At 72.0% G+C, this 115,343-nt stretch carries 97 protein-coding genes and 2 pseudogenes (2 of these 99 cut by a window edge); 41 read left to right on the top strand and 58 right to left on the bottom strand.

Going from position 1 to position 115,343, the window contains the following annotated elements; genetic code table 11:
* A protein-coding gene (locus tag AB0O15_RS12625) for an ATP-binding protein (RefSeq protein WP_364317740.1) crosses the window boundary here: on the bottom strand, positions 1 to 251 show its 5' end (the start). Its footprint begins 877 nt before the window's first position; the window shows 251 of its 1,128 coding nt (coding positions 1-251); it begins with the start codon at positions 249 to 251; the stop codon falls past the left edge of the window.
* A 129-nt stretch (positions 252 to 380) separates the two neighbouring features.
* Here AB0O15_RS12625 and AB0O15_RS12620 point away from each other — a divergent pair, with 129 nt between their 5' ends.
* Genes AB0O15_RS12620 through AB0O15_RS12610 form a run of 3 tightly spaced genes read left to right on the top strand, consistent with a single transcriptional unit; the run spans position 381 to position 2,120 of the window.
* Complete coding sequence (locus AB0O15_RS12620) at positions 381 to 1,214, top strand: peptidoglycan-binding domain-containing protein (RefSeq protein WP_364317739.1); 834 nt, start codon at positions 381 to 383, stop codon at positions 1,212 to 1,214.
* 15 nt (positions 1,215 to 1,229) lie between these two features.
* The gene (locus tag AB0O15_RS12615; protein WP_364317737.1) at positions 1,230 to 1,427 is read left to right on the top strand and encodes a peptidase inhibitor family I36 protein; all 198 of its coding nucleotides are present in this window, start codon (positions 1,230 to 1,232) and stop codon (positions 1,425 to 1,427) included.
* 48 nt (positions 1,428 to 1,475) lie between these two features.
* On the top strand, positions 1,476 to 2,120 hold the full coding sequence (locus AB0O15_RS12610) for a M23 family metallopeptidase (protein WP_364317736.1): 645 nt from the start codon (positions 1,476 to 1,478) through the stop codon (positions 2,118 to 2,120).
* A 128-nt stretch (positions 2,121 to 2,248) separates the two neighbouring features.
* On the opposite strand, the gene AB0O15_RS12605 is transcribed toward AB0O15_RS12610, so the two are convergent.
* Positions 2,249 to 5,476, bottom strand: a complete 3,228-nt coding sequence (locus tag AB0O15_RS12605) for a family 78 glycoside hydrolase catalytic domain (RefSeq protein ID WP_364317734.1) — start codon at positions 5,474 to 5,476, stop codon at positions 2,249 to 2,251.
* A gap of 171 nt (positions 5,477 to 5,647) precedes the next feature.
* Here AB0O15_RS12605 and AB0O15_RS12600 point away from each other — a divergent pair, with 171 nt between their 5' ends.
* Positions 5,648 to 6,868, top strand: coding sequence for an MFS transporter (locus tag AB0O15_RS12600; protein WP_364317732.1), 1,221 nt, complete (start codon positions 5,648 to 5,650; stop codon positions 6,866 to 6,868).
* Positions 6,869 to 7,024: 156 nt separating this feature from the next.
* On the opposite strand, the gene AB0O15_RS12595 is transcribed toward AB0O15_RS12600, so the two are convergent.
* Positions 7,025 to 7,150: a hypothetical protein gene (locus tag AB0O15_RS12595; protein ID WP_364317731.1), complete on the bottom strand. Its 126-nt coding sequence runs from the start codon at positions 7,148 to 7,150 to the stop codon at positions 7,025 to 7,027.
* Between the two features lie 182 nt (positions 7,151 to 7,332).
* Between AB0O15_RS12595 and AB0O15_RS12590 the strand changes: the two genes are divergently transcribed.
* The 4 genes from AB0O15_RS12590 (at position 7,333) to AB0O15_RS12575 (ending at position 11,566) form a co-directional block, all read left to right on the top strand.
* Positions 7,333 to 8,886: a protein kinase gene (locus tag AB0O15_RS12590; RefSeq protein WP_364317729.1), complete on the top strand. Its 1,554-nt coding sequence runs from the start codon at positions 7,333 to 7,335 to the stop codon at positions 8,884 to 8,886.
* A gap of 96 nt (positions 8,887 to 8,982) precedes the next feature.
* Positions 8,983 to 9,510, top strand: a complete 528-nt coding sequence (locus tag AB0O15_RS12585) for an RNA polymerase sigma factor (protein ID WP_364317728.1) — start codon at positions 8,983 to 8,985, stop codon at positions 9,508 to 9,510.
* Positions 9,507 to 10,487, top strand: coding sequence for a hypothetical protein (locus tag AB0O15_RS12580; RefSeq protein WP_364317726.1), 981 nt, complete (start codon positions 9,507 to 9,509; stop codon positions 10,485 to 10,487). Before AB0O15_RS12585 ends, AB0O15_RS12580 begins: the two co-directional genes overlap by 4 nt.
* Positions 10,484 to 11,566 (top strand): glycosyltransferase 87 family protein, encoded by a 1,083-nt coding sequence (locus tag AB0O15_RS12575; RefSeq protein WP_364317724.1) that lies wholly within the window; start codon positions 10,484 to 10,486, stop codon positions 11,564 to 11,566. Before AB0O15_RS12580 ends, AB0O15_RS12575 begins: the two co-directional genes overlap by 4 nt.
* A gap of 293 nt (positions 11,567 to 11,859) precedes the next feature.
* On the opposite strand, the gene AB0O15_RS12570 is transcribed toward AB0O15_RS12575, so the two are convergent.
* Complete coding sequence (locus AB0O15_RS12570; protein ID WP_364317722.1) at positions 11,860 to 13,272, bottom strand: hypothetical protein; 1,413 nt, start codon at positions 13,270 to 13,272, stop codon at positions 11,860 to 11,862.
* A gap of 19 nt (positions 13,273 to 13,291) precedes the next feature.
* Positions 13,292 to 13,459, bottom strand: a complete 168-nt coding sequence (locus AB0O15_RS12565) for a hypothetical protein (RefSeq protein WP_364317721.1) — start codon at positions 13,457 to 13,459, stop codon at positions 13,292 to 13,294.
* Between AB0O15_RS12565 and AB0O15_RS12560 the strand changes: the two genes are divergently transcribed.
* Positions 13,458 to 13,748 (top strand): aldo/keto reductase, encoded by a 291-nt coding sequence (locus AB0O15_RS12560; protein ID WP_364317719.1) that lies wholly within the window; start codon positions 13,458 to 13,460, stop codon positions 13,746 to 13,748. The genes AB0O15_RS12565 and AB0O15_RS12560 overlap by 2 nt on opposite strands.
* A gap of 9 nt (positions 13,749 to 13,757) precedes the next feature.
* Here AB0O15_RS12560 and AB0O15_RS12555 read toward each other — a convergent pair whose 3' ends face one another.
* From AB0O15_RS12555 to AB0O15_RS12535, 5 genes are all read right to left on the bottom strand, one after another.
* Positions 13,758 to 15,185: an MFS transporter gene (locus AB0O15_RS12555; RefSeq protein WP_364317718.1), complete on the bottom strand. Its 1,428-nt coding sequence runs from the start codon at positions 15,183 to 15,185 to the stop codon at positions 13,758 to 13,760.
* Between the two features lie 323 nt (positions 15,186 to 15,508).
* A complete protein-coding gene (locus AB0O15_RS12550) occupies positions 15,509 to 16,261 on the bottom strand; it encodes an SDR family oxidoreductase (RefSeq protein WP_364317716.1) in 753 nt (250 codons plus the stop codon).
* A 118-nt stretch (positions 16,262 to 16,379) separates the two neighbouring features.
* Positions 16,380 to 17,540, bottom strand: a complete 1,161-nt coding sequence (locus AB0O15_RS12545; protein WP_364317714.1) for an alcohol dehydrogenase catalytic domain-containing protein — start codon at positions 17,538 to 17,540, stop codon at positions 16,380 to 16,382.
* Between the two features lie 125 nt (positions 17,541 to 17,665).
* Positions 17,666 to 18,655 carry a LacI family DNA-binding transcriptional regulator gene (locus AB0O15_RS12540; protein ID WP_364317712.1) on the bottom strand — a complete coding sequence of 330 codons (990 nt, stop codon included), beginning with the start codon at positions 18,653 to 18,655 and terminating at the stop codon, positions 17,666 to 17,668.
* A 32-nt stretch (positions 18,656 to 18,687) separates the two neighbouring features.
* A complete protein-coding gene (locus tag AB0O15_RS12535; protein WP_364317711.1) occupies positions 18,688 to 21,378 on the bottom strand; it encodes an FGGY family carbohydrate kinase in 2,691 nt (896 codons plus the stop codon).
* A gap of 77 nt (positions 21,379 to 21,455) precedes the next feature.
* Between AB0O15_RS12535 and AB0O15_RS12530 the strand changes: the two genes are divergently transcribed.
* Positions 21,456 to 22,052 carry an AAA family ATPase gene (locus AB0O15_RS12530; protein WP_364317709.1) on the top strand — a complete coding sequence of 199 codons (597 nt, stop codon included), beginning with the start codon at positions 21,456 to 21,458 and terminating at the stop codon, positions 22,050 to 22,052.
* A gap of 24 nt (positions 22,053 to 22,076) precedes the next feature.
* Here the strand turns inward: AB0O15_RS12530 and AB0O15_RS12525 are convergent, their stop codons facing one another.
* A complete protein-coding gene (locus AB0O15_RS12525; RefSeq protein ID WP_364317707.1) occupies positions 22,077 to 22,814 on the bottom strand; it encodes an SDR family oxidoreductase in 738 nt (245 codons plus the stop codon).
* A gap of 65 nt (positions 22,815 to 22,879) precedes the next feature.
* Here AB0O15_RS12525 and AB0O15_RS12520 point away from each other — a divergent pair, with 65 nt between their 5' ends.
* Positions 22,880 to 24,427 carry a hypothetical protein gene (locus AB0O15_RS12520; protein ID WP_364317706.1) on the top strand — a complete coding sequence of 516 codons (1,548 nt, stop codon included), beginning with the start codon at positions 22,880 to 22,882 and terminating at the stop codon, positions 24,425 to 24,427.
* 407 nt (positions 24,428 to 24,834) lie between these two features.
* Positions 24,835 to 32,268, top strand: a complete 7,434-nt coding sequence (locus AB0O15_RS12515) for an SDR family NAD(P)-dependent oxidoreductase (protein ID WP_364317705.1) — start codon at positions 24,835 to 24,837, stop codon at positions 32,266 to 32,268.
* Positions 32,269 to 32,366: 98 nt separating this feature from the next.
* Here the strand turns inward: AB0O15_RS12515 and AB0O15_RS12510 are convergent, their stop codons facing one another.
* From AB0O15_RS12510 to AB0O15_RS12495, 4 genes are all read right to left on the bottom strand, one after another.
* Positions 32,367 to 32,933 carry a TetR/AcrR family transcriptional regulator gene (locus tag AB0O15_RS12510; protein WP_364317703.1) on the bottom strand — a complete coding sequence of 189 codons (567 nt, stop codon included), beginning with the start codon at positions 32,931 to 32,933 and terminating at the stop codon, positions 32,367 to 32,369.
* A 71-nt stretch (positions 32,934 to 33,004) separates the two neighbouring features.
* Positions 33,005 to 33,565 carry a hypothetical protein gene (locus AB0O15_RS12505; RefSeq protein ID WP_364317701.1) on the bottom strand — a complete coding sequence of 187 codons (561 nt, stop codon included), beginning with the start codon at positions 33,563 to 33,565 and terminating at the stop codon, positions 33,005 to 33,007.
* The gene (locus AB0O15_RS12500; RefSeq protein WP_364317699.1) at positions 33,562 to 34,296 is read right to left on the bottom strand and encodes a hypothetical protein; all 735 of its coding nucleotides are present in this window, start codon (positions 34,294 to 34,296) and stop codon (positions 33,562 to 33,564) included. The genes AB0O15_RS12505 and AB0O15_RS12500 overlap by 4 nt, the downstream gene beginning before the upstream one ends.
* Positions 34,293 to 35,000, bottom strand: a complete 708-nt coding sequence (locus AB0O15_RS12495) for an ATP-binding cassette domain-containing protein (RefSeq protein ID WP_364317698.1) — start codon at positions 34,998 to 35,000, stop codon at positions 34,293 to 34,295. The genes AB0O15_RS12500 and AB0O15_RS12495 overlap by 4 nt, the downstream gene beginning before the upstream one ends.
* 99 nt (positions 35,001 to 35,099) lie before the next feature.
* Here AB0O15_RS12495 and AB0O15_RS12490 point away from each other — a divergent pair, with 99 nt between their 5' ends.
* Positions 35,100 to 35,939 (top strand): histidine kinase, encoded by an 840-nt coding sequence (locus tag AB0O15_RS12490; RefSeq protein ID WP_364317696.1) that lies wholly within the window; start codon positions 35,100 to 35,102, stop codon positions 35,937 to 35,939.
* Positions 35,936 to 36,595 carry a response regulator transcription factor gene (locus tag AB0O15_RS12485; RefSeq protein WP_364317695.1) on the top strand — a complete coding sequence of 220 codons (660 nt, stop codon included), beginning with the start codon at positions 35,936 to 35,938 and terminating at the stop codon, positions 36,593 to 36,595. The genes AB0O15_RS12490 and AB0O15_RS12485 overlap by 4 nt, the downstream gene beginning before the upstream one ends.
* 140 nt (positions 36,596 to 36,735) lie before the next feature.
* On the opposite strand, the gene AB0O15_RS12480 is transcribed toward AB0O15_RS12485, so the two are convergent.
* From AB0O15_RS12480 to AB0O15_RS12470, 3 genes are all read right to left on the bottom strand, one after another.
* A complete protein-coding gene (locus AB0O15_RS12480; protein ID WP_364317693.1) occupies positions 36,736 to 37,254 on the bottom strand; it encodes a TrmH family RNA methyltransferase in 519 nt (172 codons plus the stop codon).
* A gap of 125 nt (positions 37,255 to 37,379) precedes the next feature.
* Positions 37,380 to 38,054, bottom strand: a complete 675-nt coding sequence (locus AB0O15_RS12475; protein ID WP_364317691.1) for a response regulator transcription factor — start codon at positions 38,052 to 38,054, stop codon at positions 37,380 to 37,382.
* On the bottom strand, positions 38,051 to 39,250 hold the full coding sequence (locus AB0O15_RS12470) for a sensor histidine kinase (RefSeq protein WP_364317689.1): 1,200 nt from the start codon (positions 39,248 to 39,250) through the stop codon (positions 38,051 to 38,053). Before AB0O15_RS12470 ends, AB0O15_RS12475 begins: the two co-directional genes overlap by 4 nt.
* Positions 39,251 to 39,362: 112 nt before the next feature.
* Here AB0O15_RS12470 and AB0O15_RS12465 point away from each other — a divergent pair, with 112 nt between their 5' ends.
* The 3 genes from AB0O15_RS12465 to AB0O15_RS12455 all read left to right on the top strand — a co-directional run bounded on the left by AB0O15_RS12465 (position 39,363) and on the right by AB0O15_RS12455 (position 41,902).
* A complete protein-coding gene (locus tag AB0O15_RS12465; protein WP_364317687.1) occupies positions 39,363 to 40,283 on the top strand; it encodes an ATP-binding cassette domain-containing protein in 921 nt (306 codons plus the stop codon).
* The gene (locus tag AB0O15_RS12460; protein WP_364317686.1) at positions 40,280 to 41,110 is read left to right on the top strand and encodes an ABC transporter permease; all 831 of its coding nucleotides are present in this window, start codon (positions 40,280 to 40,282) and stop codon (positions 41,108 to 41,110) included. The genes AB0O15_RS12465 and AB0O15_RS12460 overlap by 4 nt, the downstream gene beginning before the upstream one ends.
* A gap of 108 nt (positions 41,111 to 41,218) precedes the next feature.
* On the top strand, positions 41,219 to 41,902 hold the full coding sequence (locus AB0O15_RS12455; RefSeq protein WP_364317684.1) for a VTT domain-containing protein: 684 nt from the start codon (positions 41,219 to 41,221) through the stop codon (positions 41,900 to 41,902).
* A 203-nt stretch (positions 41,903 to 42,105) separates the two neighbouring features.
* Here the strand turns inward: AB0O15_RS12455 and AB0O15_RS12450 are convergent, their stop codons facing one another.
* Positions 42,106 to 42,258 (bottom strand): hypothetical protein, encoded by a 153-nt coding sequence (locus tag AB0O15_RS12450; RefSeq protein WP_364317682.1) that lies wholly within the window; start codon positions 42,256 to 42,258, stop codon positions 42,106 to 42,108.
* 38 nt (positions 42,259 to 42,296) lie between these two features.
* On the opposite strand from AB0O15_RS12450, the gene AB0O15_RS12445 reads away from it, so the two are divergent.
* Positions 42,297 to 42,767, top strand: coding sequence for a hypothetical protein (locus AB0O15_RS12445; RefSeq protein ID WP_364317680.1), 471 nt, complete (start codon positions 42,297 to 42,299; stop codon positions 42,765 to 42,767).
* 8 nt (positions 42,768 to 42,775) lie between these two features.
* Here AB0O15_RS12445 and AB0O15_RS12440 read toward each other — a convergent pair whose 3' ends face one another.
* From AB0O15_RS12440 to AB0O15_RS12425, 4 genes are read right to left on the bottom strand one after another with little or no spacing between them, the layout of a single operon-like run.
* The gene (locus AB0O15_RS12440) at positions 42,776 to 44,341 is read right to left on the bottom strand and encodes an AMP-binding protein (protein WP_364317679.1); all 1,566 of its coding nucleotides are present in this window, start codon (positions 44,339 to 44,341) and stop codon (positions 42,776 to 42,778) included.
* A complete protein-coding gene (locus tag AB0O15_RS12435) occupies positions 44,341 to 45,552 on the bottom strand; it encodes an acyl-CoA dehydrogenase family protein (RefSeq protein WP_364317678.1) in 1,212 nt (403 codons plus the stop codon). Before AB0O15_RS12435 ends, AB0O15_RS12440 begins: the two co-directional genes overlap by 1 nt.
* Positions 45,553 to 45,592: 40 nt before the next feature.
* On the bottom strand, positions 45,593 to 46,372 hold the full coding sequence (locus AB0O15_RS12430; protein ID WP_364317676.1) for a MaoC/PaaZ C-terminal domain-containing protein: 780 nt from the start codon (positions 46,370 to 46,372) through the stop codon (positions 45,593 to 45,595).
* Positions 46,372 to 47,661, bottom strand: a complete 1,290-nt coding sequence (locus AB0O15_RS12425) for a 3-oxoacyl-ACP reductase (protein ID WP_364317674.1) — start codon at positions 47,659 to 47,661, stop codon at positions 46,372 to 46,374. The genes AB0O15_RS12430 and AB0O15_RS12425 overlap by 1 nt, the downstream gene beginning before the upstream one ends.
* Before the next feature lie 46 nt (positions 47,662 to 47,707).
* Here AB0O15_RS12425 and AB0O15_RS12420 point away from each other — a divergent pair, with 46 nt between their 5' ends.
* Together AB0O15_RS12420 and AB0O15_RS12415 are read left to right on the top strand one after the other, a co-directional pair.
* Entirely contained in the window at positions 47,708 to 48,976 is a 1,269-nt protein-coding gene (locus AB0O15_RS12420; RefSeq protein ID WP_364317673.1) for an acetyl-CoA C-acetyltransferase, read from the top strand.
* Positions 48,977 to 49,056: 80 nt separating this feature from the next.
* On the top strand, positions 49,057 to 50,397 hold the full coding sequence (locus tag AB0O15_RS12415) for a GGDEF domain-containing protein (protein ID WP_364317671.1): 1,341 nt from the start codon (positions 49,057 to 49,059) through the stop codon (positions 50,395 to 50,397).
* Positions 50,398 to 50,494: 97 nt separating this feature from the next.
* Here AB0O15_RS12415 and AB0O15_RS12410 read toward each other — a convergent pair whose 3' ends face one another.
* The 10 genes from AB0O15_RS12410 to AB0O15_RS12365 all read right to left on the bottom strand — a co-directional run bounded on the left by AB0O15_RS12410 (position 50,495) and on the right by AB0O15_RS12365 (position 58,454).
* The gene (locus AB0O15_RS12410; protein ID WP_364317669.1) at positions 50,495 to 51,112 is read right to left on the bottom strand and encodes a TetR/AcrR family transcriptional regulator; all 618 of its coding nucleotides are present in this window, start codon (positions 51,110 to 51,112) and stop codon (positions 50,495 to 50,497) included.
* A 1-nt stretch (position 51,113) separates the two neighbouring features.
* Complete coding sequence (locus AB0O15_RS12405; RefSeq protein WP_364317667.1) at positions 51,114 to 51,575, bottom strand: nuclear transport factor 2 family protein; 462 nt, start codon at positions 51,573 to 51,575, stop codon at positions 51,114 to 51,116.
* Between the two features lie 68 nt (positions 51,576 to 51,643).
* Positions 51,644 to 52,552 (bottom strand): amidohydrolase family protein, encoded by a 909-nt coding sequence (locus AB0O15_RS12400; protein WP_364317665.1) that lies wholly within the window; start codon positions 52,550 to 52,552, stop codon positions 51,644 to 51,646.
* On the bottom strand, positions 52,549 to 53,445 hold the full coding sequence (locus AB0O15_RS12395) for a VWA domain-containing protein (RefSeq protein ID WP_364317663.1): 897 nt from the start codon (positions 53,443 to 53,445) through the stop codon (positions 52,549 to 52,551). Before AB0O15_RS12395 ends, AB0O15_RS12400 begins: the two co-directional genes overlap by 4 nt.
* Positions 53,446 to 53,647: 202 nt before the next feature.
* Positions 53,648 to 54,493 (bottom strand): MoxR family ATPase, encoded by an 846-nt coding sequence (locus AB0O15_RS12390; RefSeq protein WP_364317661.1) that lies wholly within the window; start codon positions 54,491 to 54,493, stop codon positions 53,648 to 53,650.
* 11 nt (positions 54,494 to 54,504) lie between these two features.
* The gene (locus AB0O15_RS12385) at positions 54,505 to 54,807 is read right to left on the bottom strand and encodes an EthD family reductase (RefSeq protein WP_364317659.1); all 303 of its coding nucleotides are present in this window, start codon (positions 54,805 to 54,807) and stop codon (positions 54,505 to 54,507) included.
* Complete coding sequence (locus AB0O15_RS12380; protein ID WP_364317658.1) at positions 54,801 to 55,814, bottom strand: molybdopterin cofactor-binding domain-containing protein; 1,014 nt, start codon at positions 55,812 to 55,814, stop codon at positions 54,801 to 54,803. The genes AB0O15_RS12385 and AB0O15_RS12380 overlap by 7 nt, the downstream gene beginning before the upstream one ends.
* Complete coding sequence (locus tag AB0O15_RS12375; RefSeq protein WP_364317656.1) at positions 55,802 to 57,124, bottom strand: molybdopterin cofactor-binding domain-containing protein; 1,323 nt, start codon at positions 57,122 to 57,124, stop codon at positions 55,802 to 55,804. The genes AB0O15_RS12380 and AB0O15_RS12375 overlap by 13 nt, the downstream gene beginning before the upstream one ends.
* Positions 57,121 to 57,654, bottom strand: coding sequence for a (2Fe-2S)-binding protein (locus AB0O15_RS12370; RefSeq protein ID WP_364317654.1), 534 nt, complete (start codon positions 57,652 to 57,654; stop codon positions 57,121 to 57,123). Before AB0O15_RS12370 ends, AB0O15_RS12375 begins: the two co-directional genes overlap by 4 nt.
* Positions 57,654 to 58,454, bottom strand: coding sequence for an FAD binding domain-containing protein (locus AB0O15_RS12365; RefSeq protein WP_364317652.1), 801 nt, complete (start codon positions 58,452 to 58,454; stop codon positions 57,654 to 57,656). Before AB0O15_RS12365 ends, AB0O15_RS12370 begins: the two co-directional genes overlap by 1 nt.
* A gap of 112 nt (positions 58,455 to 58,566) precedes the next feature.
* Between AB0O15_RS12365 and AB0O15_RS12360 the strand changes: the two genes are divergently transcribed.
* From AB0O15_RS12360 to AB0O15_RS12340, 5 genes and pseudogenes are all read left to right on the top strand, one after another.
* The gene (locus AB0O15_RS12360) at positions 58,567 to 59,238 is read left to right on the top strand and encodes a GntR family transcriptional regulator (RefSeq protein ID WP_364317650.1); all 672 of its coding nucleotides are present in this window, start codon (positions 58,567 to 58,569) and stop codon (positions 59,236 to 59,238) included.
* A gap of 66 nt (positions 59,239 to 59,304) precedes the next feature.
* Positions 59,305 to 59,517 (top strand): hypothetical protein, encoded by a 213-nt coding sequence (locus AB0O15_RS12355; RefSeq protein WP_364317648.1) that lies wholly within the window; start codon positions 59,305 to 59,307, stop codon positions 59,515 to 59,517.
* 45 nt (positions 59,518 to 59,562) lie between these two features.
* Positions 59,563 to 59,814 (top strand): annotated as a pseudogene (locus tag AB0O15_RS12350) (HAD-IA family hydrolase); the annotation flags it as partial.
* Between the two features lie 43 nt (positions 59,815 to 59,857).
* Positions 59,858 to 61,534: a sulfate permease gene (gene sulP, locus AB0O15_RS12345; RefSeq protein ID WP_364317646.1), complete on the top strand. Its 1,677-nt coding sequence runs from the start codon at positions 59,858 to 59,860 to the stop codon at positions 61,532 to 61,534.
* 276 nt (positions 61,535 to 61,810) lie between these two features.
* The gene (locus AB0O15_RS12340) at positions 61,811 to 62,314 is read left to right on the top strand and encodes a hypothetical protein (RefSeq protein WP_364317644.1); all 504 of its coding nucleotides are present in this window, start codon (positions 61,811 to 61,813) and stop codon (positions 62,312 to 62,314) included.
* Positions 62,315 to 62,398: 84 nt separating this feature from the next.
* Here the strand turns inward: AB0O15_RS12340 and AB0O15_RS12335 are convergent, their stop codons facing one another.
* From AB0O15_RS12335 to AB0O15_RS12325, 3 genes are all read right to left on the bottom strand, one after another.
* The gene (locus AB0O15_RS12335) at positions 62,399 to 63,085 is read right to left on the bottom strand and encodes a zf-HC2 domain-containing protein (protein ID WP_364317643.1); all 687 of its coding nucleotides are present in this window, start codon (positions 63,083 to 63,085) and stop codon (positions 62,399 to 62,401) included.
* Positions 63,082 to 63,648 (bottom strand): sigma-70 family RNA polymerase sigma factor, encoded by a 567-nt coding sequence (locus AB0O15_RS12330; protein ID WP_364317642.1) that lies wholly within the window; start codon positions 63,646 to 63,648, stop codon positions 63,082 to 63,084. The genes AB0O15_RS12335 and AB0O15_RS12330 overlap by 4 nt, the downstream gene beginning before the upstream one ends.
* A 91-nt stretch (positions 63,649 to 63,739) precedes the next feature.
* A complete protein-coding gene (locus AB0O15_RS12325) occupies positions 63,740 to 65,305 on the bottom strand; it encodes a YncE family protein (protein WP_364317640.1) in 1,566 nt (521 codons plus the stop codon).
* A gap of 505 nt (positions 65,306 to 65,810) precedes the next feature.
* Between AB0O15_RS12325 and AB0O15_RS12320 the strand changes: the two genes are divergently transcribed.
* Complete coding sequence (locus tag AB0O15_RS12320; RefSeq protein ID WP_364317638.1) at positions 65,811 to 66,023, top strand: hypothetical protein; 213 nt, start codon at positions 65,811 to 65,813, stop codon at positions 66,021 to 66,023.
* 794 nt (positions 66,024 to 66,817) lie between these two features.
* Here the strand turns inward: AB0O15_RS12320 and AB0O15_RS12315 are convergent.
* Genes AB0O15_RS12315 through AB0O15_RS12305 form a run of 3 tightly spaced genes read right to left on the bottom strand, consistent with a single transcriptional unit; the run spans position 66,818 to position 69,287 of the window.
* A complete protein-coding gene (locus tag AB0O15_RS12315; RefSeq protein ID WP_364317637.1) occupies positions 66,818 to 67,174 on the bottom strand; it encodes a hypothetical protein in 357 nt (118 codons plus the stop codon).
* Between the two features lie 2 nt (positions 67,175 to 67,176).
* Positions 67,177 to 68,802: a carboxypeptidase regulatory-like domain-containing protein gene (locus AB0O15_RS12310; RefSeq protein WP_364318132.1), complete on the bottom strand. Its 1,626-nt coding sequence runs from the start codon at positions 68,800 to 68,802 to the stop codon at positions 67,177 to 67,179.
* Positions 68,799 to 69,287 carry a calcium-binding protein gene (locus AB0O15_RS12305; protein ID WP_364317635.1) on the bottom strand — a complete coding sequence of 163 codons (489 nt, stop codon included), beginning with the start codon at positions 69,285 to 69,287 and terminating at the stop codon, positions 68,799 to 68,801. The genes AB0O15_RS12310 and AB0O15_RS12305 overlap by 4 nt, the downstream gene beginning before the upstream one ends.
* 640 nt (positions 69,288 to 69,927) lie before the next feature.
* On the opposite strand from AB0O15_RS12305, the gene AB0O15_RS12300 reads away from it, so the two are divergent.
* Positions 69,928 to 70,221: an STAS domain-containing protein gene (locus tag AB0O15_RS12300; RefSeq protein WP_364317633.1), complete on the top strand. Its 294-nt coding sequence runs from the start codon at positions 69,928 to 69,930 to the stop codon at positions 70,219 to 70,221.
* Between the two features lie 321 nt (positions 70,222 to 70,542).
* Here AB0O15_RS12300 and AB0O15_RS12295 read toward each other — a convergent pair whose 3' ends face one another.
* Positions 70,543 to 70,737, bottom strand: coding sequence for a hypothetical protein (locus tag AB0O15_RS12295; protein WP_364317632.1), 195 nt, complete (start codon positions 70,735 to 70,737; stop codon positions 70,543 to 70,545).
* A 33-nt stretch (positions 70,738 to 70,770) separates the two neighbouring features.
* Positions 70,771 to 72,612, bottom strand: coding sequence for a hypothetical protein (locus AB0O15_RS12290; protein WP_364317630.1), 1,842 nt, complete (start codon positions 72,610 to 72,612; stop codon positions 70,771 to 70,773).
* 143 nt (positions 72,613 to 72,755) lie between these two features.
* Here AB0O15_RS12290 and AB0O15_RS12285 point away from each other — a divergent pair, with 143 nt between their 5' ends.
* The gene (locus AB0O15_RS12285) at positions 72,756 to 74,189 is read left to right on the top strand and encodes a hypothetical protein (protein WP_364317629.1); all 1,434 of its coding nucleotides are present in this window, start codon (positions 72,756 to 72,758) and stop codon (positions 74,187 to 74,189) included.
* A 267-nt stretch (positions 74,190 to 74,456) separates the two neighbouring features.
* Positions 74,457 to 74,606: a helix-turn-helix transcriptional regulator gene (locus tag AB0O15_RS12280; protein WP_364318130.1), complete on the top strand. Its 150-nt coding sequence runs from the start codon at positions 74,457 to 74,459 to the stop codon at positions 74,604 to 74,606.
* 58 nt (positions 74,607 to 74,664) lie between these two features.
* Here AB0O15_RS12280 and AB0O15_RS12275 read toward each other — a convergent pair whose 3' ends face one another.
* A complete protein-coding gene (locus AB0O15_RS12275; protein WP_364317628.1) occupies positions 74,665 to 75,231 on the bottom strand; it encodes a GrpB family protein in 567 nt (188 codons plus the stop codon).
* 140 nt (positions 75,232 to 75,371) lie between these two features.
* Here AB0O15_RS12275 and AB0O15_RS12270 point away from each other — a divergent pair, with 140 nt between their 5' ends.
* Positions 75,372 to 76,055, top strand: a complete 684-nt coding sequence (locus tag AB0O15_RS12270; protein ID WP_364317626.1) for an NAD(P)-binding domain-containing protein — start codon at positions 75,372 to 75,374, stop codon at positions 76,053 to 76,055.
* Positions 76,056 to 76,124: 69 nt separating this feature from the next.
* Positions 76,125 to 76,380: pseudogene (locus tag AB0O15_RS12265) on the top strand (transposase); the annotation flags it as partial.
* Positions 76,381 to 76,642: 262 nt separating this feature from the next.
* Here AB0O15_RS12265 and AB0O15_RS12260 read toward each other — a convergent pair.
* The 3 genes from AB0O15_RS12260 to AB0O15_RS12250 are packed head-to-tail and all read right to left on the bottom strand — an operon-like array spanning position 76,643 to position 79,028.
* Complete coding sequence (locus AB0O15_RS12260) at positions 76,643 to 77,251, bottom strand: class I SAM-dependent methyltransferase (RefSeq protein ID WP_364317624.1); 609 nt, start codon at positions 77,249 to 77,251, stop codon at positions 76,643 to 76,645.
* The gene (locus AB0O15_RS12255; protein WP_364317623.1) at positions 77,248 to 77,970 is read right to left on the bottom strand and encodes a PIG-L family deacetylase; all 723 of its coding nucleotides are present in this window, start codon (positions 77,968 to 77,970) and stop codon (positions 77,248 to 77,250) included. Before AB0O15_RS12255 ends, AB0O15_RS12260 begins: the two co-directional genes overlap by 4 nt.
* Positions 77,964 to 79,028: an acyl-CoA dehydrogenase family protein gene (locus AB0O15_RS12250; protein ID WP_364318128.1), complete on the bottom strand. Its 1,065-nt coding sequence runs from the start codon at positions 79,026 to 79,028 to the stop codon at positions 77,964 to 77,966. Before AB0O15_RS12250 ends, AB0O15_RS12255 begins: the two co-directional genes overlap by 7 nt.
* A gap of 119 nt (positions 79,029 to 79,147) precedes the next feature.
* Between AB0O15_RS12250 and AB0O15_RS12245 the strand changes: the two genes are divergently transcribed.
* Genes AB0O15_RS12245 through AB0O15_RS12235 form a run of 3 tightly spaced genes read left to right on the top strand, consistent with a single transcriptional unit; the run spans position 79,148 to position 81,366 of the window.
* On the top strand, positions 79,148 to 79,561 hold the full coding sequence (locus AB0O15_RS12245) for a Dabb family protein (RefSeq protein ID WP_364317621.1): 414 nt from the start codon (positions 79,148 to 79,150) through the stop codon (positions 79,559 to 79,561).
* Positions 79,558 to 80,145 (top strand): TetR/AcrR family transcriptional regulator, encoded by a 588-nt coding sequence (locus AB0O15_RS12240; RefSeq protein WP_364317620.1) that lies wholly within the window; start codon positions 79,558 to 79,560, stop codon positions 80,143 to 80,145. Before AB0O15_RS12245 ends, AB0O15_RS12240 begins: the two co-directional genes overlap by 4 nt.
* 6 nt (positions 80,146 to 80,151) lie before the next feature.
* A complete protein-coding gene (locus AB0O15_RS12235) occupies positions 80,152 to 81,366 on the top strand; it encodes an MFS transporter (RefSeq protein ID WP_364317619.1) in 1,215 nt (404 codons plus the stop codon).
* A 112-nt stretch (positions 81,367 to 81,478) separates the two neighbouring features.
* Here the strand turns inward: AB0O15_RS12235 and AB0O15_RS12230 are convergent, their stop codons facing one another.
* From AB0O15_RS12230 to AB0O15_RS12195, 8 genes are all read right to left on the bottom strand, one after another.
* Positions 81,479 to 82,414, bottom strand: a complete 936-nt coding sequence (locus tag AB0O15_RS12230) for a phosphotransferase (protein WP_364317618.1) — start codon at positions 82,412 to 82,414, stop codon at positions 81,479 to 81,481.
* An 83-nt stretch (positions 82,415 to 82,497) separates the two neighbouring features.
* Complete coding sequence (locus tag AB0O15_RS12225) at positions 82,498 to 82,908, bottom strand: RpiB/LacA/LacB family sugar-phosphate isomerase (protein WP_364317616.1); 411 nt, start codon at positions 82,906 to 82,908, stop codon at positions 82,498 to 82,500.
* A 193-nt stretch (positions 82,909 to 83,101) separates the two neighbouring features.
* Complete coding sequence (locus AB0O15_RS12220; RefSeq protein ID WP_364317615.1) at positions 83,102 to 84,229, bottom strand: AAA family ATPase; 1,128 nt, start codon at positions 84,227 to 84,229, stop codon at positions 83,102 to 83,104.
* Positions 84,230 to 84,439: 210 nt separating this feature from the next.
* Positions 84,440 to 87,166 (bottom strand): ABC transporter permease, encoded by a 2,727-nt coding sequence (locus tag AB0O15_RS12215; RefSeq protein WP_364317614.1) that lies wholly within the window; start codon positions 87,164 to 87,166, stop codon positions 84,440 to 84,442.
* The gene (locus tag AB0O15_RS12210; protein WP_364317612.1) at positions 87,163 to 90,303 is read right to left on the bottom strand and encodes an FtsX-like permease family protein; all 3,141 of its coding nucleotides are present in this window, start codon (positions 90,301 to 90,303) and stop codon (positions 87,163 to 87,165) included. The genes AB0O15_RS12215 and AB0O15_RS12210 overlap by 4 nt, the downstream gene beginning before the upstream one ends.
* A complete protein-coding gene (locus tag AB0O15_RS12205) occupies positions 90,297 to 90,944 on the bottom strand; it encodes an ABC transporter ATP-binding protein (protein ID WP_364317611.1) in 648 nt (215 codons plus the stop codon). Before AB0O15_RS12205 ends, AB0O15_RS12210 begins: the two co-directional genes overlap by 7 nt.
* Positions 90,945 to 90,967: 23 nt before the next feature.
* The gene (locus tag AB0O15_RS12200; RefSeq protein WP_364318126.1) at positions 90,968 to 91,822 is read right to left on the bottom strand and encodes an ABC transporter ATP-binding protein; all 855 of its coding nucleotides are present in this window, start codon (positions 91,820 to 91,822) and stop codon (positions 90,968 to 90,970) included.
* Positions 91,823 to 92,066: 244 nt separating this feature from the next.
* The gene (locus tag AB0O15_RS12195; RefSeq protein WP_364317608.1) at positions 92,067 to 93,587 is read right to left on the bottom strand and encodes a protein kinase; all 1,521 of its coding nucleotides are present in this window, start codon (positions 93,585 to 93,587) and stop codon (positions 92,067 to 92,069) included.
* A 130-nt stretch (positions 93,588 to 93,717) separates the two neighbouring features.
* Between AB0O15_RS12195 and AB0O15_RS12190 the strand changes: the two genes are divergently transcribed.
* From AB0O15_RS12190 to AB0O15_RS12170, 5 genes are all read left to right on the top strand, one after another.
* Positions 93,718 to 103,575, top strand: a complete 9,858-nt coding sequence (locus AB0O15_RS12190) for a polymorphic toxin-type HINT domain-containing protein (protein ID WP_364317607.1) — start codon at positions 93,718 to 93,720, stop codon at positions 103,573 to 103,575.
* A gap of 23 nt (positions 103,576 to 103,598) precedes the next feature.
* Positions 103,599 to 104,018: a hypothetical protein gene (locus AB0O15_RS12185; RefSeq protein ID WP_364317605.1), complete on the top strand. Its 420-nt coding sequence runs from the start codon at positions 103,599 to 103,601 to the stop codon at positions 104,016 to 104,018.
* A gap of 169 nt (positions 104,019 to 104,187) precedes the next feature.
* Positions 104,188 to 106,161, top strand: coding sequence for a tachylectin-related carbohydrate-binding protein (locus AB0O15_RS12180; RefSeq protein WP_364317603.1), 1,974 nt, complete (start codon positions 104,188 to 104,190; stop codon positions 106,159 to 106,161).
* 98 nt (positions 106,162 to 106,259) lie between these two features.
* Complete coding sequence (locus tag AB0O15_RS12175) at positions 106,260 to 106,811, top strand: helix-turn-helix transcriptional regulator (protein ID WP_364317601.1); 552 nt, start codon at positions 106,260 to 106,262, stop codon at positions 106,809 to 106,811.
* Positions 106,812 to 106,981: 170 nt separating this feature from the next.
* Positions 106,982 to 110,335 (top strand): family 16 glycoside hydrolase, encoded by a 3,354-nt coding sequence (locus AB0O15_RS12170; RefSeq protein ID WP_364317600.1) that lies wholly within the window; start codon positions 106,982 to 106,984, stop codon positions 110,333 to 110,335.
* A 10-nt stretch (positions 110,336 to 110,345) separates the two neighbouring features.
* Here AB0O15_RS12170 and AB0O15_RS12165 read toward each other — a convergent pair whose 3' ends face one another.
* Genes AB0O15_RS12165 through AB0O15_RS12150 form a run of 4 tightly spaced genes read right to left on the bottom strand, consistent with a single transcriptional unit; the run spans position 110,346 to position 113,300 of the window.
* Entirely contained in the window at positions 110,346 to 111,098 is a 753-nt protein-coding gene (locus AB0O15_RS12165; protein WP_364317599.1) for an alpha/beta fold hydrolase, read from the bottom strand.
* Positions 111,099 to 111,102: 4 nt separating this feature from the next.
* Positions 111,103 to 111,594 (bottom strand): beta-eliminating lyase-related protein, encoded by a 492-nt coding sequence (locus tag AB0O15_RS12160; RefSeq protein ID WP_364317598.1) that lies wholly within the window; start codon positions 111,592 to 111,594, stop codon positions 111,103 to 111,105.
* 10 nt (positions 111,595 to 111,604) lie between these two features.
* Positions 111,605 to 112,798 (bottom strand): hypothetical protein, encoded by a 1,194-nt coding sequence (locus AB0O15_RS12155; protein ID WP_364317596.1) that lies wholly within the window; start codon positions 112,796 to 112,798, stop codon positions 111,605 to 111,607.
* Positions 112,770 to 113,300 carry a SigE family RNA polymerase sigma factor gene (locus AB0O15_RS12150; protein ID WP_364317594.1) on the bottom strand — a complete coding sequence of 177 codons (531 nt, stop codon included), beginning with the start codon at positions 113,298 to 113,300 and terminating at the stop codon, positions 112,770 to 112,772. Before AB0O15_RS12150 ends, AB0O15_RS12155 begins: the two co-directional genes overlap by 29 nt.
* Before the next feature lie 117 nt (positions 113,301 to 113,417).
* On the opposite strand from AB0O15_RS12150, the gene AB0O15_RS12145 reads away from it, so the two are divergent.
* Together AB0O15_RS12145 and AB0O15_RS12140 are read left to right on the top strand one after the other, a co-directional pair.
* A complete protein-coding gene (locus AB0O15_RS12145; RefSeq protein ID WP_364317593.1) occupies positions 113,418 to 113,795 on the top strand; it encodes a VOC family protein in 378 nt (125 codons plus the stop codon).
* A gap of 91 nt (positions 113,796 to 113,886) precedes the next feature.
* Positions 113,887 to 114,411: a sigma-70 family RNA polymerase sigma factor gene (locus tag AB0O15_RS12140; protein ID WP_364317591.1), complete on the top strand. Its 525-nt coding sequence runs from the start codon at positions 113,887 to 113,889 to the stop codon at positions 114,409 to 114,411.
* 101 nt (positions 114,412 to 114,512) lie between these two features.
* Here AB0O15_RS12140 and AB0O15_RS12135 read toward each other — a convergent pair whose 3' ends face one another.
* Positions 114,513 to 115,343, bottom strand: the 3' portion of a protein-coding gene (locus AB0O15_RS12135) for a hypothetical protein (protein WP_364317589.1). The gene runs 381 nt beyond the window's last position; only the last 831 of its 1,212 coding nucleotides appear in the window; its start codon lies beyond the right edge, outside the window; it ends in the stop codon at positions 114,513 to 114,515.

The following is a 115,343-nucleotide window of genomic DNA, read 5'->3' as shown; positions in this document are numbered from 1 at the left end:
ACCACGCAGGCCGCCGCGAGCGGGATGGCGTCCACGGCCGCCGTCCATCGTGGCCACCAGCCGCTCACCACCGAGGCGACCTGCCAGGCCACGACCACGGCGACCACGGCCACGGCGGCCTTCGGAGGGTCGCCGATGGGCAGCAGGGCGGTGCAGGCGAGGACGACGAGCACCCGCGCGGTCACGGCGATCCGGGCGGCGGCTGTTCTGACCGAGGTCTCTACCGGTCCGGTGTCGCGAATGGTCTGCACCTCCGTGCTCCGCTCGAGATCGTAATCCGGTGATCCAAATGTGGGTTGTTCACCCCTCACGGTCCGGTTCGCCCGTCCGTAGCGTCCTCTCTCGACAGCCGGCAATCACCCCGTACAGAAAGGTTTTCCGTGAATTTCTCCCGTCGTTCTCTGCTGGCGGTGTGCCTTGCGGTTCCCGCGCTCGCGCTGGGGCCGCAGCCGGCCATGGCCGCGGCCGCGCTGCCCACGGTCGACATGGAAGCCGTACTCAAGGCGGCGCAGTGGGACCCGGCCAAGGCCGACTCGGCGGTCACCCCCGGCGCCGGGCCGAGCGTCAAGCTGGTCGAGACCGCTCTGCGCAAGAAGGGCCTGCTCGATCCGGCCTATGAGGACGGTCATTTCGGCACGCGGACCGTCACCGCCTACGCCCAGTGGCAGCAGCAGCTCGGCTACAGCGGCCTCGACGCCACCGGGCTGCCCGGCCGGACGTCGCTGACCAGGCTCGGCGAGGGACAGTTCACCCTGACCCGGATCGTCCTGGCCGGCGCGAAGGTCACCCACCAGGGCTTCCCGGTCAACGACCGGACCCTCGCGATGCTCAAGGCGGCGCAGGGGCGCTCCGGCCGTACGTACGTCGTCGAGCAGGGTTCGTACTCGCCCGGAACCGATCCGACGTCGGCCGGCACCCATGACGGCGGCGGTGTGCTCGACCTCGACGCCGAGGCGCTGACCGCCGCCCAGCGTACGGCCGCCGTGACCGCGCTCCGCCAGGTCGGCTTCGCGGCCTGGCTGCGGACCCCGGCCCAGGGCGACTGGCCGCTGCACATCCACGCCGTCGCGATCAGCGACCCCGACCTGTCGTCGCCGGCCCAGAAGCAGGTCGGCGCCTACTACGAGGGTCGCAACGGCCTGGCCAACAACGCGGCCGACGACGGCCCGCGTGTCCCGAAGGTCACCTACGAGGAATACCTCCGAACCCTCTAGAACTGGAGTCCGTCCATGAACAAGAAGATCATGCCCATCGCCATGGCCGCGTTGACCGGCGCGAGCATCATCGCCATGACGCCCACCGCCGCCCAGGCCGCGGGCCGCAACGGCGTCTGCGAGTCGGGCGAGTTCTGCCTGTACTTCAACAGCAACCACCAGGGATCGGTGTCCGACTTCACCGGCTCGATCCCGGACTACGGCAAGAGCTAGCCGTCCTGCTACGAGTTCAAGAGCGACGGCGCGGGCCAGTTCAAGTGTGTGAAGAACGACGCGGCGGCGGTCTGGAACCGCACCTCCGACCCGGTCACCGTCTACTTCAACCATGACTACAAGGGCGCACGGCAGACCATCAAGGCCGGCGGCAAGGTCAACCTCAACTCGGATCTGAAGAACGAGAACGCCTCACACAAGTTCAACACCAACGACGGCGACAGCAAGGAGAACCTGACCCACGGTCTGTACGACGCCAGCGGCGGCTCCATCACCTGTGGCTTCGACGGCTACGAGAACACGCCGGGCCGCCACGAGGGCATCGACATGGCGCGCAGCGTCGGCTCGCCGGTCTACGCGCTGGTCCGGGGCGAGGTCATCAACATCGTCCGCGGCTCGAACGGCAGCGGTGGGCTGTCCACCATCGCCGTCTACAACTCGGACGTCAACAAGACGGTGATCTACCTGCACACCAACCCGTCGTCGTCGCTGCAGGAGGGTGACCGGGTCGACCGCGAGGACCGGATCGCCACCGAGGCCTGGCACGGGGTCAGCTCCAGCGGCGCCGCGCACACCCACGTCGAGGTGCGCGACGGCCGCAAGCCGCTCGCGGCCGTCAGCGTCGGCGACCCGGACCTGGAGAACGACAACCCGGCCTCGTTCTGGAGCGCCCGCGGATACAACGTCCGATGAAGACGCTTCTCGGCCTGATCGCCGCCGTGCTCCTGGCGCCGCTGCTCACCCTCGCGTCGCCGGCGCCGGCCTCGGCCGACGTCTCCGGGAACTGCTCCGGCCTGGCCGGAGAACGTTCCGGCCGGGCCTCAGTCGCATCGGGTGACGGTGAAGCGCCAGGTGCCGGAGCCCACGGCGTAGCGCGCGACACCGGTGACACCCGGGGCGGGCTCAGCCCCGGCCGGGGCGGTGACGTCGTGGCCGAACGTGGGCACGTCGACCGTGGCGGTGGCGTTGACCGGGACGGTGACGGTCAGGTCGAAGCGGCAGGCGGCGTTGGTCCAGGCCGAGGTCACCGTTCCGCGTACCGTGTCGATCGACGCCGACAGGCGGGCCAGACCGGGCGGCACCCGCGGGGCGACCGCGATCGACGCGTAGCCCGGTGACGCCGGGGTGATGCCCGCGAAGACGGTGTAGAGCGTGGCGTTGACGCCGGCGAACATGGCGTGGTCGTGGGTCTCCATGTTCGATTCGTACGTCCACTGCTCCCACGGCGTGGTGGCGCCCCGGGAGATCTGGTAGCCGAAACCGGGGTAGGTCGTCGTGCCGAGAACCGTCGCGGCGACGTCGGCGCGACCGGCCCGGGCCAGGGCCTCGATCAGGTACCGGGTACCGAAGATGCCGGTGTCCAGGTGGCCGTGATCGGCGGTCAGGACCGTGTCGGCCAGCCGTGCGCCGACCGCGGCGACCCGGTCCTCGGGCACCATGCCGAAGGCCAGCGGCAGGACGCTGGTGACCTGGCGGCCGCTGCCGTACCCGGTGCCGGACGGGTCGAGGAAGCGGGCGTTGAAGGCGTCCGCGATGTCCTGGGCCAGCCGCCGGAAACGCGCCGCGTCGGCGGTCCGGCCGAGCGCCGCCGCGGCCTTGGCCGTGTCGTCGGCCTGGCGGTAGGACAGGGCGGTGTTCACGATCGCCCGCTCGCTGAAGCACTCGCCGGTCGAAGGGCTGCCCTGCCCGTCGTGCGCGTCCGGGCCGCGCACCGGCGGGCACCAGTCGCCGAAGCCGCGGTCGTCCGGCCAGACCAGATCCGGCCGGGCCGCCGCGTTGGCCTCGACGAACGCCGCCATGGCCGGGTAGGAGCGGGCCAGCAGGGCCTGGTCACCGTACTGCTCGTAGAGCGACCAGGCGAGCGAGACCGAGCCGCCGCCCATGTCGGGCAGCTGGGCGTTGCCGGCGTCGTTCGGCAGCGCCGTTCCCGGCGGGAGGTCGAGCAGGTACTTGGCGTAGAACCGTTCCATCCCGAACTCCCGGACCGCGGCGGCGTGATAGGCCTGCACGTCCATCCCGGGCGGGGTTCGCTCGTCCCGCACCGGGGTGTCGGTCGGCAGGCTCATCGAGTTGTTCAGGATCGCCCAGCGGTTGTTCCGCCAGATCCGGTCCAGCAACGGGTCCGAGGTGGCGATCGTCCCGGTCGGCGCGACGTCGGCGTGCACGACGCGGGCCGTCACGCTGCCCGGGCCGAGCGCGCCCGGGAAACCGGTGACCTCGACGTAGCGGAAGCCGTGATAGGTGAAGCGCGGCTCCCAGACCTGCTCGCCCGGGGCGTCGCCGAGGGTGTACGCGTCAGCCGACGCCGCGTTGCGATTGGTCGCCGTGTCGAGCCGGCCGTCCGGGCCGAGTTCTTCGGCCGTACGCATCCGCACCGTCGTGCCGGCCGGCCCGGTGACCCGCAACCGGGGCCACCCGGCGATGTTCTGCCCGAAGTCGAGGACGTGCACACCGGGACGGGGCTCGGTGACACCGGTGGCATGGAGGGTGTCCACCACCCGGATCGGGGAAGCGTCGTCGGCGGCGAGCACCGGGCTGGGCGCCGTCGTGGTCCGCACCGGATGCCAGGCGCGGTCGTCGAAGCCCGGCCGGTCCCAGCCGTCCTGCGCCAGCCGCGCGTCGTAGCTCTCGCCGCCGTACAGGTCGTTGGCCAGGATCGGGCCGTCCGACCACCGCCACGTGTCGTCGGAGGCGACCGTGGCCCGGGTGCCGTCGGTGAACGTGACGGCGAGCAGCGCGATCGCCTGCTTCGGCCCCGGCCATCGGAACCCGTACGGGCTGAACCGCGGGCCGTACCCGTTGCCCAGCCACAGCCCGACGGTGTTGGCGCCCGGCCGGAGCAGCGACGTGACGTCGTAGGTGTCGTAGAGGTTCCGCCGCTCGTACGGCGTGCTCGCCGGGGTCAGCACGCGGTCGCCGACCTTGCCGCCGTTGAGCCGCAGCTCGGCGAAGCCCAGGCCATAGGTGTACGCCCGGGCGCTCGCGATCGGCCGGTCCAGGTCGAACGCCTTGCGCAGCATCGGGGCGTCCGGGTCGGAGGCGAGCAGGGTCGGGTCGCCACGCGGCTCCAGACGGCCGTCGACCACGGGCGCGCCCGGGAACCGGGGATCCGGGTCGGCCGTGAAGTCGTCGCTGAACAGGGTGCGTCCGCCGAGGTCGCGTACGGTCAGGTGGTCGTACTGGGCGACCTCGGGCACACCCTGGCTGACCGACGACCGGAAGCCGATGGTGCCCGGGCCGGGAAGATCCAGCGGGCGTACGTCGACCTGGACGCCGTCGATCCAGGTGGTGACCGTCCCGCCGTCGGCCCGGATCCGCACGTGATGCGTCGCGCCGACGTTCTCCGGTGTCACGACCGGGCTCAGGTCGACCTCGCCGAGCAGCGCGTACGCCCCCTGGCGCCGGACGTGCGGCCGCAGCATGACCCGGCCCGGGTGGGTCACGGCGTTGATCTGCCACATCGCGTAGGTGTCGGCGCTCGCGGCCCGGAACAGCAGGCTCGCCGCCCCCGACCGGATCGTGACATCGGTGTTCAGCGTGAGGTCCCGCCACGAGTGCGCGTCGCCGACGTCCGGGGTGATCCACCGGGCGCCGGCCCAGCTCGCCGCGTCCAGCAGGCCGGTCTCCCACCATGACACCGGTGACGGCGGCGACGGACGGCCGTTCACATCCCATGCCTGGACCGTCCAGTAGTACCGGCGCGCGGAGACCAGGTCCGGGCCGCCGTACCGGACGGCCACCGAGTCGGCGCTCGCGACCCGGCCGCTGTCCCAGACGTCGGCGCTCCGCCGGGCCAGCAGCTCGGGCCGGCTGGCGACGAGCACGCGGTACGCGCTCTGCCGATCACCCTTCCGCCCCGACCGCAGCCGCCAGCTCAGCGCGGGCCGCGGCTCGTCGATGCCCAGCGGCGCCGCGACGTTGCCGGTCCGCAGGTCGTGAACGGTGAGCCCGGCCGCTGGGGCGCCGGCCGCCGAGGCTGCGGCTGCTGGGGCGCCGGCCGGCATCGGGGCGAGCGCGAGGATCAGGGCGAGCGCGAACCGAGCAGGCATGGCGTGCTCCAGCTGTCGGGTTATAACGATTCAATGGGGCCATGTTACGGGCCGGTTACATGTCTGTCGAGATCGGACGCCGCCGGCCCTCCGGCGCGATTTCGCCCACACCTTCTCCGTCCCCGGTCGAACCATGATCACGATTCCCGGCTGAAGCACTAGGCTCAGGGGATGTCCGAGCACCGCCCCCTTCCGCTGTGGGCGGGACGCGCGGCGGCGCTGCTGGGCATCGTGCTCGTCGCGCTCACCCTGCGCCAGGCGGTCGCGGTCATATCGCCGATCCTCGGCGACATCCGGGTGGACATCCCGATCTCGAACATCGGCGTCGGGGTGCTCGGCACGTTGCCGCCGATCCTGTTGGCGGCCTCCGGCTTCATCGCGCCGCGCGTCGCCCGTGGCCTCGGCCTCGACGGCGGCATCGTGCTCGCGCTGCTGCTCATGACCCTCGGCCATCTCGTGCGCGCGTTCGCCCCGGGCTTCGCGGTGCTGCTCGCCGGCAGTGTCGTCGCGCTCACCGGTACGGGGATCGGCAATGTGCTGCTGCCGCCGATCGTGCGGCGCTACTTCCCCGACCGGGTGGCGCTGCTGACCGCCGTCTACGTCTGCATCGTGGGACTGAGCACGGCCGTGCCCGCGGCGGTCGCCGCTCCGGTCGCCGAGCGGATCGGCTGGCGGTTCGCGCTCGGCATCTGGTCGGTGACCACCGTCATCGCGCTCGTACCGTGGCTCATCATCATCGCGCGGGAGCGCCGCCGGCGACTCTCGGCCGCCGTCGCCGTCGAGTCACCACCGCCCGCCCTCGTCACGCGACTGTGGCGGTCGCGCGTGGCCCGGTCGATCACCGTCTTGTTCTCGACCAGCACGATCTGCACCTACGCGGCTTTCGCCTGGCTGCCCGAGATCCTCGGCGACATCGCCGGCTCGACGCCGACCGAGGCCGGTGTGCTGCTCGCCGTCACCGGCCTCATCAGCGTGCCCCTCGCACTCATCGCGCCCCTGCTCGTCGCGCGGCTGCGTAATGTCAGCTGGCTGATCGCCGCCGGTGTTGTCAGCTTCGCGCTCGGCTACCTCGGGCTGCTCCTCGCGCCCGCGACCCTCACCCTGCTCTGGGTGCTGCTCATCGGCTCGGGGTCGATCCTGTTCCCGGTCTGCCTGGTGCTCATCAACATTCGCACCCGGACCCAGGGCGGCACGGTCGCGCTGAGCGGCTTTGCCCAGGGAGTCGCGTACGCGCTCGGCGCGCTCGGTCCGCTGCTCGTCGGACTGCTCCACGACGTGAGCGGCGGGTGGACCCTGCCGCTGCTGTTCCTGCTCGCTGTCATCCTCGTGACGACCATCCCGGCGGTCACGCTGGCCAGGCCCGCGTTCGTCGAGGACGAGCTAGCCAGCTAGACGCCTTACGGTGGCGCCGGCCTATCCGCGCCGGCCCATCCGCGCGGGCCGGGCTGCGACGGTGCCCGCCCTCGTTGCGGCCGGCGCTCGCGCTGGTCATGGGCTGAGCTGGGTTGCCGGGCGCCCGGGCTGCCTGCTCACCCTCGCTGCCGCCCCTCACCCTGGCTGCCCAGCGGCGCCGAACAGGCCGGCAGTCCGGAGGACGCCGCGGCGGCTGAGCCCGGGGCGGTCCAGCGCGGAGTCGGGTACGGCCGGGTCGGCCCAGCGGGGCAGCGTGCTCATGGCGTCCGACCGTAGGGGCCGGAACCGAGGCGGTGGTGGCCGTTCGGTGATCAAACGGTGACCGGCTGGACTCTCGTCCCAGGGTGATCCAGGGCAGACTTCCGGGCCCGATGCATCGTCGCGGTCGCGGCGCGCGGTATAACCGGTCGTCACAACTTAACCGGGCAGGGGAGTGGGCTCTGATGAGCGGCGGGCGGCACGTGGATCCTCTGGCCACGTCGGATCCGGAGCGGCTCGGTGAGTACCGGCTGCTCGGACGCCTGGGCGCAGGCGGCATGGGCGTCGTCTTCCTGGCCGAGAACCCCGGCGGCGAGCGGGTCGCGATCAAGCTGGTGCACCCGGGACTGCTCGCCGACCCCGAGGTCCGGGGCCGGTTCCGCAGCGAGGTGGGCCGGGCCCGGCAGGTGCCGGCGAGTTGCACCGCGGCGTTCCTCGACGCCGACCTCGATCATGACCCGCCGTACCTGGTCGTCGAGTACGTCGACGGGCCCAGTCTCGGCGAGGTGGTGACCCGGCAGGGCCCGCTGGCCCCGGAGGCGTTGCGCCCGCTGGCCGTCGGGGTGGCCACCGCCCTGGCCGGCATCCACGGCGCGGGCGTCATCCATCGCGACCTCAAACCGGGCAACGTGCTGCTCGCCGCGGACAGCCCGCGGGTCATCGACTTCGGCATCGCCCGGCCGTTCGAGCTGACCAGCCAGCACACCCGGACCGACATGATGGTCGGGACGGTCGCCTACATGGCGCCCGAGCGCTTCTCCGCCGACCCGGACATCCCGATCACGCCGGCGGCCGACATCTTCGCCTGGGGCTGCCTGGTCGGGTACGCGGCGGCCGGGCGCACGCCGTTCCGCGGCGACTCACCCCAGGCCACGGCCGCGCGCATCATGACCATGCCGCCACGGCTCGACGGGGTGCCGGACGAGCTGCGGGAACCGGTGCTGCGCGCGCTCGACAAGGACCCGGCGAACCGGCCGACCGCCGCCGAGCTGCTCGCCCTGCTGCGGGGCGAGTCACCGGCCCGGCCCCGCCTCGGCGCCGGCCGGCGGGTGATGGCGGCGGCCGCGGTGGTCCTCGTGCTGGCCGCCGGCGCGACCGCGCTGATCCTGGGCCGGTCCGAACCCGATGCGGACGTGGCCGTCCCGGCCGCCGTCGCCCCCGTTCCCGCCCTGTCGCCCTCGTCGGCTCCGGTGGTGGCCCCGCCGGTGGGCCGGCCGTCGACCGATCCGGTGTCCTCGCGTACCCCAGCGGCTCAGCTCTCGCCGCCCGCGGCCGGCGGCGTCAAACCCACGCCGGAAAACCCCGCCACCACCCAACCCGCCGCTTCGGCGCCGAAGGGGTCGGTCAACACCGCCAGGCGCAACCTCGCGCTCAACCGCCCGGCGTTCGCCTCCAGTGTGGAGAGCGATCACTGGTCGGCCGGCATGGCCGTCGACGGCGACCCGGCCACCCGGTGGAGCAGCGGCTTCGCAGAGCCGGAGTGGTTGAAGGTGGACCTCGGCGCCACCTGGCGAGTCACCGATGTCACGGTGCGGTGGGAAGACGCGAGCGCCGTGTCGTACCGCGTCGAACTCTCCACCGACGGAACCGCATGGACGTCGGTCTACTCCACCACCTCGGGCACGGGCGGTGTCGTGACGGTTCCCGCCGACGGCAAGGCCGCCCGCTACGTGCGGGTCTACTGCCTCAAGCGGTTCCGGGCCTACGGCTTCTCGATCTGGGACGTCGAGGTCCGCTGACGCGCCACCGTCACGCTCGGATAACGGATCGACGGCCGTAGTAACCCGAAGCTCTTCGCCGGACCTAAGCCAGGTGAAGATGCTTGAGGGGGCGCTATGGAGGAGCAGTTCACGGCCATGTTCCGTGAGCACTATCCGCTGGTGCTCGCTTTCGTGTCACGACGGACGGACCAGGCCCGGGCCCACGACGTGGTCGCCGAGGCCTTCACCGTCGCGTGGCGACACTTCGAGCGGCTGCCCGACGAGCCGCTGCCCTGGCTCTACCGGGTGGCGCGGAACTGCCTGGCCAACGCCGTGCGGGCCGACCGGCGGCAGACCCGGGTGGCCGAGAAGATCGCCGGGCACGGCCTCGAACCGGAACCCGACCACGCCCTCTCCGTCATCACCGACACCGGGCTCCGGCAGGCGTTGCACGGCCTGTCGCCGGGCGACCGGGAGGCCCTGCTGCTGGTCGGCTGGGAGGGCCTGGACAACCAGGCCGCGGCCACCGTTCTGGGCTGCTCGGTGGTGGCGTTCAAGGTGCGGCTGCACCGGGCCCGGCGACGGCTGGCCCGGCTGCTGGCCCTTGCTGATTCCTCGCCCGTGGAAGACGTCCCGATGGCCAGGAAGGTGCGATCGGCATGAACGACATCGACGCCATGCGCCGGCTGGCCGCGGCCAACCCGGTGCCCTCGCCGCTGCCGCCGGGGTCGTCACAGGCGCAGTTCTGCCTGCGTACGGTGCTGGCTCAGCCCGTACCCCGAAAAAGCCGGCGGCGCGCTCATCGGCTCATCCCCGCCGCGGCCGCGCTGGTCCTGATCGCCGCCGGCGGCGCCTTCGTCACGATCACCCGCCGAGCGCCCACGCCGCCGCCCCGAGCGACGGTCGTGGCGCCGCCGGCCGTGCTCGCCGGGGCCGCCGACCGGGCCGGACAACCGAGTGGCAAGGGTCAGTTCCTGCACGTCAGGGGCACCTCGGCGCGGGTGATGCACATCGACGACGCGGGCGGCTACAACCTCATCCGGGTCGACGACGTCCGCGGCATGCAGCCGGCCGACGGCCGTCCCGGCGAGGGCTGGCTGATCATCGGCGACGAGGGTTCGAGCGTACGGCCGGTGACCGACCGGGATGCCGCCTCGTGGCGCCGCGACGGGTCGCCCGGGCCCGGGAAGCAGCCCGACACCGTGTCGCCCAACCTGGCCGACGACCCCGAGTTCGACGGCGACGTGGCTTCGCTGCCGGACGCCGCCGAGGTGCCGGTCGCCGACCGGGAGGGCTGGCTGTTCCGCGAGTGCACCCGCCTGCTCGACGTGTTCACCAACACGCTCAGTGGCGCCGACCGGGCCACGCTCTTCCGGACCCTGGCCGGCCTGCACGGGATACGCACGCTCGACGCCGCCACCGATCCGGCGGGACGTCCCGCGACCGGCCTCGCCTACACCGGCGAGACGCCTCGCTACGGCCTCGTCGACTGGCAGATCTACCTGCTCGCCGGCACCGACCAGATCGGTTTCAGCCAGGCGGTCGTACGCCGCCCCGGTCCCGCCAACGCGACCCTCGCCCCCGGAACGGTCCAGTACAGCCTCGCCGTCCTCGACACCCGCCGCAGCCAGACGCCATGAAGCGCGGCGTCGCGGCCACGCTGGCGCTGCTGATCGTCGTCGCCCTGGTCTTCGACCGCCACTACCGGTTCTTCGACATGGCCATCTACCAGGGCGCGGTCCGCTGGTGGCTGGCCGGCGGCGACCTGTACGGCTACCACGCGCCGGTGCGCGGCGCGCTCGGCTTCACGTACCCGCCGTTCGCCGCGATCCTGCTCCTGCCCACCGCCCTGGTCCCGCTCAAGGTGGCCGGCTGGGTGATCACCGCGTCGAGCCTGCTCGCCCTGGCCGTCACCCTGCGGTCGAAACCCCTCGTGTTCGTGGCGGCCCTGGCCATGGAGCCGGTCCGCCAGACCCTCGGCCTGGGCCAGGTCAACCTGCTGCTCCTGGCCCTGGTCGTGCTCGACCTGACGGTTCTGCCGAAACGCTGGCGAGGCGTCGGCGTCGGGATCGCCACCGCGATCAAGCTGACACCCGGGCTGTTCATCGTCTACCTGCTGGTCACGCGTCAGTGGCGGGCGGCCGGGGTGGCGGTCGCCACGGTCACGACGCTGACCGCGGCGAGTCTTCTGGTGGCACCACGCGAGTCGCTCCGCTACTTCGGCGACCTGATGTGGCACACGGCCCGGGTCGGCGAGGCGGACGCGGTGGCCAACCAGTCGCTGGCCGGTCTGCTCGCGCGCCTCGCCGGCAGCCACACCGCCCCCACCGGCGCCTGGCTGGTGTGCTGCGCGGTCGCCCTGGTTGCCGGGTTGCGCCGGGCGTCGCAGGCCCACGCGTACGGGGAGGAGCTGACCGCCCTGGCCCTCACCGGCCTGACCGCCAACCTGATCACGCCGGTCGCCTGGACCCACCACCTGGTCTTCCTGCCGCTGGCCCTGCTCGTGCTGGCCCGCAGCCGGGACCGCCTCGACGTGGTGGCGGCGACGCTGTGCTACCTGCTCAGCGTGCTGTCCCCGATCTGGTGGAGCGACCGGGCGTCCGAGACCTTCGTCCTGATGGCGATCTTCCTGGTGTGGCGCCTCCCCGTCGCGCCCCGCCTCCCAGCCGTCGTCGCCGAGAGCGCGCCGTCGGAGCCGATGACCGTGGGTCACCGGTGACATGGGGTGCGGGCCGGGCCCAGGTCCGGCTCGCGCTGGTCACCGGTGAGAGGGTGTGGGCTGGCGCGGTTCAGGTCGGCTTCCGCCTTGGTCACCGGTGACAAGGTGTGGGCTGGCGCCGGTCAGGCTTCCGCTGTCGGTCACCGGTGACACGGTGTGGGCTCGGGAACCCGGGTTTGAGCAGTGAGCGGATGGGCGGCGCGACGGCGCGCCTCTGGTCCGGCCTGCGCTGCGCCGGTCGTCAGTTGGGCTGCTGGTCACCGGTGACATGGTGGCCTGGGCGGCGCCGGTCGTCAGTGGACGCTGCTGCCCAAGGAGCCGGTGTCGAGGCGGCCGCCCGGGTGGGCGGTGAAGTTCCAGCGGTCCTGGCCGGTTCCGCCGAGCACGATCACCACCCACGCGGCCTCGGGGTGGTCGGCCAAGTAGCGCGCCCGGCCCAGGTCGCGGCCCTCGGGGGCGGTGCCGAGGATCAGCACGCCCGGCGCGCCGGTGGCGGCCGCGGCGGCGGTGTCCAGGGCGGCGGGGATGCCGTCGAGCACGGTCAGTTGCTCGCCCTTGATGTTCACCCGCAAGTCACCGGTGACAACCTGGACGCGATCGGACCATGGGCTGCTGACCAACTCCTCGGCCCACGCCGCGACGACCTCGCGGGCCGCCTCTGCGTCGCCGGTGACACCGATGACACCGCCGCTGCGGCCCAGGTCGATCAGCTCGCGGGTGCCGTCGGTGGTGCCCAGTGTGACCAGCCGCGGGCAGGGGCTGGCGACGTCGCCGGCGGCGGGCTGGGCCTGAAGGTCGCTCAGCGACGCGATCCAGGAGCGGCCGTCGCCGCCGGCTTTCCACGGCGCCACCGCCGAGGTGTCCGGGGTCGCCAGCCGGAGCACGATCCGGTTCTCGTCGAGCGTCACGCCCAGGATCGCGGGCGTAGGGCGACCGGTCCCCTGAGCCGAGGTGACCAGCCCACGCAGGGCGCGGTCGAGGATCCAGTCGGTGGCGGCGTGCAGGGTGCGCATCGGCGACGTCGGGTGGTCGAACGACGGCGGCTTCGGAGCGGGCTTGCGGCGACGGAACAGCACCACGGCGACGGCCGCGCCAACGATGAGGACGCCGGCGATGAGTAGGGCGATGACCCAGGCGGGAGTTCCGGCGTCGGACGACGGCGACCCCGGAGTCGCCGCAGCGGGAGCGGGCGGCGCAGTGGACGGTGGCGCACTCGACGCGACCGGCAGCGGGCCGGTCTGCACACCGTCGCCCTCGGCATCGGGCGGAAGCAGCAGGATCCAGCCCGCCTCGATCTCCTCCGGGTTCTCCAGCGCCATGCCGTCCGGCTGAACCCGGCCCTTGTTCAGCGCGAAGATCTCGGTGAACCGGTCGCCGTCCCCGAGGAAGCGATCGGCGATCTCATACAGATACTCGTGCTCGCCCTGCCACTCCTCCCGAACCTGATACCACTTCGGGTCGGCGCGCCGAGCGAGAGCGTCGCGCTCGACGGAGGGCCCACGCTCGGCGAAGAAGGCACGCTCCGCGACAGGGCCGCGCTCGGCGGGAAAGACACGCCCCGCGAGAGGGCCGCGCTCGGCGGGAAAGGCACGCTCGGCGGGAGGGGTGGCGCGCTGGGCGGGCTGGGTGAATGCCGGCGTCGCCGGGAACGCGACCAGCAGGGCTGCCCCGAGGAGGGCGGCCCTGCCGAGGAGACGGGGAGTCATGATCTTCAGTATGACCCACTCAGCAGCCCGGGGCGGTGGGCTCCAGTCTCGTGTAGACGGTGATGCCGAGGGCTCCGGTGTCGAGGCGGCCGTCGGGGTGGGCGGTGAAGCGCCAGCGGTCCTGGCCCAGCACGACCACGACCAAGGCGCCGTCGGGGCGGTTGACCAGGCTCTGCAGGCGTTCCATGTCCTTCACCGGCGAGAACTTCCGCCGCAACCTCGCCATCGTCGACGAGGTCACCGCCATCGGCGCCGAGATCGGCGCCACCCCGGCGCAGACCGCGCTCGCCTGGATCCTCACCCGTGGCGACGACATCGCCCCCATCCCCGGCACCCGCCGGGTGGCCCGGGTCGAGGAGAACACCGCCGCGGACGCCCTCGAACTCACCGCCGCGCAACTCGCCCGCCTCGACGCGCTGCGACCGGCGGCCGGAGCCCGCCACGACGACGCCAACATGGCCGGGATCGACCGGTAGCGGACTGATTCACCGCGGGACGGCCTCGGCCGGCTGGTCGTGGGTGACGTCGTCGGCCGAGCGGGGGATCAGGGCGGACAGGGCGATCATCACCACCACCACGATCAGCATGGCGATGAAGATGCGGTGGACGGCGACGGTCAGGCGGGCCGGGTCGACCGCGGACGAGCCGATCACCGCGTTGGCCATCGCGCCGAAGACCGCGGCTCCGACGGCGCTGCCCAGGGACCTGAGGAAGATGTTGTTGGCGGTCACCACGCCGCGGTCGGCCCAGCCCACGCTCGACTGGGCGGCGATCAGCGTCGGGGCCGCCGTCAGGCCCATGCCGAGGCCGATGACCAGGCAGAAGGCGGCCACCTGGAGGATCGACGAATTGTCGCCGAGCAGGAGCAACAGGATGATGCCCACGGTGGCCACGGCCGTGCCGATCAGGGCGGTCGCCCGGAAGCCAACACGCAGGTAGATCTTGCCGGCCTGGCTGGCGGTGATCGGCCAGCCGATGGTGAGGGCGCCGAGGGCGAGGCCGGCCACCAGCGGGCCGGTGCCCAGCACGTCCTGGGCGTACGTCGGGATGTAGGAACTCAGGCCGATCAGGATGGCGCCGACGCCGACCGAGATCAGGCCGCTCGTCACCAGGAGCCGGCGGCGGAACACCCAGAGCGGCAGCACCGGCGACTCGGCGGTCCGCTCGACGAGACCGAAGACGACCAGCAGCGCCGAGCCGACGCCGAGCACGCCGAGGCTGATCGGAGAGGTCCACGCCCAGGCCTGGCCGCCTTCGAGGATGCCGAGGATCACCAGGACCAGGCCGGCCGTGAGCAGGGCGGCGCCGCGGTAGTCGACGACCTGCCGGCGGCGCTCGACCCGCTCCTGGAAGCCGCGCACGATCATCGCGCCGGCCAGCAGGCAGAGCGGGATGTTGACGAAGAAGATCCAGCGCCACGACAGCCATTCGGCGAACACCCCGCCCAGCGTCGGCCCGACCACCGACGCCACCGCCCAGACGCTGGCGACGTACCCCTGCACCTTGGACCGTTCGCGGACCGAGTAGAGGTCGCCGATGATGGTGATCGTGGTCGGCAAGATCGCCCCGGCGCCGAGGCCCTGCACGACCCGGAAGATGATCAGCGGCCACATGCTCCAGGCCACGCCGCACAGGATCGAGCCGAGCAGGAACAGCCCGATGCCCCACAGGATCACCGGCTTGCGCCCGAACAGGTCGTTGAGCTTGCCGTAGATCGGCACCGACACGGCCTGGGCCAGCAGGTAGATGGAGAACAGCCAGGGAAACTCGGTGAAGCCGCCGATGTCCTTCACGATCGACGGCACCGCGGTCGCGATGATCGTCGCGTCGATCGCGACCAGGCCGGTGCAGAGCATCATCGCGGCCAGCACCGGCCCACGTTCCGAGCGCAGCCCCACATTGTTGTCCGTCACCAACCTGGCCTACCCCAGGACCAGCGCGAACGCCGAACGAGCGCAGCCAGAAGAGGGCGATATCACAATCAAGATCAAGTTCCGGTCGTAGCGGGGTGGTGGGTGCAGACCGCTGCTCCCGCCGAGGGTCGCTCCGCTCCACCTGCGTGAGCGGTTGCGCTCCGGCCGCTGACGCGGCCGGAATGGCGAGCCGAGCCCGGCCCACCACCTGAAGCGCGGCAGCTGCATCTGTCGGTGCGTTCGGCCGCTCACCCCGACCTCGACCTGCATCTGCCGCTGCGATAACCGGCTCGTGTCGAGACGGCCGACGGCGTGGCCCACACCTAGCGGGCCGTGTAGCCCCCGTCGATCGGCAGCGAGACGCCGGTGATCATGGAGGCGGCGTCGCTGAGGAGGAAGACGATCGGGGCGGCGATCTCCGCCTCGGTGGCGTAGCGGCCCAGCGGCATCGCCTCGAGGAACGGGCCCTGGATCTCGTCGCGGCCCCAGTAGAAGGCCGACATCGGGGTCATGACCACGGTCGGGTTGACGCTGTTGACCCGGATGTTGTGGCGGCCCAGTTCGAGCGCGGACACCCGGGTGATGCTGTCCAGGGCGGCCTTCGACGCGGCGTACGAGACGTGGCCGTAGAGGGCGACCAGCGCGGCCTGGCTCGACACGTTGACGATCGACCCGCCCCGGCCGGCGGCGATCATGCTCTGCGCGGCGTACTTCGTGACCAGCAGCGCGCCCCGGGTGTTGACCGCGATCACCTCGTCGAAGACCTTGATGTCGGTCTCCTGGGGGGTGGCGATCTCGCCGCCGAACCCGGCGCAGTTGACCACGCCGGACAGTGGCAGGCCGGCCAGGGCGTCCCGGACGGCGTCCTCGGAGTGCAGGTCGAAGGGCAGCCCGCGGACACCCGTCTCGGCGACGATCGGCGCCAGGTTCTCCTCGCTGGTGCCGGCCGCGATGACCTCGGCGCCGTGCTGGAGCAGCAGCCGGACCGTGGCGCCGCCGATGCCGCCGGAGGCGCCGGTGACCAGGATGGTGCGGTTGGTGAAGTCGAACATCGGTGTCCCGTTCCTAGTAGCCATGCTGCCTATTTCACCGCGCCCATGGACTGACCACGGACCAGTTTGTTCTGGGCCACCCATCCGGCGATCAGGACGGGGAGTGGTCGGCGTTCCCGTCACTCTGGTCGGTTCTTCCGGTTCACTGGTCGGCGGTGACGACGACCTTGACGTGCTCGCCGGAACTGGCGGCGGCGAAGGCCTCGTCGACCTTCGCGAGCGGATAGCGGGCGGTGATGATGTCCGCGGGGTCCACGACCCCGGCGGCGAGCATGCTGATGGCCTGCTCGATGTCGTCGCGCGTGTAGGTGGCGCTGCCCTGCACGCGTACCTGAAGGTCCTGGATCTCGGGCAGCGGAACGGTGACCGGCGCCGCCGGGACGCCGACGACGACCACGGTGCCGCCCTTGACCGCGATGGCGATGGCCTGGTCGACCGAGCTCTGCACGGAGACGCAGTCGAACACGATGTCGGCGCTGGTGCCCAGATCGTCGCGAATGGCGTCGACCATGCCCGGGTCGGCGCCGTCGTGCACCGAGTCGGCGCCGAGCCGGGCGGCCCGGTCGCGCTTGGCGGGGGACAGGTCGCTGACCGCGATCCGGGCGGCGCCGGCGTGGCGCGCCGCGATCAGGGTGAGCAGTCCGATGGTGCCGGCGCCGAGGATCGCCACGGTCTGGCCGGCCAGCTCGCCGCCTCTGTCTCCGCTGTTTCCGGTGCCGCTGCTGTCGCGGGCGCTGTCTGCGGTGGCGCTGCTTCCAGCTGCGTTGTTTCCCGCGGCGTTGTTCCCGGCGGTGCTGCTTCCGACGGCGCTGCTTCTGGCGGTGCTGTTTCCGGCGGCCAGCCGGACGGCGTGCACGGGAGTGGACAGCGGCTCGACGAGGACGGCGAGGTCGTCGCTCAGCTCGTCGGGGATCGGAACGGCGCGGTCCTCGGGGATCGCGAACCACTCCGCGAGGCCGCCGCCCGGCGCCGTGCAGCCGAAGAACGTCATGGTGGCGCAGAGGTTGTAGCGGCCGTCCCGGCAGTACTTGCAGGTGCCGCAGGCCAGGATCGGCTCGATGACCACGCGGGTGCCGGGCGCGAGGCGGCTGCCGTCGCGGCTGGACTCGACCGTCCCGTAGATCTCGTGGCCCGGGCGGTAGGGGAGGGGCACGAACGGGTGCCGGCCGTGGAACGCGTGCACATCGGAGCCGCAGATCCCGACCAGGCGCGTACGCACCACGACCTCGCCGTCCGCCGGGGTCGGGGTGTCCGCGTGCTGGAGTTCGACGACGCCCGGGGAGGTGACGACTGCCTGGCGCATCACGACCTCCTGGTTAACTCGCTTGAAACGCACAGTAGGTCATGTCACCGGTGTTTGCCACCGGTGTCATGCCCGAAAATCACAGGCCATGTCATCGGTGACATGAGAGGACGGCTGAGTCCGGCTCAGGAGCGCGCGGCGACCTTGCAGGACTCACGCTCGATCAGCGTGACGTCCAGGATGTTGGTCTTCCGCAGCCGCCGCTTCGGGTGGTCCACCCGGTCGAAGACGCGCTGGGCGGCCAGCCGGCCGATCTCGTTCGGGTCCTGGTCGATGACGGTCAGCGCGGGACGCACCAGGTCGGCCATCGGGAAGTCGCCGAAGCCGACGACGGCGAGCTGGTCGGCCGGCAGCGCGTGCAGCAGCATCATCGAGCAGCGGGCGTTCGACGAGAACACCGCGGTCGGCCGCCATGGGTGATCGAGGAGCCGGGTCACCGCGTCCTCGGTGCTGGCGCGGTTGTCGACGTACGCCTTGATCAGACCGTCGTCCTTCTCGATGCCGGCCTCGTCGATCGCGCGCCAGTAGCCGGCCAGCCGGTTGAGCTCGGTCGACAACCTGAGGTCGCCACCGACGTAGGCGATCCGCCGGTGCCCGTGCTCGATCAGGTGCCTGGTGGCCTGGTAGCCGCCGACCTCGTCGTTGTCGGTGAACGTGTCGGCGGACAGCCCGACCGGCGCCCGGTCGACGAAGACCAGCGGCGTGCTGTCCTGCCAGCGCTTGAGCCACGAGTGGTCGATGCTGATCGGGGCGACGACCAGGCCGGCCAGCCGCCGGCTCAGCAGCGATTCGAGGATGTCGCGTTCACGTCCCGGCTCGTCACCCAGATTGGTGAGGAGGGTGGCCACGCCGCGCGACCGGGCCAGGTCGTCGACGGCCCGGGCGATCGCCGCGAAGAACGGGTCGACCACATCCGGGACGGCCACCCCGATCGCCGACGACCGCCCGTTGCGGAAGGTGGTCGCCAGCACGTTCGGCACGTAGTTGAGATCGCGCATGATCTGCTCCACGTGCAGCCGCGTCTCGGGCAGCACGTGGGGGTCGTCGTTGAACACCCGGGACACGGTCTTCGCGCTCACGCCCGCGCGGGCGGCAACATCGCGCATCGTCGCCATGGGGTCACCTCCGCGGTCCAGGGTTCGCTTGATCAGCGCCCCGGCAGCATACCGTCCACGACCTCACGCAGTTCGGACAGACGCGGCTGAGCCCGCTTGGTCAGGTATTCCTCACGCAGGTCGGCCGACACCGAGAGGCTGTCCTTCCACAGCGACCGCCCCGCCATCGCCCCGCCCGCACCGTTGGCCATGGCCATACCCACCTGCCCGAGGAACGTCGAGTGGTCGACCCCCGCCGACAGCACCGCCCAGGGCACGCCCTCCGCCGCCGCGGTGACCGCAACGCAGCCCTCGGCCGACCCCGGGTACTGCAACTTCAACACCTTCGCGCCGCACTCGACGGCCAGCTTCGCCCCACCGGCGACCAGCCCCGGGAACGCGTCGGCGTACTCCTCTTCCGTTTCTCCCTCCACCCGATAGGTGAGGATCTCAACGATCAGCAGCAGCCCCTCCTCGGAGCAGGCGCTGATCAGCTCCCGCATCTCCCGCGCCACCCGAGACGCGGCGTCCTGCTTGTCCGGCCGCACGTACCACAACATCTTGGCGACATCACCGCCCAGCTCACGCGCCCGCTTAGGCGTAACACCTTCGACAAACTTCGTGTATCGCAGCCCGTCCACATTCTCGTAGCCGGACGCGTCCAGCCCCACCACGAGCGCGGTGTCCCGTCCCAGCACACCGTCGTCAACCACGGCCGGCAGCGCCACCTCCGGGTCAAGCAAAATCGCCGGCGCGTAGTTGCCGAGGTGACGAACAAGGTCGGCCTTGGCCGCAGCCAGCTCATCCTTGCTGATCGAGCCGGGCCCGTCCGGCGCGTCCGTCATCGCCGCCTTCATACCGTTGCGCTGATCCGCCGCCACAATCAACATGCGGCCGGCCGGCGTGGAGATCGCGGCAAGGCCACGACGCTCAATGGTGTTCACGGTGCGCTTCCAATCTTCGGGGGGTACGCGGTCATCCCGCGCGCTACGCCCTCGTCGGGCGTGTGTGGCGGTGAGCGGCGGCGCTCTGTCTTGCGAGCGTGGTGGCCTCCGCGGGTGTGATGTCGCGGTGTGCGGTGGCGCTGCGCTTTTTGGGCGTGGTGGTTTCGTCGGGTGCGGTGTCGCGGCGTGCGGGGTGGCGGTGTGGTTCGTGGGCTCGTCGCGTGTGGTGTCGCCGTGAGCGGGGATCGCCCCGCGATCTGTGGTCGGGTGATCTGATGATGTGGGGTCGTGCTCAGCGAAAGTCGCGCTCGTTGCCGACGCGGCTCTCAGGAGGCGGGCGGCGGCTCGCGTGGCGCCGTAGGCGGTCTCCTGCTCGCGGCCGGAGACCGACAAGGCCGGGAGGACACGCGACCGCGCGCGCCGTACTGCGGCCATTCCCGCCCAGCCGCCGGTGAGCGTCGCGGAGATGGCCGGCGGCAGTTCACGATCCATGGCCCGGATCAGCTCGGCAATCTCGTCATTGCTGTGCCGCAGCACGGCGCCGAACACCTCCGCCGGGGTCGCGCCGTCACCGCGAACGGTCAGCTTGAGCACCCCGTCGTCATTGCGTGCGCCGGACACCTCGATGGCACCGGCCGGCACCGCTCCCTCGAACGGCAACGCCATGACACCGGTGTCGAGCACGTCGCGCCCGGCGCGGTCGGTGATGCCCGCGGTCTGCAGGGCGCGACGTAGCAGCAGCCCACTCTTCACCCCGGCAACGAGGACATGCTTCCCCGGCACCACATGCCGGACCTCGTTGATCAGATGATCCGCAAGCCGTCCCCGCGCCTCGAACCCGAGCGGCGCGTCGATCACCCGAAGCAACACCTCGGCCGTGCCCATCGACACGTGATAGTGATCAGGCGGCAACCCGCCACCCGCCTCGGCCGCCACGAGGTGGTCATGCCCGGCAACCGTGATGAGCGCGCCGGCCATGTTCGCCGGAACGGCGATCCGACTCGCCGCGTCGCTCGCCGCGATCGCTTTGCCAGTCCCGCCTTCCGCGCTCTCCGCGCCGCCAGTCCAGCTTTCCGCGCCGCGAGTCCAGCTTCTCGCGCTCACCGCGCCGGTCGCGCCGCCTGCTGCCTCCGCCGTGCCACCCACTGCGCTCGTCGTGTCGCCAGTCGCGTCGCTGGCTGCGAGGCCCCAGAGGGTTCCGGCGTCCAGCAGTGGGGGCAGGAAGGTTTCGTCGACGCCCAGGGCGTGCAGCATTGCTGGCCACGGGCGGCCGGTGTCCTGGTCGATCAGGCCGGTGCGGGAGATGAGGGAGTGCTCGACGGCGGCGCGGGCGCCCAGGGCCATGGCTACGAACTCGGGGAGGTTGAGCCAGCGCAGGCCGGACAGTTGCACGCCCTGGTCGCGCAGGTAGGCCAGCTTGGCCACGCTCACCTGCGCGCCCAGCGGCAGGCCGGTGCGGCCCGTGAACTCGGACCGGACGCCGGGTGGGAAGGCGGCCGCCTGCTCGGCGCCGCGCGGGTCGAACCAGGCGTACCCGGGGGTGACGGCCCGGCCCGTGACGTCGATCAGCATGCCGGTCTCGCCCATGCCCGCGATCGCGATGGCCTCGATCTTCTCGGTCGTACGGGTCAGCAACTCCTGGACGCAGAAGAGGAGGTCGGTCGCGTCCAGCTCGGTGGTGCCGCCGGGGCCGGGGCGCCATGGCGTCGGCACCTGCTCGGCGGCCAGTTCGACGCCGTCGAGGTCGGTGACGAGCAGCTTGATGCCGGTGCTGCCGAGATCGATGCCCGCGACCGCCACTGAAGGTCTCCTGCCCGGAGGAATGTGTTCATGTCACCGGTGACTTGATCGACCATGTCACCGGTAACATGGTCCTCATGATGTGGCGCTCCGAGACACGTTGTCAACCGGCCGAGGCGGTGGTCGTGGCCGTCGCGGGCGTGGCCGGAAGCGGCAAGTCGACGCTTGGCCGTGCGCTGGCCACGGCCTTGGAAGCGCCGCTGCTGGACCTCGACTCGATGACGAATCCGCTGCTCGACGCGCTGCCGGCCGAGGCCCTCGGCGGCCACTGGCTCGCCTCGCCACACAGTGCGGTGATCCGCGACGGCCGCTATGCCGCGCTCCGGGCAGTGGCGCGCGACACGGTGGCGACGGCTCGCCGGGCCGTGCTGGTCGCCCCGTTCACCGAGGAACTCCGCGGCGGCTCGGCCTGGGAGAGGCTGGTGGACGCGACCGGGGGGCTGGCGATGGTCTATCTGACCGGCGACGACGACCTCTTCGCCGCGCGCCGGGACGGCCGCGCCGAGAGCCGCGACCAGCACCGCGTCCCCGCGCCGCCGTCATCCCCCGACATACCGGTGATCCCGATCGACGCCGAGCTGACCACGGATCAGCAGCTGCTCCGCGTGCTGGCCGCGCTCGGCTGCCGCTCGACGATCGAGCCGTCAAACCGGACGACTGGCGCGGCTGGCTAACTACCCGCAAGGTCGGCCGGAGGCTCACTGGGTGGCGAGCCACTCCCGGTAGGTGGTCTTGACGATCACGGTGTCGTCCTTGGCGATGAGCGCGTCGTCCTTGGCGGCGGCAAACATGCCGGCTGTGTCATCGGTGACAACCGTGCGGTGGTCGCCGGCTGCCGCCAGTGCGATTCGCCCGAGCTCGTCGAGCGCGAACACCTCCGGCCCGGCGTAGCTGCGCGTCCCGTTCAGCGGCGCGCCCATGCACGCGTCGGCGACCGCCTGCGCCACCTCGGCCGAGGCCATCGGCTGCACCAGCGTGGCGGGCAGCCGCACCGTGGTTTCGTCCGAGGTCCACGACAGCACCGCCTTCATGAACTCGAAGAACTGCGTCACCCGGACCACCGAGTACGGCACCGGTCCGCCCTTGAGCAGATCTTCCTGCAGCACCTTGGCCCGGTAGTAGTCGAGCGCCGGCACCTGCTCGGCCCCGGTGATCGACAGCACGACCGCGTGGCCCACGCCGGCTGTGGCGGCGGCCGCCAGCATGGTGGTCATGCTGGTCCGGAACCAGTCGATGGACGCGTCGTCGAAGGTCGGTGAGTTGGTCAGGTTGACCACCACGTCGGCGCCGGTCAGTGCCTCGGCCAGGCCCGCGCCGGTGATCAGGTCGAGCCCGGTGGACGGCGAGTGCGGCACTGCCTCGTGCCCGTTCGTGTTCAGGATCTGCACGACCTGCGACCCGATGAGCCCGGTGCCACCGAGGACGGCGATCTTCATAATTGAAGCCTTTCTGGCGAGGTGGAGGTGCGTTCGCCAGCTATGACCGGGCAGTCCCACGATCTGTGACAGCCGCGAGCGGAAATCTTCCCGGCGCAGAACCGGGCGCGTTGCACGAACAGCAGCTGTCGTCGGCGTCGAGCCGGACGGCGTCCGCGGTGAACGCGCCGCTCTGCAGCCGGAGCCGCCGGCAGCGCTCGTACGCCAACCGCGCCGGGGCCTCACCGGTGTCACTGGCGTTCCCGTCGTCCGGCGGCTGGGATCGGCCCGCCACCGCCACGGTCCCGCTGCACCTCAATGCCGGCCCGAACACGATCGAGATCGACAGCAGCACCCCGGTCTACTCGCCGGACCTCGACGCCATCCAAGTGCCCCGCTGGCCGGGCCGCCACGGTGAGATCGAGCAGGGTGCGTCCACGGCCCCGTGGTGGACGGACCCTGCTTCACTCGGAGCCATGCCCTCATCGGACGGTGCGTACGACGAACTGCTCGCCGCGGTCCAGGCCCGGGTCAACCGCTACGCGAACAGCGGCGACGCCGAGGACGTGCTTGATCCGGCCGGGGTTCGTGACGCCGAGGTGCTGCTGGGCTCCGAACGGGCGGCGACGAACGAGGTGAGGCACGCGGTGGGGCTGCTGTTCTATGCCCGGCACGCCGTGCTGGCGGCCGTGGACGGCGAGGAGGACATGGACCGCGCCCAGCCGCTGCTGGAGCCGATCATGGATCAGATCCCCGATCTCGTCGAGCAGATCGGAGTGCTGGGCCGGCGGCCGTCCCAGCCGGTCCGGCTCAACCCCAAGACGGCCCCCGCCATCGCTTATGGCAGCCGGCCGCTCGGCGAGATCGACACCGTCATCGCGGTCACCCGGCACGCCATCCTCGCCGCCGACGATCAAACCGACATCGTGCCGCTGCGGATGAACCAGGCCGAGGCGCATCAGTTGCGGTTCACCCGGACCGGGGAGGTCGCCGACCTGGACGACGCCATCGCCATCGTCCGGTCGGTGGTGGCCGACGCCGCGACCAGCAACCGGCTCACCACGCTCGGCACGTTTCTCCAGCTCCGGTTCGCCGCCGCCGGTGACACCGGTGACGCGGAGGACTCGATCGCGGTGATGCGCGAGGCTCTGGACACGGCCGCGGAGGACGACGAGGACCGGCCCATGTACCTGTCCAACCTGGGCCGGGCCCACCTGACCCGCTACGTGTACGTCTCGCAGGATCCGGCCGACCTCGACCGGGCGCTCTCGCTGATCCGGTGGGCCGTCGCCGCCACCCCGGAGGGGGAGTTGGGCCGCGACACCCGTCTGCACGCGCTGAGCCAGGCCTACCGGATGAGCTTCGCCCGTTCGAACGACCCGGCGGACCTGGAGGCGGCCCTGCGAGCGATCCACGAGACGGTCGAGGCGACCATCCCGGAGCACCCGGACCGCGCCGAACGGATCCTCGACCTGGGCGTCACCCACCTGGCCCGCCACCAGCAGTCCGGCAACCGTCAGGACGCCGCGGTGGTCAAGGACGCCGCCAAGCAGGTCATGCGGGCCGTCCCCAAGGACCATCCCCTGTACGCGGCCGCCCGCGACATGCTCGACCTCCTCCGCCGCCGCGGCTGATCCCGCCCGGTTCGGCGAACAAGCGCTGCCCCCGGTCTGGGCGCGTTCCGCGGCACTGTGGTGTCCACCCGTCCGCGTCGCCCGCCGTTCACAATCGACTGTCTCGCACCGCGGCGGATTCTCCCCCACCATCAGGCAAACCCTCACGGGTACGCCGGGAGCAAGAACGAACGTTCTTTCTGTCTCGTTGACCCGCACAGTGACGTCCACAGCGCTTCGGGCCGTCAGCGACACCTCGGTGGCCCGGATCCGGCCGCCGACGCTCGTGTCGAATGATCGACTTTCCGCAGTGGAGCCACCCCTGAGCTGGGCCGTCGAGCCGGTCCTGTGCGGGAGATCACCGGGCCGGGCCGAGATTCGTGGTGGACAACAAGCCGGCGCCGGTGATCATGCTGCATGGTTGCCGGATGATCGCGACGATTGTGGAGCATCTGCGCCGGCACGCTGCCGAACGGCCCGGGAAGGTGGCCGTCGAGGCGGGTAGCCGGGCGATCACGTTCGCCGAGCTCGATGAGCTGACCGGGCGCTTCGCGAGCGGGCTGGCCGCGCTCGGTCACCGGCGCGGCGAGACCGTGCTGATCTGCGTTCCGGCCGGGATCGACGCCGTGGTGGCGGTGCTGGGGACGGTGCGGGCGGCCGGCCTCGGCGTACCCGTGAACCCTCGCTCTTCCACCGCCGAGCTGGCCGGCCTGGCCGAGGACTGCGCGCCGGCGCTCACCGTGACCGCGCACGGCTCGACCACCGTGGCCGGCGTGCTCGCCGCCGCCACCGACGCGGCCCCGCGTGACGACCTCGGCCTCGACGAGGACGCCTGGATCCACTACACCTCGGGCAGCACCGGCCGGCCCAAGGGCGTGGTGTCCAGCCAGGGGCGCTGGCTGACGATGGTGGATCGTTCGCTGGTCCGGCACCTCGGGATCGCCGAGAGTGACCGTCTGCTGTGGCCGTTGCCGCTGTTCCACGCGCTCGGACACGCCCGGTGCGTGCTCGCCGTGACCGTGATCGGCGCCACCGCGATCATCCTCGACCACCCGTCCGACGGCGACGTCATCGAGGCGCTGCGGACCACCGCGCCGACCATCCTCACCGGCGTGCCGACCGTCTACCACCGGTTGCTGGCCACGCTCGGTGAGCAGCGGGTCGAGACGACCCTGCGGATGTGCGTGACCGGGGGAGCGCCCTGCCCGCCCGAGATGCGCGCCGGGGTCCGCGAGCTGCTGGGGGCGCCGCTGGTCAACAGCTACGGCAGCACCGAGACGTGCGGCGCGATCGCGATGGAACTGCCCGGGCAGGAGATCGTGGCCGAGGGCTCGGTCGGGCGGATCGTCACCGAGGTGCGCGTCGTCGACCCGCGGACCGGCGCCGAGCTGCCGCGGGGTACGGAAGGTGAGGTCCGGGTACGCGGCGAGAGCGTGATGCGCGGCTACCACCGCCAGCCCGAGGTGACCGCGCAGGTGCTGGTCGACGGCTGGTACCGCACCGGCGACCTCGGCCGGCTCCGGGCCGACGACCAGCTGGTGCTCACCGGGCGGGCCGACGACCTGATCATCCGGGGCGGCGCCAACGTGCACCCGGCCGAGATCGAGAAGGTGCTGCTCGCCCTGCCCGAGGTGGCCGACGCGGCGGTGGCCGGACGCCCGCACCACCGGCTCGGTCAGGTCGCCGTCGGGTACGTGGTGGCCGCCCACGACCGTGTCGACCCGGCTGCGGTGCTCGCCGCCACGCGCAGCCGCATGTCGGCGGCCAAGGCGCCGGACGAGATCGTGCTGATCGACGCCGTTCCGCGTACCCCCTCGGGAAAGGTCATCCGGCACGAGCTGGGCGCGCCGCAGCCGGACCGGCCCGACGACGCGGTCGCGATCATCGCCATGGCCTGCCGTTACCCGGGTGGTGTGGCCTCGCCGGAAGACCTGTGGTCGCTGGTCGGCAAGGAGATCGACGCGACCGGCCCGTTCCCGGCCGACCGGGGCTGGGACCCCGACCTGTACGACCCCGACCCGGACCGGGCCGGCCACACGTACGCCCGGGGCGGCGGCTTCCTCGACGACGTGGCCGGCTTCGACCCCGGGCCGTTCGCGATCGGCGACGCCGAGGCCGTGACCATGGACCCGCAGCAGCGGCTGCTCCTGATGACCGCGTGGGAACTGTGGGAACGGGCCGGGATCGCGCCGGCGTCGGTCCGGGGCAGCGACGTCGGCACGTTCGTCGGCCTGATGTACCGCGACTACTCCCGCCTGGCCGGCGACGACCCGTCCGGCGAGGTCGAGGGGCACCTGGGGCTGGGCTCGGCCGGCAGCGTCGCGTCCGGGCGCATCGCGTACACGTTCGGGCTCACCGGTCCCGCCGTCACGATCGACACCGCCTGCTCGTCGTCCCTGGTCGCGCTGCATCAGGCGGCGGCCGCCGTACGCAGCGGCGAGTGCTCGATGGCCATCGCCGGCGGCGCCACGGTCATGTCGACGCCCGACTCGTTCATCGGCTTCAGCCGCCTCAGGGGACTCTCGCCGGACGGCCGGGTCAAGGCGTTCTCGGCCGACGCCGACGGCACGAGCTGGGGTGAAGGGGCCGGGCTGCTGCTGCTCGAACGGCTCTCCGACGCCCGCCGCCACGGTCATCCGGTGCTGGCGGTGGTGCGCGGTTCGGCGGTCGGCTCGGACGGAGCCTCCAACGGGCTGGCCGCCCCGCACGGCCCCGCGCAGCAGCGGGTGATCCGGGCGGCGCTGGCCTCGGCCGGCCTCGGCCCCGCCGACGTGGACGCCGTCGACGCGCACGGCACCGGCACGCTGCTGGGCGACCCGATCGAGGCCCAGGCGCTGCTGGCCACGTACGGGCGGGACCGGCCCGCGGACCGGCCGCTGTGGCTGGGCACTGTGAAGGCGAACCTCGGGCACACCCAGGCCGCGGCCGGGGTCGCCGGGGTGATCAAGATGGTCGAGGCGATGCGGCACGGGCGCCTGCCGCGCACGATCAACGTGGACCGCCCGAACGACCACGTCGACTGGACGGCGGGCGACGTGCGGCTGCTGCTGTCGGCGCGGCCGTGGCCCTTGTCCCCGGATTCGCGACCGCGGCGGGCGGCGGTGTCATCGTTCGGGATCTCCGGGACGAACGCGCACGTGATCATCGAGGCCCCGGCTCCCGCTTCGGCCTCGCCCGCACCGGACATCTCGGACACCGGGCCTTTGCTTCTCTCCGCCTCCGACCCCACCGCGCTGGCGCTTCTTGCCCGCGGGCTCCTCGAACACGGCCCGGTCTCCGCGTCGGCGCTGGGGGCGCGGGCGGCTCTGCGGCATCGGGCAGCGGTACTCGGTGACGATGCGCTCACCGCGCTGAGTGCCGGGCGGGCACATCCCGACCTGGTCATCGGGGCCGGCCGGCCGGCCGGGAAGGTGGCGTTCGTCTTCCCCGGGCAGGGCTCGCAACGGCTCGGCGTGCTGCCGTTCCCGGCCTTCCGGGCCGCGTACGACGAGGTGATGGCCGCGCTGGGCGATCCGGTCCCGCCCGGCGCCGACATCGCGCTGACTCAGTACGCGCAGCCGCTGCTGTTCGCGTACGGCGTCGCCTCGTACCGTCTGCTCGCATCCTGGGGCGTGCGGCCCGACGTGCTGGCCGGCCACTCGATCGGCGAGCTGGCCGTGGCCCACGTCGCCGGGATCCTGTCGCTGGCCGACGCCGCGACCCTGGTCGGCGCCCGCGCCCGCCTGATGGGTGCGCTGCCCACGGGCGGGGTGATGGTCGCGGTCAACGCGTCCGCGGACGATGTCCGGCCGCTGCTCCGCCCCGGCGTCGACCTGGGCGCCATCAACGGCCCGCGCTCGGTGGTCCTGTCCGGCGACCGCGAGCCGGTCGAGGAGGTCGCCGCGACCCTGCGGTCACGGGGCCATCACACCAAGGCTTTGCGGGTCAGTCACGCTTTTCATTCGGTACGGATGGAGCCGATGCTCGCCGAGTTCGCCTCGGTGGCGGCGACCCTGACGTACGCGAGCCCCACCGTGCCGATCATCTCCTCCCGCACCGGCGAACCCGCGGCCGGCGACGACCTGCGCTCGGCGTCGTACTGGGTCAACCAGATCCGCGAGCCGGTCCGCTTCGGCGACGTGGCCGCCCGGCTGCCCGCCCTGGTGGTGGAGCTGGGCCCGGCCGCGTCCCTGGCCACGCTCATCCCGCAGGGCACCCTGCCCGCGTCGGCAACCGCCGCGGCCACCCTGTGGGCGCACGGCGTGGACGTCGACCGCCAGGCGCTGCTCGGCCCGGCCGACCCCGCGCTGGCCGCAACCTTGCCGACCTACCCGTTCACCAAACGCCGGTTCTGGCTGTCCACCCTGAAGCGCCCCGCGGCGCCGCTGTCCCACACCATGCTGGAGATTCCCGGCACGGACACCCACATCGCGTACGCGACCTTGTCACCGTCCGCCCAGCCCTGGCTCCTCGACCACCGCATCGGCCACGAGCCCTTGGTTCCCGGCACCCTCTTCATCGACCTGGCCACGTCCTTGGCCCGCTCGGCCGGCGCGCCGACGCTGACCGAACTGACCATCACCCGCCCCGTCCCGATCGCCGACACCCCCTTGGACCTCCAACTGGTCCTGGGTCCCGCCGCCCCGGACGGCACCCGCCCCCTGACCATCTACCTCCGCGACGGCGACGCCTGGACCCCACACGCCTCGGGCCGCGCCCTGCCTTCCACCGAGCCGTCGCCCGCCCCCGCCGTGCGTTCTGACTCGTCCTCCCTTTCGCCCGGCGGCGTCCCTGCCCAAGCCGACTGGTCTTGGGCCGCCGTGTGGCCGCCGCCCGACGCGGTGCCGGCCGACCTGACCGATCTCTACGTGGGAACCGGCTACGGTCCCGCGTTCCAGGGCGTGACGGCGGCCTGGCGCGGGGGCGACGCCGTCTACGCCGAGGTCAAGCTGCCCAGCGCGGCCGGCCACTGGCCCGGCCTGCACCCAGCCCTGCTGGACGCCGCCCTGCACCCGTCCCGGCTCCTCGCCGCCGCCGGCCCGCCCCGGGTGCCGTTCGTCTGGTCGAACATCCGCCGCTACGACGGCACCGCCACCACCGCGCGCGTCCGATTGACCTCCACGGGCACGGACCGCCTGAGCGTCCAGGTGGCCGACGCCGAGGGACGCCCGCTGATCGACATCGGCGAACTGATCGTCCGGGCGCTGCCCCAAGCCCTCTACCGCCCGACTTGGTCACCCCTCCCCAACGCGCCCGAGCCTGGCCCCGACCCGGTGGTCCTCGACGCCACCTACCCGGCGGCATCAACGCCGGACGACGTGCACGACCAGGTCTTCACCGTGGCCGAACGCCTCTCGGAGCTGGTGGCCGGCACCGACCGCATCGTCGTCACCACCACGTCGCCCGCAGTCGCCGGCCTGACCCGAGTCGCCGCAGCCGAATACCCCGACCAGGTGGCCCTGGTCCTGCTGGACGACGCCTCATCACCCGCCCGCCCCGCAGCCATCCGCGCCGCCACCACCAACCCGGAGATCCAGGTGGTCAACGGCGAGTTGGGCACCCCCAGCCTGACCCGCGTCACGACCACCCCCGCTCTCCCTGCTCTGGATCCCGCCGCCCCTTCGGCCGCCCCTTCGGCGGTCACCACTTCCGCCGTCACGGCTTCTGTCGCGCTTTCGGCCACCGCCCCTTCGGCCACCGCCCCTTCGGCCACCGCCTCTTCGGCCTCGCAGGCTTCCGTCGGGTCGGGCGCTGGCGAGCCGACTCGTTCTTCGGCCTCTTCGGCCTCTTCAGCCTCGGGTGAGGTGTCTGTCAGCGGCGGATTCGGCGACGGCACCGTGCTGATCACCGGCGGGACCGGCGCCCTGGGCCGGCTGCTGGCCCAGCACCTTGTCGCGACCCACGGTGTCCGTCACCTGCTGCTGGTCAGTCGCCGCCCCACCGAGTTGACGATCGAGGGCGCAACGGTCACCGTCGAGGCCTGCGACGCGGCCGACCGAGACGCCCTGGCCGCCGTGATCGCCGCCGCCGACCCGCCGGTGACCGCGGTCGTGCACGCCGCCGGAGTGATCGACGACGGCCCGATCGAGTCTCTGACCCGCGACCGTGCCGACGCCGTCCTCCGCCCCAAGGTGGACGCCGCCTGGCACCTGCACGACCTGGCCGGCGACCTCACCGCGTTCATCCTCTGCTCATCCGCGTCCGGCCTGCTGGGCAACCCTGGCCAGGGCGCCTACGCGGCCGGCAACGCCTACCTGGACGACCTGGCCCGCCGCCGCCACGCCGCCGGACTGCCCGCCCTGTCCTTGGCCTGGGGCCCGCTGGCCCTGGACGGCGGCATGCCATCAGCCAAGTCCCGCCTCCGGCCGATGTCTCCACCCGAGGTCACAGCGGCCTTCGACGCCGCCCTGCACAGCAACGAACCAGTCTTGGCCCCCATCATCTTCGACACTGCCGCGCCACCCACGCCCGCTCCTCTCCGCCCAGCCCCCGAACCCCTGGCCGGCCTCGGCAACCTGTCCGGCGAAGACCTGACCACCGCCCTGGAAGCCCTGGTCCGCGACGAGGTAGCCGCCGAACTGGGCCGCACCGACCCCGCAACAGTCGACGTCCGCTCAGCCTTCACCGACCAGGGCCTCGACTCGGTCAGCTCCATCCAGCTCCGCACCCGCCTGGTCGCCGCAACCGGCATCCCCATGCCCGCCACCGTCGTCTTCGACCACCCAACTCCCGCAGCACTGGCCGCCTGGCTGGCCGACCGCCTACCCACCGCCTCCGCCCCACCAGCTCCGTCGTCGGCCCCTGTTCCTTCCCCGGCCTCTGCTTCTCCCTCAGCCGCAGCTACTCCCGTGACCGCTTCCTCTTCCGCGGCCGCAACATCAACTCCTCCTGCGGTCGCTCCCTCTTACGCAGCCTCGACGTCCTCCCACGTGGCCTCCGCGGCCATCCCTCCTGCGGCCATCGCTTCGGACGCGCTCTCCGCATCTCCCACGGTCACCACCTCTCACGCCCCGTCGTCTTCACGCTCACCAATGGCCGCGCCGCCTTCCCGGCCCACCGGCCCCGACGCACCCGCCGAGCTGGCGACAGTGGTCGGGCTCTTCCACACCCTGCGGGCCGGCGGGCAGCACCGCCTCGCCGCGAACCTGCTGATCAGCGCCTCCGCCGCGCCCGCGGACGGGCAGAACGACACCGCACTCGAACCGGTGCCGGTGACCGACGGCGACGGCGACGGTCCCGTGCTGGTCTGCCTGCCGTCGCTCGGGCCGGCCGCGGTCGCCGAGTTCCTCCCGCTGGCGCGGGCGGCAAGCGGCCCGCTGACCGTCCTGCCCCTGCCCGGCTTCACCGACCGGCGTCAGGTGCCGGAGTCGCGCGACGATCTGTTCGAACGGCTCGCCGACATGGCCATCGCGGCCGCCGATAACCGCCCCATCGTGCTGGTGGGCCGGTCGAGCGGCGGCCAGCTGGCCCACGCGACGGCCGGACGGCTCGAACGCCGCGGGCGCCCGGCGGCGGGCCTGGTGCTGCTCGACACCTACGAGCGTGACCTCGGCGACGTGACCGACGAGTGGCTGACCAGCCTGGTCACCACCGGACTGGCCCAGCTGCACGGGCGCCTCGGCCCGGTCGCCGAGCAGACCGCGCTGCTGACCGCCGGGGCGTACATCCGGCTTCTTCATGGTTGGCGCCCCGGTCCGATCGCCACGCCGAGCCTGCTCGTCGGGGCGGCCGAGCCGGTCGCGGGCATGCCGGCGGATTGGCGCACCACACGTTCGATGCCGCACGAGCGCGTCGAGGTGCCCGGTGACCACTTCACGATGCTCGACGAGCACGCCACGACCACGGCGGCGGCGATGGGCGCATGGGTGGCCCGCCTGACGTGAGTGCCGAGGCGTGGTGAGCCGATCCAGCCGGCCGGACCTCGCGCCCAGAGCCGGGGGAGCGAGGCGTTGTGAGGAGGGGTCAGCGTCGAGCGACGGATCTATGGGCGCCAGGTGCCGATCGCGGCGATCAGGCGGTCGATCAGCTCGTCGGGGACCCGGCTCCGTTGCATGGCCGTGTGGTAGACGATCGGCCCGATCAGGGTCGACGTGAGCTCCTGGTCGTGGGCGTCGGTCTCGAGCTCGCCACGGCTCACCGCCACGGCCACCGCAGCGCCCAGCCGCTCGTTGATGGTTCGGACCGACGCATCGCGCCTCTCCGCGATCTGCGGGTCCCAGATGGCCGCCTGCATCAGCGTGAGCGCCACAGCGGCAACCGGCGGGACCACCAGTTCGTCGGCCATCGCTCGCAACTGGCCTCGCAGCCACGGCCGGACCGGGTCGCCCGGCTCCTTGAAAAACGGCAGATCGGCCCCGGACATGACGTCGAGCAGCAGTTCCTCGGGCCGCGTCCAGTGCCGGTAGACGGTCGCCCGTCCCACCCCGGCCTGCTGCGCGACGCGCTGGTGGGTCACCGCCCCGGGTCCCTCGCCGACCAGCAGCTCCCGCGCCGCGACCAGAATCGCCTCCCGGCTGCGCGCCGCCCGTGGATCGGTCGAGTAACTCACGGTCGCATCGTACGTCCGTGCTTTTCCGCTCCGGCGCCGGAGCGGACGCGACACGGCTCGTGAGCACGCGGTCAGGCAGCATCGCGGCGGTGGAACATGTAGGCGGAGACCACCAGGACGGCGGCCGTCCAGGCGACTGTGGCGGAGAAGCCGCGCGTGGCGTCCCACGCGGGGGTGTCCGGCAGGAAGCGGGTCGCGGTGTCGGAGGCTCCCCGCAGCAGTGGCCCGGCTATGACATGGGTGCCGAGCAGGGCCAGGACCGTGGCCAGGGCATTGCGGATCATCGTCCCGGCGGCGAACGCCAGCACGGTTGTCAGCGCCAGGTACGTCGCCGCGGCGGCCGGTTCGGTCGCGGGGACGGACGCGACCGCGGCCAGGGGCAGCGTGACCGCGACGAGGGTGACCGCCTTGGCCGCGTGCAGGGGGAGACGGCGGGGCATCGCGAGCAGCGTCGTGGTCTGGCTTTCCGTGGCGGCAAGCGCGCCCAGCACCAGGAAGCCCGTCTGGGTGTAGGCGATCGGTTCGACGTCTAGCCAGGCCAGCAGGGCTGTGGCTCCCAGGGTGAACGCCGCGGTCAGCCGGAGTGACGGCAGCGTCACGAGCTTGCGGAGCTCGGCCATGAGCCAGTTCATGCGTCACGCCGGCGGAACAGGAGGGCACCGACGACCAGGAACGCCGCGATCCACGCGCTCATCACCAGCCCGGCGGTCACGGGGGCGATCCGCACCGGGAAGTCGGACTCGCGGAGGAACATCTGCGCGCCCACGATGTCGGGCAGGTAGGCGGCCGCATCGGTGACCTTGGTCAGCAGGTAGGACACCGAGACGAACGTGCTGTTGACGATCAGGAACGTCAGCGGCACGATGCCGTTCCGCACGATCAGAGTGATCGAGTACGCCAGCAGCGCGAGCAGCACCCAGTACAGCACCGCGGCCGCGAGCCGGGCGAACGCCGGGACCGGCACCCGGTCGCCGTGCAACACCTGGGTGAGCCCGGTCGTCGCGGCCGTCGCCACGCTCGCCTGCACGGCCACCACGAGAATCAGGGCCGTTGCCTTGGCGAGAAGCAGGCGCATCCGGCGCGGGCCGGCGATCAGCGTCGCCGTGAGCTGACGTGCCCGTGGCGCCTCGTCGCCGGTGGAGGTCAGCTCGCTGCTCATGATGACCACGCCGAGGATCATCGGGCCGATCAGCCCGACGCCGAGTTCGACCAGGCCGGTGTCGGAGTGGGCCAGGTCGGCCCGGCGGGCGGCCGGGGCGTTGATCAGCACGACGACCGGCGACAGCAGCACGCCGAGCAGCAGGCCGACGCGTGCGGTCGGCAGCCCGAGAAGTTTGCGCAGCTCGGCGCGAACCAGGCTCACCACGGCCCACCGCCCGCGGTCAGCGCGAAGAACGCGTCTTCGAGCGAGCCGTGGCCGCCGACCACTTCGGCGAGCGTGCCCTGCGTCACGATGTGACCCTTGTCGATCACGACCACGTCGTCGGCGATCTCGGCCAGCTCGCCCATCAGATGGCTGGACAGCAGCACGGTGTTCCCACGTGCCGCGCGATCTCGCAGGAAGTCGCGCATCCACCGGATCCCGGCCGGGTCGAGGCCGTTCACCGGTTCGTCGAGGATCAGCACCTCGGGGTCGCCGAGCAGGGCGGCGGCCAGCCCGAGCCGCCGGCTCATCCCGAGCGAGAACCGTCCCGCCCGCTTGCGTGCCTCACCGGCCAGCCCGACGGTCTCGAGCACCTCGTCGACGCGCGAATCGGGCAGGCCGTTGCTGGCCGCCACCCAGCGCAGATGTCCGCGAGCGCTGCGGGCGCGGTGTGCTCCGCTTCCGTCCAGCAACGCGCCCACCGTCGTCAAAGGACGTTTCAGGCTGGCGTACGGGTGGCCGCACACCAAGGCCGCCCCGGACTTCGGTCGGTCGAGGCCGAGCAGGACACGCAGCGTGGAGGTCTTGCCGGCGCCGTTGGGACCGAGGAACCCGGTAACCCGGCCAGGCTGCGCGACGAAGCTCACATCGTACAAAATCTGGGCCCTGCCTTTGATCTTGTTGACCCGCTCGACGGAAATCATGGGGAAGAGTCAACCTGCTCGGCGGCGGGGGCGCGTCGGACCGTGATCCGATTTTGCGGCGCGGTCTCAGACCCTGGTCCGAGAACTACAGTCGTTGCCGTGAACGCCCAATCCCGCCCCGTCATCAGCGCCGGCATCGCGCCCGTGCTGGCGATGGTCGTCGCGGTGCTGGTCGTGTTGCTGTGCACCGTGGGCGGCAGCGGACCGACCGCGGTGATCATCCCGGCGTCGCTGGCGGGCGGGGCGGCCGCGGCGGCGGTGTGGGCGGTGCGGCGGGCACGGGCCGACCGCCGCGACTACGAAGCGCGACTGACCGCGTGGGCGGCCACCGAGGCGGTGCTGGCCGAACGACTGCGTATCGCGGGTGACCTGCACGATGTCGTGTCACACGCCCTGGGCTTCATCACGGTGCGTGCCGCCGCGAGCCGCCACATCGATCGGAAGACCGACATGGAGGCTGCGCTCGGTGACATCGAAGACGTCAGTCGGCAGGCGACCGGCGAGCTGCGGCGGATGCTCACCGTGCTGCGCTCGCCCGCGGTCACGGCGCCGGTCGACAGCCTCGACGACCTGCCCGGCATCGTCGGCGGGGCGACCCGGGCCGGACTGCGGGCCACGCTTGCTGTGGACGAGGTAGGAGAGGTGTCACGGGGTGTTCAGGTCGCGGTCTGTCGTACGGTGCGTGAGGCGCTCACCAACGCGGCCCGGCATGCGGGGCCGACCGACGTGCGGGTGAACGTGCGCCGCGACGAAGAGCACGTCGTGGTGACGGTTGCCGACGGTGGGCCCGGCGAGGTCGGCTGGCGGGCGACGCCGGGCGCCGGGCACGGCCTCATCGGGCTGCGGGAACGGATCGAGAGCCTCGGCGGAACACTGCTCGCCGAACGGGTCGAGGCCGGCTTCCGGGTGGTCGCGCGGATCCCGGACGTGCCCGCATGACGCGCGTGCTCCTGGTCGACGATCAGCCTCTGCTCCGCCAGGCCCTGGCGTTGGTGATCGACCACGAGCCGGATCTGACCGTGGTGGGGGAGGCGGACAACGGCGCCCAGGCGGTTCAGCGGGCCCGCTCGACCCGGCCCGACGTGATCCTGATGGACGTGCGCATGCCGCGCGTCGATGGGCTGGAGGCCACCCGGCGCATCTGCGCCGATCCCGAGCTCGCGGCCGTGCGGGTCGTGGTGCTGAGCATGTTCCAGCTCGATGAGTACGTCTACGGCGCGCTGCGCGCGGGCGCCTCGGGCTTCCTGCTCAAGGATGCGCGGCCGGCGGAACTCATCGATGCCATCCGGCGTACGCATCGGGGTGAGTCGCTCTTCGCTCCGGCGATCCTGACCCGGCTGGTCGAGACCTATGTGGCGGCGCCGCGGCCTGGCCGCCGGCCCGCCGCGCTGAAGTCGCTGACCAAGCGTGAGGTCGAGGTGCTGACGCTGATCGGTGGCGGCCTGTCGAACGACGAGGCCGCCGAGGGTCTGGGCGTCTCGGTGAAGACTGTCAAGACCCACATCACCCACCTGCTGGCCAAGCTCTCCGCGCGGGACCGCGCCCAGCTGGTGATCGCCGCCTACGACGCGGGGCTGGTGCGGCCGCGCCGCTGAGGCCCATGGCGGGCGCGGCCGGGTCGGGGGTCCAGCCGCCGGCTGCGCCGCTCTCTCGACGAGGTGCTGCTCGGGCGGCCAACATGCCGCCGGCACTTGTCTTACTACCGTCGCCGGCCCGGCGGGGACAGTAGGCGTGGTCATGCCAGCCCCGACAGCTTGTAGAGCACCAGCGACCCGGCGACAGCCACGTTGAGGCTCGGACCCGTGCCGACCATCGGAATCTCCACCGCACAGTCGAGCAGGTCGAGCGCCTCGGGCGGGATGCCGGTGGCCTCGTGGCCGAGAACCATGACCGTCCGCCGGTCGGCGACGGGCAGGTCAGCCAGGCGGATGGCTTCGTCGGCCAGCTCGACGCCGACGACCCGGGCGCCGCCCGCCCGCTCGGCGGCCAGCCAGCTGAGCGGATTGCCGACCCGGTGCACGCAGCTCGGCCGCCGCAGCGTGTTGCCCCGGGCCAGGGCCTCGTCGACCCATCGGAAGGGTGGCACCGCGAGGCAGGCGCCAACCGCATCGCAGGTGCGCAGGAGGGTCCCGAGATTGCTCCCGTGCAGCGGCCACAACGGGGCCGCGACCAGGTGGCCCCAGCAGCGGTGGGCTCGGGGCCGGCGGACGGCGCGGAGATCTTTCCGGGACCGGACCCGGATGGCCGGGCTCACCGGACAGGAGCGATCAAGCTCCCAGCTTTGCCGAAGAACATGTGTGAAGGCACTTAGCGGCGTACCCGGGCCATCGACGACGACTTGCCGACGCCGATGATAGCTCCGGCCGGGGCATCGCGGAATCATCGCGACCTCGGCGTGACCACGCCGGTCTCGTAGGCGGCGATCACCAGCTGGGCCCGGTCACGTGCGCCGAGCTTGTTCAGCAGCCGGGTGATGTGGGTCTTGATCGTCCCGACCCCGAGGGTCAGCTGTTCCGCGATCTCGCCGTTGGACATTCCGCGCGCGATCAGCGCGAGCACCTCGCGTTCCCGCTCGGTGACCGTCTCCAGCTCGCCGGGTGAGAGGTAACCCGTGTTGGCCTGACCGGCGAACGCTGCGATCAGCCGCCGGGTGACCCGGGGCGCCAGCAGGGCATCTCCGGCCGCCACCAGCCGGATGCCGTTGAGCAGCTCGGCCGCCTTGGCGTCCTTGACCAGGAAGCCGCTCGCGCCGGCCCGCAGCGCGGCGTAGACGTACTCGTCCAGGTCGAAGGTGGTCAGGATGAGCACCCGAACCGCGGCGGTCTCCGGCGCGGTGCAGATTTGCCGGGTTGCTTCGATGCCGTCCATCTCGGGCATCCGCACATCCATCAGCACCACATCGGGTTGATGTTGCCGGGCCAGGCTCACCGCCTCGGTGCCGGTGCGGGCCTCGCCGACCGCGGCGAAGCCGGAGGACGCGTCGATCAGGGCGCGGAAGCTCTCACGCATCAGATCGTGGTCTTCGGCCAGGAGCACCTTGACGTCCTGTGTCATGAGGCATCCCTTGCCCTGGCGTAGGGGATGTCGGCCGCCACCCGGAAGCCACCCTCCGGACGTGGTCCGGTGGTCAGCGTGCCGCCGTACATCGCCACACGCTCACGCATGCCGATCAGGCCCTGCCCGGTGGGTCGCTTGCCGGTCGAACGCTGGGGCCGGCCGTCATCAAGCACCTCGACGTGGACGCTGCCGTGTCCGGCCTTGACGGTCACCTGGCAATGGCCGGCGTTCGCGTGCCTCACCACGTTGGTGAGTGCCTCCTGGACGATGCGGTAGACGGTGAGATCGACCGCCTGAGGCAGGTTCTCGACGCCCTCGAGCATCAGGTCGGCCCTCGCGCCGACGGATCTCAGGTGTTCGACGACGGACGGCAGGTCGTCCACCCCGGGGGAGGGTGTCAGATCAGGGGCGGGATCGTCATCAGCACGCAGCACATCCAGCAGCCGGCGGATCTCCGCGAGCGCGGTCTGGCTCGTCTCTTCGATGGTCAGCAGGGCCGCCCGGCTCTCGCCCGGTCGTGCGTCGGCGATCTCGTTGGCGATCGTCGCGCGGACGGCGATCAGGCTCAGGCTGTGCCCGACGATGTCGTGCAGCTCGCGGGCGATGCGCAGCCGCTCAGTGGTCACCGCTTCCTGGGCGAGCCGGCGGGCAAGCTCGGCATGGACCGAACGGCGCCATCGGACGGTCCAGCCCACCACCCAGGCCGCGGTCACCAGGACCACGACCATGCCGACTTCCACCTGCCACCACAGCGGCGCCTCGCTGCCCGGGGCGTCGGCCGGATCGATCCCCGCGCTGAGGTAGAGCCACGGGATGGTGAGTGACGGCGCCACCAGGCTGCCCACCAGCGCGAGCGCGACGGCGACCCGCGGCGCGACAATGACCGCGGTGTACAGCGCCAGGACGACCGGCAGCCAGGTGGTCCAGATGACGCCGACGCCGACGACACCCGCGGCCGTCGCAACGGCGGCGGCCGACACCACCCAGCTCAGCACCGGTAACGGCCAGCGCCGCCGCAATGCGATGGGCAGCCCGACCGCGACGCCCGCGAGCCACACCAGCCAGGCCGGGCCGGTGAACTCGGGACCCGGCGGGTCGAGGGTCGCGTTGACCGCCAGGAAGGCCAGAGCGGCGGCGGCCACGGTGTCCACCGCGGCGCCGTTCACCTGGAATCTGAACGGTCGGTTTCGCATGCCGTCACGCTATCCGCGCGGCGACCGGCGGCGCGTCTGACCGTGGTCATACATTGAAGATCTAACCGTGGTCAGACGCGCCGCCCGTGCCCGCCCGGCCACCATCTCTCCCATGATTGCGGTTACGGAGCTGACGAAGCGGTACGGGCCAACACTCGCCGTCGACAACCTGTCCTTCGAGGTCCGGCCGGGCGTGGTCACCGGCTTCCTCGGGCCCAACGGGGCGGGCAAGTCGACCGCCCTGCGCATCATCCTGGGCCTGCACCGTCCCACGTCCGGCCAGGCGCTGATCGGCAAGCGTCGTTATGACCAGATCCATCGCCCACTGCATGAGGTGGGCGCCGTGCTCGACGCCGACGCCGCCCACCCGGGTCGCAGCGCCGAGACCCACCTGACCTGCCTCGCCCGCAGCAATGGCATCGGCCGGGCGCGGGTGACCGCGGTGCTGGAGCAGGTCGGCCTGGCGAGCGCGGCGAACAAGCGGGTGGGCACGTTCTCGCTCGGCATGCGACAGCGCCTCGGTATCGCGGGCGCCCTGCTCGGCGATCCGGCGGTGATCGTGCTCGACGAGCCGGTCAACGGGCTGGACGCGGCAGGCATCCGGTGGATCCGGTCGACCCTGCGCTCGCTGGCCTCCGAGGGGAGGACCGTCCTGCTCTCCAGCCACCTGATGAGCGAGATGGCCGTCACCGTCGACCACGTGCTCATCGTCGGCCGTGGCAGGGTGCTCGAGGAAACCTCGATGGCCGGCTTGCGCGACCGGTTCGAGCGGGACGTGCTTGTCCGGTCGCCGAGCGCGGCCGAGCTCGCGCCGATCCTCGCCGGTCTGGGCGCGACGGTCACCAACACCGAGGACGGTGGCCTGGCCGTAACCGGGGCGGACGCGTCGACCATCGGCGATGCCGCGGCATCGGCGTCGATTCCCATCCATGGGCTGACACCGCGCAGCGCCACGCTCGAGGACGTGTATCTGGCGATGACCGGCGAGGCGGCGGAATACCGGGCCACGGGCGAAAGGGAGACGCGATCATGAGCACGGTGCTGAGCCACGAGGCCGTCGGGGCCAGGTCGGCACGAGGCCCGGGTGTGTTCAGCGACGCTGTCGCGGCCGAGCTGATCAAGGTGAGGTCGCTGCGATCGACGTACGGGTTCCTGGCCGGTGGGGTGGTCGCGATGCTGGCCGGCGGGCTGATCCTGTTTCTGCTGGTCCAGTCGTACGACGCGGCGACGGCGGCCGACCAGGCGAACTACGAGACGGCCGACCCGACCGTGGTGACGATGCCGTTCGTGACGTTCTTCGTCGGGGCGATCGGCGCCATGGTGATGACCAGCGAGTTCACCAGCGGCTCGGTCGGCCCGGCGCTGTTGGCGGTGCCTCAGCGGCGTGTTCTGCTGGGCGCGAAGGCCGCCGTGGCCGGGCTGGTGGGCGGTGTCGCCGGGCTGGTCTTCTCGCTGATGGCCTTCGCCGACGCCCGGCTGATGCTCGGCGATCGGCCGGCGCCGCTGAACCCCTGGCCGGAGTGGATGGATGCGATCCCGACGGTGCTCAGCGCGGCCGTCATCGTGCTGGTGACGTGCCTGGTGGGTCTGGGGCTCGGCGCGGTGATGCGGTCGACCGCGGCGGCCCTCACGACGCTGGGTGGGCTGGTGCTGGTGTCGCCGATCTTCGCGCACTTCCTGCCGACCACGTGGCAGCTGAGGTTCGGGTCGATCCTGCTGCCGAATCTCACGCCACAGCTCGCCGGCGGCGATCATCCCTGGCTGCTCTCGCAGGGTGGCGCGATCGGTGTGGCGGCCGCCTATGTGTTGCTCGCGCTGGGCGCCGGGGCGATCAGCTTCGGCCGCCGAGACGCTTCCTGAGGTGCGGAGCCGATGATGGTGGACGAGAGAGTGATCGCAGGCGCGGGATCGTTGATCACCTATGGAACGATGCGTCCGAGGCTGAGAGGCCGGGCGGGAGGCGAGTTCGTGGCGATCGGTGATGAGGAGACGGCCGTCGATCCGGTGAGGGAGGACGGGCGGCGACGCTTCCTCACGGTGATGGCGGTTGTCACGGTGATCTCGCTGGTCGGGTTCGGCGTCGTCGAGTGGATCAATCCGCCGTTCCTGGCCGAGGAAAGCTGGACGAGCGGTGACGCGGCGGCCTGGGTGGCTGTGGTGGGTGTCGCGCTGCTGGTGGGGGATGTGCTGCTGCCGGTGCCCTCCAGCGTGGTCATGATCTTTCTGGGTGGGGTGCTGGGGCTTCCGATCGGGGCGTTGTTGTCCTGGTTGGCCACGGCTGGGTCTGGGCTGCTGGCGTTCGCGATCGGGCGGCGGATGGGGCGGCGAGCACGAGCGCCGGAGGGCCTGGAACGTCGGCTGCGGTCGCACGGGGTGCTGGTCGTGGCGGTGACCCGGCCGGTCCCGGTGCTGGCCGAGACCACGGCGGTCGCGGCCGGCATGGTGCCGGCCATGACGTGGCGGCGGATGGTCATCGGGACGTTGGCGGGCACGGCGCCGCCTGCCGTGCTCTTCGCCGCGGCGGGAGCGTTTGCGCACGGAACCAGCGGGGCGCTGCTGATCGGGGTCTGCCTGCTGATCGACATTGGAGTTTGGTACGGCGAACGGGTGTACAGCCGGCGTCGCGCCGCTCGCGCGACGTTAGGGGGCTGATTGCTCGACCTTGGTGAAGGCAAGCTCGGCCCAGCCCAGCTCGACCTTGGCGGAGTCCAGCCCAGCTCGACCATGGCAAAGGCAAGCTCGGGCTCGCGCGCTGCGCCTTCGCCGTTCGGCGGGACCGGTCGAAGACCGCTTCGGCTGACGCCCGGACGTCCGGCTCGGCGAATCCTCGTGACCCGGATGTCAGGCGTGCGTGGTCAGGTGGTCGACCACGCTGTCGCGATCGGTCCAGTCCGGCTCAGCGTCATGACGCCGATCAGCAGCAGCGGCGGGTCGGCCGGGTCCCCGACGGTCGCCACGTGCAACTCGACACCGGAAGGGTCAACGGCGACCACTCGGGGCACCTTCACCGCTGGAGTATGGCAAACCGGACGAGGAGTGGGCTGCCGTGGAGCAGGGAGACGGCTACGAGGCCGAGGTGCCGGTGGGCTGTGACGGCTGCGGGACCGAGCATGCGGGGCGGGTGTACGAGACGATCGTCGATGGGCGGCTGCACTGGGTGCTGACCTATGACTGTTCGACGGGGACGGTGGAGGCCATGGGGTGGGGCCGGTCACCCGACGAGTTCCGGCAGGCCATTCTCGAGCAGGGCGGGGAGTACCGGCTTCGGATGCCCGAGGGGGCCGGAAGCCGGCGGGTCGCGGTGCTCAAGGCTCTGCGTGACGGGGGACTGGCCTGGTCGGACGTCAAGGGCGGGCTGGACGCCATCGTCGCGGCTGGGCTCGTGGGAACCCGCGCTGAGCTGGATCTGCTGGCCGGGCGGATCGAGGCGGCAACGTCGGTTCGGTGTTCGGTCGTCCCGACGGAGGACTCAGTCGACTCGAAGGACGGTTCGGTCGACCCGACGGAGGACCGGTGAGCGGGTGATCAGCGGGGCGGCCCGAGCAGGCGGGTGAGGACCTTGCCGGTGGTGGTGCGGGGGAGTTCGGCCAGAAAGACCACATCCCTGGGTACGCAGAACCGCGCGCGATGCCGGCGTACGTGATCGCGAATCTGCTCCTCGGTCAGCGACTTGGCCGGGTGCAGGACGACGTAGGCGGCGAGGCGCTGCCCGTACTCGTCGTCGGGCACGCCGATCACGGCCACCTCGCGAATCTCGGGCCGGTCGGCGAGCAGGTTCTCGACCTGGGACGGGAAGACGTTCTCGCCACCGGAGACGATCATGTCGTCCTCGCGGCCGTCGACGAAGACCCGCCCGGACTCGTCGAGGTGTCCGAGGTCGCCGGTGGGAAGGCCCTGTGGCCCGGAAGGTTGTCCACCGGTGGCGGCCGAGGTGTAGCCCTCGAAGAGCATGTCGTTGTGGACGAACAGCCGCCCGGACGCGCCCGGCGGCACAACGTTGCCCGCGGCATCGAGCACGGTGATCGTGGTGCCGTGCGGCGGGCGACCGGCCGTGTCGGGGGCGGCCCGCAGGTCGGCCGGCGTGGCGATGGACGCCCACGAAACCTCGGTCGAGCCGTACAGGTTGTAGAGGACGTCCCCGAACCGGTCCATGAACCGGGTCGCCAGGCCGCCGGGCAGGGCCGAGCCGCTGACCGCCACCACGTCCAGGGCCGGTCGGTGAGCCAGCGGCACGTCAAGGGTCGGCGGCGGAACCTCCAGCAGCCGTTGCAGCATGACCGGGATCGCGATCAGCGCCCCGCATCGGTGCGTGGTCAAGTCGTCGAGGATCGCGGCGGGGTCGAAGCGGCGCCGGAGCACGATCGTCGCCCGCAGGGCCAGCGCGATCTGCATCGTCGCGAAGCCCCAGGTGTGGAAGAGGGGCGCGGCGATCAGCACACGGGCGCCGTGGCGCAGGGGTATCCGGTCGACGATCGAGCACAGCGGACCGAACCCGCCGGGGGTCGGTCGCCGGGCGCCTTTCGGTGTGCCGGTGGTGCCCGAGGTCAGCACGATGGTGCGGCTGGGCCGGGGCGGAGGTCGCAAGGGGGTGGGTGACACCTGGGCGAGGCGGGACTCCAGGACCGAGGCGGGGAGGCCGACCCCGGCGGGTACGCCGTCGAACTCGTCGTCGTGCACGATCAGGCTCAGATTCTGTGCCGTGATCAGCTCGGCCAGCTGGGCGGCGGGCAGGCCGGTGTTGATCAGCACGGGGTCGGCGCCGAGCTGGGCCACGCCCACCAGGGTCGCCAGCATCCCGGCCGAGTTGCGGCACAGGACGCCGACCCGATCACCTGCCACTATGGAATCCGAGATGGCGTGCGCCACGCGGGTGGCGCGGTCGAGAAGGGCCGCGTACGTCAGGGAGAGGCCGGTGTCGTCGACCACCGCGACCCGGTCGGGGGAGCGGGCGGCCGCCTGGCGCACCTCGCCGGCCAGCCCGAATCCCCAGCGCCGCAACGACCACAGCTGTCGGGCCACCCGGGCCGGCGATCCGGGGCGGAGCAGTCCGCGCCGGGCCATGGTGACGCCGATGAACGCCGGCGTGACCATCAGCGGATCTGGACGCCGGAGATGGCGCGGGAGATCACCAGCCGCTGGATCTCGGACGTGCCCTCGAAGATGGTGTAGATCTTGGCGTCGCGGTACATGCGTTCCACCGGATGGTCGCGCACGTAGCCGGCCCCGCCGAGGATCTGGACCGCCTTCTCGGTGACCGCCACGCCCACCTCGCCCGCCTTGAGCTTGGACATCGAGCCCTCGGCCCCGGTGAACGGCTGCTGGTTGGCGCCCATCCACGCCGCCCGCCAGACCAGCAGCCTGGCCGCGTCGATCTCGGTCCGCATGTCGGCCAGGGCGAAGGCGATCGCCTGGTTCTCGATGATCGGCCGGCCGAAGGCGACCCGGTCCTTGGCGTAGTCGAGCGCGTATTCGTAGGCGGCCCGCGCGATCCCCAACGCCTGGGCCCCCACGGCCGGCCGGGACAGCTCGAACGTCCGCATCGCCGCCTGACTCAGAGCGCGCTTGCCGGAGCGGGCCCGCCCCAGCCGCTCATCCAGCGCTTCCTTGCCGCCGAGCAGACAGCTGCCGGGCACCCGCACGTCGTCGAGGAACACGTCAGCGGTGTGCGACGCACGCAGCCCCAGCTTCTTGAGCTTCTTGCTCCCCACCAGCCCGGGCGTGCCCGGCGGCACGACGAACGCCGCCTGTCCCCGCGAGCCGAGGGAAGGGTCGATCGACGCGGTCACCACATGCACGTTGGCGATGCCGCCGTTCGTGGCGTACGCCTTCTGGCCGTTGAGCACCCACGAGTCGGACGCCTCGTCGTACACCGCGCGCGTCCGCATCGCGCCGACGTCGGACCCGGCCTGGGGCTCGGTCGTGCAGAAGGCGCCGACCATCGGCTGGGCCGCGTCACCGAAGCACTGCGGCACCCACTCGGCGAGTTGGTCGGGGGTGCCCGAGCCGTAGATCGCGGCCACCGCCAGCGACGTGCCGGAGATGGCCATGCCGATGCCGCCGTCGCCCCAGAACAGCTCTTCGTTGGCGATCGGCAGCGACAGGCCGGAGGTGTCGGAGTAGGTGTTGACCAGGAACTCGAACCCGTACAGCCCGATCTTGGCCGCCTCCTGGAGCACCGGCCACGGCGTCTCCTCGCGCTCGTCCCACTCGGCGGCGGCCGGCCGGACCACGCTCTCGGCGAAGCCGTGCACCCAGTCGCGCAGCTCGACCTGGTCTTCGTCGAGCCCCAGCCAGAACTCCATGCGCCGCCTCCGGAAAGAGTTACCGTTACCTCTGGTAACACTAAAGCGCGGAGACGCGACCGGCAAGATGAGAATCCACCTCGAACGCCCAGCCACCGTCGATCGGCGTGGCGCTGAAACCGACCGTCGAGGGCAGCAGAAGCGGCCGCCGAAAATCGACATCCATCGTGTACGCAGCGGGAACGCGCGCGTCGAGCGCGGCCAGGCACCGGGCCATCGTCCACATCCCGTGCGCGATCGGCCGGGGGAACCCGAACAGCCGCGCGCCCAGCCGGGACGTGTGGATCGGGTTGTGGTCCCCGGACACCGCCGCGTAGTCACGACCCGTCCGCGCCGGGACACGCCAGGTGGCGGTCCGCGCGGGGCGATCGTCCGGAGATCGGCCCGACGAAGGGCTACGACCAGAGATCCGAAGGTACGTCGAAACCCCCTCCCAGACGACGGAATCCTCGACCGAGCCGACCGTCACCACGTCGAACTGCTGTCCCCGGTGGTGCGGGCGCAGGTCGGAAGCCCGTACCGAGAAACGCATTCGATCGAAGGTCAGCGGCCGATGCACCGTGACGCGCTGCGCGACATGCACCAGACCGACCACCGGGAACGGGAAGTCCGGGCCGGTCATCAGGTCCATGACCAGGGAGAACGACAGCACATGCGGAAACGTGCCGGGCAGCCGGTCGCGGACCGGGAACCCGCAGATCCGGCTGTACGAAGCCAGCCGGTCGAGGCCGACCTCGACCTCGGCCGTCACCTCACGTGCGGGCAGGCCCGGCCCGCGCCGGCGGGGCAGGAGGGTCGCCGCGGCCCGGAGAACCGACATCACGCCCCCAGCAGGCTCTGCCCGCAGACCCGGACGATGTTGCCGGTGACCGTGCCCGACCCCGGCGCGGCCAGCCAGGCGATCGTCTCGGCCACGTCGACCGGCAGCCCGCCCTGGGACAGGCTGTTCATCCGCCGCCCGGCCTCCCGCAGCATCATCGGCATCTTCGCGGTCATCGCCGTCTCGATGAACCCGGGCGCGACCGCGTTGACCGTGATGCCCCGCCCGATCAGCGCCGGCGCCGTGGCCTGCACGAACCCGATCACGCCGGCCTTGCTGGTCGCGTAGTTGGTCTGCCCGCGGTTGCCGGCGATGCCCGCGATCGAGGAGACCCCGACGACCCGGCCGCCGTCGTGCAGCAGGCCCCGATCGAGCAGGTCGGACGTGATGACCGACGGCGCGGTCAGGTTCACCGCGATCACCGAGTTCCAGCCGGCGGCGTCCATCTTGGCGATCGTCCGGTCGCGGGTGATGCCGGCGTTGTGCACGACGATGTCCACGCCGTCCGGCAGGTGTTGGGCCAGGCGGCTCGCGGCCTCGGGGTGGGTCAGGTCGAGTTGCACGGCCCGGCCGCGGGCCTCGTTCGCCACCCCGGCCAGCGCGTCGCCCACGGCCGGCACGTCGAGCGCGATCACCGAGGCGCCGTCGCGGGCCAGCACCCGGGCGATGGCCGCGCCGATGCCCCGGGCCGCCCCGGTGACCAGCGCGATCTTTCCGTCGAGGGGGCGTTCGTCCGGCCCGGCCGGTGGGTCGCCCGGTCCGACCCGGATGACCTGACCGCTGACGTACGCCGACCGCCCGCTCAGCAGGAACCGCAGGGTCGACCCGGTGGCCGTCCCACCGCCCGGCGCCACGTACACCAGCTGGGCCGTGATGCCCCGCCCGAACTCCTTGCCGATGCTGCGGGTCAGGCCCTCGAGCGCCCGCTGCGCGATGGCCGCCGCGGGGGACGCGGGCTCGGTGGTCCCGAGCACGATGACCCGGCCGTTCGGCTGGAGCGACCGGGCGTACGGATGGAAGAAGTCGTAGAGCGCGGTCAGCTGGGTCGAGTCGGCGAGGTCGGACGCGTCGAACACCAGCGCGCCGTGCGGTGGGGCGGCCGTGTCGAGCACGTCGACGCCCAGCTTGGTCAGGACGTCGCGTACCGGAGAATGTGGCTTGCCACCCAGCAGAACCGGCCCGGCCAGGCCGGCATCGCGGCGCAGCCGTGGCGGGTCGGGCAGGCCGAGCCGTCTGACCAGCGCGTGACCCGGCCCGGTGTTGGCGAAACTCGCGTATCTGTCGCCCATGCGCGTAGCGTACTCGCGAGTAGGTTTCCCGGCAGGAGGTCGACAGATGCGCCGAGTCGCCGTCATCGGCGGTAACCGGATCCCGTTCGCCCGGTCCAACGGCCGCTACGCCACCGCGTCCAATCAGGACATGCTGATCGCGGCGCTGGACGGGCTCATCGCCCGGTTCGGGCTGGCCGGCGAGCGCCTGGGCGAGGTGGTGGCCGGGGCGGTGCTGAAACACAGCCGCGACTTCAACCTCACCCGCGAGACGGTGCTCGGGTCGCGGCTCGACCCGCGGACCCCGGCCTACGACATCCAGCAGGCCTGCGGCACCGGCCTCGAAGCCGTGACGCTGGTGGCCAACAAGATCGCGCTGGGCCAGATCGACGCCGGGATCGCCGGCGGGGTGGACACGACGTCCGACGCGCCGCTGCAACTCAACGAAGACTTTCGTCGCACCCTGCTGCAACTCAACCGGGCCCGGACGCTCACCGACCGCCTCCGCGCGGTGGCCCGTCTCCGCCCCCAGCAGCTGGTCCGGCCCGAGATCCCGCGCAACGCCGAACCGCGCACCGGCCTGTCCATGGGCGAGCACACCGCGATCACGGCCGAACGCTGGAACATCTCCCGCGAGGCGCAGGACGAGCTCGCCCTCGCCTCGCACCAGCGTCTCGCCGCGGCGTACGAGAAGGGGTTCTTCGACGACCTGATGACCCCCTACCTGGGCCTGACCCGCGACCAGAACCTCCGCCCCGACACCACCCGGCAGAAGCTCGGCGCGCTGAAAGTCGCCTTCGGCCAGGCCGGCGGGACGATGACGGCCGGCAACTCGTCGCCGCTCACCGACGGCGCCGCCACGGTCCTGCTCGCCGACGAGGGGTGGGCGGCCGATCGGTCGCTGACGCCGCTGGCCTACTTCGAGGACTGCGAGACCGCGGCCGTCGACTACGTGCACGGCGACGAGGGCCTGCTGATGGCGCCCGCGTACGCCGTGCCGCGGCTGCTCGCCCGGGCCGGCCTGACCCTGCAGGACTTCGACTACTACGAGATCCACGAGGCGTTCGCGGCGCAGGTGCTGGCGACCCTGGCCGCGTGGGAGTCGCCGGAGTTCTGCAAGGACCGCCTCGGGCTGGACGCCCCGCTCGGCTCGATCGACCGGGCTAAGCTCAACGTGGTCGGCTCCTCGCTGGCCGCCGGGCATCCGTTCGCCGCCACCGGCGGGCGGATCGTCGCGACCCTGGCCAAACAACTCGCCGAGCGGGGCTCCGGCCGCGGCCTGATCTCCATCTGCGCGGCCGGCGGCCAGGGCGTCGTGGCGATTCTCAGTCGCTGACATTTCTCAGTCCGGCGCGGCGCGAGCCGAACAGGATGTCCGTGCCGTCCCCGCTGAGCCGTATCCGGACGATCGCGTACGTGGCCTCCTCCATCGTGCTGGCCACGCACGCGATCCCCGTGCTGGCCTCGAACGCCACGGCCGGCTGGAAGGCCGTGTCCCTGACCGGCATCGCGGCGCTGATCGGCCTGCTGACCGTCTTCCGCACGCGGCCGGTCCCCGGTGAACCGCTGCTGGCCCCGCTGCTGCTGGTGGTCATCGGCGGCTCCTTCAGCAGCCCCGTCCGCATCATGACCATCGCCATCGCCGTGTTCGCGGCCCAGGCCCTGCGCGGAACGGGCCGGGCCTGGCTCATCCGTACCGTCCTGGGTCTCGCGGTCCTCCCCGCCGGAACCGCCCTGGGCGCGCTGACCGGCGCCGGGACCCTGTCGTGGCGGTCGTCGGACGTGCTGGGGCTGGTGCCGTTCGTGGTGCCGGTGGGCCTGGTGATGCGCAACATCCTCCGCGCCCTCGTGCAGCAGGAACTGGTCTCGGCCCGCGACGCCCTGCTGTCCTCGGCGGGCGGCCGGCTCCTCGCCGCGGCCAACGTCGACGAGGTGCACCGCATCGGCATCGACCTGACCGCCCGGATGATCGCCCTCGCCCCCGGCCTGGTCCTGATCATCGTCCGTCCGCAGGGTGCGGAGTGGCGGGTGACCCGCGCCGTCGGCCTGGACGACGGGCTGATCGGCCGCACGCTGACCGAGGCGATGCTCGCCGACTCGGCCACCGCCCTCGCCGACGTCGCCCCGGACCACCGGCACTGGCACGTCGAGCACATCGTCGACCGCTACGTGCTTCTGGGCGGCGTACGGCCCATCTCCCCGACCGAGGCCGACGCCTTCCGTACGCTGGCCCACCAGGTGGTCCTCGGCGAACACAACGTCACCTCCCGCGCCGAACTCCAGCACCGCGCGCACCACGACTCGCTGACCCGGCTGCCCAACCGCGAGTACTTCCTCGAGACCCTGACCGACGCCGTGACCAGCGGCCCGCCCGGGTCGGTGGCCGTGATCAGCGTCGACCTGGACGACTTCAAGCAGGTCAACGACACGTACGGGCACGGCGGCGGCGACGAGCTGCTGATCGAGGTCGCGAAACGGCTGCGCGCGGCGGCCGGCCCGCACCGGATGGCCGCCCGCCTCGGCGGTGACGAGTTTGCCCTGCTGCTGACCGGACCGGACGCTCAGGACGAGGCGGAGCGGCTGGCCTGGGACGTCCGCGACCGCATCCTGGCCCCGTTCCGGGTGACCGGCCACACCGTCCGGGTGGGCGCCAGCGTCGGCATCAGCGGCCCCTCGCACGACGTCGCCACCCTCATCCGCGAAGCCGATCTCGCCATGTACGCCGCCAAAGCCCTGAGATCAAGTTCAAGGGCTTGATGTCGTAGCTCGGTGGGTGGTGCAGACCGCAGCTCCCGCCGAGGCCGGCCGCGCGGCTCTTGGCCGCTGGCGCGTCCAGAACAGAGCCGCGCGGCCTTCATTCTGAGTGAGTGGTCACGCTCAAACCCTGAAGGACCAAGTCTCGGCAGGCTGCGACGGTGGGGGTGAAGGTGGTCGGATCGCGGCCGATGCGTTCGGCGCCGGCCCGCATGGCGCCGGAGAGGAGTTCGACGGTCAGCGGGATGTCGCCGACGTCGCGGAACTCGCCGCGGGTGATGCCGTCGCGGACGACGTTCTCGACCTCGACGATGATCGCGTGGAACGGGCCGTCGGGGCCCTTGGGCACCTCGGCGACCAGCGGGGCCGAGCCCGGCCGGAACATCAGCTGCATGGCCTGGTCGGTGGACGCCGCCAGGACGGCCTCGACGATGTCCCGGAGGCGGTCCGCGGCCGGGTCGGCCGACCGCGCCGCGATCGCGGCCACCCGCTCGACCGCGGGCCGGCTCGCCCGCTGGGTCAGGGCCCGGACCAGCGCGCCCTTGTCGCGGGCGTAGTTGTACATGGTGTTGCGCGCGAGCCCGGCCCGGGTGGCGATGTGGCCCATGGTGATCGAGTCGTAGTCGCGTTCGAGCAGCAGCTGCCGCATCGCCTCGGCCAGGTCGGCCCAGACCATCTCGTGGTGCTCCTCGAGGCTGCCGCCCCGGATCCGCGGCACCTCAGCCGGCCAGGGCGACGCTCGAGAGGTGCGGGTTCTCCTGGTGGGCCGCGGTCAGCTTGACCCGGGTGAGGCGCCAGCCGTCCGGCGTGCGGACCGCCTCGTTGTCGTAGAAGCCGACCACCAGCCAGCGGTTCGGCCCGCCGCCGGCCAGCTCGTCGGCGACCCAGTGCTCGGCGCGGACGTGCGCGTGGATCGTGGCGCGGTCGCCGTCGAGCTCGATGACGTGACCGCTGATCACGTGGTGGGTCGCCGTGTAGAAGGCGAACGACGTGCGGAGCACCTCGATGTAGTCGCCGAGCGCCATGGTCATCGGCGGGATGTCGGCGACCGACCCGAAGTCGAGCGTCAGCGGGTCGGTGAAGACCCGGCCGGGCAGGTCGGTGAACGCCTTCAGGTCGGCGATGTCGGCGTACCGGCCGAGCAGTTCGATGAGTTCGGCACGATCCTCGAGTGCGTCCATGGCAGGCCTCTTCCCGGTTTCGCGAACATCTGTCGTAAAGATTACGACGGTCCGTCGCGAAAACCAAGTCAGAGCGAGTACACGCGTCGGGCGGTGCGGGCGAAGACGTCCAGCTGGACCTCGTGCGGGTGCTGGGCGAGGACACGGCGCCAGGTGGAGACCAGGGTGGGCAGGTCGGTCCAGAGCTTCTCGATCGGGAAGTTGCTGCCCCACACGCAGCGGCGCGACCCGAACAGGGCCAGGCACTCGGTGGTCACCAGGTCGATGAGGTCCTCGTCGACGCGGTGGACGAAGGTGCCCTGGCCGGTCAGCTTCACCACCACGTTGCCGTGGTCGGCCAGGCCGCGCATGCCCCGGCGCCAGGCCTCCACGTGGGCCAGGTCGTCGAGCATGCCGGCGTGGACCAGGACGAACGTGACCGACGGGAAGGCAGCCACGAAGTCGGCCGCGTCGAGCATCTGATCGGGGAAGACCTGCAGCTCGAACAGCCCGCCCAGGTCGGCCAGCGCGGCGATGTTGTCGCGGAAGACCGGATCGTTCATCCGGCCGGGACCCGAGGCGAAGCGGAAGGCCGGGTTGTCGTGCCAGTGCAGTTGCAGCCGGATGCCGCGGACCAGGGGAGTGAGGGCGGCCTGGCGGCGCATCACCTCGGCCGCGCCGGGGGAGAACAGGTCGGCCGACGCGATCACCGCGGTCGGCCAGCCGGTCGCCGCGTGCACGTCGCGCAGCCAGCGGACCTCGTCCTCGCTGCGGTCCAGGGGCCAGTTCGTCTGCACGTACACCGACGATCGAATGCCGCAGGCCGTCGCCTCGGCGAGGTATTCGTCGATCGGGTAGTCGCGGCGGATCGGCTCGTAGGGACCGAAGATGCGCGGGACCATCTCGCCGCTCAGCCACGGCAGGTCGGCCTGCCGCCAGATGTGGTGGTGGGCGTCGACGATGTCGATGTCCGGGGGAACAGCGGGAGAAGCGGTCATGTCCAGTGCCTCCAGGCGGATCGGCGTGGGCCGGCGGTCATCGCGGGGAAGGCCGCGACCTCGGCCAGGGCGGTGGGCAGGTCACGTACGCCGCCCAGATGGTCGAGGTGGCCGAGCAGGGCGGCCATGCCCCGGGTGACCGGCCGGTAGGTCGGCGAGCAGGCCAGCGGCGACCACCAGGCCAGCCGGTGCCCGAGCCGGGCCAGCCGGGCCGTGGCGCGGACCATGTCGGTGCAGTCGCCGCGTTCCAGCCCGTCCGAGACGACCACGATCAACGCGCCCCGGGCCAGCGCCAGGAACCGGGGGTTGCCCAGGAACGACCGCAGGGCCGCGCCGATCGCGGTCCCGCCGTCGGCGTCGGGCACCACCCGGGCCACGGTGGCCAGGGCCTGCTCGATGTCGGCGGCGGCCAGCGCCGGGGTGATCCGGGTCAGCCGGGTGCCGAAGGTGAACACCTCCGAGCGGGGCGGCGCCGTGTGGGCGACCCGCAGCAGTTGCGGCGTGTGCTCCTTCAGCGACCCCGAGACGTCGAGCAGGATCAGCATCCGCCGGGGCCGCCGGGGGCGGGTGGTCCAGCGCAGCCCGGCGATCTCGCCGTCCGTCCGGCGGGCGAGCCGCAACGTCCGTCGCATGTCGAGCGTGCGGCCGGACGACGATGGTCGCCGCCGCCGGGACGGCACGGTCGGCACCGAGGCGGCGAAGGCGGCCCGCAGCGCCCGGGCCAGGTCGGGGGAGTCCGGCCCGCCGAAGCTCCGCCGGGTGCGTACGGTCAGCGAACTGGCCTCGGTCCCGCCGCCCTCGCGCAGATCGCCGCCGGGCAACTCGCGACCGCCCGACGAGACCGGCGCCTCGACGTCCGACTCATCCGGAGGCGGTGGGACGACCGAGACCACCCCCCCGAACCAGGCGTCGAAGACGCGATCGAACGTGGGAAGGCCGGCGATGTCGCTCAGTAGCGTGATCCGGGCGTACCAGTAGAGCTCGGAAAGGCTGGAGGGGGTCGAGGAACTGAGGGCACGGAGGAAGTCGGCCTGCTTGCCCGGCGGGGCGGGGAGGCCCGAGCGCCGCAGGTCGTCCAGGAAGCCCCGGAGCAGCTCACGAATGGCCGAAGATCTCCTCGGATCGGTCGGCGAGCAGGCGGGTGTCCTCCTCGTCCTTGATGAGCAGCCCGAGCGCGCGGCGCAACGCCACCGGCCACGAGCTGCCCTCGGCGGCCAGCGCGGCGGCGCCCCGGGCCCAGTCCACCGACTCCGCGATGCCGGGTCGCTTCAGCAGCGGCAGCGCCCGGATGTCCTGGACCGCCGAGACCAGCGCGTCGGCCGCGTCGTCGGCGAGCCCGGGCACGTGGGCGTCGAGGATCGACCGTTCCCGCGCCGCCGACGGGAACTCGATCCAGTGGTAGAGGCACCGCCGGCGCAGCGCGTCGTGCAGCTCGCGCGTGCGGTTGGAGGTGAGCACCACGACCGGCGGGTGCTCGGCGCGCAGCGTACCCAGCTCGGGAACCGTGATCTGGAAGTCGCTGAGAAATTCGAGCAGGAACGCCTCGAACTCGTTGTCGGCCCGGTCGATCTCGTCGATCAGCAGCACCGCCCCGCGCGCCGAGCGCAGCGCCCGCAGCAGCGGCCGTTGCAGCAGGAACTCCTCGGCGTACAGGTCGCCGATGTCCTCGCCACGCGACTCGGCCGTGCGTACCCGGAGGAGCTGTCTGGGGTAGTCCCACTCGTAGAGCGCCTGGCCGGAGTCGAGCCCCTCGAAGCACTGGAGGCGGATCAGCTCGCGATCCAGGACCCGCGACAGCACCGACGCGAGCTCGGTCTTGCCGACACCCGGCTCGCCCTCGAGCAGCAACGGCCGATCGAGGAGCAGAGCCAGATGTACGGCGGTGAGCAGCCCTTCGTCCGCGAAGTAGCCTTCGCCTTGGAAGAGGGAAGCGAGATCCACTGAGACCTGTCTCAGAACTGCGGGTACTCGGTGGTCAGCAGGTGCACCCGGCTCGACGTGTGCGCGCCGGCGTCGGCCGCGGCCGCCTTGCCCTGCTCGGAGGCGAACCCGGCCACCCGCGCGTCCTCGTCGTCGAAGTACAGCTCGTTCACCGCGTCGAAGGCGGGATCGTCGCCGCTGCTCACGTTGACCGTGTACTTGCGCAGGCCCGGGATCTTCTGGGCGTACGCGAGGTGGTCCTGGGTGACCCACTTCGCGAAGTCGTCCTGGGACAGGCCCTCGGCCCGCTTGAGCAACGACATGACCTTCAGCATGCTTCGACTCCCTTGAGAACATCCAGACCCCGCAGCACTCGCTCGGGGGTGAAAGGCATGGTGTCCAGGCGTACGCCGCACGCGTCGAAGATAGCGTTGGCGATGGCCGGGATCGGCGCGTTGGCGGTCATCTCCCCGATGCCCTTGGCGCCGAACGGCCCGTTGTCGGCCGGCCGCTCCAGAATCTGGCTCCACTGCTGGGCGATGTCGGCCGGCCCGGGCATCAGGTACTCAGTGAAGTCGGCCGGGCCGTGGTCGCGCGCCGGGTAGTAGGGCTCGGTCGCCTCGAACAGCGCGTGCGACATGCCCATCCAGGCGCCGCCCTCGACCTGCTGGGTGACCATGGCCGGGTTGAGGGCCCGGCCGATCTCGTACGCGTTGTGCATCTCCAGCACCTCGACCACGCCGGTCTCGTCGTCGACCTCGACCACCGCGACCGTGCACGCGTGCGCCTGGCAGGAGTCCGGGTCCATCTCGCCGGTCTCCGGCACCGGGCTGCTCGGCTCCTTCAGGTAGATGCCGCGCCCCGAGATGGTCCGGCCGTGCTTGAAATGGGCGGCCAGGGCCAGGTCGGTGATGTGGATGCGCTTCTCGTCGGCCCCCTTGACCTGGATGAAGCCGGTGCCGTCGGTCTCCAGGTCGCCCGGGTCGACCTCGAGCTCGTCGGCGGCCACGGCCAGCATCACCTCACGGGCCTCGGTGGCCGCCATGATGACCGCGTTGCCGACCCGATGCGTGCCGCGGCTGGCGAACGTGCCCATGCAGTGGGGTCCGGTGTCGGTGTCGGCGGTGTCGATGATGATGTTCCCGAACGGCAGCCCGAGCACCTCGGCGGCACACTGGGCGACGACCGTCTTGAGCCCCTGGCCCAGATCGACCGACGACAGGCTGACCACGAAGGTGCCGGTGGTGGTCGAATGGATCAGCGCCTGCGACGGGTCGCCGCCGAGGTTCATGCCGGTGGGGTAGTTGACGGAGGCGTACCCCCGGCCTCTCAGCTTTGCCATGAGGACATCGCCTTGTACTCGTCGGGCAGGTCGTGGCCGACCATCTCGGCCGCCCGCTGGATCACTTCGATCAGCGCCGTTCCCTCGGCCCGCTTGCGGTGGGCCTTCATGTCGCCGTCGCGGTAGGCGTTGAGCAGCCGCAGTCGCAACGGATCGAGGTCGAGCGCGCGGGCGATGCGGTCCATCTGCGACTCCAGCGCGAAGTCGGCGATGGTCACCCCGAAGCCGCGCATCGCGCTGGACGGCGTGCGGTTGGTGAAGACACAGTGGCAGTCGGCCCAGACGTTCGGGATCGCGTACGGTCCGGGCAGGTGGGCGGCGGCCTTGGTGGTCCCGTACGGGGTGTGCCGCGCGTACGCCCCCGAGTCGACGTAGAGGGTCACGTGGCGGCCGAGGATGCGACCATCGTTCATGACCGCGTCCTTGATGATGATCCGTTCGGCCGCCCGCGGCGACGACACCTGCATCTCCTCGTGCCGGTTGTAGACGAACTTCACCGGCCGCCCGGTCAGCATCGCGGCCACGCAGGACACCGGTTCGACCATCACGTCGACCTTGCCGCCGAAGCCGCCGCCGACCGTGCCGCCGACGATCCGGAGCTTGCTGAACGGCGTACCCAGGATGAGGGCGGTGTTGTCGAGGGTGAAGAAGCAGGCCTGGGTGTCCGAGTGGACGCGCAGCCGCCCGTCGCCCTGCGGGATCACGATGCAGCCGGTGGTCTCGGTCGGGGCGTGCTCGATCGGCGCGGACTGGTAACGCCACTCGAAGACGTGGTCCGCCTGCTTCTCGGCGGTGTGGAAGTCGCCGAACCGGATCCGGCGGCAGTGGTGCCCCTCGTACGTGAAGTAGTTGGTCTGCTGATATTCGTTGACGATCGGGGCGCCCTCTTTGAGCGCCTCCTCGACGTCGAACACCGCGGGCAGGTCCTCGTAGTCGATCCTGATTTTCGAGGCGCCCTCGTACGCGGCCGCCTCGGTCTCGGCGACCACCGCGCAGATCGGCTCGCCCCGGTAGCGCACGGTGCCGTCGGCCAGGATCGGCTCGTCGTCCGGCTCGACGCCGATCAGCTTGAGCGGGGTGAAAAGGTTGTTCGGGATGTCGTCGCCGGTCAAGACACGGACGACGCCCTTCGTCTTCTCGGCCTCGCTGACGTCGACCGTGAACCGCGCGTGGTGCCGTTCCGAGCGCGCCATCTTGAGGTGGAGCAGGCCGGCCGGATTCAGGTCCTCGAAGAACGTGGTGCGGCCGGTGACGTGCCCGAGCGCGTCCGACCGCTGGACGGTCGAGCCGATGACCTTGAAGTCGCTCACTGTCGTCTCCCCGGCGCGTGCTTTTGTCTGTCCGTCGAGTCCGTTGGTTTCCCCGCCGCATGCTTTCGTCTGTCCGCCGCGTCCAGGATCGCCGCGATGATCGAGTGGTAGCCGGTGCAGCGGCACACGTTGCCGGAGATCGCCTCGACCACCTCCTCGCGCGTGGGGTCGGGGTTGTCGGCGAGCAGCGCCTCGGCCGCCATGATCATGCCGGGCGTGCAGAAGCCGCACTGCGTGGCGAACCCGTCCAGGAACGCCTGCTGCACCTCATCCAGCCGCTCCCCGTCGGCGACCCCTTCGAGCGTGCTGACCTGGCCGCCCTCGATCGTCTCCACCGGCACCAGGCAGGCCATCACCGGCCGCCCGCCGACCAGCACCGTGCACGTGCCGCAGCTCCCCTGAGCACAGCCGCGCTTGGCCGCCATCAGCCCGAGCCGGTCACGCAGGCTGGCCAGCAGCGACTCCGCCGGCCGGGCCAGAAACTCCTCTTCCCGCCCGTTGACGGTCAGCGTCACCACGCTCGATGCCATCAGGACTCCTCAGTCTCGGACTGCACGGCCTCGAACGTGCGGCGGAAGTGCACGGGCAGGACACGGCGGCGGTACCAGGCGCTGGCGTACGCGTCGTCGAAGGGCGCGATGTCGGCGCGCGCCGCTTCCCCCGCCGCGTCGAGCACCTCCCGGTCGAGCGGCCGGCCGAGCAGGACATTCTCCGCGGCGGGGGAGCGGATCACCCTGGGTGCGACGGCGCCGAGCGCGACGCGGGCCGCGCTTACGTCGTTTCCGGTACGCCGAACGGTCGCTGCCACAGTGACGATGGCGGCGGAGTTGAGGCGCCGGCGCATGGCCTTGTGAAAGAACCAGGTGCCGTCCTCGGGCACCCGGAACCGTACGGCCGTCACGATCTCGCCCGCTCCGAGTTCCAGCTGCCCGACCGGCGTCTCGCGGCCGCCGGTGAGCTCGACCGTCGCGTCCAGGGCTTCGAGGCAGACCGCGAAGTCCCCGTGGGGCTGTGGCACGAACAGGTTGCCGCCGACGGTGGCCAGGTTGCGGATGGACGGCGAGGCGAGCGTCCGGATCGCGGGCTTGAGGAAAGGCAGGTGCCGGGCCAGGTCGGCGAACGTCGTGGTGGCGCCCACTCGCGCCACGCCGCCGGTGACCGTGACACCGCTCAGCCCCGCCCGGCTCAGGCTGATCAGCTCGCCGGCGTCGATCGGTCCCGTGTTGACCTGGGCCATGACCACGGTTCCGCCGGCCATCACGCGACCGCCCCCGGCCGCGGCCTCGGCGGCGGCCTCGGGCGACTCCGGCATCCGCAACGCGGTGATCATCGGCGCCTCCCGAGGAGTGAGCAAAATGTTTCCGGACGATCAACTATCGATAATTGATACTTGTCCTCCAACCGGCACGAGGTCAACCCCGTCGCGTGACTAACATGGGCTCATGACCGAACCGTCGCAGGTCACGCGCCTGACGCTGGGGCAGCAGATCCGCGACATGCTCGTGGTCGACATCGTGTCGGGCGCCATCCCGCCCGGCGAACGACTGGTCGAGACCAAGCTGGCCGCCCGCTTCGGCACCAGCCAGGCGCCGGTCCGCGAGGCACTGCGCGAGCTCGAAGCCATGCGCATGGTCGAGACCCGGCCCCGGCGCGGCACCTTCGTCCGCCACTTCGTGCAGCAGACGCTGCGCGAGAGCTACGTGGTGCGGGCGGCGCTGGAAGAGACCGCCACCCGGCTGGCCATGCTGGCCGGCACGATGCCGCTGGCCGAGCTCCGCGAGACCGTGACGATGATGCGGTCGGCGGCCCGGCGGAACGACGACGACGCGGTGGCCAAGGCGAGCGTCGCCTTCCACCGCCACATCATCGAGGCCGGCCACAACGAGCTGCTGCGCCTGTCCTGGGAGGCCCTGCAGATCGAGGCCCGCACCGCCGTGACGATGGTCGCCGCCGAGGTCAAACTCAAGGACGTCGTCCGCGACCACGCCGCCCTCCTGGCCGCCATCGAGTCCGGCAACCTCGAAACCGCCTGCCGCCACGCCCGCGACCACCAATGGCACTACGCCGACCTCCCCCACGACGCCCACGGCCGCCTCCGCCCCCAGGCCAGCTGACCCCGCTTCGAGCGGGCTTGGTCGTGCGGGACCGCTTGCGGGCGCCGGGTCGTGGACACTGGGCGCGTGAATCGGCCGGAAGTGGTGATCTTCGACTGTGATGGCGTCCTGGTGGACAGCGAACGCCTGATCCAGGAGGTCGACCGGGAGCTGATCCGGGGTCTGGGCCGGCCCATCACGCAGGAGGAGATCTTCGCCGAGCACCTCGGGCGCAGTGAGGAGAGGGCGGGATGCGGATGTGTGTCGCGTCGTCGGCCCGGCACGACCGGATCCGGCTGAGCCTGGGCCTGACCGGCCTGCGGCGCCTGTTCCGCCGAGGAACACCTCTTCAGCGCCCAGGATGTGGCCCGAGGGAAGCCCGCTCCGGACCTGTTCCTGCACGCCGCGGCGTGCCTGACCGCGCCACCGGGGGTGTGCGTCGTCGTCGAGGACAACCCGGCCGGCGTGGCGGCGGCCAAGGCCGCGGGCATGCGCGTCATCGGGTACTGCGCCCTCACCCCGGCCGAGCTGCTGGGTGAGGCAGACGTGCTCGTCACCCGCATGACGGACCTCCCCGTCGCGATCGCTGCCCTCTGACCGGCGTGTCGATCTTGAGGACGCGAGGTGCGAAGATCGGCAGATGAGGTTCGGGCAGCTCGTGCCCGGGGTGGGCGTGCTCCGGGCGTACCGCAGATCGTGGCTGCGCGGCGACCTGCTGGCCGGGATCACCGTGGCCGCCTACCTCGTGCCGCAGGGGATGGCCTACGCCGGGCTGGCGGGGCTGCCGCCGGTCGCGGGGCTGTGGGCGATGCTGGCGCCGCTGGCCGTGTACGCGGTGCTCGGGTCGTCGCGGCATCTCTCGGTCGGGCCCGAGTCGACGACGGCGCTGATGACCGCGGCCGTGGTGGCGCCGCTGGCCGCCGGTGACCCCGGCCGGTACGCGGGGCTGGCCGCCGCCCTCGCCGTCGTGGTCGGGGTGCTGTTCCTGGTCGCGTACGTGGCCCGGCTCGGGTTTGTCGCCGACCTGCTGTCCCGGCCGATCCTGGTCGGCTACCTGGCCGGCGTGGCCCTGACGATGATCTCGGGGCAGCTCGGCAAGCTCGCCGGCGTACGCGTGGACGGCGACACCGTGCCGGCCGAGCTGTGGTCGTTCGCCGGTCGGCTCGGCCGGATGCACGTGCCGACGGCGCTGCTCGGGGTGGCCGTGCTGGCCCTGCTGTTCCTCGGGCAGTGGCGGTTCCCGCGGCTGCCCGTGCCGCTGGTCGTGGTGCTGCTGGCCACCGTCGCGGTGCTGGTGTTCGACCTGCGCGGGCACGGTGTCGCGGTGGTCGGCGAGGTGCCGCGCGGCCTGCCCGCGCTTGCCCGGCCCGACCTCGGTGATTTCGGGTCGCTGCTGCTGCCCGCGGTCGGCGTGCTGGTCGTCGGATACACCGACACCGTGCTGACCGGCCGGGCGTTCGCCGAGCGCACCGGCGAGCCGGTGGACGCCAACCAGGAGCTACTGGCGCTGGGCGTGGCCAACGTCGGCGCCGGGCTGCTGCGGGGCTTCCCGATCAGCAGCAGCGGCAGCCGCACCGCGCTGGGCGTGGCGGGCGGTGCGCGTACCCAGATGTATTCGCTTGTCGCTCTGGTCTGTGTGGCGGCCGTGCTGCTGTTCGCCGGGCCGATGCTCGCGCTGTTCCCGGCCGCCGCGCTGGGGGCGCTGGTCGTCTACGCGGCGGTCCGGCTGGTCGACATCGCCGGCTTCCGCAGGCTGGCCTCGTTCCGCCGCACCGAGCTGCTGCTCGCCCTGGCCGCGCTGGCCGGTGTGGTCGTGTTCGACATTCTGACCGGCGTGCTGCTCGCGGTCGGTCTGTCCGTCGCCGAGATGCTGCACCGGGTGGCCCGCCCGCACGACGCGGTCCTCGGTCTCGTCCCCGGGCTGGCCGGCATGCACGACGTCGACGACTTCCCGGCCGCGCGGACCGTACCCGGTCTGCTGATCTACCGCTACGACTCGCCGCTGTTCTTCGCCAACGCCGAGAACTTCCGGCAGCGCGCCCTGGCCGCGGTCGCCGCCGAGACCGAGCCGGTCCGCTGGTTCGTCCTGAACGCCGAGGCCAACGTCGAGGTGGACAGCACCGCCCTGGACGCCCTCGACCGGCTCCGGGCCGAGCTGACCGCCCGCGGCATCGTGTTCGGGCTGGCCAGGGTCAAACAAGACCTGAGGGCCGAGCTCGACCGGTACGGCCTGACCGGCTCGATCGGCGCCGACCACATCTTCCCGACCCTGCCGACCACGGTCGCCGCCTACGAGGCCACTCGCCCGTCCGGATGACCGCTTGCGAGCGTGCGCAGCCGACGCCGGCCGCATCTTCCGCACCGACCGGCACTGACTTTCGATGGTCGGAACGAGCCATCTTCCGGATGGGTGAGCCGAAAGTTCGGGTGAACCGGATCGGGGCGGCGGCCGTGGTGGCGGTGAATCCAACGCCACCGGGAGGCCGTCATGAAGCACCTCAACCGCCTGATCGTCCTTGCCGTCGCCGGTGCCGCGGTCGCCGGGGGAGTCGCGGGATGCGCGCGCAACGAGCCGCAACCGCAGCCCGAGCCCGTGCCGGCCGCGGCCTCGGAGCCCGTCGTCACGCCGTCCGCCGACCTGCCGACCGCCGAGCCGGATGCGGAACAGCCGGCTTCGGAGCCGGCTTTGGAACCGCCGACCGTTGAAGCCCCGGCGCCGAAGGCACAAACCACGACCGATCTGGTGGGCACGCAGTACGGCTACCTCACCGCCGTCGACACCGGTTCGCGCACCGTCACCTTCGACAAGGTCGAGTGGTTCACCGGGGCGGCGGCCCGCAAGGCGTGCAAGGCCGACGGCGTCCGGATCAGCGACAGCGCCATGTGCAACGACTATTACATCCGCAACCACAACCCGAAGCTCCGCACGGCGACGCTCGCCCCGGGCGCCAAGCTGTCCTTGCAGTCACCCAACGACATCATGGTGCAGCTGGAGACCTCGCTCGAGGGGCTGGTCGCCGAGAGCCAGAACCGCCTGTTCATCCTCACGTTCAAGGACGGCAAGGTCAGCCGCGTCAAAGAGCAGTTCACCCCGTGACAACGGACTACCGATGGAGCCGGGCCGTGTTTCATAACCCGATCAGGGCCACGTCGCAGCCCTGGCCGGGTCTTGAAACACGGCCTAGACGGGCACGGTAATCAAGGGGCGGCCGGCGAAGGTCTCGACCTGCACCGAGGCGACGTCGGCCGGCGCCACCAGAGCCGACCCGTCGACGCGGGAGGCGGCGCCGGCCACCAGCCAGCTGCCTGCCTCGCGACGACGGCCGTCGCGCGCGACCACCCAGAGGCGGCACTGTTCTCCGGTCGCGATCCCCGACACCTGAGCATGCACCCGCACCCAGCCGGCCGCGGGCTCGACCTGGACCGCCATCGCGGCGCCGGTGGCCGGGTCGGTGGCGGTGCCGCCGCGGGTGCCGGGAACGGCGGTCGAGATGGCCGGGGCGGGGGCCGCGATCTGGCCCGACGGGGCGGTCGCGCGGCCGATCAGCGTGCCGCCGCCCAGGACCGCCACGCCGGCCACGGCGGCCGCCGCCACCCAGACCGCCCGGCGGGTGCGGTCGCCACGGGCGCGCTCACCGCGTACCTCGCGAAGGGTTTTCTGCAGCAGCAGGTCGCCGTCCTCGGGCGGGCCCTCGATCAGCGCCTCGGGCGGGAGCTCGCCCAGCGCCGCCTCCATCTCGCGCAGCTCGTCGGCCTCGGCCCGGCAGTGCTCGCAGCCGTCGAGGTGCTTCTGCACGGTGGACCGCTCGCCGGGGTCGAGCACGCCGAGGACGTACGCGCCGAGCAGTTCGGTCTGATGGTCGCTCATCCGGCCGCTCCCTCCGCGATCGTCAGCCCCGCTCCGCCCGGGCGTTCGGCCATGGCCTCCCGCAGCTTGCGTAACGCGTAATAACTTCGGGACTTCACGGTACCGGGCGGGATGCCCAGGGACTCGGCCGTCTCGTCGACGCTGCGGCCCTCGTAGTAGATCTTCTTCAGCACGTCACGATGCTCGGGGGCGAGCTTGTCCATGGCGCCGAGCACGGCCATCGAGTCGACCACGGCGTCGGCATGATCCTTCTCCACCGGGGTGGAGCTGATCGTCTCGGCCACCTCGGTCGGGCGGGCCTGCCGGGCGCGGTGCCGGTCGATCGCGATGTTGCGGGTGATGGTGAACAGCAGCCCGCGGACGGAGCCCTTGTCCTCGGTCAGCCGGTCCGGATTGCGCCAGGCCCGGACGAGCGTCTCCTGCACGACGTCCTCGCCGAGCGCGCGGTCGCCCATCAGCCGCGTCGCGTACGCCAGCAGCGCGCCACCGTGCTCCTGGTAGAGCCGGCGGATGAGCAGGTCGTCGGCGCTCGACTCGCGCCGGCGCGGCCACCCCACCGCCATGCAACCTCCCTCAGGAACCTTTCGTCAACGATCTTGCCCGAAGTGCATGCGCGCAGGTCAATGGACCGATCGCCCGACCCCGGCCAGCGTCTCAGGCGGCCAGGGAAAGCACCGAGACGGTGTTGTCGTGGCCGTTCGTCACGTATGCGAAACGACCGTCGGGCGCGACGGCAACGGTCCGGGGGCTGTCACCGACCGGAATGGTCGCGGTCACCCGCCCATCGCGTACCCGGATGACCGACACCGTGGCGTCGCCCTCGTTCACGGTGTAGGCGAACCCGCCGTCCACGGCCACCGCCACGCTCTGAGGGTGGTAGCCGACCCGGAATGGCCCGGCGCGGCCCAGCGTCAGCGCGTCGATGATGTCGACCGCTCCGGCCTCCCACGCGGCCACGATCACCTTCCGGCCGTCGGGGGTGACCGCCACGCTGTGCGGGGCGCGACTGACGGCCAGCGTGGCCACCCGCCGGTCGGTGCGCATGTCGATGACCGACATCGAGTTCGACTCGTGGTCGGGGGTGAAGGCGCGCTGGCCGTCGGCCGAGAACGCCACCGAATGCGGGTTCTTGGGCACGAAGACCCGGGTGACCAGCCGGAGGTCGCCCGCGGCGTAGATCTCCACGCTGCGGCCGCCGTGGATCGGCACCCACAGCCGATCGTCCGGCGCCACGGCCAGGTCGTACGGCTGGGCGCCGGTGGCCAGGTACCGGCGGACCGTGCGGGTGGCCGCGTCCACCACGGCGACACCGCTGCCGCTGATCACGGTGCCCGTCTTCTCGTACATCGAGACGAAGACCGTGCGGCCGTCGCGGGAGACGGCGACGAACCGGGCCGTGTTGCGCAGCGTCACCGGGGTCACCCGGCGGGACGCGGCGTCGATCACGGAGAGCACCCGGGCGCCCTGGTTGGCCACGTAGACCGTGCTGCTGTCGGGGGACACCGCCACGCCTTCGGGCTCGGCGCCGACCGGGATCGTGCCTGCCACCCGGGGCTTGGGCGAGCTGACCAGCCGCGGCGGCGGCGGGCCGGCCGGCCGGGCGGTGGGCGGAGGGCTCACCCGAGGAGGCTGGTCCAGCAGCGTCCATGCCCCGGCGATCAGAAGCAGGACGGCGACGGCCGCGGCCACGACCGGCCGCCGCCGCCGGGACCGGGGCCGCGGCGAGGGCGGTGACGGCGGTGACGCCGCCCCGGCCTGACCCGTGACCAGCAGGTTCGTGTCGCCGGCCGGGCCGTGCAGGGTGACCGTGCCGCGGAACGCGCCGGCGCTGGGCAGCCACGAGACGCGCAGCCGATCGCCGTCCAGGGTCGCCCGCAGGGCCGGGTCGGAGGCGGTGGCGGTCAGCGCCCGGGCCAGCGGCGGCCCGCCGATCGTCACCTCGGCGACCACCCGCGAGGTGCCGGGCACGAGGTCGCCGAAATCCACCCGATCGGGGTCGAGGCTGATCGTGGTGCGGCCCAGCGCCGCCGACGCCGCCTCCCGGACCGCGAGGCTGTCGTCCGTCGCCAGCGCGGACAGGGCGTCGAGGGCGGCCGCCGCCCGGTCGGTGTCGGCACCGGTCGCGAGCCGTTCCAGCTCGGCGATCACCCGGACGCGAACGTCGCGGTTGACGCTGGTGATCCGCTTCCGCAGTTTCGCGGGCAGCCGTGTTTCGCTCATCTGATGAAAGATCCTTTCGTTTGATGTAGGCAACAGAGGGTGGCGGCGGGTGACCGGTAATGGCAACGCGCCCGGGGCGGCCGGGCTCATTCTGCTCGCCGGCGTATCGCTGCTTCGCCCCGATGGCAGATGATCGACGAGTGGCTGGGCGGCCTGCGCGGAGTGCGCGGGCGCCGGGCGACGATCCGCGACTATGCCGCGTCGGTCGCCACGTTCTGCGACTACCTGACCAACCCGGCCTACGACTGGGTGTCGGAATGTGAGCGGCGGTTCGGGTCGCACCCGGTGCAGGTCGTGCACGAGTGGAACACCGCCGTGCACGTCCAAGACGCTGAGGGCGACCCGTCCCGGCGGGCCTTCACGCTCGACGAGCTGCAAGGGCTGCTCGACTACGCCGACGACCGGGTGGTCCGGATCAGAGCGGCAGGCCGTAAAGGGTGGCTACGGCGTCTGCCGAGTCCGGTTCGGTTAGGCCCGGCGCGGCTCCCCACCCAAACCGCGCAGCGTGTTGACGGTCTGGCCGTGGACCACCGAGATCCTGCAACAGTGGATCGGCGAAGTTCGGCCACGGCTGACCGACGCGAACTCGCCGGCGATGTGGCCCACCGAACGCGGGCCGCGGATCTCGGTCAGCGCAATCGATCGGCGGATGGCCGACTACCGCAGATCACTCGGCCTGCTCGGCGGGTTGGACTTCCACTCGCTGCGCCGCTCCTAGCTGCCGGTCCTGGCCGCGCTGTGTGACATCTTCGAGACCACCCCGGCGCAGCTGATCCTCACCCGTGCCGAGAACGTCGCGCCGCGCAAGGCCGCCGCGACCGGTGAGACACCGACCGACATAGCCGCGTTTCGTCCCAACGCGCCCGGCTACGGCCCGAACCATGACCGACAGCGCGGCAGCCGAGGTCGTGATCTGCTCCGTCTGCGGAGTCGTGCCGCCCGGCCACCGCGGCCGACGACCGATCTGCAATCGCTGCCAGGCCGGCCGGCTGATGGACCGAGCCCTCGACGCGGGTAACGGCGCTACCAGCCCCGCGCTGCTCCCGCTCGCCGACACGCTACGAGCGACCAAACCGGAAACGGTGCTGCGGTGGCTATCTCGACCCCAGCCGCGCGCCTTGCTCGCCGAGTTTGCCACCGGCCGGATGCCGCTGACGCACCACGCCCTACACGAATACCCGCACCGCAACGTCGCCGAGCACCTGCGCCACCGACTGGTCGCCTGCGGGATCCTGCCCACGGTCGATGCCCAGCTCCGCCCTGCGACAACTCGTTCTCCAAGCACCAGCACCCGTCATCGCCGCCGCCCTTGGCGTTCACCACACCACGACCACGCGCCAGGCCGTCAACGCCGGCACGACCTGGAGCCGCTACGCCCCCTTGGGGTCTCCACCGTTGGGATTGAGCCACATGCACGCACGCTTCCCAGCGCCGAGGCTGAATCGGACGTCCTAAGTGGGTTGGGCGTGGCGCGGGCCGTCGTCGCCGCTGCGCAGCAGGCCGAACGGGCAATCAGAATTTCAGCTCGGCCTCGCCCTTTCCGCCGATCACCACGTTGGTGAGTGTTCTGCTGCTGGAGAGCCCGTTGACGGCCGTGTAGCTCACCTGGATGCGGGGCAGCGTGCCGGGATACGCGGCCAGTACCAGATTCCCGTTGGCGTTGGTGTACCGCTCCTCGTCCCACGGGATGACCGCGCTGTACAGCGTGTACACCGGACCTCCCGGCCACAGCCGGCTCGAGCTGCTGGTGGGCGTGCGGTACAGCTGCTCCTCGAAGTTGGTGGTCACCCGGGCGTTCGCTACCGGCTTCTGCTTGCTGTCCGTGACATGCACGGTGAGCTGGACCGGCCGTGGCAGGTGAAGGGTCATTGTCAAGCCCCGGTGATGTCGATTGTCAGCTGCACCGTGGAGGTGAGGGCGAATTGCGCGGGGAAACCGGCGAGCCCGTTCGCGGAGACACTCATGTACTGGGCGCCGCGGACACCGACGATGCTGAAGCGACCGTCGCCGTCGGTGGTCGCGCCGTCGTACATCTGCACCTCGACCCCGGCCACCGGCTGACCGTCGGCGTCGACCACCGTGCCGGACACCTGGACCGCTTCCGGCATGTCGATCGCCACGTCGACCTGGCCACCGGTGACCGCCACGTTGGTGAGTGTCCTGCTGGCGGATAGCCCGTTCTCGGCCGTGTAGCTGGCCTCCAGGCGGGGCAGCGTGCCTGGGTACGAGGCCAGTACCAGGTCACCATTGGCGTCGGTGTGCCGCTGCTCGTCCCAGGGGATGACCGCGCTGTACAGCGTGTACACCGGGCCGCCCGGCCACAGCCGGCTCTGGCTGTCGGTGGGGGTGCGGTACAGCTGGTCCTCGAAGTTCGTGGTCACCTGGGCATGCGCCAGTGGCTGATCTTTGCCGTCTGTCACGTGCACGGTGGCCTCGACCGGCCGCGGCAGCTGAAGGCTCAGGCCGGTGATCTCGGCCGTCAGATCGACTGTGGCGGACAGGGCGAATTGCGCGGGGAAACCGGCGAGCCCGTTCGCGGACACGCTCATGTACTGGGCGCCGCGGACACCGACGATGCTGAACTGGCCGTCGGCGTCGGTGGTGGCGCTGCTGTACATCTGCACCTCGACCCCGGCGACGGGCTGATTGTCGACGTCCACCACCGTGCCGGACACCTGCACGGGCTCCGGCGCGGTGATCGCCACGTCCACCTGGCCGCCGGTGACCGCCACGTTGGTGAGTGTCCTGCTGGCGGATAGCCCGTTGCCGGCCGTGTAGCTGGCCTCCAGGCGGGGCAGCGTGCCCGGGTACGCTGCTAGTGCCAGGTCACCATTGGCGTCGGTCTGCCGCAGCTCGTCCCAGGGGATGACCGCACTGCGCAGCGTGTATACCGGGCCGCCGGGCCACAGGCGGCTCTGGCTGCTGGTGGGGCTTAGGTACAGCTGGTCCTCGAAGTTCGTGGTCACCCAGGCGTTCGCCAGCGGCTCGTCCCGATCGTCCGTTACGTGCACGGTCAGCTGCACCGGCCGCGGTAGGCGAATGGTCAGGCCGGTGGTGTCGGTCTTCAGGTTGACTGTCCCGGTGAGGCCGAACTGCGCCGGGAAGCCGGCCAGCCCGTTCGCGGACACGCCCAGGGACTGGGCGCCGCGGGCCCCGACGATGCTGAAACGGCCGTCGGACCCGGTGGTGACGCCATTGCGCATCTGCACCTCGACTCCCGCCACCGGGTTCCCGTCGGCGTCGACCACCGTGCCGGACACCTGCACGGCCTGGAGTGCCGGGATTGTAATGGTTATCGTGCAGTCCAGCCGCTGACCGCCCACGTCCTTGGTACAGACATTACGGCCGCGGCCCCCTTCGACCCGATCGGTGCCGGTCCCGCCGTCGATTCGGTCGTCGCCGTCCTGGCCGCGCAGGGTGTCATTGCCCGCGCCGCCGGTGAGCGTGTCGTTGCCGGTCCCGCCAGTCAAGGTGTTGGAGCCCGCGTTGCCCGTCAGGCGTCGGCAGCCGGCCCTCCGATCAGACCCTCGACGTCGCTGCCGATCCGGTCGCCTTCACCGGCCGCGCCGTCGTTGCCCGCGCCGTCGAGGCTTGCCGTGACAGGCGTGCGGTGACCGGCGTACGTGACGGTGTCCGCGCCGGTGCTGCCGGTCAGCGTGTCTCGGCCGGACCCGCCGGCGAGCATGTCGCTGCCTGCGCCGCCGTTGATCGTGTCATTGCCGGTGCCACCGTCGAGGACGTCGTTGCCCGACCCGCCCGTCAGCGTGTCGTTGCCGCCACCTCCGCAGATGATGTCGGCGCGCGACGTGCCGACCAGCTTGTCGTTGCCGGCTGTGCCGACAATGGTGCAGACGGCGCCGGTGACCGCTTTCGGGCGCGCCGCAGCGTGCGCCGGGGCGGTTGCGAGTAGTGCCGCCCCGATCGCAGCCGCGGCGACGACGCTGACGCGGGCGCGCCATGGCATTGCGGTGGGGACGGACATCGGGGATCCTTCGGTCGACGGGGGCGGGCGTCGACGCAGGGGCGAACCTCCGGCCGACACTGACGACTCTCCATGCGCAATGGTGCAGGTCGGTTGCCGGAGGAGTGATTTCGGCAGCGGCGGACCGAGGGCGCGACGGTAAGCGCCGCGCGAGGGCCGGGGCGGCGGTTTCGCACCCAAGTTGAGATCCGGACCATGGCGGTCTCAGCCGGAAACAAGATCACTGACATCCGCTGTCGCCGCCACTGACATTTGCTGTCGCGAGCCAGTGACATCAATCTGTCGCTCAACACCAAACGAATACGCCGTTCTACCCGGTCCGTTACCACCCCGCGCAGGGGCGCTCCGGGTCAGCGCAGGGCGGGCGCGCTAGGCCATACGCGCCGGAGCTGGGTCTGGCCTTGCGTCGAGCGTCCTTCGATCGGGTGCGATCGGCGGTTCGCGCCTATCGGCGAGGATTATGCTGCCCAGTGCGATCGTCGGCCCGAACCCCGCTGAGATCAATGACGCGGTACGCCGATGCGGGGTTTGGCGCACCCGCCCGCCGACCGATCGGGGATGTACCAGTGACGTTTTCGTGCGCCACGAAGCACGGCGACGGTTCGGCTGTGCGGCTGGATCTCGCCGGTGACCTGCACGGTTGTGTTGCCGCCCACTGCGGCTGCGGCTGGTTGAGACGATCGTCATCGAGCGCCCGGACGAACTGATCCTCGACCTCGGCGCGGTGACTGGTCTCAGCAGCGCCGGTCTCGCTGCCCTGATCTGCGGCTACCTCGCGGCGATCGACTACGGCACCTCGTACCGGGTGGTCAACGCTCGCCAGGACGTACGCCGCGTGATCGAGGAATCCGGGACGCTGGACATGCGGGCTGACAGCGACGACGTCGGTGCCTTGCTGCTGGCCCTGCTGCTCATCGATGGTTCCCGCATTTGAGCATACCGGCAACGCCCGCCTGTCCGCCATCGCGGGCATCGCCGGGCGGGGTCGCGATCACCGGGCTCGGCGCCGCGTGGCTAGCCGACAACGACCGCCTGCTCGGCATCGCGGGCATCGCCGCCGGGGTCGCGGCCCGCCAGTTTAGGCAGCATCGTGCTCTTCGACCAGAGCCTCAAGCGATGGATGCGGGAGCGGTGGCCCAGCATGACCGCCGACCCCGACACCCGCCAGAGCGACAACACAAAGTGACCGGCCTAGCCGAGCAGACGAGAACTCGCACCAAACGAATACATAGTCCTACCGGTCGAAAACGCCTGCTCAGTCGAGGGGGAGCGGGATCACCGGGGCGAGCTGAGGGTCGTCGGACGACCCGGCGGACGGGGAACCCTCGGCGGCGCGCAGGCGCTTGGCGGCGCGGCGCCAGAGCAGATCGCCGCCCTCCGGCGGTCCCTCGATGAAGGCCTCCGGCGGCAGGGCGGCGATCGCGGCCAGGAGGCGGCGGTCATCCCACATGTCCTGGTGTACGTACGGAGAGGTGGAAACGGTTCAGTCGCAGCCGGGAACGGCCGACTCGTACCCGTCGGGGGCCGCGCTCGTGGTCAGGCCGGACAGCCGGAACCGCATGCCGTCCCAGGTCGCCGAGCGGACGCCCAGGAGGCTGGGCACCCCGGCCGGGTCGGCACCCTGCAGCACGTACCCCCTGGTCTGCGCGGTCTTGCCGTCGAACGTGAGGCACTCGAGGTGGAAGTTGGCGGCGGCCCCGTCGGTGAGCACGCCGAGCAGGGCCGGGGCCGACGGGTCGGAGCTGCCGTCGTACACCCGGATCTGATCGGGGCTGATCTGGTTGCTGGTCCAGCAGTCGAGCGTCACGAACGTGTCCGGCACCCCGTCGCCGGTGATGTCGTGGCTCTCGGGCCGCTTCAGCATCTCGGGCTCGCTGTCGCAGCGCAGGTCGGGGCCGGCCACGGCGAGCCAGTCGACGCCGCCCAGCCGGCTCGCCCGCAGCGGCGCCCGCACCTCGATCACGGCCGGGGTGATCGCGTGCCGGAGGAAGTCGCCGACCTCGTTGAACACCTTGAGGTTCTTGAGTACGTCGGTGCCGAGCGCCACCGCCTCCCGGCCGAGCGCCTGTGCGACCAGCCCGACGCAGTGCCGGATCGCCTCGAACGCGTCCGTCGCCGACACGTTCAGCACGGCCGCCTTCGACTTGGCCAGGCACGACCAGAGGTCCAGCAGCGCCATGGCCTGCTCCGGCCGCTGCCCCGGATCACGCAGCGCCGGGTCGTCCTTGATCTTGTTGACCACCGTCTCGCGGCTCGCGTGCAACCCCGCGGCCGGACCGCCCAGAGCGTCGATGGCGCGCCGTTCGGCGGCATTCAGAGCGACCTTCGCCTTGGGTACGCCGGGAAGCACCACCGAAAGGAGGGCGGTGCCGACGTCCCAGGCGATCGGCAACGGCGACGCCACCACGTCGACCGTGAACGTGCCGTCCGTGGTGACCTTCAGCTCGGCGCTCTTCAACCCGCCGGCCAGCCCGTGCCCGGCGACCGCCTCGAGCTGGCGCCCGGCCAGCAGGAAGAGGTCGTCGCCGAGCATCCGGACGTCGTAGTCGTTGGGCGACGCGTCGGTGGCCCCGGCCGGCGGCATCAACACGACCGGGTAGCCGTTCCGGTTCGCCACCCGCAACCAACGGGCCCCCTGATCCTCGACGACGCACACCCCGAGTTCCTTGGCGTGCCCCTTCTGGACGTCCGCGGCCCACCCTCGGGCGGCGACCGCCGTGCTCGCCCCGGGCAGCACCTTCCCGTCGGCGGTCCGCCCGCCGCCGCAGTCGGCCATGTCCGCGAGCCGCATCGTGCCGGTGACGTCGTCGCGCATCTTCCGCAGCACCCCGAGCACCTGGCCGGCCAGCAGGTCCCGGACGCGGTCCACGACCTTGGGCAGGAACATCCCGTACATCGAGACGTGCGGCGCCTCGGCCACCAGCTCGTGTGCCCGCGCGTCGTACCGGGTGTCCAGCGGCAGCCACGCGCCCGCCTTCGTGTTGAAGACGGCGATGAACCCGTGGGCCTGGGCCGCGTCGGCGCGCATCCGCACCTCGGCCCCCGGCAGCGCGCCCTCCGGCCTGATGTCCACGGCCTCGCCGACCCGGGTGGCGAAGTCCAGGTTCGGCGCGTCCGGCGGGTCCTTCTCGGTGGCGAACCGTACGTCGGTCCCGTCCGCGCCGGCGCTGATCAGACGTACACCGGTCGCATCGTCGCGGACCGCGCCCTCATGGAAGGTGACCGTGCGCTCATCGTGGCCGAACCACCCACAGCCGGAGGTGAGCATCAGGACGGCAAGCCCCGCGAAGGCGGCGCGCTTGATCGGGATCGGGGTGGACGTCATCGTGGGCTCCTCGTGATCGGCGGGTTCACCGCCACCACGGCCCGCCCGTGATCCGGGTTCACCAGGACCCTCCGACGGCCGGCCGTTCCGCTCAGCGGCAAATCGGTGGCGGCGGGCGGGGCCGGCGGCCATGATCGATGGCTGTGACCACGGCGGACATCCTTGCTGAGCTGCACGGTGGGCTGCGCGCCCGGCCGACTCCGCAGCTGGTTGCCGCGCGTCTCGTCATGCTCGGCGCGACCGGGTGGCTCGACGCGCGCCCGGCCCGCGAGCTGCGCCACCTCGCCGTCATGAGCGCCGGGTCGTTCGCGCCGGGGTCGTCGATGTCGGGGGAGTGGCGGCGGCACCCGGGGCTCGACCGGGCCTACCAGGCCGCCGCGACCGCGATGGTCCCCGTCTGGACCGCCGCGCACACGCCCGCGCCGGCCCCGGCCGATCCCGCCGACCCGGGCGAGCTGGAGCGCTGGCTCGGCCAGGCGCTGCCCGCGCTCGGTCTGACCGGCCCCGCCGATCCGGTACGCCGGAAGATGCGCCGCGCCGGCGTCCGGAAGTACGGGCAGACGTGGCCGGGCAAGCCGCACGGCCGGCGCGGTGACGTCGGCGGGCACACCGACACCCGCACCCGGCTGGACGCCGCCGAGCGCCAAGACCAGCTGCCCGGCCTGCGGGTACGCGGATACCGGAAGGCCGTACGCGCGGTGCTGCACCTTCAGCAGCGGACCGCGGTGCTGGCCGCCGAGCGGGACCGGGAAACCGTCACGGCGATCGGGAAGTCGCGCCTCGCGTACACCATCGATCGTGAGACCTTCACCGCCTGCCCGCGCACCGCGGCGTTCGTCGCCTACTACACGGCGCGGCTCGGCATGCGCACCGTCTTCACGGCCGGGCAGCAGGCGCGGCCGATGGACGAGCTGGCCGAGGCGCTGCTGCGCGCCGCGCTCGACGCCCCGACCGGCCGGCCCGAGGCGCTGGCCCGGGTGCTGACCCGGCCGCAGGTGCTCGACCGGCTCACCGACGCCCAGCGGGGCGAGTTGCTCGGCGTCTACTACGAGCAGATGGTCGCGTGCGCGCGGACGCTGCGGCGGACCTTCGACCACCACCGCGACCGCGGGCGGATGGTGGTGCGGCCCGGCGACGACTCGTCCACCTGGAACGCGGCCTCGCGGGCCTTCAACCAGCTGCGTACGGGCTGGCTGAACCTGCTCACCGCGATGAACCTGGAGCACGTGCTGGAGAAGTCGCTGCCCGGCAAGGTGCCGGCGCTGATGGCGGCCGACGTGTACCGGTGGCACGTGAGCTCGGGCGGCCGGCAGCACCCCGACATCGGCGTGTGGACGATGCTGCCGCGGCCCTGGGACGTGGTGCTCGGCGACGCCTCGTGCCCCGCCGCCACGGTTCGGGACTGGTGCGAGGCCGCCGGGATCGACCCCGCGTCGACCGGGTGGACCCAGCCGTACCGGCAGGACGGGGTGGAACCGACCAGCCCGGCCCGCGACCTGGTGCACGGCGTGACCGTGACGTCGCCGCTGCTGGCGGGCATGATGCGCGGGGCGGGGGTCTTCTCCGGGCAGCACTAGAAATCTGGACATACGGCGTTAGCTCAACGAGCCGGGGGCGGCCCCGGCCGGGCAGAGCGGGCGGCTCACTAGCCTCCGCCCCGATCCCGTTTCGACCACGGGACGCCGTGATGGGTCGGGGGCCCGCACGCTGGTCGAGGTGCGGGCCTTCCGCCTTTCTCCTGACCGCCCCGACCTTTCACCTGACCGCCCCGACCTTTCTCTTGACCGCCCCGATCAGCAGGGGCCACACGGCCCGGCGTCCCTGACCGACGCGGTCGCAGCCAGATCGCCGTCCTGGCTGCGACCGGCCTGACCAACCGCGACATCGCCCACCGCCTGCAGCTGAGCCGCCGCACCGTGGAGACCCACCTGGCCCACGCCTACCAGAAACTGGGCATCGTCTCCCGCCGCGACCTGGCCGCCGCCCTGTCCTGACGTCCGCCCCCAGCCGGTGTCGGGCCGCCTGCCGCTGCGCTGCCGCCGTGTCCTGACGTCACGGCTCCCAGCCGGTGTCGGCCGCCCACCGCTCGGCCGCCGCCATCAGGACGTCGGTGGCCGGCGCCTTGATCTGCCCGTAATCCAGCAGATCAGGCACGCTGACCGCCAGGCGCTGCTTGAACGCGCCCCACGCCCGTCGCGCGTCGTCGTCGCCGCGCAGGAAGTCCCGGAACAGCAGCGCGTAGCGGGCGTTCCCACCCGTACTTTCGCGCACGTGGACGTTGCTGGGACGAGCGCCCACCGGAGGGGCGAAGACCAGCTTGCGGTAGTCCCGCCCGGCCGAGCGCTCCGCCCGGTTCCACGGCTCGGGCCGGCGGCGGAAGCCGATCGCGCCCAGCCGGGTGACGATCCGGGGCTCGTCGAGCACCGCCACGCGCACCTGCACGTCGAGGCAGTCCTTGGCCGCCAGCCCGGGCACCGAGGTCGACCCGACGTGGTCGATCTCGACCGCCACGTCGCCCAGCGTCGCACGGAGTTCGGCCGCCAGCACTTCGTACTCATCGATCCAGCTCGACCGATAATCGATGACCGCGACCTGCACCTTCTCGTCCGGGAACGGCATGACGACAAACGCTACCGATGCCTCACCCTCACCCTGAGGTTCAGGGTCAACGTCGAGTTGAGGGTTCGGGAAAACGTGGCGGTCGTTACAGGGGCGGCCGGGTGGAAATGCCACCGGGGGTTGTCCGGGTTGTCGGCGACATGACGACTGTGGGATTCATCGGGACCGGGAACATCGGTGGGACGGTTGCTCGGCTGGCCGTTGACGCCGGGCACGACGTGGTGCTGAGCAACTCGCGGGGACCGGAGACGCTGGCCGATCTGGTCGCGCGGCTGGGGTCGCGGGCCCGGGCGGCGACGCCCGCGGAGGTGGCCGCGGCGGCCGACCTCGTGGTGGTGAGCGTGCCGTTCCACGCCTTCCGGAAGCTGCCGGCCGAGCGGCTGGCCGGCAAGGTCGTGCTCGACACCAACAACTACTCCGCGCAGCGGGACGGGGACTTCCCCGAGCTGGCGGACGGCACGCTGACCAGCGCCGAGCTGGAGCAGAAGCATCTGAGCGGCGCCCGGCTGGTCAAGGTCTTCAACAACATCTACTGGCAGCACCTGGCGGCGCTGCCCCGGCCGGCCGGGGCAGCGGACCGCACGGCGCTGACCATCGCCGGGGACGACGCCGAGGCCAAGCAGGTCGCGACGACGTTCCTGGACGAGCTCGGCTACGACGCGCTCGACGTCGGGTCGCTCGCCGACTCGTGGCGGGTCCAGCCGGGGCAGCCGGCCTACGGACCGCCCTACGGGACGGCCGAGCAGCCGGCCGGCTCCCCCGCGAGTGTGGTGAAGGTGCGCGCGGCGGTCGAGGCGGCCATTCGCTCTTTAGAGGGCATCTGATCCTCGATCAGGTTGATTCGCGTTTGCCGGCTGTCAGCGGGCGTGCTGGTTCGTTGGCAGTACATGGGGATGGAGCGACGTCCATATCGATCGGGCCTGTCGGATGCTCGGTGGGCGGTGATCGAACCGGTTCTGACGCGGTGGCGGGCTGCCCGTCCAGGGCTCGGGATCAACCGTCCGGTGCACATCTGAGGGAGATCGTGAACGCGATCTTCTACGTCACTCGGACTGGGATCGCGTGGGAGTACTTGCCGCATGAATTCCGCCGGCGAAGACGGTGTACGACTACTACGCCAAGTGGGAGAAGGACGGAACTACGCAGCAGTCCGGGGGTGCGCCGTCGCCCATGGGCGACGATGCCCATCGCCTCCGGCGACAACGACTCCCGCCGGCGCCGCAGCACGTCGCCGAGTTCCCGGAGCCTCGCCTCGCGTGGACCAGTCATGGACGAGCATTCTGCCAGCGCGTGCGGCGCCGGTACTGACGAGCCCGGCTCGCCAACCAACCGGTTGTCGCGCGAACGGCTGCCGTCAGCGAGGACCGGCGCGTACGCGATGAGGTGGCTCACCTGAAACCTTAGGCCCGGTTCACGCGAGGCCCTCCCGCTGGGCCACGGAACGGGCCGAAGGTGGCGTACGCGCGAAGACCTCCAGCAGAAAGTCGTCCTCCTCGTGGTGGGCCGTGCGGGTCAGGCCCTCCAGCCCGGCCAGCGCGGCGTGCAGCTCGTCGCCGCGGCGGGCGTGCTCGTCGACCGGCCACCGCCAGTGGACCGCGACCAGGTCACCGCCCGGCTCCAGCGACCGGTGGGTGTTCGCCAGCAGCGTGGCCAGGTCGGCGTCGTCGAAGTAGTAGCCGATCTCGGAGAGCACGATCAGGTCGAAGGTCTCGTCCGGCCAGTCGTGGGGGACCGCGGCCTGGTGTACGCGGACATGCGGCGTGGCGGCCACCCGGTCGGCGGCGGTGCGGACCGCGGCGTCGACCACGTCCACGGCCAGGAGGCGGTCGGCGCGGCCGGCCAGGCGGGCGGTCAGCCGGCCGGTCGAGCAGCCCGGCTCGAACGCGGAACGGTAGCGCCGGCGGGGGAGCGCCGCCACGGTCAGGTCGTGTTTGCGGGCGTCGTACCAGCGGGACTCGAAGCTCCACGGGTCGGCGCTCCCGGCGTACATCTGCTCGAAGTAGCCGGCGGGTGTGGTCATCCGAACACCACCTCGAACGGGCGGGCGAACCGGGCCAGCACGTGCGGCGGGAGGATCGCGGCGTCGGCCGGATCCGGGCCCAGCGGGGCGATCTGGCTGGGGAAGGCGGCGATGGCGGCCGACTTGGCGGCGATCGCGGCGGGCGTCAGGTCGATGACGCGAGCGCGGTGCCACGGAACGTCCGGGTCGTCGGGGCGGGCCCAGTGCCAGGTCCAGATCGGATATTCGAGCAGCCGCGCCCCGGTCGCCGCACACGCTCGCGCGGCGGCCCGGCCGACCCGCTCGTGATCCGGGTGGCCGTCCTCGCGCCACGTCGCCAGACACCACCGTCCCGGCGTCAGCAGCGGCACCAGCGCCGCCACGACCGCGTCCTCGTCGATCCCGCCGTCGGCCTGACCAAGCCGGTGTACGGGTCCATCGACCTCAAGGCGGGCCAGCGCCTCGTCCGTCTCGGCGCGGCGGATCGCCGCCAGCTCGGCCCGCGTGTGGACGGTCGACCCGGGATGCGACGCCTCGCCGTCGGTGACCGCCACCACCTCGGCCTCGCCCAGCATGGCCATCAGCCCGGCCACACCGAGGATCTCGTCATCCGGATGCGGCGCCACCACCAACGGCGGGCCGGGCGGGTCGAGCGGGAACGCCGGCCACCCCTTCATCGCCGGCCAGGACGCCCATTCGCTCTCGTCGGTGCCGGTGGCCACGACGATCGGCCTCACCATGCGAGTCCCCCTTCGTGGCTGAGCCGACCATCGGACTGAACTCCGGACCGAGTGGGCTCGGCGCCTGGTGGCGCATTGGCTGACAGCTGGACCGCGCCGGTGTCCGGCGACGAGCCGGCCAGCAGCCGGCCGAGCTGTTCCAGGTCGCCCTCGGCGTGACTCTGGCGCAGGTAGACGGTCAGGTCGGCGACGCGGCGGGCATGCTCGGCGTCGCGGCACAGCGGGCCCGCGCCCAGCGCCCGGCCGACCCGGTCGATGACCTCGGTGGCGGCCTTCTCGACGGTTGCCCGGGCGCGCAGCGCCAAGCGGTGTGCGTCGGCTCGCGGGTCGGCGTCGATCGCCGCGGCCGCCGACTCCAGCACGGCGGCGGCCGCGCCCAGGGCGACGTCGACCGCGCCCAGGTGCGCGAAGGCGTGCGGTCCGATGTCCTTCGGGCCCGACGCCGCCGCGCGCAGGGCGTCGGCCACGCCGAGGGCGCCGCCGAGCCAGCAGGCGGCCACACCTACGCCGCCGTGCCAGAAGCCTGGGCGGCCCACGTAGTCGCCCGGCCCGCCGATCGGGATCGCCGGGGCGTCGGTGAAGCGGATCGTGCGGCTGTCGCTGGCCGCCATGCCCACGGCGGGCCAGGTCCCGTCGATCGGGACCGCGTGCGGGGCGGTGTTGGCCACCGCGAAGAGTCGGATGCCGTCGTCGGCCGCGGCTGTGACCAAGGCGTGAGTGCACCAGGCGGCTCCGGAGCACCACGGCCGGTCGCCGTTCAACCGCCAGCCGCCGGCCGCGCCGGTCGAGAGGGCGGGTTCGCCGGACGAAAGAGCCGACGAAGGGGCCGGGGCGGTGGGCGAAGCGCGTACCGACGAAGGAGCCGCCGCCCAGACGCCCCAGCGCTCCCCACCACCGGGTGGGTCGGCGCCCAGCTCGGCGAGGATCGCCGCCGCGTCCGCGTGGCCCTCGAACAAGCGGACCGCGACGGGGTCGCGCCGGCCCACCGCGGCGAAGTGACGGAAGCGTTCGAGTGTTCGGCCGTGACCGGGGAGCGGCAGGTCGGGTAGATCGATCATGAGCACGGCCAGGAGATACCCGGGGGCGCGGACGTTTATGTGGGTGATCTGTTGACGCTCGCAGGCGGCGAAGTTAATGTCTAACGGCGTTAGGAAACCTAACCACGTTAGGGGTTGCCATGATCTACCACCACAACCGGCTCGTCCTGAAGGCCGGCGTCACCGACGAGCAGCGTGACGAGGCGCTGGAGAGCCTGCGTACACAGGGCCGTGAGATCGACGCCGTGAAGCAGTTCGTGGTCGGCCGGGACGTCGGCGGCGACTTCGAGTGGGGCGCCACCTTCGTGCTCGACGACCTCGACGGCTACTGGGAATACCTGATGCACCCGGCGCACGCCCACACCGATGAGATCGGACTGCCGCTGGTCGAGAAGTTCATCTCGTACGACACCACCGACGACCCCGACCCCGAGATCGGCGCGAAGATCGCCGCGCTGCACCAGCGCCGGTACGCCGAACGTCCCGAGCTGACCAAGCTCGTGCAGAACCTGCCCTCGTACACCGGCAGCGGCGCCCCCGAGCCCCGCGCGTGACCCGTGAGGAACGCCGCGAGGCGAACCGCCGGCGCATCTTCGAGGCCGCCTGGCAGACCGTCGAGCGGGACGGCGCGGCGTCGGTGACGATCCGCCAGGTCGCCACCGACGTCGGCTACTCCGCGCCGGTCGTCTATCAGCACTTCGCCAACAAGGAGGCGCTGCTCGGCGAGGTGATGCGCGAGGGGTACGCCCACCTGCACGCCCACCTGGACGCCGCCGCGGCCGCCTCGGGCCCGGCCGGGGCGATCTATGCGATCGGGCGGGCGTACCTCGATTTCGCCGAGCGCAACCCCCACCTCTACCGGCTGATGAACGGCCTGGCCGGGGTGACCCTCGACCCGGGCGCGCGGCACGCGGCGGCCGGCCCGGTGATCGCGGTGACCAACGGCGCGATCGAGGCCTGGGCCCGGGCGACCGGCGTCCCGCTGCCCGACATGACCCTCGCCTGCGACCTGGTCTGGGGCGTCGTGCACGGCATGACCGGCCTCGGCCAGCTCGACGACATCGGCTTCGACCGCGCCCGCCTGCTCGCCGACCAGGCCCTGCACGCCCTCACGCTCAGCTGGGCGACCAAGGAGTGACCCACCATGACCGCACCGCCCGCCCCGGCCACCCGCGTGGCCCTCCTGGGCAGCGCCACCCTGACCATCATGGCCGCGGCGATCATGTCGCCGAGCCTTCCGTCGATGCGGGCCGACTTTCGTAGCGACGTGCTGGTCCGTCTCGCGCTGACCGTGACCTCCCTGGCCATCGCCGTGTCCGCGCCGATCGCCGGTGTCGTCGCCGACCGCTTCGGCCGCAAGCCGCTGCTGACCGGCTCGCTCGTTCTCTACGCCGTGGCCGGGACCGCCGGGCTCTACGCACCCGGACTCGGCGCGCTGATCTTCTCCCGGGCCGTGCTGGGTCTCGCCGTCGGCGGCATCATGACCGCCATCAGCGCGCTGATCGCCGACCTCTTCACCGGTCCGGCGCGCGCCCGTTTCCTCGGCCTTCAGCAGGCTTTCGCCAGCCTCGGCGGCGTCGTCTTCCTCCCGCTGGCCGGTGCCCTCGCGGCCGTGGGCTGGCGCGCTCCCTTCTGGCTGTACGCGGCTTCGCTGCTCGTCGTACCCATCGTCGTCGTGGCCGTGACCGACCGCCCCGCCGCAGCCGCCCCCGCGGCGGCACCACCGCCCGGCCGGTCCGCGCCCTACCTCGGCATCTACGCGGTCGCCCTGCTGGCCACCCTGGTGTTCTTCATGGTGCCGACCCAGTTGCCGTTCCTGCTGGCCGACCTGACCGCGTCGACCGTCGTGGTGGGCGTGGCGGTGGCGGCGTCGACCGCATCGAGCGCGGTGGCCGCCGTCGGGTACGCGGCCCTGCGACGACGGCTGGGCTTCGCCGCGATCACCACGCTCAGCGTCGCGCTGCTCGGCGCCGGCTGGGCGATCGTCGGCCTGACCACCGCCCTGCCGGTGATCCTGGCCGGCGTGCTGATCGGCGGCGCCGGCGTCGGGTTCGCCGTGCCCAACCTCAACACCTGGCTCAGCGAACTGGCCCCGCCGGCCCGCCGCGGCCGCGTGCTGGGCGGCCTGGTGACCGCCATCTTCCTGGGCCAGTTCCTGTCCCCGCTGGTGCTGGCGCCGCTGGTCGGCGCCTTGGGGATTGCCCGGTCCTTCGTCGTCGCGGGCGTCGCCTGCGTCGTCCTGACCGTGGCGACCACAGCGGCCGCGTCCCTGCGCCGCCGCCGGTCCCGCGGGGTTGTCGTCGACCGCCGACCCGTCAGAGTCGTCCGTCGCCCCATCGAGCAGAGGATCATCCGATGACCAGTGACGTCGACCGTGGCGCTCGATCGTCTTGGAACACACCGCCCTGATCGACGCGCCCCTGGAAAGTCGGTCGACGCCGAAGCCCATCGCGGGCGCCTGACCGAGCGGGTCACCCGAGCAATGCCTCGAGCTGGGGAAGCCGGCGGAACATGTCGGGGAGGCCGCGCACGCCGTCCCGCGCCGACTCGTGCGACAGCGCGAGCTCGGGGCCGGTGCCGGCCTCGGTGCCGGCCAGGCAGCGGAGGATGTTCCACCTGGTGAAGCTCAGCCAGCCGCCGATCATGAACACGAACCAGCTCGGCCCCGGCGGCGGCAGCGTTCCGCCCGCGGCGACGTAGCCGTCCAGGACCGAACGGAAGATGGTGGGCTCGATGGTGTCGAAGCCGGGTCCCTTGGCCAGGCTCAGCGCGGTCGAGCCGAGCTCACCGGACAGGTCGAGCATCCCCGAAAGCTCCCAGTCGAGCACCACCGGCCGGCCGGCCCGGGCGAGCAGGTTCCACGGTTGGATGTCCCGGTGGGTCAGCACGACCGGGCCGGGCCGTTCGCAGGTGTCGACGAAGCGTGCGATCGCGACGAACGTCTCGACGTGGGAGGCGAGTTCCCCGGCCCACGGCTGTCCGGTCGACGCCGCCCGGTCGGCCAGCTCGGGCCAGTCCTGTGCCGGCGGGTCGTCGGTCGACGCGTGCGGCCATCTGACGTCGAGCGCGTGGACGCGCGCGAGGATCTCACCGATCTCGAACGCGTACGCCGCCGACACCGGCGCCTCGGGGATCTTCTCGCCCTCGACCCACCGGTGGACGAGCGTGTGGTGGCCGGCCGAGATCGGCTCCGGCATCGGGACGCCGGCCGCGAAGGCCGCCCGCTCGAACCTGAACACGTCGTCAACGTGGTAGGGCGAGCGGCGGTCGACCGGGTTCATCTCCTTGACCGCGAACGATCCCTGGTCGGTGTCGAGCCGGTACATCCGGTTGGCGAACCCGCCGTGGACGCGGACCATCGGTCCGATCGGCGTGCCGAGATGGGAAAGGTCGTGGTGCGCGGTCACCGCACGAATCTAGGGCCGGCGCGTCGCCGACGCACCGGAGTTTCCCTGGGGCCACCGAGGCCATGCGCGGCCGGAAGTGGGCCTCAGCCGAGGGCGGCGATGTTGTCCGCCTCGTCGGGGTCGGGGTCGCTGGTGTCGAGGAACGCCTGGAGGACCTCGACGGCCACGTCGGGGGCGAGGCGCTTGAGGCTCATCGCGAGGACGTTGGCGTCGTTCCAGAGGCGGGCGCCCCGGGCGATCCACGGGTCCCAGGCCACGGCCGCGCGTACCCCCGGGATCTTGTTGGCCGCAATGGCCGTCCCGGTGCCGGTCCAGCACAGCACCACGCCGTAGTCGGCCCGCCCGTCGACGACCGCCTGCCCGACGAAGTGACCCAGGTCGGGCCAGCTCTGCGCGGCCGCCGGACGGACGATCTCATGCCCGCCGTCGATCAGCGCCCGCGCCACCGCCTTGGTCGTCTCGTTGTCGTCATCAGTCGCGAACGCCACCCGCATCCCGCCAGCCTAGAACCAGCCCCACTCCGAAGGCCCACCGAGTACGGCCGAAATGGGATCCGCCGAGCCATCGCGCCCGTCCACAGCCGGGTCGCCGGGGCTGGGATCAGCCGAGAGGTCGCGACGGCCGACGGCCGGGTTGCCTGGCTGGGATCAGCGAGGCATCGCGACGGCGAACAGCCGGGCTGCCGGCTCAAGGCCAGCCGATCCGGTGGGCTATCGCCTGGGCCGTCTCGGCGGGGGTGTGGCCATCGGTGTCGACGAGGTCGCCGATGCCGGTGCGGCCGACCGCTGCCTCGTAGGCTGCCTCGAGCACGTCCGCCGGCCGGCCGCGCAGCTCGTCGCCGGCGATGAGCGGGCCACGGCCGAGGCCACGCTGGTGGAACCGCGACCGCAGGGCGTCGGGCCCGGCGTGCAGACGGTGGATGGTGATCGGCGCGGCCGGCAGCACTTCGGTGTAGTGCCGGAACTGCGCGTCGTCGTCGAGGTGACCGTTGACCACGAGACGTCGGGCGCCGTTGGCGCGGAACTCCGCCCACGCGCCGGCGAGATTGGCCGCCTTGAGCCGGTGGTCGCCGCCGTCGAGGAAGCCGATCTGCTGGAGGTCGACGAAGCCGGTCATGTGCCCAGCCTGCTGCGACAGCCGCGCCAGCTCCCATCCGGCCGTCGACTTGCCGACCGCCGTCGTGCCGCACAGAAACACGATCTCGCCGGAAGCGGAGCCCGGAGCGGTGCCGTGAGCAGAGCCGGAGCCAAAACCGGCCCCAGGCGCGGTGCCGGGAGCGGGGCTTGGAGGAAGGGCGGGAGCGGGCATCGGCCAAAGCGAAGCAGAGGGCCGCCAACGGTCGCGGACGATGGCGAGGACCTCGGCAGGGGAAAGGCTTGTTGTGTCGATGTGGGGATAGGGCAGGCCGCTGTGGTCCAGCTCGGCTGCCGAGGCGAGCGCCGCCTGCCAGTAGTCACCGGGACGGGCGCGGGCGGCGAGGCGACGGCGCAGCTCCACCCGGTCGCACCGCAGCCGCAGCGCGGTCAGGGAGACCCCACCAAGGTACGACGTGTGGATGCCCCGGCGAGCGTCCACGCAACCGGACACGATCAGGGAACCGGCGCCCGCCGCCGCGAAGCCCGCCGCCACCCGGCCGAGGATGCGCGCCTGAAGCTCCAGCCGGCCGGGGTCGGCGGCCGTCGCCGGATAGCACATGCCCAGCTGATCGGTGTCGACATAGCCCGCGCCGGCCCGTTCCTGGAACAGTTCCCACGCCACGGTCGACTTGCCGACCCCGGGCGGCCCGCACAACCACAGCACCGGAAGCGGAAGCACGCCCGCACCTTCGCGCGAAGCACCGGCCCGGAGCAACCGGGTTTCAGGCCGCCCGGAACCCCGGCGGCGTGACAAAGGATCGCGGCGGACCTTGGTGGCCAGTCCGGCGCGCACGAGCAGCAGGACCAGCGCGAACGTGGCCCGGAGAGCCGGATCGCGGCGCGGGCCCCCGAGGGGCGGGTCAGCGCCGCGTAGACGAGCCCTGATCGGTCATTCGACCCGGAGGAGCTCGCCGAGGCCCTGGCGGCGGCGCAGGGTCGCCTCGACGAAGCCGGCCACCGGCACCGCGGCCACGAACACCAGCGCCAGCACGCCCAGGGGCAGCCAGGGCACGGTGGTCGCGGGGTCGGTGTCCCAGCCGACCAGCAGCCTCAGCGCCAGGGAACCGAAGGTCAGGTAGGCGAGCAGCACACCGAGCAGTGGACCGCCCACGGCGGCGAGCAGCACCGGTGGGAGCAGTTCGCCCGCGGCCACCGTACGCGTCTCCGACAGCCGCAGACCCAGCGTGCGCAACCGGCCCAGCGTGGCCCAGCGCTCCGGCGCGCCGGCCGCCGCGCCGAGGGCGAAGCCGAGCAGCCCGAGCGCCGCCAGCGTCCCGGCCACGACCCAGGTCAGGGCCATCAGACCGGCGGTCAGCGGCGCGTCCTGACGCGAGCGGGCCACGTCCGAGCGCGTGGTGATCCCGACGCCGGGGGTGCCCTCGACCGCGGCCGCGGCGCCCGGACCGGTAACCCACATGGTGTCGGGGACGACGTCGACGCCGGCGGCCCGCAGCGCCGCGAAGTCGACGTACACGGCATCGCCGCTGTCGCCGATGACCGGAGCCGGACCCACCGCGTTCAGGCTGATCGCGGGCTTGTCCTTGCGCGGGAACGACAGTGTCATGCCGGGCGCGAGGCTGCCGTCCGCGGACCGGACCAGGGCTGGGATGCCGGCACCGGTGGCCGAAGACATACCCATCGGGGTGTCGGCGAGCAGCGACCGGTACGCGGCCAGGTCGACGACGACCAGCCGCGCCTCCACGAGCTTCCGCGAGTTGGCGATCCGGGCGCCCTCGGTCACCTGGGCCGTGACGACGTGGTCGACACCGGGCGCCGCGGCCACCCGGCGGGCGAGCGCGGTGAGGTCCACCCCGGCAGCCGCCCCGGCCTCGACCCGGACGTCCCCGCCGACCACCCGCCACGCGGCGTCGGAGAGCCCGCGCGAGGCCGTGGCGCCGAGGACCAGCGCGAACGACGCCAGCGCGGTGGCGCCGATCATGACCAGGATCGGCAGGGTACGGGCGGAGTTCGCGGCCGCCTGCGCCGCGCCGAACACCGCCAGTGGCCGCGAGGAGCGCAACGCCCGCCGCAGCACGAACCGCAGCAGGACCGGCAGCAGCCGCAGCAGGACCAGCGCCCCGCCCACCACGCCCAGCGCCGGCGCGCTCGCGGCCAGCGCCGACGTGCTCTCCTGACCGTCGAACGGGTCCAGCGCCCCGCCGGTCGCCCCGGCCGAGTCCGGCAGGATCCCGCGTTGTCGCAGCGCGATGATCGCCCCGGCCGCGGCGAGCACGACGGCCGCCTCGATCGCGACCCGGCGGAGGGCGGCGGCCCGGTGGAGCCGGCGGCGGGCGCCGCGGTTGGCGGGTGCGCGCCGGTCACTGGTGGCCCGGGCGGCGACCAGGACGCCGAACAGTGGTCCCGCGACCACCGCCGCGACGGCCACCGGCACCGCCCACCACCAGGCGACGCCGGGCGTGACCAGGCGGGCGCCGGCCACGCCGATCGCGGCCGCGAGCAGAGCGACCGCCGAGGACTCGATGAGCAGCTCGAGGGTCAGGTCGGCCAGCCCCGCGCCCCGGTGCCGGGCGGCGGTCAGAGCGACGGCCCGCCGCCGGGCCAGCAGGAACGCGGCGAGCAGCAGGACCAGGACGGTTCCGGTGAGTACGGCGGTCAGCAGCACCGACGCCTGGGCGGTGGCCGCGTTGACCTGCCGTTGCACGATCCGCAGGACGTTGTCGAGCTGGCTCCGCCACTGGAGCGAGGTGTCGAACACCGACGACGCGCTCGACGTGGCCTGGAGGGTGACCAGGGTGGAGGCGATCGACCGGGCGGTGCCGGAGGAGACCTGGGCCGGGTCGGCCTCGAAGTGGACCATCCGATCCATCAGCTCGGACTCGACGGCGAGCCGGGCGTCCGGCAGCGACTCGGCGGACAGCAGGCCACCGAGCCGGGTGGAGCCGACCCCGTCCACGCCGGGCACCGGAGCCAGCAGCCAGGGCGCGAGCCGCCAGGCCGGGTCGGCGGGGTCGTCGGCCCGGAAGACGCCGCTGATGGTGACCAGCTTTTCCCGCAGGAACTCGTCCTTGAGCGGGATGCGGTCACCCGGCCCGAGCTTCAGGGCGGCCGCGGTCGCCTCGGAGACGCCGACCTGGACCGGCCACGGCGGCCCGCTGTTCGGTGAGACGGCGTTCGGGGCCGCCGACGGGCCCGGCGCGACGCCGCCGACCCAGGTGACCCGCGACGACGCGAAGGGCCGAGCGTCGGCCAGGTAGTTGTACTGGAAGGTCCGCAGCAGGCTGCCGTCGGTGATGTCGAACGACGGCGCGGTGACCACGGCGATCGGCGGCCGCAGGGCCCGGGCGAGTCCGGGGTCGAGCCCTTCGGCGGCGCGTTTGCGGAAGAGGTCGACGTCCTGGGCGAGGGCGGGAAAACGCTGCCGCCCGCCGAGCACGTCGTCGTACTCCCATTTGGCCTGGGCGATGACCGCCGCGTCGTCGCCGCCGGCGCGGACCGCCTCGCGGATGGCGTCGTCGGCGGTGGACCGCAGCAGCGCGGGCGTGGCCCCGGCCAGCAGCGACACCACCGCCACGACGATCGCGACCAGCAGCAGCGACCCGGCGTCGGCGCGGGCGCGGCCGCGGACGCTGGGCCAGTGCACGGCCGGGCGCCTCACGTCGCCACCCGCAGGTGGGCGGCGTCGGCCCGGCGGGTCTGTGCCAGCACCACGACGGTCACCAGCACGGCACAGGCCAGCACCAGCAGGGCCAGCAGCAGCGCCTCGGACGCCCAGGGCCAGACCGGGTGCGCGACCGGGATCGGCGCGGCGCCGGTCTCGGCGCGGACCATCGGCGGCGCGACGATCACGGTGGCGAGCCCGCCGACCAGCGCCCCGGCGATCAGCAGGAACGCCAGGATCCCGGCGTGCTGCCCGAAGAGCATGGCCCGCACCTCGCGCCGGGTCATCCCCAGCCCGCGCAGCCGGGCCACCTCGACCGCGCGGACCCGCAGGTCGCTGTTCACGTGCAGGACCACCCCGGCCAGCAGTAGCAACGTCGCCACGAGCACGAGCAGACCGAGCGCGGGACGGACGCCGGCGCGCGGCGGGCTCCCGATCAGGCGGGTGGTCTCGCCGGCCCGGGTGGTCACCTCGCCGACGTGCAGGGCGGCGACGCGGGCGGCGGCATCCGGCCGGGCGGGGTGCCCGACCCACCAGCCGTCCATCGGGTAACGCAGGTCGCCGGCGAGGATCATCGCCCGGGACAGGGTGTCGAGGTCGGCCAGCACGGCGGGCGCACCGGCAGCGCCGGGAATCTGGGGCACGATGTCGGCGACCGTCACCCCGACCGGCGTGGTGCCGACCGGCATGCTGAGCGTGCCGCCTCGTTTGACCCCGAGCTCGTCGGCGACCCGGGCGGCGACCACGACCGGCACCCGGCCGGGGGAGCCGAACGCGGTGGCGATCAGCGTCCGGGCGGAGTTCTCGGCGCTCACCAGCCGGACGTCGGCCGACATGGTGAGCCCGCCCGCGCCCGCCGACACCGCGGTTTTGCTCAGCTGGCCGGGGGAGGGCGGCGCCGACGTGGCCGTCCAGGAGGATCCGCCGGGCACGTTCAGGGTGACCTTGACGCTCGTCGTGGCGAGGTCGTCCGGCTCGGTGGCCGCCGAGATCGGCAGGCTGACCGCGACCAGCTGCTGCCCGGCGGTGACGCCGCAGTCCGGCAGCCGGTGGGTCGCGCCGTCCAGCGGCACCTGCCCGCCGATGCAGGTCGTGCGCACCCCGGCCGGGTCCTGGAGCACCAGTCGCGGCGTCACCACGATCGGGAAGTCGCCGGTCGCCGTCCCACCCATGGTCAGCGCCGCGCCCGGTTCCAGGTCAAGACCGTCGATCTGGGTACGCGGCGCGAGAAGCGCACCGACCCCGGCCCAGGCGGAGTCCGGCCGCCCCCGCATCAGCTCGCCCGCCCGCCGGGTGTCGAGGGCCACCAGCCGCGGCGGGTCGCCGGCCCCGCCGACCCACTGGCCCAGCCCAACCCCCCGATCGGCCGCCGGGCTGACCGTCCCGCCGGTCGCGTCGGCGATCGTCGCGCCCGTCCCGGCCTCGGGCGTGCCGGTGACCGCAACGGCGAGGTCCGTGCCCACCGACAGCGCGGCCTGGTCGCGTTGCGAGCGGTCCCAGGTGGCCTCGAACGCGATCCCGAACGTGGCCGCCGCGCAGGCCAGACTGACCAGCAGCCCGGCCGCGACCGCGCTCGGCCGGCGGGCGGCCTCGAACGCGGCCAGCGGCAGCACCAGCCCCCGGGCCCGGCGGGCCAGCCGGTCGAGGCCACGCAACGCGGGCGGCACCAGGCGCAGGGCGAGCGCCGCCCCGGCCGTGAGCACCAGGGCCGGCGCGGCCACCCGGACCACGTCGGTGCGCGTGGAGGCGACGTCCGACTGCCCGTTGAGCTGCCACCAGCCGATCGCGGCGAACGCCACCAGCAGCAGGTCGACCCCGGAGCGGGCGTAGAACTCGGCGCGGCCGCGACGTTCGCCGGGCGCGACCACGGGTCGGATGGTGAGCACGGCCAGCACCACGGCCAGCCCGAGCGCGGCCGCGCCCACGGCGATCAGATGCGTGGCGTTGGTGCTCGGAGCGGAGGTCAGCCCGGCGCCGGACAGCGGTGGCAGGTGGGTCAGGCCGGCGTGCAGCAGGGCCGAGGCCGGCGCGCCGATCAGGGCGGCGAGCACGGCCAGCGTCCCGGTCTCCACGGCCGCGGCCGCCGCGAACTGCCCGGGGCCGACACCCAGCGCCGAGAGCAGGGCGGTCTCCTCCGCGCGTACGCCCGAGGTCAGCCGCCCGGCCAGCACCAGCGCGGCCGCGGTCAGCCCACCGCCCAGCACCGCGACCGCGAGCACCACCGACGTGGCGACCCGGCGCTGCTCCCGGGCCTGCCCGAGGGTGACTGGCAGGCGGGCGTCGACGCGCTGGATGCTCACCCGGTCGCCCAGCGCGCGGGCGAGTCCCCGCCCGGCGTCGCCGAGCCGGACGGTGGCCGCGTTCAGGTCGCGCAGATCGGCGCCGGCCAGGTCGGGCGCGGCCACGACCTCGAGGCGGTCCATCACCGACGGGGTGGCGAACAGGTCGCCGAGGTCGACCAGGAACGGCCCGTACGCGAGGACCGGCTCGTCGCTGCCGCCCTCGGAGAAGGAGCCCACCTCGTACCCGAGGCCGCCGAGGGTGTCCCGCTCCCAGCCGGTGCCGGGCAGCGGCCGGACGATGCCGACGACCGTGACGTCCAGCGGGGGCGCGGAGTCGAAGGCCCGTTCGTTGCCCAGCCGCACCCGCTGCCCGACGCGGATCCCGAGCAGCCGGGCCGTGGTCTCCAGCAGCACCGCCTCGATCGGCGCCGCGCCGGCCCGCGGCCAGCGTCCGGACCGCAGCGTGGCCCGCTGCTGCAGACCGTCCATCCCGGACAGGTAGGTCTCGGCGGGCAGCCCGTTCACCTGGGGCGCGGACGCCAGCGCCCGCATCCGGGACGACGCGCGCACCGATGTGGCGATCGGGAACGGCGCGTACGCCTCCTCGAGGACCGCCCGGGTGTCGGCCGCGACCGATGTTGCCTGCGACGCTTTGACCTCGACGGTGTACGCGGTGGTCATGACGTCGTCGGACCGGCCGCGGGTGGCGACCGACTCCAGGGCCTGCTCGCCGGTGCGGGTCACCAGCAGCGCGCAGGCGCCGGCCACCGTGGCGCCGATCGCCAGCAGCGCCACCAGGGCGGCGAGCAGGGCCCACTGCGAGCGGACCCGGCGCGCGAGGAGCTTCAGCACGTGACCTGGCCGTCGTGCATCCGCAGCACCCGGTCGGCCAGCGCCATCATCACCGGGTCGTGCGTCGACAGCAGCACCGTGACGCCCTCGGACTCGACCACCCCGCGCAGCAGCGCCATCACGGCCAGGCCGGTCTCGGCGTCGAGCTGCCCGGTCGGCTCGTCGGCGATCAGCAGCTTGGGCGACGCGGCCAGCGCCCGGGCGATCGCCACCCGCTGCTGCTGCCCGCCGGACATCTCATCCGGCCGGTGCTGGGCGTGCCCGGCCAGGCCGACCAGGTCGAGGAGCAGGCCGACGCGCCGCTCACGCTCCTTCAGGGGTACGCGGGCCAGCCGCAACGGCACCCCGACGTTCTCGGCCGCGGACAGCACCGGGATCAGCCCGAAGGTCTGGAACACGTACGACGCCTTCTCGCGCCGCAGCCGGGACAGCCCGTCGTCGTCCAGCGTGGTCACCTCGGTGCCGTCCACCCGCACCGTCCCGGCGTCCGGCCGGTCGAGGCCGCCGACCACGTTGAGCAGCGTCGTCTTGCCCGAGCCGGAGCGGCCGACCAGGGCGACCATGGTGCCCGCCTCGACCTCGAACGAGACGTCCCGCAGCGCGCGCACCGCCGACGGCCCGGCGCCGAAGCTGCGGTTCACGCCTTGAACACTCAGCAGGGTCGTCACTCGTCGCCTCGGATCTCCACCCGGTCGGCCTCCAGCACCAGCCGCACTCGGCGGGTCAGGGCCAGCGCCTCACGGTAGTCGCGCGGGATCTGCACCCGGCCGGCCCGGTCCATCACCGCGTACTCCTCGGCGATGACGTGTTCCTCGCCGTTGTCGTGGGCGGCGGTCCGGCGCAGGACCTCGGAGCTGGTGCGGCCGTCCCGGATCGCCACGGTCCGCTCGACCCGGCCGCTGACCTCGGGGTCGTGGGTGACGATGACGATGGTGACGCCGAGCTCGCGGTTCACCGTACGCAACGCCTCGAAGACCTCGGCCGAGGTGGCCGTGTCGAGCTCGCCGGTCGGTTCGTCGGCCAGCAGCACCCGAGGCTGGTTGGCCAGCGCGACCGCGATCGCCACCCGCATCTGCTGGCCGCCGGAGAGCTGGCCGGGCCGCCGGTCGGCGCAGGCGCCCACGCCCAGCGTGTCGAGCAGCTCGCCGGCCCGCTCACGGCGTTCCGGGGCCGGCGCCCGGGCCGCGGTCATCGGCAGGTCGACCATCTGGGCCGCGGTCAGGTACGGCACCAGGTTGCTGGCGGTCTGCTGCCGGACGAACCCGACCGTGTGCCGCCGGTAGCGCACCCGGTCGGCGCGGGTCATCGCGAGCAGGTCCCAGTCGCCGACGTGCGCCTTGCCGGCGGTCGGCGCGTCGATGCCGGCCAGGATGCTGAGCAGGGTCGACTTGCCCGATCCGGACGCGCCCACGACCGCGATCATCTCGCCGCGGTCGACCGCCAGGTCGAGCCCCTGGAGCGCCTGGACCTCGATCGAGCCGGTCTGGTAGATGCGCACCAGGCTCTCGCAGACGATCATGGCCTCTGGACCCTGCACGCGCCCTCCCCATCCCTGGCGTCGAGCCGGAATCCTGGCCCTTCATGATCGCACCCGTCAAGTCACCCCGGGCATCGGGAGCTGGTGTTCGAACGGGGCCGCCAGAGCGCCGGCGGCGGAGCGGACGACGACCAGGCTCTTCAGCAGGGCGTTCCGGGCCGGCGGCGCGGTTCGAGGGAGAGCTCGCCGCTCAGCCGGACCAGCACCCGGGTGCCCAGCTGCTGGGTCAGGCCTTGGGACGGAAGCTCTTGAAGACCAGGTCGAGCTCGTCCTCGGCGCCGGCCCAGGCGCTGTCCGAGGTCTGCCACCAAATGCCGTACGCCTGCTTCCTGGACGTGATGAAGCCACGGTTGTTGACGTGCTGGCGGACGCCCGAGCGGGTGAAGGTGAACTCCCAGTCGGCTGCCTTCTGCCAGTAGTCGACCTCCTTGATCCGGATCTCCCGGTAGCCGGGGAAGTCGCCCCGGCCGTGCCGGTAGTCGGCCTTGCCGCGCCAGTCGGCCACCGGGTCGGGCTGCGGCGTGCTGGTCTGGTCGATGCCCAGCACCCGCCCCTTCGAGCGGAAGTAGACGATCGTGCCCTCCTTGGACCGGGTCCAGCCCTCGGGCACGAACAGCGAGAAGCCGGTCGGGTCGGTGTACCGGCGCCAGCCCGCCGGCGGAGCCGCCGCGATGGTCGTCGTCGGCGGGGTGCTCGCCGCCGGGGCCGACGCGGGCGGCTCGGTGGCCGATGACGCGGGCGGCGACGACGGCACGGCGGAGGGCTCGGCCGAGGGAGCCGCCGAAGGAGGCGCCGAGGGCGCGGCGACCGGGGACGAGGGCCGGCGAGGCTCATCGGGCCGCGAGACGACCCAGACCACCGTGCCGGCCAGGAGCAGCAGCACGACCGACGCCGCGGCGATCCAGATCCAGCCCCGGCGGGGTGTGGCCGGCGGGGCGGCGGCCTCGCGCAGCCGGCGGGCCGCCTCGGCGCTGTCGATCCGCTCGGCCGGGTCCTTGCGGAGCAGCCCGGCCAGCGTGTGCAGGAGCGGCCCGGCCTGGGTGGGTGGCTCCGGCTCCTCGGCGGCGATCGCGGTGACGGTCTCCATGACCGAGCCCCGGCGGTACGGCGGACGGCCCTCGACCGCGGCGTACAGCGTGGCGCCGAGCGACCACAGGTCACCCGCCTCGTGCCCCTCGCCGTCCTTGACCCGCTCGGGCGCCATGTACTGCGGCGACCCGACGACCAGGCCGGAACTGGTCACGACGCTCTCACCGTCGACCGCGGCCACCCCGAAGTCGGTGAGCACCACCCGGCCGTCGTCGCCGAGCAGCACGTTCGCCGGCTTGACGTCGCGGTGCCGGACACCCGCCCGATGGGCCGAGACCAGCGCCGCGAGCACCGCCTGGCCGACCCGCGCGGCCTGCTCCGGCGTCAGCGGCCCGTCGGTGTCGAGCACCTGCTGCAACGAGCGGGACGGCACGTACTCCATCACGATCCAGGCCCGGCCGTCCTGCTCGAACGCGTCGTAGACCCGCACCACGTTGGGGTGGGCCAGCCGGGCGCTGGCCCGCGCCTCGAGCAGCATGTGCCGGCTCAGCGCCTCCCGGTCGGCCTCGACCAGCTCGCCGGGCAGCAGGATCTCCTTGATCGCGACCTCGCGATCGAGCTTGTCGTCCCGGGCCAGCCACACCCGGCCCATGCCGCCGGCGCCCAGCTCGCGACCGAGGTGGTACCGGCCCTGGACGGTGGCAGGGCTGGTAGTCATGAACCTTGATGTACCCGGATCACCCCGAAGGCACACGCGCACCGGGTTGCGCTTATGTGCAGGTTCGTTGATTCGCATCGGCCGCCCTGGATAGCGTCGCGCCACCGCAGCCGACCTGGGGGAGGATCGGATGGCGCGCAGCGACCGCCCGTGGAAGGGCTCGATCGCGATCTTCGTCGCGATCACGATGGCGCTCTCCGCCGGATGCCAGGCCGGTGATCCGCCCCCGGCCAAGGAGCGGGAGAAGCGGGTCGCCGCGGCCAAGGGCCCGGGCCAGCAGTGGGGCACGGCGGCCGGGAAGAACCGGGCGGCGGGCAGGGGCGGCAACCGCGTGGTGCCGCCGTCGGAGCGCGGCCGGTATCCACAGAAGACACTGCCGCAGAAGCCGGCCGGGCCGCGCAACAAGGCCAAGGTGGCCAAGGCGCCGGCCGGGAAGCGGACCGGGTTCGACCGGGCGACCAGCCGTGAGCTCCCCTCGCTGCGCGGCGCCGACCAGCGCGTCTACCAGAACACCGACGGCAGCCAGACCACCGAGTTCTCCGCCGAGCCGACCAACTACCAGCGCCCGGACGGCACCTGGGCGCCGATCGACAGCGACCTGGCCGGGCAGGCCGGCGGCGGCTGGCGGAACACCTCGGACAGCGTCGACCTGCGGCTGGCGGCCCGGGCCGACGCGGCCGACCTGGTGCGGATGACCTTCGACGCCGGCCACGGGCTCGCCTACGGGCTGGCCGGGGCGGGCGCGGTCGCCGGGCGTACCCAGGGGGACGCGGTTGTCTATCCCGGCGTCCGGCCGGGCGTCGACCTGCGGCTGGAGTCGCGGCCCGGCACCCTCAAGGAGACCCTGGTGCTGCGGTCGGCCTCGGCGCCGGCGACCTTCACGTTCCCGCTGCGGCTGACCGGGCTGACCGCGTCGATGCGGGGCCGGTCGGTGGTCCTGTCGGACGCGACCGGCCGGCCGCGCGCGGTCATCCCGCCGGGCTTCATGGTGGACTCCGCCGCCACACCGGCCCGGTCCGAGGCCGTTAGTTACCAACTAGTCGGTAAGGATCTGAAGGTCACCGTCGACTCCGCGTGGTTGCGGGACCCGGCCCGCACCTTCCCGGTGCTGGTCGACCCCACGGTCGGGCCGCCGGTCAAGGAGTCCGGCGCCACCCAGCTGATGACCGTGCGGACCAGCTCGTCGGTGGGCAACCCGGAGGCCCTCGAGGTGGGCCGGGTGAACGGGCAGAACACCGCCTCGTACGTGAAGTTCGGCGGGATGTCCGACCTGCGCAACCACCAGATCTTCGGCGCGGCGCTGGTGGTCACCAACTTCGAGGCGCCGTCCTGCCGGGCCCGCCCGCTGACCGTGCACCCGGTGACCCAGGCCTGGACGGCCGGCGGCGGTTTCAGCTACCCGGGGCCGTCGTACGGCGGGTCGATCGCGAGCCAGCAGTTCGCGTACGGCTACATCCCCACCGGCCAGTCCCAGTCGTCGTGCCCGATGGCGGCCGAGATGATCGACCTCGGGGTGGCCGGCTCCACCCTGGTCCAGCGCTGGGCCAACGGCCAGCAGGCGGACAACGGCCTGACCCTGCGTGCGAGCACCTCCGACTCGCTGGCCTGGAAGAAGTTCGGCGCGGCGGGCGCCAACCCGCCGAAGCTGTACGTGACGCACACCCCGTACAACGCCACCTACGCCATCCCGAAGCCGGTGCCCGAGCCGGCGGTGCTGCGCAACCAGGACGGCAAGGTCCAGGTCGCGGTCACCAACCTGGGCGCCGACGCGTGGACGCCGTCGGACTACTACCTGGCCTACCGGGCGTACGACACCGAGTCGGGCGCGGCGGTCACCCAGCAGCGGTCGGCCAACCTGCCCCGCACGGTGGCCCGCGGCGAGTCGATCACCCTCGACGCCACGATCAAGGCGATCGAGCCGGGCAACTACTTCCTCGACTTCACCATGGTCCGGACCGGCGGCGACGTCTTCACCGACCACCAGGTGCCACCCGGCCGGATCGTGCTCCAGGTCTTCGACGTGCCGCCGGTCGTGGCCGAGGTCTACCCGCCCAACGGCTACCAGACGCCGACCCTGACCCCGCTGCTGTGGGCCCGGGCGATCGACACCGACGCCCCGCCCGGCAGCGTCCTGCAGTACAAGTTCGAGCTCTGCGACCAGCCCGACACCGGCGCCCCGACCAACTGCCAGAACTCCGGCTACCAGGCGAAACCGTCGTGGCCGGTGCCGTCCGGCCGGTTGGCCTGGAGCAAGAACTACGTCTGGCGGGCGTACGTCAAGGACGGCGCCAACGAGGTCACCTCGCCCGACATGGCGTTGCTGGCGGCGGTGCCGCAGCCGGACATCACCTCGCGGATCGCCAACGCGCCCTACGCCAGCCAGGACACCGAGTACGACGCCCAGGTCGGCAACTACCGCACCGCCGCCCTGGACGCGGCCGTCACCAACGCCGGCCCCGAGCTCAACCTGACCCGGACGTACAACAGCCTCGACCCGCGCACCGACTCGGCGTTCGGCGCCGGCTGGTCCTCCCGCTACGACATGAAGATCGTGCCGGACGACGACGGCTCCGGGAACGTCGTGGTGACCTATCCGGACGGCCAGGCGGTGCGTTTCGGCCGCAACCTGGACGGCACCTTCGCCGCGCCACCCGGCCGGACGGCCAAGCTCAGCGTCGACTCGTCGGCCTGGACGCTGCAGGACAAGTCCGGGGCGGTGTACCGGTTCGCGCTGGCCGCGGCCGGGGTGCCCAGCCCGCTCAGCAAGATCACCGACATCGCCGGCCGGTCGGTGAACCTGACCTACACCAACGGGAAGGTCACCAAGGTCCAGGCGTCGAACAGCCAGACCAGCACGGCCGGCCGGGCGCTGACCTTCACCTGGAACGGCAACCACGTCGCCACGGTCAGCACCGACAAGGTCGACGGCGCCGCGCTGACCTGGACGTACACGTACACCGGGGATCTGCTCACCAAGGTCTGCCCACCGGCCGGCGCGACCGCCTGCACGGTGTACGACTACGCCGCCGGCTCGCACTACCGCAGCATGGTCCTGGACGGCAAGCCCGAGGGCTACTGGCGGCTGGGTGACGGCGAGGCCACCGCGGCGGCCAGCTCGATCGCGGTCAACCTGGGCAAGGACGCCGGCACGTACCGCAACGTCACGGTCAAGGCGGCCGGGGCGATCGCCGGGGTGACCGACACCGCGGCCACCTTCAACGGCACGAACTCAGCGGTCGAGCTGCCCAAGGGCACGGTCAAGAAGAGCCGGGACGCGGCCGTCGAGGTGTGGTTCAAGGTCGGGCCGACGCAGACCGGCGGCCCGCTGATCGGCTACCAGGACAAGGCGCTGGGCACGGCCTCCGGCGCCGGCGTCCCGGTGCTCTACACCGGCACCGACGGCCGGCTCCGCGGCCAGTTCGGCACCGGCACGCCCGCGCCGCTCGCCTCCACCGCCACGGTCTGGGACGACCGGTGGCACCACGCGGTGCTGTCGGTCATGGGCAGCACCCAGACGCTCTACCTGGACGGCGCGAAGGTCGCCGAACGGGCCGGCGCCGCGATCGAGCACTCCGACCTGACCGTCAACCAGATCGGCGCCGCCTACGCCACCTCGCCGGCCACCTGGACGGGCTGGGGCGGCAACGCCCAGCGGCACTTCCAGGGCGGCATCGACGAGGTCGCGGTCTACAGCCACCCGCTCGGCCCGGCCGCGGTCCTGGCCCACTACCGGGCCGCCACCACGCCCGCGTCGCAGATGTCCCGGGTCACCCTGCCCAGTGGCCGGATCGGCGCCGAGATCACCTACGACGTCGCGATCGACCGGATCAAGGAGTACACCGACGACAACGGCGGCACCTGGAAGATCGGCGCGCCGCTGGTCTACGGCAATGATTCCGACCTGCGGCGCAGCGTGCAGGTGCTGGACCCGGCCAACCGGCCCCAGCTGTTCGAGTACGACGCGCTGGCCGGCCGCCTGCTGCGTACCGGCCTGCCGGTCGGCCTGGAGACCCGGCCCGAGGACACCGGCCTGCCCACCGAGACCCCGCCGGACCCGCCGCCCACCACCACCTGCCCGCAGCCCGACCCGCAGGACCCGGCGTTCTGCACGGTGATCCCGGGCGACGCGGGCGGCCCGGTCTTCGTCCGGCACACGCTGGACGGGCTGTCGGTGCGCAGCTTCGAGTACGACGAGAAGGGCAACCAGAAGCGCATCGTCAACGAGAACGGCGACACGGTGACGATGGGCTACGACGCCCGCGGCAACGTCGAGTCACGCACCACCTGCCGGGAGGACAAGGACCACTGCTTCACCACGTGGTCGGTCTACCCGGCCACGGCCGACCCGTACGACCCGCGCGGCGACCTGGTGATCCAGACCCGGGACGGCCGGTCGGCGAGCAAGACCGACGACACCTACCTGACCACGTACACCTACGACTTCACCGGCCAGCCCGACGTCCAGACCAACCCCGACGGCAGCCGGGTCGACCACGACTACTCCAACGGCACCGAACCGGCGGCCGGCGGCGGCCAGATCCCGCCCGGGCTGATCACCAGCACCAAGGACGCGCGGGGCAAGCAGACCCGCTACTCGTACTTCCAGAACGGCGACCTGGCCAAGGTGACCACGCCGTCCGGGATGTTCACCGAGTACACCTACGACCCGATCGGCCGCCGGCTCACCGAGAAGGAGACCACGGACACCTTCCCGGCCGGGCTGACCAGCACGTACACCTACGAGACGAACAGCAAGATCAAGTCGGTGACACGGCCGGTCACCACCGACGCGGTCACCGGCGTCAAGCACCAGCAGCAGGTGGTCAACGAGTTCGACGCGGACGGCAACGTCACCAAGGTCACCATCGGTGACCTGCTCGGCGGCGACACCGCCCGGGTGACCACCACCGAGTACGACGAGCACGGCCACGCCACGCTGGTCACCGACCCCGAGGGCGGCGAGACCACCTACGCGTACGACCGGTTCGGCAACAAGGTGTCCGAGGTGGACGCCTGCGGCAACCGGTACGACTACGCGTACACCGCGCGCAACAAGCAGGCCGAGGTCCGGCTCCGCGCCTGGCGCAGCGACCCCGAGGGCACCCCGAGTCCCGGCACCGGCGACTACCTGGTGCTGCACAAGTACTCGTACGACTTCGCCGGCCGCCTGGCCAGCGACACCGACGCGATGGGCCGCCGCCTCGAGTACCGCTACTACGGCGACGACCTGCTCCAGAAGGTCACCCTGGTCAACTACCGCGACCCGGCGACCGGCGCCACCCGCGAGCACGTCATCGAGGAGAACACCTACAACGGCGCCGGCCACCTGACCAGGAAGGCCGAGGGCAACGGCACCCGGGTCACCACGAACACGGTGGACCGGGTCGGCAAGGTGCTGACCACCGTCCAGGACCCGGGCGGGATCGCCCGGACCACCACGTTCACCTACGACGAGAACGGCAACACCCGGACGGCCCGCTCGACCGGCCGGGGCTCCAACATCCCCGGCTTCGAGACCCAGCCCACCGACCTGGTCACCTTCGACTACGACGACGCGGGCAACGCGCTCAAGGAGACGGTCACCGCGGGGACGCAGACGCGCGTGACCTCGTACACCTATGACCGGCGCGGCCTGCGACTCACCGAGACCGACCCGCGCGGCCTGGTCACCAACTACGACTACGACGAGGCCGGCCGGCAGGTGCGGACCACCGCGCCGGCGGTCACGGCGGAGAACCCGGACGGCACGACCAGCACGGTCCGCCCGGTGGCGGTCGTCGGCTACGACACCTTCGGCGGGCAGACCACCGACCGTGATCCGCTCGGCAACGTCACCAGGAACGAGTACGACAAGCTCGGCCGGGCCGTGCGAACCGTTCAGCCGTCGTATGTGGCGCCCGGCGCGTCCCAGACGATCACGCCGGTCTCGCTGACCTCCTACGACCCGCTGGGCAACGTCATCGCCGTCACCACCCCTGGCGGATCCACCACCCGATTCACCTACGACCAGCTGAACCGGCTGGTCGTGCGGGACGAGCCGGGGGACACCGAGGAACAGCGACGGCTGACCCGGATGACGTACACCCGGACCGGCCAGCTGCTTTCCACCACCGGGCCGACCGGAGCGCGCGCCGAGTCCACCTACGACGACCTCGACCGGGCCGTGACCACGACCCAGATCGAGCGGTACCCGCAGCCCGGCGCCTTCACCAGCAGAATCGCCTACGACGACGCGGGCAACGCACGCTCGATCACCGGGGCCGGTGGCACCGTCCTGCGCGCCGATTTCGACACTCTCGGCCAGGTCGTCAAGAAGACCGAGCCCACCGGCGAGGTTCAGCAGTTCGGGTACGACTACCGCGGCCGCCAGGTGCGCGAGGTGGACGCCGTGGGCCGGGCCACCCGGGCCGTCTACAACCAGTTCGGCGACAAGACGTCAGAGAGTGACTTGAAGCCGGGCACCGAGGAGGTCCTGCGCACCCAGACCTACGGCTACGACGCCGGAGGCAACCTGACCACGTCGACCGACCCGGACAACCACACCACGACCTACGTGTTCGACGGAGCCGGCCAGCTCTCGAGCCAGATCGAGCCGGTGAGCGCCGACAAGAGCATCACCACCTCGTTCGGCTACGACGTTGCCGGCAACCGCACCCGATACACCGACGGCCGCGGCAACGTCACCCGCTACACGTACAACAGCCTGGGCCGGAAGGAGTCGGTGGTCGAGCCGGCCACCGCCGCGCACACCACGCCCGCCGACCGCACCTGGACCGTCGCCTACGACCGGGACGGCCTCCCGACCACGCTCACCGCCCCGGGCAACGTCACCCGCACCCGCACCTACGACGCGGCCGGACGAATGCGCACCGAGAGTGGCGCCGGTGCCGAGGCGGCCACCGGCACCCGCACCCTCGGCTACGACCTGGCCGGGCGGCTCGCCAGCGTCAACGCCCCAACCGGCACGGACACGTTCAGCTACAACGACCGCGGCGCGCTGCTCGGCTCCTCCGGGCCGTCCGGCACGGCGACGTTCGGCTATGACGCGGACGGGAACCTCGCCACCCGCACCGACGCCGCCGGTACGGCCACCTTCGGCTACGACCGCGGCCGCCTCAAGACGGTCACCGACGGGCTGACCTCGACCACCCAGACCTTCGGGTACGACGCGGCGGGTGCGGTCAAGACGATCGACTACGGCGCCGGTCGGGTGCGCACCTACGCCTACGACGACTACGGCCACCTCGCGTCGGACACGCTGCGTCAGACCGGCAACACGGTGGTCGCCTCGGTCGCCTACGGATACGACCGCAACGGCCACGTGACCAGCAAGACCACGGCCGGCACGGCGGGCAGCGGCACCAATACCTACGAGTACGACTGGGCGGGCCGCCTCACCGCCTGGACCGGGTCGGCGGGGCGGGTCCCCTACGCCTGGGACGACTCCGGCAACCGGATCCGTGCCGGGGCCAAGACCGCCACCTACGACGAGCGCAACCGGCTGCTGTCGGACGGAGACTTCACCTACGCCTACACCGCTCGTGGCACCCTCAGGACCAGGACCAGCTCCGGATTGTCCGAGCAGTACTCGTTCGACGCCTTCGACCGGCTGATCTCGTCGCAGGGGCAGAACTACACCTATGACGGCCTGGACCGTGTCTCGGCCCGCAACAGCATCGCCTTCACCTATGCCGGCGCGAGCGCTTCCCCGGTCGCCTACGCCAACGAGAAGTATGCCCATGGCCCCGGCGACGACCTGGTCGCCACCCAGGTCGGCACGGTCAAACGGCTGACCCTGGCCGACGGGCACGGCGACATCGTGGCCGAGCTCGACCCCGCCGACCCGAACGCGACCAAGCCGGCCGGCTCCACCGCCTACAGCCCGTGGGGCGAACGGACCGCCACCGAGCAGCGGACCAGCGCCATCGGCTTCCAGGGTGACTGGACCGACCCGGCCACCGGCCAGGTGGACATGGGCGCCCGCTGGTACCAACCCGGCACCGGCACGTTCACCTCCCGGGACAACGCGATGTACACCGGCGGCGACTCGATCCTCGCCAACAAGTACACCTACGGCGCGGGGGCGCCCCTGGACTTCGACGACCCCGACGGCCACTGGCCCAACTGGGTCAAGAAGGCCGCCGGTGCGGTCTCCAACGCCGCCAGCTCGGCCTGGAACACGGTCAAGAGCGTCGCCAGCACGGCCTGGAACTACGCGTCGTCGGCGATCAGCGCCCTCGGCAGCGCGCTGATGCGCGGTGCGGAGTGGTTGTACAACAAGGCCGCCAGCGCCGTGTCGACGGTTGTCAACGCGGTCAAGAACGGTGTGAAGAGCGCCGTCAACTGGGCCAAACAGACCGCGGCCGCAGCCGCGGCCAGAGCCCAGGCCGCGGCCAAGGCGGTCACCGCCGCGGCGAAGAAGGCGGTTGCCCAGGCGGTCAAGTACACGCCGCTGCCGGTCCTGGCGGCGGTCACCAAACCGCTGTTGAAGACCATCGGGAAGGTCGTCTCCACGACGGCCAAGCTGGCGGCGAGCGTCGTGTCGGTCGCGGTCACGGCGATCACCGACCCGAAGAAGTTCGCCACCACCCTCTACCAGGCGGCGGCGGCCAAGGTCGGCGCGGTCATCGAGACGGTGTCGAAAGCCGCGGCGGCGGTGGGCGAGTTCGTCGCCGAACACAAGAACCTGATCATCGAGGGCCTGGCCATCGTGGGTGGTATCGCGGCCGGTCTGGCCTGCACCGCGATCACTGCCGGGGCCGGGGCGCTCGCCTGCATGGTCGGCGCGGCCGCGCTGGTCAACCTGGCCAAGGACGCCGCGCAGGGCAACATTCACAGCTGGAAGGACGCCGCCTTCTCGGCAGGCACCGGAGCGGTCACCGGCCTCCTCGGTGCCGGCGCGGGCGCGATCGGCGCCAAGGTCGTCGGAGGGCTGGCGGCGAAGGGAGTCGGAGCGATCGGCCGGGCGGCGGCCGGCGCGGTGACCGGTGGCGTGACTGACGCGGTGACGCAGTACGCCACTACCGGTCGGGTCGATCTCGGGGGTGTTGCCCTGGCCGCCGGCCTCGGCGCGGTCAGCGGTGGCCGTGCCAAGAGCTGCGGAGGGAACAGCTTCACGGGCGACACCGCGGTGCTTCTGGCCGACGGAGAAGCGAAACCGATCACCGAGGTCGAGGCCGGCGACACCGTGAAAGCCACCGACCCGACCACCGGGCGCACCGAGGACCGGATGGTCACGGACGTCATCGTCGGCGAGGGATCGAAGAACCTGGTCGACGTCACGGTCGAGGTGGACGCCGCCGAGGGTTCGTCGACGGCCGAGCTGACCGCTACCGAGGGACATCCGTTCTGGGTCGAGAGCGTCGGCCGATGGGTCAACGCGGCGGATCTCCAATCGGGCTACCGGTTCGAAACGGCGGACCACCGCTCCGCCGAGGTTGTCTCGACGCGTTCTCGGACGCAGTACGAACGCGTCTACAACCTGACCGTCGACGGTCTGCATACGTACTACGTGCTCGCCGGCACGGAACCGGTCCTGGTTCACAACTGTGGCGGTGGCACCAACGCCAACGGGCAGGCCTGTTCCTGCTCCAGCCGGCAGCCCCGGGCCGATCCCGGACACGTCTACCGTGGTGGCCGGCACGGTGATCTGAAGATGACGACGTCCGACGGCAGGCGGGTCAATCCGCCCGGGATCGAGATCAACCACATGCCGCCGCACTCGACCACCGGCCCCGGTCTCTCGTTCCCACGCGGTCCGGCGATCCAGATGGACAGGGCGGATCATGCCCAGTTGTACAGTACGAGCGGCGGGCCCGGTTCGGTCCAGGCGGCCTACCGGGAGATGCAGCGGGACTTCATCGCCCGAGGCGATGTGGCGGGCGCGATGTGGAACGACATCAACGATGTCAGAAGCAGGTTCGGAACGAAGTACGACGGGGCGATTCTCGAGATGCTGGGGAGCCTAGATGGGGGCACGTTCGGCTGATCACCGATTGACCGGGGTGAATTGTGTACAGCAGGAGTGAGCCCTTCGAGGTGATCACCGCCGAAGGTATTCGTGAGGCGCGCTTCGGCGAACCACGTGCTGTCCATCGTGAGCGGCTGGGTGATCACGTCCCGTTCGAACGATTCGGTGGCGGCGTCCTGGACTCGTACTACGACATGACCCTCGTTCTGATGTACGACGCGGAGGACAGGTTGGTGTCGATAGACATGTCCGACTCGTTCGACGTGGTGTGGAACGGGATCTCCTTGGTCGGCCGGCCTCTCGGCGACGTGTTGCGAGAGATGGCGGATGCTGGTTTCCGGCCGGACGAGTTCGAATCGGAGTCGCTGAAGTTCGGCGGACTGGGGATGAGCCTGTACTCCCCGGCCATCGACGAACCCGACGAGGACGTCAAGCACGTCATCCTGGAACCCGTTCGGTAGCGGCGTCGTTGCGCAGTTGCGCAAGGTCGTTGATTCCGGTGTGGAGCGCTGACTAGTTTCAGCTCACCGGTTCCGCATCGCCGCCCGTGTGTGTGTGCCGTCTGATCAGGATTCTTGTCCGGCCGTGTTTGCGCGGGCGGCAATCAGACGTTCACGGGGGAGATCGACGATGATGAGGACTACTCGGCGACGACTGGGCGGGGCCGTGCTCGCGGCCGCCGCCGTCGTGCCGGTGGGTGTGGCCGTGGCCGTGAGCCCGGCGCAGGCCGCCGACACCTTCCAATGCGCGCCGCAGACCACGCTGTTCGGGGTGGCCGCGGACGGCAAGTTGTACAAGCACGTCTACAACAAGCCGGGCACCGATCAGGCGCAGGGTACGACCAGCATCAACATCGGGATCGGCTGGAACGGCTTCAACCGGGTGCTCGGCGGCCCCGACGGCCGGATCTACGGCATCAACTCGAGCGGCGCCTTCCGCTACCGCTACACCGGGACGGCCTGGGAGATCGTCGACGGCAGTGAGAGCGTCGCGATGGGCACCAACCTGGCCGACTACGCCAACCCGGCCAACCGCAACAAGATCACGGTGGACGAGATCGGCGACTTCTACGGCGTCGACGGCGCCGGCAAGCTGCGCCAGTGGCGGTTCGACGAGGCCACCAAGACCTGGCCGATCAACGGCCGGGTGATCGACACCGGCTGGAACCGCTACAACCTGATCGTGGCCGCCGGCCCGGGTGTGCTGTTCGGCCGGGAGCCGGACGGCGACCTGTTCCGGAGCCGCTACGAGTCGACCAGCCAGCGTTGGGTGGGGCTCCGGAACCGGCTGGTCGGCGACGGCTGGGGCATCTTCCCCCAGGATGTCTTCTCGGTGGGCGGCGACGTGCTGCTCGGCCGCAAGACGAACGGCGACCTGAACCACTACCGCTTCCGCGAGGACACGCTCAGCTGGCCGATCGGCGGTACGCGGATCGGCACCGGCTGGAACTTCACCACCGTGATCGCGACGACCAGCAGCTGCTCCCTGACCGATCGGCACGTCCCCCCGCTGACGTCGGTCCCGATCCAGCGGTCGGCGCCGCTGTCGGTGGTGCAGGGTCAGGCCAGCGGCACCGCGCTCGGCCCGATCGAGTACCTCTACAACGACAACATCGGCCGGCTGCGGCACGCCTACCAGCCCAACCCGGACAGCTTCACCACGGTGCAGTTCTCGACCGTGAGCAGCGGCGCGGCCCTCACCGGCCGGACGGCGCTCCTGCCCAACGGCCAGTCCGTCCTGCAGGCGCTGGCGCTGAGCACCACCGGCGAGGTGTGGTCGTTCACCCGCGCCGCCGCGCCGAGCACCTCCTGGCAGGCCGGACAGAGCCTGGGCGGGCGGATGGCCTCGCGTCCGGCCGCGGTCCGGCTCTCCGACGGCAGCCTGCTCGCGCTGGCCGTCGACGTGGACGGCCACCTGTGGCTCCGTCCGCAGGACGGTTCGTCCGGCGACCTGCTGGCCTGGCGGGACGGCGATATCTCCGGCCTCGACCCGGAGGTCACCGCGGTGGCCGGCGCCGACCGTACGGCGACCGTGTTCTCCCGGCGGACCGGCGCCGGGGTCGAGCTGAGCCGGTACGTCGACGGCCGTCTGCAGGCGCCGAGCACGGTCTTCGCGGCGGTGGACGCGACGCCGGCCGTGGTCGTGATGCCGGGCCAGGCGCTCCGGGTCTTCGGCCGGACGCGGACCGGTGAGATCGTCACCCGCCAGACCGACGCGGACGGGCGCTTCACCACACCGGAGAGCGCCGTGGGTTCCGGCTTCACCGCGGTGGGTACGCCGGTCGCGGTGCTTGATCCGTCCGGCCGGGTGGCCGTGGTGGCCCGGGGCGAGGACAACGAGATCTACCGGATCTTCGAGACCGAGGCCGGATCGGACACCTGGGGCACCTGGGAGCGGCTGAATCCCGACGTCTCCGACCCCTCGGTCACCGATCCGACACTGGCCGAGTACACCGGATCGGCCGGCCAGTCCTGGATGGTGGCCTTCCGCAACCAGAACGAGGTCACCAGGGTGTACACCCGGCAGGTGCCCACCGGCGCCGCCAGGTCGACCGGCTCCGTGCCGCGCCTGGTCGGGCATTCCCTTCCGAAACCGCGCCGGTGATCGTCTGGCGCGTCTGATCCCGCTCAGTCCATAATCGACCCGGATCGATCGGTAGCGCCCACGGCACTGTCCGTGGGCGCGCACGGGGGAACGGTCACATGACAACTGAAGCGTTGGCCGCGCCGGTGGGGCGCTGGGGTCTGACCCCGCTGGCGGAAGTGATCTATCGAACGCTGGTCCTGGTCGGCCCGGCGAGCAGCGCCCGGCTCGGCCGTGAGCTGGGTGTCGAGGCGACCCGGGTCGGCCGGGGGCTGGACGAACTGGTCGCGCTCGACGCGGTCCGCCGGCTGGGCCGGGCCGGCGGCCGGACGCTGTGGCGGGCCCGCGCCGTGGCCGAGGTGAACGCGCTGGTGCGCGACCGCCGCGTCCCGGTGGCGATGGCGGTACGCCCGGCCGTGGCGCCGGCGCCCGACAGTGGCCCACCGAGTGTGCTGACCGAACGCGAGCGGGGCATCCTGACCCTGCTCGCGGGCGGCGCCAGCGACGAGGAGGCGGCCGCCGAGCTGGGTCTGAGCCGGCGGACGGTGCTCTACGCGATGCGCGGGCTGATGGACCGGCTGGGCGTCGAGAACCGTTTCCAGCTGGCCCTGCTGCTGGGCGCGGCCCAAACCATCGCCCCCGACCTGACGACCCAGTGGAAGGCGGGCTGACCGCCGGAACTCCTCAGGCCCGGCCGCGCCGTTAGGAAAGCCGGTTAACTTTCGTCCGGAGCATACCGAAGTTTCGATCTCCGACCGAAAAGTTGTTTACTTTGTTTCCAAAGCGGCCTAGCGTCTCGGGACATCGACACAAGTCGATTCGCGCGATGTCTGGAGCGCCCATGAAGAGACTGGTGCTGCTGTCCGTGGCGGCCGTTGCCGCAGCCCTACTTCCCGCCCTGCCGGCCCACGCCGCCGTTCCACCTCAGGAACCCGGTGTCACGCTGCGAACCTACGACCTCCAGGCGGCGCGTGACGCGATCTGCACGCTGAAGCCCGGTCAGACGCCGAACATCGACAAGCTGATGCCGACGGTCAACTGGACGACGGCCGGCGAGTTCGGCCTCGAGGACCGGTTCCAGGCCGAGGCGATCGGCAACATCAACATCACCTCGGCCGGCACCTACGGCTTCCGGCTGACCAGCGACGACGGTTCGCGGCTGCGGATCGACGACGCCCTCGTGATCAACAACGACGGCCTGCACGGCGCGACCGCGGTGGAGGGCGCCGCCAACCTGACGACCGGCTACCACTCGCTGCGCATCGACTTCTTCGAGCGGGACGGCGGCCAGCAGCTCACCCTGGAATGGCGGCCGCCGGGCGCGAGCGCGTACGCCGTCGTGCCGAACACCGTCCTCAGCACCGACTCCGGTGTCGTGCGGGTGACCGCGCCGGGCAAGAAGGAGTGCGAGGGCGCCGCCGACAGCCCGGGCGACGGCCTGCCGCTGACCTCGGTGCACCCCGGCTTCACCCTCACCAACCTGCGTCCCAGCGGTTTTCAGCCGCAGGTCAGCGCCATGGACTGGTTCCCGGACGGGCGGCTCGCGATCGCCACCTGGGGCGGCCAGGAGACCACCGTCGGTGAGGTCTACATCCTCAGCGGCGTCACCGGGAGCACCTCGCCGAGCCAGGTCACGTACCGCCGGATCGCCACCGGGCTGCGCGAGCCGATGGGCCTGAAGATCGTCGACGGGAAGATCTACGTCTCGCAGAAGCACGAGCTGACCGAGCTTAACGACACCAACGGCGACGGCACGATCGACCAGTTCCGCCGGGTCGCCACCTGGCCGTTCGACGGCAACTTCCACGAGTTCGCGTTCGGCCTGCTCTACCAGGACGGGTTCTTCTACCTGAACCTGTCGGTCTCGATCAACCTGGGTGGCGCGACCACCGAGCCGCAGGGGTCGGCCAACCGCGGCACCACCCTGAAGATCAACCGGTCGACCGGCGCGGTCCAGTACGTCGCCGGCGGCCTGCGCACCCCGGACGGCATCGGCTGGGGTCCCGAGGGCGACATCTTCGTCACCGACAACCAGGGCGGCTGGCTCCCGGCGAGCAAGCTGGTGCAGATCAAGCAGGACCGGTTCTTCGGCCACTACACCAACCCGGACGGCCCGTTCGACAACCAGCCGGTTGCCCAGCCGGTGCTGTGGCTGCCGCAGAACGAGATCGCCAACTCGCCGAGCACCCCGCTGATGCTCAACTCCGGGCCGTACTCGGGGCAGATGCTCTTCGGCGACGTCACGTACGGCGGTATCCAGCGCGCGTACCTGGAGAAGGTCAACGGCCAGTACCAGGGCGCGGTCTTCCGGCTGACCCAGGGCCTGGAGGTGGGCGTGCTGCGGCTCAGCCAAGGCCCGGACGGCGCGCTCTACGTGGGCGGGCTCGGCGCCGGCGGCAACTGGGGCCAGGAGGGCAAGCTGACGTACGGCCTGCAGAAGCTGACGCCGAACAGCACCAGCGTCTTCGACATCAAGGCCATGCGGGCGATCGCCGACGGTTTCGAGCTGGAGTACACCCAGCCGGTGTCCGAGGCGACCGCCACCCAGCTGGCCGCCCGCTACCGCGCCGAGCAGTGGCGGTACGTCTCCACCCCGGCCTACGGCGGCCCGAAGGTCGACGAGGAGAACCTGCCGGTCGCCTCGGCCACGCTGTCGAGTGACCGGCTCAAGGTGACGCTGAAACTGAGCGGGCTCAAGCCGGGCCGGGTCGTGCACGTCCGCTCGCCGCGGCCGTTCACCTCGACCTCCGGCGCGTCGCTGTGGAGCACCGAGGCCTGGTACACGCTGAACAGCCTGGCCAACGGCACCACCCTGAAGACCGACCTGGCCGAGGCGGAGAACTCCGGGCTCAGTGGCAGCGCGGGCGTCGCCTCCGACCACACCGGGTACACCGGCTCGGGCTTCGTGGCCGGCCTCGGCTCGGCCGGCGCGGCCGCGACCTTCACGGCGAACGTGCCGGCGGCCGGCGCGTACCCGATCTCGCTGCGGTTCAGCAACGGCCCGAACCCCTCGCCGGGGGCCAAGACGATCAGCCTGTACGTCAACGGGACCAAGCTGCGGCAGATCAGCCTGGCCGACACCGGCAACTGGGACACCTGGGCGGCCAAGGCCGAGTCGGTCACCCTGCGGGCCGGCGGCAACACGATCGCCTTCAAGGTGGACAGTGGCGACGTCGGGCACGTCAACCTGGACAGCCTGACTGTCGGCGGCACCACCGCCGCGGCCACGCCGAAGACCGGGACCCTGACCGGGATCGGCGGGAAGTGCGTCGACGTGGACGGCGCGAAGACCGCCGACAAGACCAAGATCCAGCTCTATACCTGCAACAACTCGACGGCGCAGAGCTGGACCCGGGACGGCGACACGCTCCGGGCGCTCGGCAAGTGCCTGGACATCGACAACAGCGGCACCGCCGACGGCACCAAGGTGCAGCTCTACACCTGTAACAACAGCGCCGCCCAGGTGTGGCTCCAGCAGGCCAACGGCTCGTTGCTCAACCCGCAGTCGGGCAAGGTGCTCGACGTGGCCGGCGGGTCCACCGCAGACGGTGCCCAGCTGCAGATCTACGGTTGGGCCGACGTGGCCCAGCAGCGCTGGACGCACAACGGGACCAGCCGGGTCACCCTGTTCGACGGCGGGAACCTGGGCGCCTTCCAGAACGCCGACGGCAGCGCGGTCACCTGGCCGATCTCCGGCGGCTCGGCCGAGGTGCTCGGCGGGGACATCCGCACCAAGCAGACGTACCGCGACTTCAAGCTGCACGTCGAGTTCTGGCTGCCCAACCTGCCCAGCGACGTGACCGGCCAGCAACGCGCCAACAGCGGTGTCTACCTGCAGGACCGCTACGAACTCCAGGTGCTCGACACGTTCGGCAAGGCGACCCTGGCCAACGACGACAGCGCGGCGATCTATCAGAAACGGGCGCCGTCCTCGAACGCCGGCACCGCGCCGGAGACCTGGCAGAGCTACGACGTGACGTTCCGGGCGGCCCGCTACAACGGGTCCACCAAGACCGAGAACGCCCGCGCCACCGTCGTGTGGAACGGCGTCACCGTGCACAACAACGTCGAGATCGACGGTCCGACCGGCGCCGGCGCCGCCGAGGGCCCGACCGCCCTGCCCATCCGCCTCCAGGACCACGGCGACGCCGGCGCCAACGTCCGCTACCGCAACATCTGGATCGAACCGAGCTGACGCACCACGCCTAGCAGAGATCGAGGATGGCGCCGACCAGGTCGTCGGGCCGGGACAGGAACGGCGAATGGGCCGTGTCCAGCTCGGCGACCCTGGTCGGCGCCGTCGCGATCGCGTCGATCTCGCCGATGAAGCGGCGCTGCGCCGCGACCGGGACGGCGTTGTCCTTGGCGCAGGTCACGAAGCTGTGCGGGACCCGGCCGTAACGGTCCCGGGTGACCGGGAAGGCCTCGGCCGGGATGCCGATCGGGGCACCGGGGGAGAGCAGGTCGATGGCCGCGTCCGCGGTCTGCGGGTCGACGTCGCCGTAGAACGCCTCCCGGATCGCCGGCCGGTTGGTCAGGTCGATCTCCAACCGGCCGGTCTGCGCCGGGTCGCCGGTCAGCAGGCCGGCGACCAGCGAGCCGGCGAACTCCGGCTCGCCCAGGTAGGTGAAGGCCGATCGGCCGGCCGCCGGCGCGAACGCCGCCACGTAGACGATCCGCGCGAACAGTGCGGGCTCCAGTTCGGCGGCCGCGGTCGCGACGATGCCGCCCATGCTGTGCGCGACGACCACGGCCGGCTCACCCTGCCCGATCCGGCGGATCTGCTCGACCAGCGTCGCCGCCGCCGAGCTGGCGGTCACCGAGGTGGCCGGCATGGTGCTCTTGAGGCCGTGCCCGTCGAGGTCGATCGCCACCGAGGCGACGCCCCGCCCGGCCAGTCGTTCCGTCACCGGGCTCCAGCACCAGCTGGCGTGTCCGAATCCATGAACCAGAATCATGCCTTCAACGACGGCGGTGGATCCCCTGGTTCACCGAGTTGCGGCCGCAACCAGTTCGGCGATCCTGGGACAGGGACACCACCTGGGGCTGGGCGCGGTGCTCGTCGTCGAAGCCGCGCGCCTCCCGCCGGATGGCCTCGATCGTCAGCTTGCCGTGCACGGCCGGCACCGTCAGCAGCTTGAGCCCGGCCACCCTCTCGGGGGCGCCGCACTCGTCGACGTGGATGTGCGCGGTGTCGGCGCAGATCACCGACGCCCAGCGGTCGGCCGCGGCCTGGAGCGCGACCACGTTGGCGCCGGTGCCGTTGAGCACCGGGTAGGCCCGTGCGTCGGCGCCGAAGTGTGACCGGAACACCTCTTGCAGGTGCTCGGTGTAGACGTCTCGGCCGTAGCTGACCTGATGGCCGCCGTTGGCCGCGACGATCGCGGCCAGGATGTCCGGGTGGACTCCCGAGTAGTTGTCGCTGGCGAATTCCCGGGAGTCCACGTCATGCATGATCAAAACGCTAGCTCAGCGGCTTCCAGGTGCTCTGATCGGCGAGCGTGGTGAACGTCAGCTCGCGCAGGATGTGCCGGACGTCGTCCATCGACAGCCCCGGGCCGACCTTCTGGAACTCGGCGAAATGCTCGCTGTCGATGGTCATCCTGCAGTAGCCGTTGACGTCGGTGCACGTCACGTTCTTGCCCTGGGCCGGCGCGTTGCCGTCCTTGGGCTTGCCGTGGAAGATCCTCAGCTCCCCGCCGAACGGGTAGTTGTCGAACGAGAGGCTCAGCTCCCCGCCGGTCGGCACCTTCCGGTCGAGTTTCACCGTGGAGAGGAACTCGCTGGTCCCGGCGGCGTTCTGCTCCGCGGCGATCGGCCGCCAGCCGACCGGCAACCAGCCGAACGTGTACGGCGCCCGGATCGGCTCGACGGCCTGCTGAGGGTTCAGCGCCTCGACGATCTTGAGCGTCTCGTCCCGGCTGAGCTCCTCGCGGGTGGTCCACGGCACGAAGGTGGCCCAGGCCTCGCCGTCGTACTTCCAGGCGACGGCAGTCTTGGTGCGCGACAGCGTCTTGATGCTGGGGTCGTTCGGCTTCATCCGCGGGTTGTTCCGGAGCTTGGCCCTCATGTCCGTGAGGTCGGGCACCGTGTAGGAGAGCGTGCGCTCGATGCCGGGCCGGCCACTGATCGTGATGTCCTTCGGCGGGCCGAACTTGTCGCGTTCGAGCTCGGGGACGCCGAACTGCTTGATGTCGTAGGCGCCCGGCCGGTACAGGAAGATCATGCCGTCCGGGAACGGGTACGGAACGCCGTCCGTCTCCATCGTGTTGCCGTCCCGGTACACCGGGACCTCCTGGTAGCCGTAGCTCACCGAGCGGACCGGGCCGAGGTGGAACCGGCCCGTCCGCGACTCGCCGATCGAGAACTCGAGCTTCTTCGGCTGGGTGTAGGTCTTCGGCTCGGCGGCCTTCGAGGGCGCGGCCGAGGGGCTGGCCGCCGTGGGCGTGCCCGGCGACGAGGCGCGTGGGACGCCGCCCGTGAGGCCGACGACCACCGCGACCGCCACGACGGCGGCGCCGCCCGCGCCACCGACGGCGGCCCACCGGCGCCGGGCCTGGATCCGGCGCGCGCCCGCGATGATGGCGTCGGTGTCGGTCCGGGGCGCCGGGGCGCCTTCCTGCACGGACTCAAGCACGTCCTCGATGCGATACGACATGGTCATCTCCCTTCTCGGTGATCTCGGTCGCCAGGACGGCGCGCAGGGTGTCGAGGCCCCGGCTGGTCTGGCTCTTGACGGTGCCCGGCGAGCAGCCGAGCACCTCGGCCGTCTCGTCGATGCTCAGGCCTTCCAGGAACCTCAGGACCAGGGCGGCCCGCTGGCGGGGCGGCACGCGGCGCAGGGCGGCGCGCATCCGCAGCCGTTCGTCGACGTCGCCGGACCGGTCCGGGGCCGGCACGTCCGGGAACGCCTCGCCGACCGCGTGTTCCCGGTGCCAGGGGCGCCGTTTCTCGCCGATCGCCGCCCGGACCACCGCGGTCCGGGCGTACGCCTCGGGCGAGGTCACCCGGTCCCACTTGAGGTAGAGCCGGGACAGCGCCCCGGACACCGCGTCCTCGGCGGTCTGCCAGTCACCGCAGGTCACATAGGCGAGCGCCCGCAGCGGCTGGAACCGGGCCCGGGCGAACTGCCGGAACCCCTCTTCTGACTCGGCATCCACGCGCCGGTCTCCTCTCGTCGAGAGCTAGAGGAAGTGCTCGGCGTCCCGGGTTGCATCGATGACGAGAAAGTCGTCAACCGGACGGAAACTGGCCGCAATGACCGCCAGGATGGGCGCATGACAGCGACCTGGAAGATCGAACTCATCCCCGTGCCGGTCACCGACGTCGACCGGGCCAAGGCGTTCTACGAGAAGATCGGGTTCACCGCGGACCACGACCACAAGGTGCACGACGGGCTGCGGTTCGTCCAGCTCACGCCGCCCGGGTCGGCCTGCTCGATCGTGCTCGGCGACGGCATCACCGAGAAGACGCCGGGCAGCCAGGAGATCCAGATCGTGGTGCCGGACGCCCACGAGGCGCGGCAGCACCTGCTGGACGCCGGGGTCGAGGCCGGCGACGTCGACCAGCAGCCGTGGGGGACCTTCGTGTACTTCCGTGACCCGGACGGCAACAGCTGGTCACTGCAGGCGATCGAGGCGCGGCCCCAGGGCTGAGCCCACAGTTCCTCCACTCGATCGCCACAGCGGGGCATTTGACTCATCCTCAGCCGGTCCACTCAGGGGCCGGGCCAACCTGAGGTATCGGATGACAATCACAGCGTGTGACGGTCGGCTCGACGCGGAGGCGCGGATGACCGCCCTGCACGACGAGCACGCGCCGGCCCTGCTCCGGTTCCTGCTGCGCCTCAACCGGGGCGAGCGGCCGGCCGCGGAGGACATGCTGCAAGAGACGATGCTGCGGGCCTGGCGCCACCTCGACTCGTTGCCCGCCGAGCGGGACGACGCCCGCCGCTGGCTGTTCACCGTCGCCCGCCGGATCGCCATCGACACGGTCCGGCGGCGGCAGACCCGGCCGGTCGAGATCGGACTGATCGACCTGACCTGGGTGCCGGACCGCGTCGACTCGATCGAGACCGCGGACGCGGCCGAGGCGATCGGCCGGGCCTTCCGGGCGCTGACGCCCACCCACCGCACCGTGCTGACCGAGGTGTACGTGCGCGGCATCGGCCTCGACGAGGTGGCCGAGCGGCTCGGCGTCCCGGTCGGCACGGTCAAGTCCCGCGCCCACTACGCGATGCGCTCGCTGCGGCTCGCGCTCGACGCGGGGTGATGACTCGTTCCACCTGCGCGTCCGGGGCGCTTCGCCGGGCGGCGGAGGTGGAACGGGCACAGGGTGCCCGCCACCCGCTGGGGGGCTGGGTGGCGGGCACCTCACATGCCTTTCCCGATGATCTCCCGGGCCGTGCTCAGCAGCCCGGGCACCGGGTCCCGGCTGGTGTAGAGCATGGTCAGGTCGCCGCCGACCGTGCTCGCCCCGACGACGTGCTCGTCGGCGAAACCGACCAGCCCGGCCGGCCCCCAGAGCTCCTCCAGCCGCAGTGGTCCGTAGCGCAGCGGGATCGGCAGCGCGCCCAGGTTGGTCAGCAGGATGTCGTACGACAGGGTCTGCGAGATGGCCCGCGCCCAGCCGGCCGGATCCTCGCCGTCCGGCAGCGCCCGCCTGATCTCGCCCAGCCGGGCCATCGCCTCGGCGATCCGCCCCGGCTGCCGGAAGATGTCCAGGTCGTCCTTGAACCGCCGGGCCGACGCCCACAGCCCGCCGTCACGCCGCGGGCTCGGCCTGACCACCGGGATCGAGTAGAAGCCCACGCTGTCGCCGATCTCCGGCAGCGTCCGGCGCAGGTTCACCTGGCTGCCGAACCGCAGGTCGCGACCGTCGGCGCCGGGCCCTAGCCGGTGCATGGCCGCGGCCAGGGCGGCGGCCAGCACGGTGTGCACGGTGACGCCCTCCTGGTGGGCGCGGTCGCAGACCAGCTCGGTCAGCTCGCGCCCGAACGCGATCCGGTCGACCCGCGGCGGCAGCGCGGCGTCGATCATCTGCGGTGGGGCGCCGACCGGGTACGGGTGCGGCCCTACCTCGACCCGCGCGCCGTTGAGCAGGTAGTGCTCCATCGGCAGGGCCCGGGTGCCGCCCGACAGGTCCCGGCCGGCCAGCGTCCGCAGCAGGTCCCGCAGCACGACGGCCAGCGACAGCCCGTCGAT

This window comes from Actinoplanes sp. NPDC089786, assembly GCF_040684855.1.
Taxonomy (GTDB): domain Bacteria; phylum Actinomycetota; class Actinomycetes; order Mycobacteriales; family Micromonosporaceae; genus Actinoplanes.
The sequence above is the reverse complement of the archived record's forward strand: the minus strand, read 5'-3'. Positions and strand labels throughout refer to the sequence as shown.

Coding starts and splice junctions, on each gene's coding strand:
- AB0O15_RS12615 (WP_364317737.1), top strand. CDS start 1,230: ATGAACAAGAAGATCATGCCCATCGCCATGGCCGCGTTGACCGGCGCG.
- AB0O15_RS12605 (WP_364317734.1), bottom strand. CDS start 5,476: ATGCCTGCTCGGTTCGCGCTCGCCCTGATCCTCGCGCTCGCCCCGATG.
- AB0O15_RS12600 (WP_364317732.1), top strand. CDS start 5,648: ATGTCCGAGCACCGCCCCCTTCCGCTGTGGGCGGGACGCGCGGCGGCG.
- AB0O15_RS12595 (WP_364317731.1), bottom strand. CDS start 7,150: ATGAGCACGCTGCCCCGCTGGGCCGACCCGGCCGTACCCGACTCCGCG.
- AB0O15_RS12590 (WP_364317729.1), top strand. CDS start 7,333: ATGAGCGGCGGGCGGCACGTGGATCCTCTGGCCACGTCGGATCCGGAG.
- AB0O15_RS12585 (WP_364317728.1), top strand. CDS start 8,983: ATGGAGGAGCAGTTCACGGCCATGTTCCGTGAGCACTATCCGCTGGTG.
- AB0O15_RS12580 (WP_364317726.1), top strand. CDS start 9,507: ATGAACGACATCGACGCCATGCGCCGGCTGGCCGCGGCCAACCCGGTG.
- AB0O15_RS12575 (WP_364317724.1), top strand. CDS start 10,484: ATGAAGCGCGGCGTCGCGGCCACGCTGGCGCTGCTGATCGTCGTCGCC.
- AB0O15_RS12570 (WP_364317722.1), bottom strand. CDS start 13,272: ATGACTCCCCGTCTCCTCGGCAGGGCCGCCCTCCTCGGGGCAGCCCTG.
- AB0O15_RS12560 (WP_364317719.1), top strand. CDS start 13,458: ATGTCCTTCACCGGCGAGAACTTCCGCCGCAACCTCGCCATCGTCGAC.
- AB0O15_RS12565 (WP_364317721.1), bottom strand. CDS start 13,459: ATGGAACGCCTGCAGAGCCTGGTCAACCGCCCCGACGGCGCCTTGGTC.
- AB0O15_RS12550 (WP_364317716.1), bottom strand. CDS start 16,261: ATGGCTACTAGGAACGGGACACCGATGTTCGACTTCACCAACCGCACC.
- AB0O15_RS12545 (WP_364317714.1), bottom strand. CDS start 17,540: ATGCGCCAGGCAGTCGTCACCTCCCCGGGCGTCGTCGAACTCCAGCAC.
- AB0O15_RS12540 (WP_364317712.1), bottom strand. CDS start 18,655: ATGGCGACGATGCGCGATGTTGCCGCCCGCGCGGGCGTGAGCGCGAAG.
- AB0O15_RS12530 (WP_364317709.1), top strand. CDS start 21,456: ATGATGTGGCGCTCCGAGACACGTTGTCAACCGGCCGAGGCGGTGGTC.
- AB0O15_RS12525 (WP_364317707.1), bottom strand. CDS start 22,814: ATGAAGATCGCCGTCCTCGGTGGCACCGGGCTCATCGGGTCGCAGGTC.
- AB0O15_RS12515 (WP_364317705.1), top strand. CDS start 24,835: ATGATCGCGACGATTGTGGAGCATCTGCGCCGGCACGCTGCCGAACGG.
- AB0O15_RS12505 (WP_364317701.1), bottom strand. CDS start 33,565: ATGAACTGGCTCATGGCCGAGCTCCGCAAGCTCGTGACGCTGCCGTCA.
- AB0O15_RS12495 (WP_364317698.1), bottom strand. CDS start 35,000: ATGATTTCCGTCGAGCGGGTCAACAAGATCAAAGGCAGGGCCCAGATT.
- AB0O15_RS12485 (WP_364317695.1), top strand. CDS start 35,936: ATGACGCGCGTGCTCCTGGTCGACGATCAGCCTCTGCTCCGCCAGGCC.
- AB0O15_RS12475 (WP_364317691.1), bottom strand. CDS start 38,054: ATGACACAGGACGTCAAGGTGCTCCTGGCCGAAGACCACGATCTGATG.
- AB0O15_RS12470 (WP_364317689.1), bottom strand. CDS start 39,250: ATGCGAAACCGACCGTTCAGATTCCAGGTGAACGGCGCCGCGGTGGAC.
- AB0O15_RS12465 (WP_364317687.1), top strand. CDS start 39,363: ATGATTGCGGTTACGGAGCTGACGAAGCGGTACGGGCCAACACTCGCC.
- AB0O15_RS12460 (WP_364317686.1), top strand. CDS start 40,280: ATGAGCACGGTGCTGAGCCACGAGGCCGTCGGGGCCAGGTCGGCACGA.
- AB0O15_RS12440 (WP_364317679.1), bottom strand. CDS start 44,341: ATGGTCACGCCGGCGTTCATCGGCGTCACCATGGCCCGGCGCGGACTG.
- AB0O15_RS12435 (WP_364317678.1), bottom strand. CDS start 45,552: ATGGAGTTCTGGCTGGGGCTCGACGAAGACCAGGTCGAGCTGCGCGAC.
- AB0O15_RS12430 (WP_364317676.1), bottom strand. CDS start 46,372: ATGTCGGTTCTCCGGGCCGCGGCGACCCTCCTGCCCCGCCGGCGCGGG.
- AB0O15_RS12425 (WP_364317674.1), bottom strand. CDS start 47,661: ATGGGCGACAGATACGCGAGTTTCGCCAACACCGGGCCGGGTCACGCG.
- AB0O15_RS12420 (WP_364317673.1), top strand. CDS start 47,708: ATGCGCCGAGTCGCCGTCATCGGCGGTAACCGGATCCCGTTCGCCCGG.
- AB0O15_RS12405 (WP_364317667.1), bottom strand. CDS start 51,575: ATGGACGCACTCGAGGATCGTGCCGAACTCATCGAACTGCTCGGCCGG.
- AB0O15_RS12400 (WP_364317665.1), bottom strand. CDS start 52,552: ATGACCGCTTCTCCCGCTGTTCCCCCGGACATCGACATCGTCGACGCC.
- AB0O15_RS12385 (WP_364317659.1), bottom strand. CDS start 54,807: ATGCTGAAGGTCATGTCGTTGCTCAAGCGGGCCGAGGGCCTGTCCCAG.
- AB0O15_RS12380 (WP_364317658.1), bottom strand. CDS start 55,814: ATGGCAAAGCTGAGAGGCCGGGGGTACGCCTCCGTCAACTACCCCACC.
- AB0O15_RS12370 (WP_364317654.1), bottom strand. CDS start 57,654: ATGGCATCGAGCGTGGTGACGCTGACCGTCAACGGGCGGGAAGAGGAG.
- AB0O15_RS12365 (WP_364317652.1), bottom strand. CDS start 58,454: ATGATCACCGCGTTGCGGATGCCGGAGTCGCCCGAGGCCGCCGCCGAG.
- AB0O15_RS12360 (WP_364317650.1), top strand. CDS start 58,567: ATGACCGAACCGTCGCAGGTCACGCGCCTGACGCTGGGGCAGCAGATC.
- sulP (WP_364317646.1), top strand. CDS start 59,858: ATGAGGTTCGGGCAGCTCGTGCCCGGGGTGGGCGTGCTCCGGGCGTAC.
- AB0O15_RS12335 (WP_364317643.1), bottom strand. CDS start 63,085: ATGAGCGACCATCAGACCGAACTGCTCGGCGCGTACGTCCTCGGCGTG.
- AB0O15_RS12330 (WP_364317642.1), bottom strand. CDS start 63,648: ATGGCGGTGGGGTGGCCGCGCCGGCGCGAGTCGAGCGCCGACGACCTG.
- AB0O15_RS12325 (WP_364317640.1), bottom strand. CDS start 65,305: ATGAGCGAAACACGGCTGCCCGCGAAACTGCGGAAGCGGATCACCAGC.
- AB0O15_RS12315 (WP_364317637.1), bottom strand. CDS start 67,174: ATGACCCTTCACCTGCCACGGCCGGTCCAGCTCACCGTGCATGTCACG.
- AB0O15_RS12305 (WP_364317635.1), bottom strand. CDS start 69,287: ATGTCCGTCCCCACCGCAATGCCATGGCGCGCCCGCGTCAGCGTCGTC.
- AB0O15_RS12295 (WP_364317632.1), bottom strand. CDS start 70,737: ATGTGGGATGACCGCCGCCTCCTGGCCGCGATCGCCGCCCTGCCGCCG.
- AB0O15_RS12290 (WP_364317630.1), bottom strand. CDS start 72,612: ATGACGTCCACCCCGATCCCGATCAAGCGCGCCGCCTTCGCGGGGCTT.
- AB0O15_RS12275 (WP_364317628.1), bottom strand. CDS start 75,231: ATGCCGTTCCCGGACGAGAAGGTGCAGGTCGCGGTCATCGATTATCGG.
- AB0O15_RS12270 (WP_364317626.1), top strand. CDS start 75,372: ATGACGACTGTGGGATTCATCGGGACCGGGAACATCGGTGGGACGGTT.
- AB0O15_RS12260 (WP_364317624.1), bottom strand. CDS start 77,251: ATGACCACACCCGCCGGCTACTTCGAGCAGATGTACGCCGGGAGCGCC.
- AB0O15_RS12255 (WP_364317623.1), bottom strand. CDS start 77,970: ATGGTGAGGCCGATCGTCGTGGCCACCGGCACCGACGAGAGCGAATGG.
- AB0O15_RS12250 (WP_364318128.1), bottom strand. CDS start 79,028: ATGATCGATCTACCCGACCTGCCGCTCCCCGGTCACGGCCGAACACTC.
- AB0O15_RS12245 (WP_364317621.1), top strand. CDS start 79,148: ATGATCTACCACCACAACCGGCTCGTCCTGAAGGCCGGCGTCACCGAC.
- AB0O15_RS12235 (WP_364317619.1), top strand. CDS start 80,152: ATGACCGCACCGCCCGCCCCGGCCACCCGCGTGGCCCTCCTGGGCAGC.
- AB0O15_RS12225 (WP_364317616.1), bottom strand. CDS start 82,908: ATGCGGGTGGCGTTCGCGACTGATGACGACAACGAGACGACCAAGGCG.
- AB0O15_RS12200 (WP_364318126.1), bottom strand. CDS start 91,822: ATGATCGTCTGCGAGAGCCTGGTGCGCATCTACCAGACCGGCTCGATC.
- AB0O15_RS12195 (WP_364317608.1), bottom strand. CDS start 93,587: ATGACTACCAGCCCTGCCACCGTCCAGGGCCGGTACCACCTCGGTCGC.
- AB0O15_RS12190 (WP_364317607.1), top strand. CDS start 93,718: ATGGCGCGCAGCGACCGCCCGTGGAAGGGCTCGATCGCGATCTTCGTC.
- AB0O15_RS12180 (WP_364317603.1), top strand. CDS start 104,188: ATGATGAGGACTACTCGGCGACGACTGGGCGGGGCCGTGCTCGCGGCC.
- AB0O15_RS12175 (WP_364317601.1), top strand. CDS start 106,260: ATGACAACTGAAGCGTTGGCCGCGCCGGTGGGGCGCTGGGGTCTGACC.
- AB0O15_RS12170 (WP_364317600.1), top strand. CDS start 106,982: ATGAAGAGACTGGTGCTGCTGTCCGTGGCGGCCGTTGCCGCAGCCCTA.
- AB0O15_RS12165 (WP_364317599.1), bottom strand. CDS start 111,098: ATGATTCTGGTTCATGGATTCGGACACGCCAGCTGGTGCTGGAGCCCG.
- AB0O15_RS12160 (WP_364317598.1), bottom strand. CDS start 111,594: ATGCATGACGTGGACTCCCGGGAATTCGCCAGCGACAACTACTCGGGA.
- AB0O15_RS12155 (WP_364317596.1), bottom strand. CDS start 112,798: ATGTCGTATCGCATCGAGGACGTGCTTGAGTCCGTGCAGGAAGGCGCC.
- AB0O15_RS12145 (WP_364317593.1), top strand. CDS start 113,418: ATGACAGCGACCTGGAAGATCGAACTCATCCCCGTGCCGGTCACCGAC.
- AB0O15_RS12140 (WP_364317591.1), top strand. CDS start 113,887: ATGACAATCACAGCGTGTGACGGTCGGCTCGACGCGGAGGCGCGGATG.